General features: G+C 70.3%; 61 protein-coding genes. 30 read left to right on the plus strand and 31 right to left on the minus strand.

What is annotated here, in order from left to right:
- Window positions 1-66 precede the first annotated feature (66 nt).
- Window positions 67-822, plus strand: a complete 756-nt coding sequence (locus tag ACWGDB_RS36030) for a metallophosphoesterase family protein (protein WP_453826315.1) — start codon at window positions 67-69, stop codon at window positions 820-822.
- Between the two features lie 53 nt (window positions 823-875).
- Entirely contained in the window at window positions 876-1,916 is a 1,041-nt protein-coding gene (locus tag ACWGDB_RS36035; RefSeq protein WP_453826316.1) for an amidohydrolase family protein, read from the plus strand.
- Window positions 1,917-1,935: 19 nt separating this feature from the next.
- On the opposite strand, the gene ACWGDB_RS36040 is transcribed toward ACWGDB_RS36035, so the two are convergent.
- Window positions 1,936-2,331, minus strand: coding sequence for a VOC family protein (locus ACWGDB_RS36040; RefSeq protein ID WP_453826317.1), 396 nt, complete (start codon window positions 2,329-2,331; stop codon window positions 1,936-1,938).
- 50 nt (window positions 2,332-2,381) lie between these two features.
- Between ACWGDB_RS36040 and ACWGDB_RS36045 the strand changes: the two genes are divergently transcribed.
- A complete protein-coding gene (locus tag ACWGDB_RS36045; RefSeq protein ID WP_453826318.1) occupies window positions 2,382-3,122 on the plus strand; it encodes a methyltransferase domain-containing protein in 741 nt (246 codons plus the stop codon).
- Between the two features lie 19 nt (window positions 3,123-3,141).
- Here ACWGDB_RS36045 and ACWGDB_RS36050 read toward each other — a convergent pair whose 3' ends face one another.
- The 8 genes from ACWGDB_RS36050 to ACWGDB_RS36085 form a co-directional block, all read right to left on the minus strand.
- Window positions 3,142-3,315: a hypothetical protein gene (locus tag ACWGDB_RS36050; protein WP_453826319.1), complete on the minus strand. Its 174-nt coding sequence runs from the start codon at window positions 3,313-3,315 to the stop codon at window positions 3,142-3,144.
- A gap of 155 nt (window positions 3,316-3,470) precedes the next feature.
- The gene (locus ACWGDB_RS36055) at window positions 3,471-4,586 is read right to left on the minus strand and encodes an ABC transporter ATP-binding protein (protein ID WP_453826320.1); all 1,116 of its coding nucleotides are present in this window, start codon (window positions 4,584-4,586) and stop codon (window positions 3,471-3,473) included.
- Between the two features lie 36 nt (window positions 4,587-4,622).
- Window positions 4,623-5,684, minus strand: a complete 1,062-nt coding sequence (locus ACWGDB_RS36060; protein ID WP_453826321.1) for an ABC transporter ATP-binding protein — start codon at window positions 5,682-5,684, stop codon at window positions 4,623-4,625.
- Between the two features lie 14 nt (window positions 5,685-5,698).
- Window positions 5,699-6,679: an ABC transporter permease gene (locus ACWGDB_RS36065; RefSeq protein WP_453826322.1), complete on the minus strand. Its 981-nt coding sequence runs from the start codon at window positions 6,677-6,679 to the stop codon at window positions 5,699-5,701.
- A 97-nt stretch (window positions 6,680-6,776) separates the two neighbouring features.
- Complete coding sequence (locus ACWGDB_RS36070; RefSeq protein ID WP_453826323.1) at window positions 6,777-8,585, minus strand: ABC transporter substrate-binding protein; 1,809 nt, start codon at window positions 8,583-8,585, stop codon at window positions 6,777-6,779.
- A 57-nt stretch (window positions 8,586-8,642) separates the two neighbouring features.
- A complete protein-coding gene (locus ACWGDB_RS36075) occupies window positions 8,643-9,677 on the minus strand; it encodes an ABC transporter permease (RefSeq protein ID WP_453826324.1) in 1,035 nt (344 codons plus the stop codon).
- A gap of 436 nt (window positions 9,678-10,113) precedes the next feature.
- A complete protein-coding gene (gene typA / locus ACWGDB_RS36080; RefSeq protein ID WP_453826325.1) occupies window positions 10,114-12,021 on the minus strand; it encodes a translational GTPase TypA in 1,908 nt (635 codons plus the stop codon).
- 211 nt (window positions 12,022-12,232) lie between these two features.
- Window positions 12,233-14,554 (minus strand): ABC transporter substrate-binding protein, encoded by a 2,322-nt coding sequence (locus ACWGDB_RS36085; RefSeq protein WP_453826326.1) that lies wholly within the window; start codon window positions 14,552-14,554, stop codon window positions 12,233-12,235.
- Between the two features lie 373 nt (window positions 14,555-14,927).
- On the opposite strand from ACWGDB_RS36085, the gene ACWGDB_RS36090 reads away from it, so the two are divergent.
- The 5 genes from ACWGDB_RS36090 (at window position 14,928) to ACWGDB_RS36110 (ending at window position 20,590) form a co-directional block, all read left to right on the plus strand.
- Window positions 14,928-15,218, plus strand: coding sequence for a hypothetical protein (locus ACWGDB_RS36090; protein WP_453826327.1), 291 nt, complete (start codon window positions 14,928-14,930; stop codon window positions 15,216-15,218).
- A gap of 31 nt (window positions 15,219-15,249) precedes the next feature.
- The gene (locus tag ACWGDB_RS36095) at window positions 15,250-16,071 is read left to right on the plus strand and encodes a hypothetical protein (RefSeq protein WP_453826328.1); all 822 of its coding nucleotides are present in this window, start codon (window positions 15,250-15,252) and stop codon (window positions 16,069-16,071) included.
- 20 nt (window positions 16,072-16,091) lie between these two features.
- Window positions 16,092-18,035, plus strand: coding sequence for a fumarate reductase/succinate dehydrogenase flavoprotein subunit (locus ACWGDB_RS36100; RefSeq protein ID WP_453826329.1), 1,944 nt, complete (start codon window positions 16,092-16,094; stop codon window positions 18,033-18,035).
- The gene (locus tag ACWGDB_RS36105; RefSeq protein WP_383603306.1) at window positions 18,032-18,802 is read left to right on the plus strand and encodes a succinate dehydrogenase/fumarate reductase iron-sulfur subunit; all 771 of its coding nucleotides are present in this window, start codon (window positions 18,032-18,034) and stop codon (window positions 18,800-18,802) included. The genes ACWGDB_RS36100 and ACWGDB_RS36105 overlap by 4 nt, the downstream gene beginning before the upstream one ends.
- 102 nt (window positions 18,803-18,904) lie before the next feature.
- The gene (locus ACWGDB_RS36110; RefSeq protein WP_453826330.1) at window positions 18,905-20,590 is read left to right on the plus strand and encodes a hypothetical protein; all 1,686 of its coding nucleotides are present in this window, start codon (window positions 18,905-18,907) and stop codon (window positions 20,588-20,590) included.
- Between the two features lie 257 nt (window positions 20,591-20,847).
- On the opposite strand, the gene ACWGDB_RS36115 is transcribed toward ACWGDB_RS36110, so the two are convergent.
- The 6 genes from ACWGDB_RS36115 to ACWGDB_RS36140 form a co-directional block, all read right to left on the minus strand.
- Window positions 20,848-23,610: a SpoIIE family protein phosphatase gene (locus tag ACWGDB_RS36115; protein ID WP_453826331.1), complete on the minus strand. Its 2,763-nt coding sequence runs from the start codon at window positions 23,608-23,610 to the stop codon at window positions 20,848-20,850.
- A 260-nt stretch (window positions 23,611-23,870) separates the two neighbouring features.
- Window positions 23,871-24,302, minus strand: a complete 432-nt coding sequence (locus ACWGDB_RS36120; protein WP_453826332.1) for an ATP-binding protein — start codon at window positions 24,300-24,302, stop codon at window positions 23,871-23,873.
- Between the two features lie 173 nt (window positions 24,303-24,475).
- Entirely contained in the window at window positions 24,476-24,895 is a 420-nt protein-coding gene (locus ACWGDB_RS36125; protein WP_453826333.1) for a (deoxy)nucleoside triphosphate pyrophosphohydrolase, read from the minus strand.
- 31 nt (window positions 24,896-24,926) lie between these two features.
- A complete protein-coding gene (locus ACWGDB_RS36130; RefSeq protein WP_383603319.1) occupies window positions 24,927-25,118 on the minus strand; it encodes an SPOR domain-containing protein in 192 nt (63 codons plus the stop codon).
- Between the two features lie 390 nt (window positions 25,119-25,508).
- The gene (locus ACWGDB_RS36135; protein WP_453826334.1) at window positions 25,509-26,261 is read right to left on the minus strand and encodes a GntR family transcriptional regulator; all 753 of its coding nucleotides are present in this window, start codon (window positions 26,259-26,261) and stop codon (window positions 25,509-25,511) included.
- A gap of 147 nt (window positions 26,262-26,408) precedes the next feature.
- The gene (locus ACWGDB_RS36140) at window positions 26,409-27,611 is read right to left on the minus strand and encodes a DUF4190 domain-containing protein (RefSeq protein WP_453826335.1); all 1,203 of its coding nucleotides are present in this window, start codon (window positions 27,609-27,611) and stop codon (window positions 26,409-26,411) included.
- A gap of 98 nt (window positions 27,612-27,709) precedes the next feature.
- On the opposite strand from ACWGDB_RS36140, the gene ACWGDB_RS36145 reads away from it, so the two are divergent.
- A complete protein-coding gene (locus ACWGDB_RS36145; protein ID WP_453826336.1) occupies window positions 27,710-28,912 on the plus strand; it encodes a serpin family protein in 1,203 nt (400 codons plus the stop codon).
- Between the two features lie 18 nt (window positions 28,913-28,930).
- Here the strand turns inward: ACWGDB_RS36145 and ACWGDB_RS36150 are convergent, their stop codons facing one another.
- Together ACWGDB_RS36150 and ACWGDB_RS36155 are read right to left on the minus strand one after the other, a co-directional pair.
- Window positions 28,931-30,508, minus strand: a complete 1,578-nt coding sequence (locus ACWGDB_RS36150; RefSeq protein WP_453826337.1) for a S8 family peptidase — start codon at window positions 30,506-30,508, stop codon at window positions 28,931-28,933.
- Between the two features lie 246 nt (window positions 30,509-30,754).
- Complete coding sequence (locus ACWGDB_RS36155; protein WP_453826338.1) at window positions 30,755-31,585, minus strand: oxidoreductase; 831 nt, start codon at window positions 31,583-31,585, stop codon at window positions 30,755-30,757.
- A gap of 86 nt (window positions 31,586-31,671) precedes the next feature.
- Between ACWGDB_RS36155 and ACWGDB_RS36160 the strand changes: the two genes are divergently transcribed.
- A complete protein-coding gene (locus ACWGDB_RS36160; RefSeq protein ID WP_453826339.1) occupies window positions 31,672-32,577 on the plus strand; it encodes a LysR family transcriptional regulator in 906 nt (301 codons plus the stop codon).
- A gap of 21 nt (window positions 32,578-32,598) precedes the next feature.
- On the opposite strand, the gene ACWGDB_RS36165 is transcribed toward ACWGDB_RS36160, so the two are convergent.
- Window positions 32,599-34,875, minus strand: a complete 2,277-nt coding sequence (locus ACWGDB_RS36165; protein WP_453826340.1) for a DEAD/DEAH box helicase — start codon at window positions 34,873-34,875, stop codon at window positions 32,599-32,601.
- 62 nt (window positions 34,876-34,937) lie between these two features.
- Window positions 34,938-37,226: a DUF4132 domain-containing protein gene (locus ACWGDB_RS36170; protein ID WP_453826341.1), complete on the minus strand. Its 2,289-nt coding sequence runs from the start codon at window positions 37,224-37,226 to the stop codon at window positions 34,938-34,940.
- A 150-nt stretch (window positions 37,227-37,376) separates the two neighbouring features.
- On the opposite strand from ACWGDB_RS36170, the gene ACWGDB_RS36175 reads away from it, so the two are divergent.
- The 11 genes from ACWGDB_RS36175 to ACWGDB_RS36225 all read left to right on the plus strand — a co-directional run bounded on the left by ACWGDB_RS36175 (window position 37,377) and on the right by ACWGDB_RS36225 (window position 55,867).
- Window positions 37,377-40,982, plus strand: coding sequence for a DUF4132 domain-containing protein (locus ACWGDB_RS36175; RefSeq protein ID WP_453826342.1), 3,606 nt, complete (start codon window positions 37,377-37,379; stop codon window positions 40,980-40,982).
- Entirely contained in the window at window positions 40,979-42,079 is a 1,101-nt protein-coding gene (locus ACWGDB_RS36180) for an ATP-binding protein (RefSeq protein ID WP_453826343.1), read from the plus strand. The genes ACWGDB_RS36175 and ACWGDB_RS36180 overlap by 4 nt, the downstream gene beginning before the upstream one ends.
- Window positions 42,079-44,595, plus strand: coding sequence for a DUF5682 family protein (locus ACWGDB_RS36185; RefSeq protein WP_453826344.1), 2,517 nt, complete (start codon window positions 42,079-42,081; stop codon window positions 44,593-44,595). The genes ACWGDB_RS36180 and ACWGDB_RS36185 overlap by 1 nt, the downstream gene beginning before the upstream one ends.
- Window positions 44,592-45,857: a VWA domain-containing protein gene (locus ACWGDB_RS36190; RefSeq protein ID WP_453826345.1), complete on the plus strand. Its 1,266-nt coding sequence runs from the start codon at window positions 44,592-44,594 to the stop codon at window positions 45,855-45,857. Before ACWGDB_RS36185 ends, ACWGDB_RS36190 begins: the two co-directional genes overlap by 4 nt.
- Before the next feature lie 14 nt (window positions 45,858-45,871).
- Complete coding sequence (locus ACWGDB_RS36195; RefSeq protein WP_453826346.1) at window positions 45,872-47,986, plus strand: hypothetical protein; 2,115 nt, start codon at window positions 45,872-45,874, stop codon at window positions 47,984-47,986.
- A 65-nt stretch (window positions 47,987-48,051) separates the two neighbouring features.
- Complete coding sequence (locus tag ACWGDB_RS36200; protein ID WP_453826347.1) at window positions 48,052-49,758, plus strand: S1 family peptidase; 1,707 nt, start codon at window positions 48,052-48,054, stop codon at window positions 49,756-49,758.
- A 10-nt stretch (window positions 49,759-49,768) separates the two neighbouring features.
- Complete coding sequence (locus ACWGDB_RS36205) at window positions 49,769-51,886, plus strand: tetratricopeptide repeat protein (RefSeq protein ID WP_453826348.1); 2,118 nt, start codon at window positions 49,769-49,771, stop codon at window positions 51,884-51,886.
- 84 nt (window positions 51,887-51,970) lie between these two features.
- Complete coding sequence (locus tag ACWGDB_RS36210) at window positions 51,971-53,422, plus strand: VWA domain-containing protein (RefSeq protein WP_453826349.1); 1,452 nt, start codon at window positions 51,971-51,973, stop codon at window positions 53,420-53,422.
- A 35-nt stretch (window positions 53,423-53,457) separates the two neighbouring features.
- Window positions 53,458-54,273, plus strand: coding sequence for a hypothetical protein (locus ACWGDB_RS36215; protein ID WP_453826350.1), 816 nt, complete (start codon window positions 53,458-53,460; stop codon window positions 54,271-54,273).
- The gene (locus ACWGDB_RS36220; RefSeq protein WP_453826351.1) at window positions 54,270-55,493 is read left to right on the plus strand and encodes an ABC transporter substrate-binding protein; all 1,224 of its coding nucleotides are present in this window, start codon (window positions 54,270-54,272) and stop codon (window positions 55,491-55,493) included. The genes ACWGDB_RS36215 and ACWGDB_RS36220 overlap by 4 nt, the downstream gene beginning before the upstream one ends.
- 35 nt (window positions 55,494-55,528) lie before the next feature.
- The gene (locus ACWGDB_RS36225; RefSeq protein WP_453826352.1) at window positions 55,529-55,867 is read left to right on the plus strand and encodes a CU044_2847 family protein; all 339 of its coding nucleotides are present in this window, start codon (window positions 55,529-55,531) and stop codon (window positions 55,865-55,867) included.
- Between the two features lie 66 nt (window positions 55,868-55,933).
- Here ACWGDB_RS36225 and ACWGDB_RS36230 read toward each other — a convergent pair whose 3' ends face one another.
- Entirely contained in the window at window positions 55,934-57,352 is a 1,419-nt protein-coding gene (locus tag ACWGDB_RS36230) for an ATP-binding protein (protein WP_453826366.1), read from the minus strand.
- A 483-nt stretch (window positions 57,353-57,835) separates the two neighbouring features.
- Between ACWGDB_RS36230 and ACWGDB_RS36235 the strand changes: the two genes are divergently transcribed.
- Window positions 57,836-58,111, plus strand: a complete 276-nt coding sequence (locus ACWGDB_RS36235; protein WP_453826353.1) for a hypothetical protein — start codon at window positions 57,836-57,838, stop codon at window positions 58,109-58,111.
- Entirely contained in the window at window positions 58,108-58,515 is a 408-nt protein-coding gene (locus ACWGDB_RS36240) for a PIN domain-containing protein (protein ID WP_165341385.1), read from the plus strand. The genes ACWGDB_RS36235 and ACWGDB_RS36240 overlap by 4 nt, the downstream gene beginning before the upstream one ends.
- A gap of 216 nt (window positions 58,516-58,731) precedes the next feature.
- Here ACWGDB_RS36240 and ACWGDB_RS36245 read toward each other — a convergent pair whose 3' ends face one another.
- The 6 genes from ACWGDB_RS36245 to ychF all read right to left on the minus strand — a co-directional run bounded on the left by ACWGDB_RS36245 (window position 58,732) and on the right by ychF (window position 68,995).
- Window positions 58,732-59,760 carry a hypothetical protein gene (locus ACWGDB_RS36245; protein ID WP_453826354.1) on the minus strand — a complete coding sequence of 343 codons (1,029 nt, stop codon included), beginning with the start codon at window positions 59,758-59,760 and terminating at the stop codon, window positions 58,732-58,734.
- Window positions 59,757-61,037 (minus strand): CHAT domain-containing protein, encoded by a 1,281-nt coding sequence (locus ACWGDB_RS36250; protein WP_453826355.1) that lies wholly within the window; start codon window positions 61,035-61,037, stop codon window positions 59,757-59,759. Before ACWGDB_RS36250 ends, ACWGDB_RS36245 begins: the two co-directional genes overlap by 4 nt.
- Before the next feature lie 3 nt (window positions 61,038-61,040).
- On the minus strand, window positions 61,041-64,613 hold the full coding sequence (locus ACWGDB_RS36255; protein ID WP_453826356.1) for a type I restriction endonuclease subunit R: 3,573 nt from the start codon (window positions 64,611-64,613) through the stop codon (window positions 61,041-61,043).
- Window positions 64,613-65,875, minus strand: coding sequence for a restriction endonuclease subunit S (locus ACWGDB_RS36260; protein WP_453826357.1), 1,263 nt, complete (start codon window positions 65,873-65,875; stop codon window positions 64,613-64,615). Before ACWGDB_RS36260 ends, ACWGDB_RS36255 begins: the two co-directional genes overlap by 1 nt.
- Window positions 65,872-67,617, minus strand: a complete 1,746-nt coding sequence (locus ACWGDB_RS36265; RefSeq protein WP_453826358.1) for a type I restriction-modification system subunit M — start codon at window positions 67,615-67,617, stop codon at window positions 65,872-65,874. Before ACWGDB_RS36265 ends, ACWGDB_RS36260 begins: the two co-directional genes overlap by 4 nt.
- Window positions 67,618-67,906: 289 nt before the next feature.
- Window positions 67,907-68,995: a redox-regulated ATPase YchF gene (gene ychF, locus ACWGDB_RS36270; protein ID WP_383603375.1), complete on the minus strand. Its 1,089-nt coding sequence runs from the start codon at window positions 68,993-68,995 to the stop codon at window positions 67,907-67,909.
- A 979-nt stretch (window positions 68,996-69,974) separates the two neighbouring features.
- Here ychF and ACWGDB_RS36275 point away from each other — a divergent pair.
- On the plus strand, window positions 69,975-70,400 hold the full coding sequence (locus ACWGDB_RS36275; RefSeq protein ID WP_453826359.1) for a DUF6542 domain-containing protein: 426 nt from the start codon (window positions 69,975-69,977) through the stop codon (window positions 70,398-70,400).
- 27 nt (window positions 70,401-70,427) lie between these two features.
- Here the strand turns inward: ACWGDB_RS36275 and ppgK are convergent, their stop codons facing one another.
- Window positions 70,428-71,177, minus strand: coding sequence for a polyphosphate--glucose phosphotransferase (gene ppgK / locus ACWGDB_RS36280; protein ID WP_383603381.1), 750 nt, complete (start codon window positions 71,175-71,177; stop codon window positions 70,428-70,430).
- Between the two features lie 29 nt (window positions 71,178-71,206).
- Window positions 71,207-72,223 carry a 4-hydroxy-3-methylbut-2-enyl diphosphate reductase gene (locus tag ACWGDB_RS36285; protein ID WP_383628094.1) on the minus strand — a complete coding sequence of 339 codons (1,017 nt, stop codon included), beginning with the start codon at window positions 72,221-72,223 and terminating at the stop codon, window positions 71,207-71,209.
- A 126-nt stretch (window positions 72,224-72,349) separates the two neighbouring features.
- Between ACWGDB_RS36285 and ACWGDB_RS36290 the strand changes: the two genes are divergently transcribed.
- The 4 genes from ACWGDB_RS36290 to ACWGDB_RS36305 all read left to right on the plus strand — a co-directional run bounded on the left by ACWGDB_RS36290 (window position 72,350) and on the right by ACWGDB_RS36305 (window position 76,064).
- Complete coding sequence (locus tag ACWGDB_RS36290) at window positions 72,350-73,741, plus strand: APC family permease (protein WP_453826360.1); 1,392 nt, start codon at window positions 72,350-72,352, stop codon at window positions 73,739-73,741.
- Between the two features lie 94 nt (window positions 73,742-73,835).
- Window positions 73,836-75,068, plus strand: a complete 1,233-nt coding sequence (xseA, locus tag ACWGDB_RS36295; RefSeq protein ID WP_453826361.1) for an exodeoxyribonuclease VII large subunit — start codon at window positions 73,836-73,838, stop codon at window positions 75,066-75,068.
- Window positions 75,069-75,077: 9 nt separating this feature from the next.
- On the plus strand, window positions 75,078-75,323 hold the full coding sequence (locus ACWGDB_RS36300) for an exodeoxyribonuclease VII small subunit (protein ID WP_453826362.1): 246 nt from the start codon (window positions 75,078-75,080) through the stop codon (window positions 75,321-75,323).
- 150 nt (window positions 75,324-75,473) lie between these two features.
- Window positions 75,474-76,064: a malonic semialdehyde reductase gene (locus tag ACWGDB_RS36305; RefSeq protein WP_369273164.1), complete on the plus strand. Its 591-nt coding sequence runs from the start codon at window positions 75,474-75,476 to the stop codon at window positions 76,062-76,064.
- A gap of 99 nt (window positions 76,065-76,163) precedes the next feature.
- Here ACWGDB_RS36305 and ACWGDB_RS36310 read toward each other — a convergent pair whose 3' ends face one another.
- Window positions 76,164-76,685 (minus strand): DUF4245 domain-containing protein, encoded by a 522-nt coding sequence (locus ACWGDB_RS36310; protein WP_453826363.1) that lies wholly within the window; start codon window positions 76,683-76,685, stop codon window positions 76,164-76,166.
- Window positions 76,686-76,812: 127 nt separating this feature from the next.
- On the opposite strand from ACWGDB_RS36310, the gene glpX reads away from it, so the two are divergent.
- On the plus strand, window positions 76,813-77,850 hold the full coding sequence (gene glpX / locus ACWGDB_RS36315) for a class II fructose-bisphosphatase (RefSeq protein ID WP_328423943.1): 1,038 nt from the start codon (window positions 76,813-76,815) through the stop codon (window positions 77,848-77,850).
- Between the two features lie 120 nt (window positions 77,851-77,970).
- Here the strand turns inward: glpX and ACWGDB_RS36320 are convergent, their stop codons facing one another.
- Together ACWGDB_RS36320 and ACWGDB_RS36325 are read right to left on the minus strand one after the other, a co-directional pair.
- Complete coding sequence (locus ACWGDB_RS36320) at window positions 77,971-78,348, minus strand: WhiB family transcriptional regulator (RefSeq protein ID WP_383603400.1); 378 nt, start codon at window positions 78,346-78,348, stop codon at window positions 77,971-77,973.
- A gap of 175 nt (window positions 78,349-78,523) precedes the next feature.
- Window positions 78,524-79,207, minus strand: coding sequence for a DUF1707 SHOCT-like domain-containing protein (locus tag ACWGDB_RS36325; protein ID WP_453826364.1), 684 nt, complete (start codon window positions 79,205-79,207; stop codon window positions 78,524-78,526).
- Window positions 79,208-79,375: 168 nt separating this feature from the next.
- On the opposite strand from ACWGDB_RS36325, the gene ACWGDB_RS36330 reads away from it, so the two are divergent.
- Complete coding sequence (locus tag ACWGDB_RS36330) at window positions 79,376-81,067, plus strand: fumarate hydratase (RefSeq protein WP_453826365.1); 1,692 nt, start codon at window positions 79,376-79,378, stop codon at window positions 81,065-81,067.
- Window positions 81,068-81,247 lie beyond the last annotated feature (180 nt).

An 81,247-nucleotide genomic window follows, 5' to 3' on the forward strand; every position in this document is an offset into this window, starting at 1 on the left:
GTGCGCACCCCATGGGGTGCGCACGGGCCCTCATCTCTCGGTCAGGGGCCCGGGATACTGGGGCCCATGGTGAACCGAGTGGCCGTGCTCTCCGACATCCACGCCGTGCTGCCCCCCCTCGAAGCGGTGCTGGCGGAACCGGAGGTCGCGGCGGCGGACCTGATCGTGCTCACCGGAGACATCGCGTGCGGGCCGCAGCCCGCCCAGGTCATGGACCTGCTGACGGGCCTGGGCGACCGGGCGGCCTGGATCCGGGGCAACGCCGACCGTGAACTCGTCGAGTACCGGCGTGGACTGCGTACGTCGATCCCCGACCCCATCGGACCGTGGGCCGCCGAGAGCCTCCGCGAGGATCAGGTCGCCTTCCTGGAGCAGCTGCCGACGTCCCTCACGCTTGTGGTGGACGGCCTCGGCGAGGTGCTCTTCTGCCATGCGACGCCGCGTGACGACGAGGAGGTCGTGCTCGTCGACTCCCGTGCCGAGCGGTGGGCGGAGGTCTTCGCGGACGTCGACCCCGCCGTCACCACCGTCGTGTGCGGCCACACCCACATGCCGTTCACCCGCCTCGCCGCCGGGCGCCTCGTGGTGAACCCGGGCAGCGTCGGGATGCCGTACGGCAGGCTCGGGGCGCACTGGGCGCTCCTCGGACCGGGGGTGGAGCTGCGGCGCACCTTGCTGGACGTGGCGGCCGCGGCCGCCCGCGTCGTCGCGGACTCCGCCTTCGAGCAGGCCGCCGAGTGGGCCGACTACTTCCTCAACGCCCGGGCCACCGAGTCGGAGGCCTTCGTGGCCTTCGCGCGCCGGGACAGTCGCGAGGGCTGAGCACGGTACGGCGGACACGACAACTCCCCCACCGATCCCCTAGGTTGAGACAGATGGCCCTCCACCTGCGCGGCACCGTCCTCCCCGACGGCATCCACCGCGACCTCTGGCTTCTCGGCGACCGCATCACCTTCGACCGCCCGTCCGGCGACGCGCAGACGGTGGCCGACGGCGGCTATCTGCTGCCGGGACTGGTCGACGTCCACACGCACCCCGGGTCCCCGTCCGAGGACGAACCCGTCTTCGACCCCGAGGCGTTCGCCGAGCAGATCGCGGCGCACCGGGACGCGGGGACGACGGCGTTGCGGTTCCCGGGGCTGCTGGGCGAGATCCCTGCGGGTCTGCGCGAGGCCCCCGACTCCCCGCGCATGATCACGGCGGGGCGATGGCTGGCGTGGGCGGGGCTGTCGAAGAGCGCCGGCTTCCACACCGTCACCGACGACCTCGTCGCCGCCGCCGTCGCGGAGACCAAGGCCCACGACGGCTGGTGCAAGCTGATGGGCGACTGGGACTACGAATCGGATCCGGTGCCGTACGACATCCTGCGTGCCGTCACCGACGCGGTGCACGCGGTCGGGGGGCGGGTCGCCGCGCACTGCCAGTCGGCGCGCGGCGTGCTGAACGCCTCGCGGGCCGGCGTCGACTCGATCGAGCACGGGATGGGCATGCCGGAGGAGTGCGTCGAGCTGATGGCCACGCACGGGACCGTCTACGTCCCCACCCTCACGACCTTCGCGCGCCGCGTGCCGGACATCAAGGACAACCCCCGCGGGCGCCTCTGGCACGAAGGCCACCGCATCATGATCCGCCGGGTCCGCGAGGCCCACGACGCCGGCGTCCGTGTCCTCGCCGGCACCGACTCCGCCCCGTTCGGCAACGTGGCCACCGAGGTCGAACACCTCGTCGCCGCGGGTCTGCCGACCGACGTGGCGGTGGGTGCGGCGAGTTGGACGGCGCGGGACTTCCTCGGTCTGCCCGGGCTGGTGGAGGGCGGGCTTGCCGACGTGACGGTGTACGACGCGGATCCGCGGGTGGAGCCGGGGGTGCTGCGGCATCCGCGGAGGATCGTGCTGCGGGGACGGGTCGTCCGCTGAGCGTCGACGACGGCAGGGCTCAGGGCCTGGGCTCGCGCGCCACCAACTCCACCTCGAAGCCGTCGTCGTTCTCCAGATAGGCGGCGTGGTGCTCGGGCCCTCCCGCATAGGGATGCCGATCCGGGAAGAGCAGGCTCCAGCCGTGCCGCGGCGCCTCCTCGACCAGTGTGTCGAGGCCCGCCCGGCCGCCCGGCGCGTGGAAGGCCAGGTGATTCAGGCCGGGGCGCAGCCGGTCGTGCCGGTCGCCCCGCAACGCCGGCGACTGTTCGACCACGAGGTACGTCTCCACCGCGCGCCAGCTGCGTCCTGCCGGCCAGTCCTGGTGGGGCTCGTAGCCCAGCCGTTCCAGCAACCACCCCCACGACGTGACCGCACGCCCCAGGTCCGGCACCCACAGCTCGACATGATGCAGCAACTCCCGCACCCTTCCTTCGTGTTCGAGTTCGTTGTGGCAGACTTCCGCGCGTGGTCGATCGGTCGTTCGCGGATCCTGCGCTCGCCGCCTGGTACGACACCCTGAACCCCTGGGGCCCGGGTGACGACTTCTACCTCGGGCTCGTGCGTACCGCCGGCGCGGTGCTCGATGTCGGCTGCGGTACGGGCCAGTTGCTCCGGCGCGCCGGTGCCGACGGTCACCGTGGGCGGCTCGTGGGGCTCGATCCGGCCGCCGCCATGCTGGTGGAGGCGCGGCGGCACGACACCGACGTGGAATGGGTGCTCGGGGATCTGCGGACGCGGGACTGGTGCGCGGAGTTCGACCTGGTCGTGATGACCGGGCACGCGTTCCAGGTGCTGGTGTGTGACGAGGAGTTGCGGGCCGCACTTCGCGCCGTGCACCGGGCCCTGCGTCCAGGCGGGCGGTTCGTGTTCGAGACACGGAATCCCGCCGCGCGGGCCTGGGAGGCGTGGACGCCCGACAGGGTCCGCACGGTCACCGGCGCGGACGGGAACGCCGTACGCGTATGGCACGACGTCGAAGGACCTGCCGTCGGAGACCGGGTGACCTTTGTGGAGACGTACGCCTGCGACAGCTGGCCGGCCCCAGCCGTCAGCCGCACCACCCTCCGTTTCCTTGCCCCCGACGCCCTGTCCGCCTTCCTCCACGAAGCCGGCCTCACCATCGCCGACCAGTACGGCGACTGGGCGCGGACGCCGGTCACGCCCGCCGCTCCGGAGATCATCACCGTGGCCCGGCGGGCCTCCTAGGGCCCCCGCCCTAGTCGTCCTAGTCCTCGAAGCTCCACCGGAGGTCGACCCGCGCGGCTGGAGCAACCGCGCGCACGGTGTCGTGAGCCGCCTGCTCGATCTTGTCGGCCCAGCCGCCGAAGCAGATCACGATGACGGGGTACGCGCTCCACGCGGAGACCTGCCCCGCGAACGCGCCCTCTCCGACCGTCACGCCCCTCTCAAGATCGTGCTCGGTGAGGAAAAGCGGTCAGTGCCTCGGCGACCCGCGCCGTCTCCTCCCGCTGCCGCAGACCGGAGACGTCGAGGCTGAGGCCACCAGTTATCGACATGCGCCCAACGTACGGTCGGCTCCCGACAGTCCAGCGCCTAGTCGTCCGACTCCAGCGCCGCCAGCGCCGGATCCAGCACGATGTCCTCGTCGCGCGCCTCGATGGTCGGCTCCTCCGGGAAGTGGCAGGCCGTCAGGTGGCCGTCGTGGTTGCCGTCGATCTGGATCAGCGGGGGTTCCTCGGCCGCGCACTTGTCCTGGGCCTTCCAGCAGCGGGTGCGGAAACGGCAGCCGGAGGGCGGGGAGATCGGGGACGGCACGTCGCCGGCCAGGCGGATCCGTTCGCGCGCCGGAGCGTCCTCGTCGGCCACGCTCACCTCGGGCACCGCGGACAGCAGGGCGTGGGTGTAGGGGTGCCGGGGGCGGGTGTAGATGGAGTCGCGGTCGCCGACCTCGATGACCTTGCCGAGGTACATGACCGCGACGCGCTGCGAGAAGTGCCGTACGACGGCCAGGTCGTGGGCGATGAACAGGAAGGCGATGCCCAGTTCCTGCTGGACCTTCTGCAGCAGGTTGACGACCTGTGCCTGGATGGAGACGTCCAGCGCGGAGACCGGCTCGTCGGCCACGATCAGCTTCGGTTCGAGGGCCAGTGCCCGTGCCACGCCGATGCGCTGGCGCTGACCGCCGGAGAACTCGTGCGGGAAGCGGTTGTAGTGCTCGGGGTTCAGGCCGACGATCTCCAGCAGCTCCCTGACCCGTTTCTCCCTTCCGCCGTCCGGCTCGATCCCGTTGATCTCCATCGGGCCGGAGATGATCTTCCCGACCGTCTGGCGCGGGTTCAGCGAGGAGTACGGATCCTGGAAGATCATCTGGATCTCGGAACGGATCGGCGCCAGCTGCCTGCGGGTGGCACGCGTGATGTCCTTGCCCCGATACGCGATCCGGCCGCTCGTCGGCTCCATCAGCTTGGTGATCAGCCGTCCGGTCGTCGACTTGCCGCAGCCCGACTCCCCCACCAGCCCGAAGCTCTCGCCGACATGCACCGTCAGGTCGATGCCGTCGACCGCCTGCACCTGGCCGACGGTCCGCCGGATCGGGAAGCCGCCCTTGACCGGGAAGTGCTTCACGAGCCCTGCCACTTCCAGCAGCGGTTCGCCGGACGCGTCGATGGCGGCCCCGCGGGGGGCGGGGAGGACGAGGTCCTCTGTCATAGCCGTAGTCCTCCTCAGACGGGGCTGATCGGGGCGCTAGTGCAGTCGGGGCTTGATCTCTTCGGTGAAAATGGTCCGCTTCTGGTCCGCCGTCAAGTGGCAGGCCGAGGAGCGGTCCGGGCCCAGCAACGGGACCTCGGTGGCACAGCGCGTGCCGCCGACCCGGTCCTGGAACGTGCAGCGGGGGTGGAAGCGGCAGCCGGAGGGCGGGCGCAGCAGGGACGGCGGAGTGCCGGGGATCGGGGCCAGCGGGGTGTGCGGGTCCGAGTCCAGGCGCGGCATCGAGTTCAGCAGGCCCCAGGTGTACGGGTGTTGCGGCGCCCTCAGTACCTCGTTGACCGTGCCGCGCTCCGCCGCCCGGCCCGCGTACATCACCATGATGTCGTCGGCCATGTCGGCGATCACCCCGAGGTCATGGGTGATGAAGATGATCGCCGAGCCGAACTCCCGCTGCAGGTCCTTCAGCAGATCCAGGATCTGCGCCTGGACCGTGACGTCCAGCGCGGTGGTCGGCTCGTCGGCGATCAGCAGGTCCGGGTCGCAGACCAGCGACATCGCGATCATCGCGCGCTGGCGCATACCGCCGGAGAACTGGTGCGGATAGTCCTTCGCCCGCTGTTTCGGGTTGGGGATGCCGACCTTACCCAGCATGTCCACCGCCCGCTCCCAGGCGGCCTTCTTCGAGACGCGCATGTGCTTCATGTACGGCTCGGCGATCTGCCGGCCCACCGTGTAGTACGGCGACAGCGCGGTGAGCGGGTCCTGGAAGATCATGGCGACCTTGTTGCCGCGCAGTTTCTCCAGCTCGGACTCCCGGGCCGTGGTGAGCTCCCGGCCCTCCAGGAGGATCTCGCCCTCGACGGTGGTGAACATGGGGTTGTGCAGCCCGAGGATCGTCAGGTTCGTCACCGACTTGCCCGAGCCGGACTCGCCGACGATCCCCAGCGTGCTGCCGCGCTCCAGGTCGAAGGAGAGCCCGTCCACGGCCCGTACGATGCCGTCCTCGGTCTTGAAGCTGACGTGCAGGTCCCGCACCGACAGGAACGCGTCCGCGTCGGCCGGGACCGGGGCGCCGGCCTCCTTGGTCAGAGTGGTCACGTCAGTGCTCCTACCTAGGACAACCGCACGCGCGGGTCGATGAAGGCGTACGTCGCGTCGACGACGATGTTGCAGAGCAGGATCATGGTGGCGGAGAACAGCATCACGCCCAGCAGCAGCGGCAGGTCGCTGAAGAACACCGACTCCACCGCCAGTCGGCCGAGCCCCGGAAGACCGAAGGTGTACTCCGTGATGATGGCACCGCCGAGCAGGGAGCCGAGGTCGATGCCGAAAATGGTGACGATGGGGATCAGCGAGCCGCGCCAGGCGTAGCGGAAGAAGACGTACCGCCGTGACATGCCCTTGGCCCGGGCGGTGCGGACGTGTTCCTCCTGGAGTTGCTCGATCATCGACGAGCGGGACATACGGGTGTACTGCGAGGCGAAGATCGTGGAGAGGACGACCCAGGGGATGATCAGGCCCGTGAACCAGGCGGCCGGGTTCTCGGTGAACTCGTTGTAGGCGGGTTTGTCGAAGACTTGGGTCTGGTAGACGAGGATCGCCAGGGCCAGCGGGCCCAGGAAGTAGATCTGCATCGAGCTGATCACCATCGCGCCGGCCGTGAAGGTCTTGTCGATGAGCGTGCCGCGCTTCCACGCGGCGATCAGGCCGGTGCCCAGCCCGACGATCAGGAAGCAGACCGCCCCGCCCATGGTGAGCGAGAGGGTGGTGGGCAGGCGGTCCATGAGGGTGCCCCACACCTGCTCGTTGGAGTGGTACGAGTAGCCGAAGCAGGGGGCGGGGCACGGGCCTTGGGCGAAGTTGTCGCTGCCCATGACGAGGTTGGTCAGGAAGATCCAGTACTGCTCGGGGATCGGCTTGTCGAGGCCCAGCACCCGGTGCAGGTTCTCCAGGTTGGCCGGGGTGCACGTCTTGCCGCACATCAGGAGCGCCGGGTCGCGCGGCATCCCGAAGAACAGCAGGAACGCGACGATGCTCAGCAGGAAGAGGATGACGACGGCGCCGAGGGACCGGCGGACCAGGAAGCGCAGCATGGCAAGCAGCTCTCAGACGTCGGCGGGCCGGGTGGCACCCGGTGCGCCGTCCCCTGGGGGAAGGAGGGCGGACGCACCGGGTGCCGGGCGGGCGGGGTTACTTGACGTACAGGCGGCGCGGATCGACGCCGGCGATGATGTCGTCGTAGACGAGGCCGCCGACCTTGGATCCGGCGATCTGCGTCTGCTTGTAGTACGCGGTCGGGACGACGTTGACGACGTCCTTGACCAGGTACTCGTTGAGCTTGCCCCACTCCGCCGACGCCTTGGCCGGGTCGGTGATCTTGTTGATCCGGTCGATCTCGCTGTTGACCTTGGAGTCGTTGACCTGCGAGTAGTTCTGCGCGCCCTCGGCGATCGCGCGTCCGTCGTACAGCGGCGGGATCACGGTCGAGGCGGACGGCCAGTCGGCACCCCACGCGGTGTGGAAGATGTCGTAGTTGTTGTCCAGCTTGCTGACCTGGTCGTAGTAGGTCTCGGCCGGGATCTCCTGGCGCTGGACGTCGAAGCCGGCCTTCTCCAGGCCCGCCGCCATCGCGGTGGAGTACTGCTGGCCCTCGGGCGTGTTGATGTAGCCGAAGGTCAGCTTCAGACCGGTCTTGCCGGCCTCCTCCAGGAGCGCCTTGGCCTTGGCCGGGTCACCGGCGGGCTTCTTCTTCTTGCCCCACGGGTCGAAGCCGGGGTCGTAGCCGGTGACGGTCGGGCTGATGATGCCGCCCGCGACCTCCATCGCGTCGGTGCCACCGTAGGCACGCACGAACGGCGTGACCGGGAGGGCGTAGGCGATGGCCTGGCGGACCCTGATGTCCTTCATCTCCGAGTGGGCCAGGTTGATGTTGACCTGGCCGACGTAGGGCTGGAAGCCGGAGACCGTGCGGGACTTCATCTTCGGGTCGTTCAGGATCTTGGTCAGGTTGCCCGCGTCGACCTGGTTGCTGAAGCTGACGCCCGTCCGGTCACTGCCGCTGTCGGCGAGGAGCGCCTTGGTGGAGTCCTCGTACTGCTGGTTGAACGTGATGTTGAACCGGTCGACGTACTGGTGCCGCAGCGGGTCCGTGTCCGGGTCCCAGTTCTCGTTCTTGACGAGCACCATCGACTTGCCGGACTTGAACTCCTGGATCTTGTACGGCCCGGACACCACCGGGTCCTTGTCGTACTTCTCCTTGGTGTCACCCTTCTCGGACACGATGGCGTAACCCGTCATGGCCAGGGCGTACGGCAGGTCGGGGTGCGGGTTCTTGAACTTGAAGACGACCGTCTTGTCGTCCGGCGTCTCCAGCACGCTGTCCGGCAGGTGCTTGCCCTTGAACGGGCCGTCCGGCAGCAGCTTGCGGTAGTCGGCACCCGGGGTGTCGGCCAGCCACTGCTGGATGTACGGCGGGCCCTGGTTGATGAAGGCCGCGAACTGCCGCTCGAAGGTGTGCCGGACGTCCGCGGAGGTGATCCCGGAGCCGTCCTCGAACTTGATGCCGTCCTTGAGCGTGAACTTCCAGGTCTTGCCGCCGTCCGTGGTGGTACCGGAGTCGGTGGCGAGGTCGCCGACGACCTCGTGCTTGCTGCCGTCGTTGCTGGTCGCCTTGTAGCCGGTCAGCCCTCTGTGCAGCAGCTGGGAGACCGCCATCTCGTCCTGGACGTAGACCTGTCCGGGGTCGAGGTGTGCGTAACTGTCACGGGCCAGCACCGAGATGGTGCCGCCGGGCTTGGCGCCGGGGACCTCGGCTGCGGGGCCCTTGGACGCCTCGGCGTCCCCGAACTCGATCGCCGCCTGCTGCCGCTCGGCGTTCTCCTTCTGTTCCTTGTCGTTGCCGCTGCCTTTGCTGCCGCCCTCGCTGCACCCGGTCAGCACGAGTGCGCCGGCCGCGAGCACCGAGATTGCCGCGTATACGTGGCGTCCGCCCCTACTCATCACTCAGTTTCCACCCATCTGTGTGTCACCAGTGCGAAGGAAGTGCCAACCAGTGGTTCAGCGCGCCGTCTTGGGGTCGAAGGCGTCCCTGACCGAGTCCCCGAGCAGGTTGAACGCCACGATGAAGATGATCATCGAGATGCCGGGGAAGAACATGTAGGTGATGTCGTTCTGCATCACGAGTTCGGTGGACGCCTTGGAGAACATCTGTCCCCAGTCCGGCGTCGGTTCGACGATGCCCACGCCGAGGAAGGACAGACCGGCCTCGGCGGTCACGAAGTTGGGGAGCATGTACGTGCCCTGCACGAGGATCGGCGTGACCACGTTCGGCAGGATCTCCTTGCGGATGATCCGCCACGGTGGGGCCCCGCTGACCTTGGCCGCCTCGATGAACTCCCGTTCTCGCAGGGCGAGTGTGGTGCCTCTGAGGATCCGCCCGAGACTCATCCAGCCGAGGAACCACATCACGAGGATGAGGGAGACCACCCGGACGTAGACCGGAGTCTCGTCACGCGGGCTGACGAACAGTGAGACGACGACCGGCATGCTGGCGATGAAGAACAGCTGCGACGGGAAGGCCAGCAGGAAGTCGATGACCCGGCTGATCCAGTAGTCCGTCCGGCCGCCGAGATAGCCGGCCGTGACACCGAGCAGGATGCCGGTGAGCACGGTCGCGATGGTGACCGCGACCGAGATCCCGAGCGAAGTCCGGATGCCGTAGAGCAGTTTGGTGAAGACGTCGTACCCGTTGCCGGGTTCGAGACCGAACCAGAACTCGCCGCTGATCCCGCCGTTGGGCTGCACCGGCACACCCGCGCTGTCGAACAGCTCGGGGCGCTCGTCGGCGTACACGGTGTACGGGTCCTTGCCGTACAGCCACGAGATCACCGGGGCGAGCAGGCCGATCAGGAAGAAGAAGATGACGACGTACGCCGAGATCACCCCGGTGCGGTCCCGCTTGAAGCGGATCCACATCAGCTGGCCGGGCGAACGCCCGATCAGCTGCTCGTCCTCGGCCTTAACGTCCGGAGTTGGTGCACCGTCCGCGATGACCGAGGTCCCGCCACCCTCAATGCCGATACCACTTGTCACGTTTCGCCCGTTTCGCTGGTAAGGGTATGCCAAAGCGAGGCGTGCGGAACTCCGCAGCCGGACGCGCGTAGGAGGTGTGCGCCCCTTCCTCCGACACCCCTGACGGAGGATCAGGCAACCCCCTGTTGCTCGTGAGTCGGCACTGTCCCCACAGTGCGAGACCCATTGACCCGAGCGCTGCGGCTAACTATCTGCCATGAGCCAACTACCGACCACCGTCTTTAAATCTCAATTCAGTCACAGCTGGCGTGAAGACCTTCCAAAATCCGGACAAAGTGTTGGGTCGAAGAACGTCGCGAAACGGACGTGTTACATGGGTATCGGGCGAGGATCTCCGCATTTCGGACAGCACGGCGATTCTCGGCCACCGGAAAACGAGTTGCAAAAAGCCCCGGCTCCCCCATGACGGGGGAGCCGGGGCTCAGGCGTCCGGTACTCAGCCGTGCTTGGCGCGGCTCGCGGCGCGGGCGCGCTCGCGGGCGTCCAGGTTCACCTTGCGGATACGAACGGCCTCCGGCGTCACCTCGACGCACTCGTCGTCGCGGCAGAACTCCAGGGACTGCTCCAGGGAGAGCTTGCGGGGCGGCACGATCGCCTCGAACGAGTCGGCCGAGGAGGACCGCATGTTCGTGAGCTTCTTCTCCTTGGTGATGTTCACGTCCATGTCGTCGGAGCGCGAGTTCTCACCGACGATCATGCCCTCGTACACCTCGGTACCCGGGTCCGTGAACAGCACGCCCCGCTCCTGCAGGTTGGTCATCGCGAACGCGGTGACGGCACCGGAGCGGTCGGCGACCAGCGATCCGTTGTTACGGGTCTGCAGGGCGCCGAACCAGGGCTCGAAGCCCTCGTGGATGGAGTGGCCGATGCCGGTGCCACGGGTCTGGGTCAGGAACTCGGTCCGGAACCCGATGAGACCGCGCGAAGGCACCACGAACTCCATGCGCACCCAGCCCGAGCCGTGGTTGGACATGTTGTCCATACGGCCCTTGCGGACGCCCATGAGCTGCGTGACCGCGCCCATGTGCTCCTCGGGGACGTCGATCGTCATGCGCTCGACGGGCTCGTAGGTCTTGCCGTCGACGTCCTTGGTGACGACCTGCGGCTTGCCGATGGTCAGCTCGAAGCCCTCGCGGCGCATCTGCTCGACCAGGATGGCCAGCGCCAGCTCACCGCGGCCCTGCACCTCCCAGGCGTCGGGGCGCTCGGTGTCGATGACGCGAAGCGAGACGTTACCGATCAGCTCGCGGTCCAGGCGGTCCTTGACCTGGCGGGCGGTGACCTTGCGGTCCTTGACGGCGGCCTTCGCGTCGGCGCCCTTGCCCGTGCCGCCACGGCCGACCAGCGGTGAGGTGTTCGTGCCGATGGTCATGGAGATCGCGGGCTCGTCGACCGTGATCAGCGGCAGCGGAATCGGGTTCTCGGTGTCGGCGAGGGTCTCACCGATCATGATGTCCGGGATACCGGCGACGGCACAGATGTCACCGGGGCCGGCCTTCTCGGCGGGCTTGCGGGTCAGCGCCTCGGTCATCATCAGCTCGCTGATGCGGACGTTGCTGACGGAGCCGTCGCGCTTGATCCAGGCGACCGTCTGGCCCTTGCGCAGCTCGCCCTGCTCGACGCGGACCAGCGCGATACGGCCGAGGAAGTTGTCCGCGTCCAGGTTGGTGACGTGCGCCTGGAGCGGGGCCTCCTCGTCGTAGGTCGGGGCCGGGATGTGCTGGAGGATCGTGGAGAAGAACGGCTCCAGGCTGGTGGAGTCCGCCGGGACCGTGCCGTTCTCCGGCTTGGTCAGCGAGGCGATGCCGTCACGGCCACAGGCGTAGACGATCGGGAACTCGATCTGCTCCTCGTCGGCGTCCAGGTCGAGGAAGAGGTCGTACGTCTCGTTGACGACCTCGTCGATCCGGGAGTCCGGGCGGTCCGTCTTGTTGATGCACAGGATGACGGGCAGACGCTGCTGCAGCGCCTTGCGCAGCACGAAGCGGGTCTGCGGCAGCGGGCCCTCGGAGGCGTCGACGAGCAGGACGACACCGTCGACCATCGACAGACCGCGCTCCACCTCGCCACCGAAGTCGGCGTGGCCGGGGGTGTCGATGATGTTGATGGTGATGACGTCCCCCCCGTCCTTCGGGTGGTACTTCACCGCCGTGTTCTTGGCCAGGATCGTGATGCCCTTCTCACGCTCCAGGTCGTTCGAGTCCATCATGCGGTCGTCGACGCCTTCGAGCTGGTGCGCGGCGAAGGCGCCGGCCTGCTTCAGCATGCCGTCGACGATGGTGGTCTTGCCGTGGTCGACGTGGGCGACGATGGCGACGTTGCGGATGTCGTGGCGCGTGGCCATATTGCGGCGTACTCCCGGAGTGGTGAGGACGGCTCTCGCGTACGTCTGTGATACGCGGGCCCTGCCGGGCTGGACACGCCACGGCCTCACCCCATGGTACGTGGCCGCTGCCGCTGGGGCTCGCCGGGATACGTCGGTGCAGGTCAGGTGCTGTTTGGGACCGTTCAGGACGGAGTGGACGGCACGGGTGGGGCGGTGGGGGCGAGACCCCTCAGTTGGACGACCCGCTCGGCCCCGGGTGCGCGCCCTTCTTCAGGAAACCCATGTCCTGGTACACCGGCGTGCCGAAGCCGAACGCGCCCGCGTTGGCGACACTCGTCCGCGCCGCCGTCAGCTGAGGCCGCTGGAAGAGCGGCAGCGACCCCGCCGCCGCCCAGATCCGCGAGTCGGCCTTGCGGATCAGCGCCCGCGCCTCGGACTCGTCGAGCGTGGCGATGGCCTGGTCGAAGAGCTGGTCGACCTGGTCGGTCCCGACCCGCGTGTAGTTCTGCTCGACGTTCAGCGACCCGTCGGCGGCCGGCACCGGCTTGGCGTAGATCGGCCGGGCGTCGGTCGCCGGGTAGGCGGAGGCGGGCCAGGAGTACAGGGCGAGATCGAACTGGCCGGAAGCGATGTGGTCCTTGAAGTAGCTCTCGTCCGAGACCTTGACGATGTCGGTGCGGATACCTACCCGCTCCAGCATCACCCCGATCCGGTCCGCCACCGTGCGCAGCGTCTGCGACCCCTCCCCCGAGGGCACCACGAACCGCAGCGCCAGCGCCTCGCCGTCCTTGGCCAGCGGCCGGGCCGCCGCGCCCGCCGGTGCGGCGGTGCCGCGTGGGGCGTACGCGCCGGGCGCACCGCCCTGCTGCAGTTGCTTGTTGCCGTACTGCTTGCCGTCCTGGGCGAGATGCCGCGAGCCTTCCTCGCCGTCGCTCTTCTGGGTGTGCCCCTCGTCCCCGCCCGCCTTGTTGTCGTCCCCGACGATGTACGTCCCGTCGTCCTCGGACTCCGAGTCCGCCGTGGCCTTGGACTTGGACTTGGACTCGTCGCCGGAGTCGGACTTGGCCTTGGGCTTTTCCCCGGAGTCGGACTTGGACTTGTCCCCGGCGTCCGCCTCCTTCTCGCCCTTCTCGCCCTTGCCGCTCTTCTCGCTCTTGTCGCTCTTGTCGCCCTTCTCGCCCTTCTCGCTCTTGTCGCCCTTCTTCGCTTCGCTCCCCGCAGCGCCCTCCCCGTCCCCCTTCTTCTTCTTGACCGGCCCTCCCGGCACCCACCCCGCGTCCGCGAGCAGCGCCTGTGCCTCCGCCGTGTCCTGGCCGCCGACCGCACCGCTGTTGTCGGCGTACGCGGCCTGGCCGGACAGGGCGAGGTGGCTGCCGACCGGCTCGGTGGGCAGGCCGAGCGGGGCCAGGACCAGCTTCGCCAGTTCCTTGCGGTCGATGGCGCGGGCCAAGGCACGCCGCACCCGCTCGTCGGCGAGCAGACTGTCGCCGCCGTTGAGGGCGAGCTGCGTGTACGCCGGCTCCAGGGACTTGCGTACCTCGAAGCCCCGGAACTTCGCCTGGTCCCGTCGCTGTTCGAGGGTCAGCCTGGTGCCCGGCTCCGGGCCCATCAGCGGCGTACCGGAAGCACTGGCGGAGGCGCCGGCGGTCGCGGACCGAGGCGGCGCGGCGAGCGCGATGCGCCGGGCCGCGGCGGTGTCGATCTCGGCCAGGTCCAGCTGTCCCGCGGCCAGCGCGGCGGCCCGCTCTTCGCGCGGCACGGCGCGCAGGACGATCTCGTTCAGCTTGGCGCGCTGCCCCCACCAACGGGGATTGCGGGTGAGCTCGACCTCGTCGCCCTTGCGGTCGATCTTCTTCACGGTGAACGGCCCCGCGGTGACCTTGAGCTTGCGCCGGGCCCCGTCGTTGAACGCGTCCGGCGTGCCCATGACCTCCTTCGGGTACAGCGGCGAGAACAGCGACTGCCAGTCCGCGTACGGCCGCTCGAAGGTGACCCGCACCTCCAGGTCGTTGGCGCCGCGCTCGATCCTCTCGATGCGGTCGTAGCCGGCGTTGCGGGCGGTCCAGTAGGCGCTGTCCTTGCCGGACAGGGCCCGCCACTGGGCGGCGAAGTCGGCGGCGCCGATCTCCCGGCCGTCGCTCCAGACGGCCTGCTGGTTGAGCTTGTACAGGACGACCTGCTTGGGCTCGGTCTCGACGACCTTGGCGGACTCCAGATAGTCCGGATTGCGCTCCGGCCGCCCGTTCCGGTCGAGCCGGAACATCGACGGCAGGGTGGCCTGCGCGATCCGGGTCGTGGTGGCGTCGGCGTCCGACTGGAAGGTGTTCAGCGTCTCGGGCACGGCGTCCACGGCCCACCGCAGCGTGCCGCCGTCGGCGATCCGGTCCCGGCCGGCCGGGGCGATGTCCTGCCCGGCCAGCGGCTTGCCGGCGGGATCCGGGTCGCTGCAACCGGCGAGCGCGGGCACGCCGAGCACACCGGCGGTCAGGAAGGCCACCGAGCGCATGACCGCTTTGCGGCCGGGCCTGGGTCCGAAGCCGTCGTAGGACATCTGAGGTACCTCCGGGGAGCCGCTCCCGCCGGTTACATTAAGTGCGTTCTGATCACGTTTGGCGGTATTTTGGAGCTGATCAGATCTAAGGCACCCACTGAAGAGGAAAGGGTTCGCCAGTCGGAGACGACACGGCGGCCAGAGCGTGCAAGGCCACCCGTGCGGAGCAATGCACTCCCGTACGGCGCAATCACGCTCCCCGCGCTTTTTCGGCTCTCCGGCGTACACAGAGCGCGTGCGGGCGTGCAATGGAGGCGCGCAATCCGCCAATCGCTGCACATCCCTTCACAGCGATAGGTGTGACGCGCAACACTCGCAGGCGCATGAACGTCACCACCCAGGGCCGAAGAGCCCACGGAAGTGAGGTCACGTCATGTCCGTGCACGACGAACTGACAGCGGTCCAGCGCTGCCTCGAGGACCTGTCCCGGTCCGTGGGCCGGCTGGAGAAGCAGCTGGGCACCGGTGGGCTGGAGATGCGTCGCGTCCGCGCCGACGCCAACCATCTGCGCGAGAGCGTCGCGCTGCTGCGGGACGCGGCCGCGACGCCCGCCACGCAGCGCAAACCGGAGCTCGTCACCATCCCCGACACGCCGTACGACGACTCTCTGTGGATCGACACGGATGACGAGGGTCTCGGCGCCCGGGACCGCCGCGCCCCCTGATCCCACCCCCTGACCCGACCGGAGTCATGCATTGGCCACTGGTACGGAACCCCATCTGAACAGCGGCGGCGTACGAACCAGTACGCGCGCCGCGATCTCCGCCCCGCACCTGCGGACCGACCGCTGGTGGCTGGCCCCGGCCGCCACCGCGGCCGGTCTGCTGGCGTTCATCGTGTACTCCACCTGGCGGGCCTTCGCCAACGCGCACTACTACGCGGCGCCGTACGTCTCCCCGTTCTACTCGCCCTGTCTGGCGGAGAACTGCGAGCCCATGCGCGCGGGGCCGAACTGGGACCTCTTCGGGAGCTGGTGGGGCATCTCCCCCGCGATCATCATCCTGATCTTCCCGCTCGGCTTCCGTCTGACCTGCTACTACTACCGCAAGGCCTACTACCGCGGCTTCTGGATGTCGCCCCCGGCCTGCGCGGTGGCGGAGCCGCACAAGAAGTACTCCGGTGAGACCCGCTTCCCGCTGATCCTGCAGAACATCCACCGGTACTTCTTCTACGCCGCGCTCCTGGTCGCCGGGATCCTGTCGTACGACACGGTGCTCGCCTTCCGCGACGAGAACTACGAGTGGGGCCACATGGGCCTCGGCACCCTCGTCTTCCTCGCCAACATCGTGCTGATCTGGGCGTACACCCTCTCCTGTCACTCGTGCCGGCACATCGTGGGCGGCAAGCTCAAGCACTTCTCCAAGCATCCCGTGCGCTACCGCATGTGGCAGTGGATCGGGAAGCTCAACGCCCGCCACATGCAGCTGGCGTGGGCGTCCCTGGTGAGCGTGGCGCTCGCCGACTTCTACGTCTATCTCGTCGCGTCCGGGGTCTTCGACGATCCGCGCTTCTTCTAGATTGAGTGGGGACTGAACAGATGTCCGTGGTCGAACGGCAGGAGTGGGACGTCGTCGTGGTCGGCGCCGGGGGCGCGGGCCTGCGTGCGGCGATCGAGGCACGTGAGCGAGGCGCCCGTACCGCCGTGATCTGCAAGTCGCTGTTCGGCAAGGCGCACACCGTGATGGCCGAGGGCGGCATCGCGGCGGCCATGGCCAACGCCAACGAGCACGACAACTGGCAGGTGCACTTCCGCGACACCATGCGCGGCGGCAAGTTCCTCAACCAGTGGCGGATGGCCGAGCTGCACGCGCAGGAGGCACCGGAGCGGGTGTGGGAGCTGGAGACCTGGGGCGCGCTCTTCGACCGTACGAAGGACGGCCGTATCTCCCAGCGCAACTTCGGCGGCCACGAGTACCCGCGCCTGGCGCACGTCGGCGACCGCACCGGACTGGAACTGATCCGCACGCTGCAGCAGAAGATCGTGTCGTTGCAGCAGGAGGACGAGAAGGAGACCGGGGACTACGAGTCCCGGCTCAAGGTCTACCAGGAATGCACGGTCACCCGGATCCTGAAAGACGGCAGCCGGGTCTCCGGCGTCTTCGCCTACGACCGCGAGACGGGCCGCTTCTTCGTCCTGGACGCCCCCGCCGTCGTCGTCGCGACGGGCGGGATCGGCAAGTCCTTCAAGGTGACGTCGAACTCCTGGGAGTACACCGGCGACGGCCACGCGCTGGCGCTGCTGGCGGGCGCGCCGCTGCTCAACATGGAGTTCGTGCAGTTCCACCCGACGGGCATGGTCTGGCCGCCGTCGGTGAAGGGCATCCTGGTCACGGAGTCGGTGCGCGGCGACGGAGGGGTGCTGCGCAACTCCGAGGGCAAGCGGTTCATGTTCGACTACATCCCCGACGTCTTCAAGGAGAAGTACGCCCAGTCGGAGGAGGAGGGCGACCGCTGGTACGAGGACCCGGACAACAACCGGCGGCCTCCCGAGCTGCTGCCTCGCGACGAGGTGGCACGGGCGATCAACTCCGAGGTGAAGGCGGGGCGGGGCTCCCCGCACGGCGGGGTCTTCCTGGACGTGTCCACCCGTATGCCGGCGGAGGTCATCCGCCGTCGCCTTCCGTCCATGTACCACCAGTTCAAGGAGCTGGCGGACGTGGACATCACCGCGGAGGCGATGGAGGTCGGGCCGACCTGCCACTACGTCATGGGCGGCATCGCGGTCGAGTCGGACACGGCGGCGGCGCGCGGGGTTCCGGGGCTGTTCGCGGCGGGTGAGGTGGCCGGCGGCATGCACGGCTCGAACCGGCTCGGCGGCAACTCGCTGTCCGACCTGCTGGTGTTCGGCCGCCGGGCGGGCTGGCACGCCGCCGAGTACGCGGCGGCGCAGGCCTTCGAACGCCCCGAGGTCAGCGACCTGCAGGTCGACACGGCGGCCGCGGAGGCGCTGCGGCCGTTCTCGGCGGAGGGGCCGGCCGGGGGTGCGGACGACGGGCGCCCGCCGGAGAACCCGTACACCCTCCACCAGGAACTCCAGCAGACCATGAACGACCTCGTCGGGATCATCCGCCGCGAGGCCGAGATGGAGCAGGCCCTCGAGAAGCTGGCGGACCTGCGCGTACGGGCCCGCCGGGCCGGTGTCGAGGGCCACCGCCAGTTCAACCCCGGCTGGCACCTCGCGCTGGACCTGCGCAACATGCTGCTGGTCAGCGAGTGCGTGGCGCGGGCTGCGCTGGAACGCACGGAGTCGCGCGGCGGGCACACCCGCGAGGACCACCCGACGATGGACCGCACGTGGCGCAACATCAACCTGCTGTGCCAACTGGCCGACCCGACGGGCGGCTTGGCCGCCACGGACCCGGAACGCGGCCAGATCAACCTGCTGCGGGAGACCACCGACCCCGTCCGCCCGGACCTGCTGGCTCTCTTCGACAAGGAAGAGCTGGTCAAGTACCTCGCCGAGGAGGAGCTCTACCAGTGAGCAGCTACGAGGCCCGCTTCAAGGTGTGGCGCGGCGATGTGCAGGGCGGCGGCCTGGAGGACTTCGGGGTCGAGGTGAACGACGGCGAGGTGGTCCTGGACATCATCCACCGCCTCCAGGCCACCCAGGCCCCCGATCTCGCCGTCCGCTGGAACTGCAAGGCAGGCAAGTGCGGTTCGTGCTCCGCGGAGATCAACGGGCGGCCGCGGCTGATGTGCATGACGCGGATGTCGGTGTTCACCCGGGAGGAGACGATCACGGTGACACCGCTGCGGGCGTTCCCGGTGGTGCGGGACCTCGTCACGGACGTCGGCTTCAACTACACCAAGGCGCGCGAGGTTCCGGCCTTCGTTCCGCCCGAAGGTGTGGGCCCCGGTGAGTACCGGATGATGCAGGAGGACGTGGACCGCTCGCAGGAGTTCCGCAAGTGCATCGAGTGCTTCCTGTGCCAGGACACCTGCCATGTCGTCCGCGACCACGAGGAGAACAAGCCGGCGTTCGCGGGCCCGCGGTTCCTGATGCGGGTCGCGGAACTCGACATGCACCCGCTCGACGCGGCCGCGGAGTCGGGCCTGGACCGCAAGGCCACGGCCCAGGACGAGCACGGCCTCGGCTACTGCAACATCACCAAGTGCTGCACGGAGGTCTGCCCCGAGGGCATCAAGATCACGGACAATGCGCTGATCCCGCTGAAGGAACGGGCCGTCGACCGCAAGTACGACCCGTTGGTGTGGCTGGGGTCGAAGATCGGGAGGCGGTCCTCGTAGGCCGCCCGCCCTCGGCTCCGCCGGGAAACTCGCACGTCACTCCACCCCACCCCTGACGCACCCCGGTCGCGCCCCTGCATTCCTGCTCATACGCTCCGAAATGTGACGTCATCTTCGATCCGGGGCCGGGCGCGGCGCGGTGGTTCGCACATATCGGTGCGGGTCGCGCATGCGCTGGTGGGCGGGCTGGTCGGGGTGGTGTGGCTGGTGCTGCCCGGGATGACGGTCGGTGCCGGGGGGCCGGTCTCGGGCGGGACGGACCGGCCGGTCGCCGGTGCGGTGGCTCAGGGGGAGGACGAGGGGACGTCGGGCACGGATCTGGTGGTGCCGATGCTGGCCGTCGTCGCCGCGACGGCGCTCGCGGGCTACGGGTTCCTGCGGCGCAGACGGCGGGCGCGGGAGCGTACGACACCCGGTGGGACGGCGGGTCGGGGTGAGGCCGAGCAGCCGGTCGGGGAGCTCGATGAGCGGGCTCGGGCACTGCTCGTGGCGGCCGACGACTGGGTGCGGGTGGGCTGGGAGGAGCTGGGGTTCGTCGAGGGGCGGTTCGAGCTGGAGGATCTCGCGCACGCCGGGCGCGTCGAGGGCGTCGACGAGGCCGGACGGGGCGAGCCCTTCGCTCGGGCCCTTCGGGACGCCGAGGCCGAGCTGGCGGTGGCCTTTCGCATGCGGTGGCAGTACGAGGGCGGGGTTCCGGAGGAGGCCGCGGCTCGGCGGCATGCGCTCGCGGGGATGGTCGGGCGGTGTGAGGAGGCGGGGCGGTTGCTGGACACGCAGGCCGCCGCGCTCGATCAGGTACGGGGGTTGGAGCAGGGCCTGGGCGGAGGGCTGGGGTATGCCCTGGTCGTCGCCGAGGGCCGGTTCCGGGAGCTGACCGGGCGTACCGGGGGCGCCGACGCGACCCTGCGCGAGCTGGGCAAGCGGTACGCCCCGTCCGCCACGGACGCCGTCGCGGGGCATGTCGAGCAGGCCAAGGACCGGTTGGTGTTCGCGACCACGCGTCTCAACCACGCCCGCCAGGCCGCCGACTCGGGCGACAACGAGCGGGCCGCGGGCCGGCTGCGGGCCGCCGAGGGCGCCATCGCCCAGGCCGCCGTCTTCATCGACGGCGTGGATCGGCTCGCCGCGAACCTCGCCATGGCCGCGGCCACGGTGCCGGCCGCGCTGACCGGCGGTGAGGTGGAGATCGCCGGGGCGCGGGAGTCGCTGACGGGGGCGCGAGACCCGTACCCGGACGTTCCTCCCGGTGAGCTGCGCGCCCGCGTCACCCACGCCGACGTCGTCCTGGCCCTCGTACGGGAACAGCTGACCTCCGGGCCGTACGACCCCCTCGACGTGCTGCGCCGGATCGTGCAGGCCGTCGTGCCCGTCGCCGCGGGGCGGGCCGGAGTGATCGCGGCCGCCGCCCTGCTCTGCGCGCGCAGTGCCGTCGCGGACGCGGACGACGTCGTCGCGACGCATCGGGCAGCGGTCGGCAGCGAGGCCCGGACCCGCCTGACGGAGGCCCGGCGACTGCTCACTCCCCCACTGTCCACCCCTACGGGCCGGACATCGCCGCCCTCCCCGGCCGACCTCCTGACGTCCGACACCCTGGCCCAACAGGCCCACGCCCTCGCCGAACAGGACATCCGCCTCCATGGCAACCCCATCGAAGGCCCCACCGACGACATCACCGGCCTCGCCGGCGCACTCCTGGGCGGCGTCCTCCTGGGCGGGGACCCGAACACCGCCCCACCCGCCACCTTCGGCGGCCCACGCACGCGGGGGCGCCGGGGCGACACGGGCTGAGCCCGAGCGGGCGCAGGGCAGGCTCACCGCAGGCCGCGCGCGGCCCCGGCGAGCACGTCGAGGGCTTCGACCGGGCCTCCCACGCGGCGCAACGCCGGACAGCGAGCCGGAATCGGCCCCCTGCCCCGCCACCGCGGACTGCACGCCCCAGGCCGCCACTGCGGCACCACCCACTCGCCCCCGAGCAGGCTCAGCCAGGTCGCCGAGCGCACTCAGAGGCCCGCTGACCGCCCGTGGACGCGGGAGACCCCGCGCCCTCAGAACAGACTCAGCAACGCCTCCGCCGGATCCGTGAGGCCGTTCTCGCCGTCCGGTAGGGGCAGTTCGAACCAGACCGTCTTGCCGCGCGGTGTGCGGCGGGAGCCCCAGGCGGCGCTGAGGAGGCCGACCAGCTGGAGGCCCCGGCCGCCCTCGTCGGTGTCGCGGGCGCGACGGCGGCGGGGTTGGACCAGACCGGAGTCCCAGACCTCGCAGACCAGGGTGCGGTCGAGGAGGAGGCGGAGTCGGATCTCGCCCTCGCCGTAGCGCAGGGCGTTGGTGACCAGTTCGCTGACCAGGAGTTCCGTCGTGTCGACCAGGGGTTCCAGGTCCCACGACAGGAGCCGGCCGCGGGCGTACTCGCGGGCGCGGCCCACGCTGCGCGGCTCGCGTGGCAGGGTCCAGTCGCCGACCGAGTCGGCCGGCAGCCCCTGGACACGTGCCATCAGCAACGCGATGTCGTCCTCGCCGTGGTGGGTGTCGAGGGTGTTGAGGACGTGGTCGCAGACGTCCTCCAAGTTGGGAGAGGTGTCGGCGCGCAGCGCCGTCGTTGAGGGGTGGTGGTCGGGCGACGGGCGGGCGGGGTCGGTGAGCGCGCCCACGAAGGCCTGCAGGCCCTCGTCCAGCGGATGGTCACGGGACTCCACGAGTCCATCCGTGTAGAGCGCCAGCAGCGCGCCCTCCGGCAGCTCGACCTCCACCTCCTCGAACGGCTCCCCGCCCACACCGAGCGGCATCCCCGGCGGCACGTCCAGCATCAGCGCGTCCTCGCCCGGCTCGACGAGGACCGGCGGCAGATGGCCCGCGTTGGCGAAGGTGCAGCGGCGCGTGACGGAGTCGTAGACCGCGTAGACGCAGGTCGCGAGGTACACCTCGGACAGGTCCGCCTCCCGGGGGCGGCGGGCCGCGCGGGTCGCCTGCTGGACGCCGCCGGGTGCTCCGAGGCCGCGCGCGATCTCGTCCAGCGCCGAGAGCACCTCGGCCGGTTCGAGATCCAGCAACGCCAGCGTCCGTACGGCGGAGCGCAGTTCACCCATCGCGACGGCGGCGCGCAGTCCGCGTCCCATCACGTCCCCCACGACCAATGCCGTGCGATGCCCGGGGAGTTCGATCACGTCGAACCAGTCGCCGCCCACCTCGCTGGGCCGGTCGGCGGACGAGTTGCCCGGCAGGTATCGGCACGCGATGTCCAGGCCGGAGGCGACCGGGTCGCCCGGCGGGAGCAGGGACCGCTGCAGTATCAGCGCCCGCTCGTGCTCGCGCCGGTAGAGCCGCGCGTTGTCGATGCACACGGCAGCACGCGCGGCCAGCTCGACCGCCAGATCACGGTCCCGGTCGCCGAACGGCTCACTGCCCTTCGTACGGGCGAACTGCGCCAGTCCTACGACCGTGTCGTGGGCGACCATCGGCACCGCGAGCGTGGACTGCACGAGGCCGCCCTCCTCGCCGGGCACGTACTGCGGCCGGGCGGTGCGCAGGGCGTCCGCGCAGGGCGAGTTGAACGGGTAGTGGTGGACGGCGCCGACCGCGACGGGGGTGCCGCCACCGACGAAGGGCGCGTCGGAGACCGCGCTGGCGAAGGCGACCCGGCGCAGCTCCGCGCTGCCGTCGGCGAGGCCGGGCGGGGTCTCGTCGCCGGCCAGCAGCCCCTGGTAGAGGTCGACGGTGGCCAGGTCGCAGAAGCCGGGGACCACGACGTCGAGGAGTTCGCGGGCTGTCGTCTCCAGGTCGAGGGAGTTGCCTATGCGGGCACCGGCCTCGTTCAGAAGGGCCAGATTCCGCCGGGCGGCGGCGGCCTCGCGGGCGGCGGCGCGGCGGGCGGTGATGTCGGTTCCGAGCCAGGCGATACCGATGGGGCGCCCGCTGCCGCTGCGCACCCGGTAGAGATTGACTGACCAGTGGCGGCGCTCGTCCGATCCGGGCAGAAAGCCGGTGACGTGCATGTCCGTGATGGAGTCGCCGCTCTCCAGGACGCGGCGCAGGGTCGCCGAGACGCGTTCGGCCTCGGGGCGCGGCAGATAGTCGTGGACGCCCTTGCCGCGATGGTCGTCGGGCGTGCCGCCGAACAGGGAGGCGAACCGCTGGTTGGCTCGGCGCACCCGCAGGTCGGGGTCGATCAGCAGGAAGCCGAACGGAGATTGACCGAATATCGCCTGCGAGGCGGCGAGGTCGGTCTCCATCCGACGCAGGGTGCGGACGTCGACGACGATGCAGACGGCGGCCTTCTCACCGTCCTCGGTCCGCGTCGGCATGACGTACACCTCGGCGAGGCCGTCCTGACCGGGCCGGTCCTCGGCGTCCTGCGGCATCCGGAAGGGGACCACACCGGTCCACTCCCGTCCGTCCAGGATCTCGGCCATCTTGCGCTGGCCCTGCTCGCGCAGGTCGGGGTCGATGAACGCCTCGATGGGGTCCATGCCGACGGCCCGCTCGGCCGGTATGCCGAAGAGCTGCTCGGCGCGCAGGCTCCACTGGTCGACCAGGCCGTCGGGGCCGATGGAGAAGGACGCGACCTTGATGTAGTCGTAGATCGAGCCGGGCGGGCTGCTCTGCCAGACGGGGTCACCGGGGCGGGCCTCGTCGGAGGCGAACGTGTCGCGGGATGCCTGTGTGTCCTGCGAGGCTTGCGAGCCCTGTGTGTCGCGGGAGACGCCTGTCCTGTGGGAGGCCCTTGTCTCGTGGGCCCCCTCTCCCGCGGCCTTCGCCCTCGCGCCGTCCGACCGGTCGTCGGACCCCGAGGCCCTCGCTGGTATCTCGCTCACGCGAACCGTCCCCTCCAGCTCACCGCGCCCGGCACCGGTCACCGGGTGGCGGCTGCCCGCAGTATCCAGCACTACGGCCCCGCACAACACGGTGTTCACGATCACAGCACGTTCCCGATGGTTTTCGGTCCGGGCAGCGGAAACACTTCCAGTCTTCTAACCAGCGGACACGCAGTCGAATCACGCATCGCGACAACTGCCACTGGCCTGAACCATTCGTTCGAAAGGGCGGGGGTGCACATGGCCGTGGGAGCGGGGGGTCAGTCCGGCACCGCGAGCTCGAACCACACCGTCTTGCCCGTGTTCCGTCCGGGTCGGGTTCCCCATCGGCGCGAGGAGTGCGCCACGAGCTGAAGTCCGCGGCCGCTCTCGTCCTCAAGGTCGGCGACCCGTTCGCGGGGCGGGTCCGGAAGGGGGTCGGAGACCTCGACGCGGAGGACGCCGTCGAGGCCGACCGGGCGCACCAGGCGTACTCCGATGGGGCCGGTGGCGTGCCGCAGGGAATTGGTGACCAGCTCACTGACCAGCAGCGACGTAACGTCGGCGAGGCTGTCCAGGCCCCACTCGCGCAGTCGGCCGCGTACGGCGGCACGGGCCGCGCGGACGGCACCCGCCTCCGCGGGGAAGGTCCACTCGGCACAGTCGCCATCGGAGTCGATCACGCCGATCACTTCCCAGGCCAGCGAGCTCACCCATGTCCGGTTTCATAGGTTTGATTGGCACATACCCGATATTCACAGGGCAGTACCGTGCGAGCGGGTAGACCATCGGGGAGTTCTCAACGCCGCTCAACGGCGGTCGCGATCCGGCCTGTCAGCCTGTCAGGTCCGTTCCGGGACCTCGGGTCGGCCACTCGGCCGGTGACTCAGAACTGCGACTCGGACGTTCCGTCGTCCAGCCGCTTGGCGACCTCCCGGACCGCCGGCACGTCCTGGTCCAGCCAGTCCACGTCCCAGAGTTCCCCGGCACCCAGCCAGCGCAGCGCGTCATGATCCTCGAGGGGCTCGGGGCCCCCGGAGCCGGGGAGCAGGCGGGCGGTCCACACATGCAGGACGTAAGGGGGTTTGAGGGGCCACACCCCCGGCACCCGCTCGAGCACCTCGGCGGCCACACCGAGTTCCTCCCGCAGCTCGCGCGCGAGCGCCGCCTCGGGCGCCTCGCCGGGCTCGACCTTGCCGCCCGGCAACTCCCAGCGCCCGGCCAGTTCCTCGGGCGCACTGCGGCGCGCGGCGAGCAGACGGCCCGCCTCCAACAACGCGGCGCCGACCACGATCCGTTCCGTCATGCGCCGGAGCCTACGGGAGCGCGGAAGCAGTTCAGCGGTCCCCGCCGTCGCCGTTCCGATCGATGCGCTCGACCCAATACAGCTGTTTGTGCCCCCGACTGTCGAGGCTGTCCGCGATCTTCTGGGCTTCCGCCCGCGTCGCATACCGGCCCACGCGGTAGCGATTGCCGTTGTCGTCCTGCCGAACCACGAGCCAAGGAAGAGTGATCGTGCTGTCGTTCATCGCGCTCCACTGCTCCTTCCCGCCCACGACCGCCCGAGTCCCTCCCCCGGCCTTCGGCCGGGGGGACCCCCATCTCGCTTCGCTCGCGGCCTGTGCCGTGCCCCGCCCGCTAAGGAAACCGCAATCCGCATATGCCCGAGCCTACGCCTAACCTTTACGCAGCGAATACGCCTTTTCACAAAGAGGTACGCAACCAGCCAAGTCGCAGGGGGCGCACGGCGTCGAGTGCGCCGTGCGGAGACGTCGATGCATCCGGTCGCGGGCATGATGCACACGCCTGCAACGACCTGCGAAAACGGCCAGATTGCAACGGCGGATGAGGGGGCGGGAGTTGAGGCTTTGCCGGGGGCAACTGCCGTGAAGGTGTGCGCTACTTCACGAACATGTGCGCTACTTCACCGGTAGGTGATAGGCGACGCGGTAGCGGTCCGCCGGAATGACCACGTCCGCCGTCTCCACCGGACGGCCGGACGCGTAGTAGGTGCGCTGGATGACCACGACGACATGACCGGGGACGCCGCCCAGCGTCAGCAGCTCCTCCGCGAGGCCGGGGCGGGCCCCCACCTCCTCCGTCACGTTGTCCACGACGACGTCGATGGCCGCCATGCGCTCGACGACACCCATGCCGCCGAGCGGGCCCTCCTCGGGCAGCATCACGGGCGTACGGCCGGTGACGGCGAGCGGCTCCCAGGAGGTGGAGAGCATCATCGCCTCGCCGGCGTCCCGGAAGAGGTACCTCGTGGACATCACGCGGTCGCCGGGGCGGATGCCGAGCCGGTCGGCGACGGCGACGCTGGCCTCGGCCTGTGCGCTGCTGGACTCCCAGGTGCCGCGCGTCTCACCGTCGGCCTGCTCCTGACGGAAGGGCGTGGCGCCGGTCGGCGGACGGAAGCCGGAGCGGGAGATCCGCCTGGGCACGGGACGCTCACGGACGTACGTCCCGGAACCGGAGCGCCCCTCGACCAGCCCCTCGGCCATCAGCACCTTGCGCGCCTCGAGGGCGACGGTGTCCGAGACGCCGTACTCCTCGCGGATCCGGGCCTGGGACGGGAGCCGGGTGTGCGGTGGCAGCGAACCGTCGACGATCTTCTTGCGGAGATCACCCGCGACGCGCAGGTACGCCGGCTGCTCACCGAAAGTCACTGGCCGCTCCCATCAGGTTGTACAGACAGCAACAGCCTGGCAACCGTGGGTTGTCCGGTGCAAGCAAAGGCCAGAGAATCACTCGATGTGATGACTTGTGCCGGGGGTGGGCTTTACCCAGGCACTTTCTTTCCGTATAGGGCGCTCTCACACATCGAGGCCGCCCCCACTTCCACCCTCGTCGCCACTCTCGGAGTCGTCCTCGTACGTCGGCACGGTCGTGTCCAGGCCCAGAGCTTTGCGCGCGGTGACGGTCCCGGCGCCGTCGACATAGCCGTACGCCTTTTCGTAGTGCGTGTAGAACGTGTCCGCGTCGTCGGCCGCCGCCGCCTTGGCCCACTCCTTGCGGGAGTCCTCCATCTCCGCGAGGAACTCGGTGACGGGCGCCTTCGCGTCCTCCGGCCAGGGTTGCGTGCGCAGCTTCTCGATCTGCTCGCCGAGGACGCGGTGGACGTCCTTCGCCCAGGCCCGGTTCGCCGCCAGATCCTCCTCGGGGTAGGCCTCGGGCTCCTCGTACAGGACGTTGTCGATGTGGTTGGACGCCGACAGGAACCTCACCTGGTACCCGTCGAGGGTCATGTAGTCACGGCGCAGCGACTCGGCCAGGGGCTTGCCGTCCGTGCTGCCGAACATGCAGGTGATCGCGCGGTCGCCGAAGCGCCAGCTCTGCCGGGTCGGCACGAGGTAGTACACGTCCACACCGTCCGGGAGGGCCCAGGCGTCCAAGGCGTAGAGGCCCGCCTGCTCGTAGCACTTGTCGTCCGCGACGTCCGCCAGCTCGTCGTCACCGGGAAAGGAACCGTCAGGCACCTTCACGACGGCCACGACCTCGGCGTCGTGCCGGCCGGTGCAGGGCACCTCGTCGACGTCGTAGGTCCGGCCCTGCAGGCTGCCGGTCGAGGAGTTGAAACAGTCGCCCTTGGCGAGCGCGAAAGCCGTTCCCTCGCCGCTCGCGGCGCCCTTGAAGCCGTCCCAGAAGTCGGAGGCGGCGCCCGTGGACAGCAGCAGCGACCACAGCACGAGCCCGACGCAGGACAGCACGGAACCGGCGACCGCCATGCCCTTGCCGCGGTCGCCGTTCTTCCTGATCTGCACCAGCGCGATCAGCCCCAGCACCAGTCCCAGGGCCGGCACGAAGCAGAGGATGCCGAGGACGAGGGCCCCGATGGCCACGCCGTTGACGGGCACGGAGCGGCCGTAGGCACCGTAGGGGTGGTACGGGTACGGCCCCTGGGCGGCGGGTGCGCCGTAGGGGTACGGCGACGGGTACTGGCCCTGCGCATACGGCCCTTGGGGCTGCCCCGGGGACCCTGGTGGCTGGTGGGGTCCGGGAGGCGGAGGTATGGACACGAGTACCGTGCTCCTGCGTTCGGGCGGCGGTGCCGGGTGGTGGGAACTGGCGTACGACTGGGCGAATCGTAAGCGCGGGGTGGGCGATGGGGGACGTCATGCGGGTCACGAATGCGACGATCCGGGCGGTCAACGGGCTGACGGCGCGGTGGGCGTCGGCTTCCGAGGGCGGCACGGTGTTCTCGGCCGCCGGTGTGTGGCCGCTGCTCGCCTTCCTGGCGGACGGGGCGGGCGGTCCGGCGCGCGCGGAGCTGGCCGAGGCGGTGGGATTGCCGGCGGACGAAGCGGCGGGGGCCGCACGGGAGTTGCTGGGCGCGATGGGGGCGACGCGGGGGCTGGACTCGGCGCTCGGGCTGTGGACCAAGCGGACGCTGGAGCTGCGGGAGCGATGGGAGGCGGGGCTTCCCGCGCAGGCGCACGGGGTGCTGACGGGGAATGCGGAGGCCGACAAGGCGACGCTGGACGCGTGGGCGGTGAAGCGGACGGGTGGGTTGATCGACGGGATGCCCGTGCAACTGGACCAGGGCACCGAGATGGTGTTGGCGAGTGCGCTGGCGTTGCGTACGGAGTGGCTGCGGCGCTTCAGGGATGGGCCGACGTTGCCGGAGGTCGGTCCCTGGAGTGACCGTACGCTGCTGGGCCTGTACCGCAGGAGCACGCTGCTGGACCGGGTCGGGGTCGCGGACACACCGGCTGGACACGTCACCGAACTGAAGGTCCTGGGCGACAACGCGATCGACGTCCATCTGCTGCTCGGCGAGGAGGGGATGACGGCAGGGGCGGTGCTCGGGGCAGGGGTCGGCATCCTGGAGCGCAGGTACGCGGTGGTGCCGGGGTCCCGACTGCCCTACGGGGAAGTGGGGCCGGGGCTGTCGGTCGTGAAGCAGCGGAACACCCGCCCCGTACCGCGGACGCTGCAGGTGGAGACGGTGGCGTTCGACATGGACGCGCACCACGATCTGCTGGAGCTGCACCGGGTGTTCGGCCTGACGTCGGCCTTGGACACGAGCCGTGGCCACTTTTCCGGCATCGCCGACTTTCCCCTGGCCATCGGGTCGGCCCGGCAGTCCACGATGGCGAGGTTCGGCGAGCTGGGCTTCCGTGCGGCCGCGGTGACGGCCTTCGACGCGGTGGCAGGCGGCGCCCCGCTGGCGGTCCGCTGGGTGACCACCACCGTCCGGGCCACGTACGACCGCCCCTTCGGCTTTCTCGCCCTGCACCGCCACTCACGGCTCGTCCTCGCGGCCGGCTGGGTCACGGACCCGGAGCCGTACCGCGAGGACGAGGAGGATGACTACTGATCCGGAATCAGACCGGAATCAGAACTGAAGCGCCCAGGCGTCGATGCGCCCGGTGTCGTAGCGCGCGTTGTCGCTGACGCGCAGCTTCCACGTGCCGGCCGCGGCCTCCGAGGAGGCGTTCACCGAGTACGTGGTGTTGATGTTGTCCGAACTGCCGCCCGTGCCGTACGACTTCAGCGTGTACGCCGTGCCGTCGGGGGCGATCAGCTGGACCTGGAGGTCGCCGATGTACGTGTGGACGATGTGGACCTCGACGGGAAGGGCCGAGGGCGCGTTGCCGGAGACGCCGGAGACCGTCAGCGGGGACTCGACCGTGGCGTTGTCGCTGATCGCGTAGTCGCCGGTGTTCTCGAAGCGCGGGCCGGGCGGGGTGGTCCCACCGCCGCCGACGTGGAGCAGCCGGTTGGGCGACCCCGTGCCGGGGCTGGTGACGACGCCGGTCGTGGCGGCGGCCGTCAGCGCCGAGGCGACCTGGGCCGGGGTGGCCGAGGGGTTGTCGGCGAGGTGGAGCGCGACCGCGCCCGCCACGTGCGGGCTCGCCATCGACGTACCGGAGATGGTGTTGGTCGCCGAGTCGCTGGAGTTCCAGGCCGAGGTGATGGACGAGCCTGGCGCGAACAGGTCCAGGACCGAACCGTAGTTGGAGTAGCTCGCCTTGGCGTCCGTCGAGGTCGTCGCGCCGACCGTGATGGCCTCGGTGACGCGGGCGGGCGACCTGGTGGAGGCGTCGGTCGACTCGTTGCCGGCCGCGACGGCGAAGGTGATGCCGGAGGCGATGGCGTTGCGTACGGCCGTGTCGAGGGCGGAGTCGGCGCCGCCGCCGAGGGACATGTTGGCGACGGCCGGCTTGACGGCGTTCTGGGCGACCCAGTCGATGCCGGCGACGACCTGGGCGGTCGTACCGGAACCGGAGTTGTTCAGCACGCGCACGCCGACGACCTTGGCCTTCTTGGCGACACCGTAGGCGTTGCCCGCGACGGTGCCGGCGACGTGCGTGCCGTGGCCGTGGCCGTCCTGGGCGGTGTTGTCGTTGTCGATGGCGTCGTAGCCGTAGGAGGCACGGCCGCCGAAGTCGCTGTGGGTGATGCGGACGCCGGTGTCGATGACGTACGCGGTCACGCCCTGACCGGCCGAGTCCGGGTAGGTGTACGAGCTGTTGAGCGGCAGGTTCTTCTGGTCGATGCGGTCCAGGCCCCAGGAGGGCGGGTTGGTCTGGGTGGCGTCGATGCTGAACGTGCGGTTCTGGACGACCGAGGCGACCGCCGGGTCGGCGGCGAGCGCCTTGGCCTCCGCCTCCGAGGCCTCGACGGCGTAGCCGTTGAGGGCCTTCTTGTACGTCCGCTCGATGCCGGCGCCGTACCCCTCGACGAGGGTCCGCCCCGCCTTGGAGCCCGAGCGGGCGTGGTCCGCCTTGAGGGTCACGATGTAGCTGTCGGCGACGGCGTTGGCCGCGCCCGCGTACTGGATACGGCCCTCGGGAGCGGCCGCGGCGGGGAGTGCGGAGACGAGGCCCGCGGCGAGGGCCGCGGTGGCCGCCATGCTGAGCGCGGACAGTCTTCGCCGGGTGTCTCTGCGGGAATTACGCATCACTGCCATCTGAGGGGTCCTCCTCGATCGGTGGTGCGCTGGTGGGGGGTGCGCAGGTGCATGGAAGTGACGAGAGAGACAGGGACATGTCAATTCCGGGCGTTGCCGCACCTGTGCGTCAGCCGAAAGATTGAGGGCTCCACAGGAATTACACAAGGGCCGTGCACGGCCAACTCGGCCGGACGCACCGGGGCAGCCGAGGACGGCCGGTCAACGGACCGGCCGTCCTCGAACCCTGCTCCCCGGCGCGCCCGGTCAGTTGTCGAACGCCGTGGCGCGCGTGCGCTTCTCCCAGGTCAGGACGTCGTCGCGGACCTGGTCGAGGTGGCCGAGCACGGCACTGACCCCGTCGTCGCCCAACGGCAGCCGCAGCGGGGTGTCCTCGGCCTCCAGCGCCGCCAGAATCAGCGCCGCCGCCTTCGCCGGGTCGCCCTGCTGGGTGCCGTCGCCGCCGGAGACCATGCCGCGGGTCCCGCTCACCTTGGCGTACAGACCGCTGTCCGCGCTGGCCCCGGCCCGGCCCGCCCGGAACAGCGCGGTGCGGAAGGAGCCCGGCTCGACGATCAGGACCTTGATGCCGAACTCGGCGACCTCGTCCGCGAGCCCCTCGGACAGCCCCTCCAGCGCGAACTTCGTTCCGCTGTACGCCGAGAAGCCCGCGAACGACATCTGCCCGCCCATGCTGCTCATCTGCACGATCGCCCCGGAACGCCGCTCGCGCATGTGCGGGAGCGCGGCCCGGGTGAGGGCGACCGGACCGAAGACGTGCACGTCGAAAAGCTCGCGCAGCTCCTGCTCGGTCGTCTCCTCGAAGGCGCCGACGTGCGTGCGGCCCGCGTTGTTGACCAGGACGTCGATCCGTCCGTGCCGGTCGATCACATCCCGTACGGCCGCCTCCGCGGCCCCCGTCTCGGCCACGTCCAGCCGCAGCGCCTCCACCTGGTCGGGGTGCGCGGCCACGAGGTCGTCCAGGCCCTCGGGGCGCCGTACCGCACCCACCACCACATCGCCCTCGGCGAGCGCCACGTCCGCGATGGCCCGCCCGAAGCCACTGCTCGCGCCGGTGATCAGCCACACCTTGTTCATGACAGCTCCTCGTATCGCCGTGATGGGGACCAGCCTGCTGCGCCCTGGGGTTGCCCGTCCAAGACCCACGCTGATAACCGATGGTTATGGCTATGGACGTTCATGTACGGGACCTGCGCTACTTCGTGACGGTGGCCGAGGAACTGCACTTCACGCGCGCGGCCGAGCGGCTGTACGTCTCCCAGCCCGCGCTCAGCAAGCAGGTCCGGGCGCTGGAACGGCAGCTGGGCGTGGAGCTGCTGCGCCGCGAGCCGCGGGGCGTGACGCTCACCGAGGCCGGCACCGCGCTGCTGCCGCACGCCCGGCGGGTGCTGGACGCCTGGTCGGACGGGGCGGCGGCGCTGGAGGCCGCGCGGGCGGCGGCACGCGACACGCTGGTGGTCGGCATGAGCACCAGTCCGGGGCGCGGTGGGCTGCTGCCGGCGATCCGTTCCCGTTTCACCGCCGCGCACCCGGAGACCGTCCTGCGGCTGCGGCAGGTGAGCTGGGAGGACCCGACGGCGGGCCTCGCGGACGGTGGGGCCGACGTGGCCTTCGTGTGGCTGCCGCTGCCGGACGCCGGACGCTACGACTGGACCGTCGTCGCTCAGGAGCCCCGGCTGGTCGCCCTGCCCGAGGCCCATCCGCTGGCCGCCCGCGCGGAGGTCGACTTCACCGACCTGCTCGAGGAGCCGTTCCTCGCCCTGCCGGCGAGCGCGGGGCCGTTGCGTGACCACTGGTTGGCGCTGGAGGAGCGGGGCGGACGCCTGCCGCGCATCGGGGCGGAGATCGCGAGCACCGAGGAGACGTACGAGGCGCTGGTCGCCGGGCTCGGGGTCTGCCTGGTGGCCGCGGGCAACGCCCCACTGGTCTCGCTGGGCTCAGTGGTGACGCGTCCGGTGCGGGGGCTGTCGGCGAGCCGGTATGCGCTGGCCTGGCGGCGCGAGGATGCCGGGCGGCCACTCGTACGGGCGTACGCGGAGGCTTGTCGCCGGGCGGCGGGGCGGGCATGACGGACGGTCATGACGGGGCTGTCATGACGGGGCTGTCATAACCCCCTCGTCGCCCGGCGCGCACGCCCCTTCCGTGGCGGGCTTTCCCGGGGTCGTGCCCAGCCGGGCCTGCTCCTCCTCGACGATGCGGCGGGCGAGGGCGATGTCCGAGATGTCGACGGCGTCCGGTGTCGACTCGGCGACCGCGCTGCGGCGGGCGTACGCGTCGAACAGGCGGGTCTTGTTCTCCAGCATCCGCACCAGCCGTTCGTCCACCCCGCCCGTGCACAGCAGGCGGTGCACGCGCACCGAGCGGACCTGGCCCATGCGGTGGGCGCGGGCGACCGCCTGATGCTCGACCGTCGGCTTGAGCTGCGGCTCGCAGAGGATGACGACGGACGCGGCCTGCATGTTGAGGCCCACTCCACCCGCCTCGATCTGCGACAGCAGTACGGCATGGCCCGGCGCCGCGGCGAAGTCGTCGACGAGCTGCTGCCTGCGCGCGGGCGGCACACTGCCCGAAATCGGTCCGAAGACCCGCCCGTTGAGCCGCCCCCTGCCCGGTCCGTCCTCCACCGGATCCGCCGGCTCCGTCGCTTCCGTGGCGTCCGCGAGCGCCCACCCCTCCCGCACGACCGCCAGCACGTCCCGGAACGCGGAGAACACGACGACCTTCAGCCCGTTCTCGGCGGCCTCGGCGGCGATCTCGCGCAGCCGGTCCAGCTTCGCCGAGTGCTTCGGCCGGGCGTACGCCGCCCTGCGCATCGCCATGAAGTTGCCGGCCCGCACGGCCTCGCGGTAGGCCTCCTCGTCCGCCGCGCTGGGCTCCTCCCACTCGTCCGTGTGCTGGAGCGCGGGGAGTTCGGTGAGGACGTCCTGCTGGTTACGGCGCAGATAGACCGGTGCGACCGCCTTCCGGAACGCCTTGGAACCGGCAACCGAGTCGTGCTCGTCGACCGTGTCGGCCAGGCCCGGCTGCAGGATCCGGACCAGGCTGCGGAACTCCTCGACGCGGTTCTCCATGGGCGTACCCGTCATGAACAGCACGCGGTCGCAGTGCTCGGCCCACTCTGAGACGGTCCTGGAGCGGCGGGTCGCGGGGTTCTTGACGTAGTGCGCCTCGTCGACGACGAGCATGCCCAGCTCGCCGCCGCCCGGCACCGGGAAGCCGCGCAGGGCGTCGAAGGTGGTGACCGCGACGCCGCCCCGGCCCTTCCAGTCCGCGAACGCCTCCTGCCGATCGGGCCCGTGCAGCGGTGTCACGGTCAGTGCGCTGCGCTTCTCGATCTCCCGGGTCCAGTTGATGAGCACGCTGGCCGGGCAGACCACCATGAAGTGGCTCTGCCCCTCGGCGGCGAGGTGGGCCAGCGCGGCGATGGCCTGGATCGTCTTGCCGAGCCCCATCTCGTCGCCGAGGATCGTCCGGCGCTGGGCGAGGGCGAAGCGGGTACCGAAGGCCTGGTAGCCGCGCAGCGAGACCCGTCGGTGCGTGTCGTCGAGCGTCTGGTTCCTGACCCGCTCGGCCACCTCGTCCGGCAGGAACCCCTCGGCCGCCGCGGGGTCGGGGGCGCGGCCGGAGAGCTCGGCGAGCAGGCCGTAGTAGTCGGCGGAGCGCAGCTCGAAGTCGACCAGGGCGGCCACCTCGGACTCCGGGCGGCGCAGCAGGTCGACCGAGGCCTGGGCGAGCAGCTCGGGCACGCCGTCCTGTTGGGCCCGCTCGGTCAGGGCGCGGATCTCGGCGACGGCCGTCAGCGCCCGGTCCCGCTTCGCCTGCCCGGCGAACAGCATGCGCAGCCGCCCGGCCGCCGGCCCGGCCTCTGCCAGCAGCGGGCCCAGCCGCTCGGTCAGCGCCTTGGCCGCGTCGACGGCCCGGCGCGCCTCGTCGCCCGCCTCCACCAGCACGCCGAGCGCCATCACCAGTGCGGTCGTGCGGGGCTCGGGCCGGTCCACGTCGATGTGTACGGCGATGGTGTCCCCTACGGCGTCGGCGATCCGCCGGGCGGCGGCCACGGTCTGGTCGGCGGTCTGCTGTCCGACCCCGGGGAGCTGGCGCAACCGGGACGGCCCGGCGTCGAGGACCTGCCCGACCGTCCGGAACCCGCCCTTCTCCACCTCGCCGAGCCGCAGCCTGCCCTCGGTGACGTCCTTGAGCCGGGCGACCGGGATGACGTCCAGCTCGCGCCGCGCCAGGTCGTCGTGGATCGGCTCCAGGGCCTGCCGTACGGCCGCGACGGCCCGCGCGTGGTCATCGGCCACCGCCTGTGCCGCCTCGTTCAGCCGCCCGCCCCGGGCCACCGCCTCCCGCTCACTCCGCCCCATCGCGCCCCTGCCCCTTCCCGCCCCTCTCGTCGCGCCCTTGGCATCCTGCCATCCACGGCGCGCTAGCCTCTCGTGATCTGCGCGAGGATCGATCCGTCCGTGATCTGTGTGTCGGCGGCCAGCAGGAACGCCTTGCTGAGGATCAGCGAGAGCCGGTCGTCCTCGAACGGCAGGAACACTCTGCCGCCGTCCTTGTCCCGCTTGTCCCGTGCCGGGACGACGCACAGGTAGCTGCCGTCCGGTTCCATCAGGATGTTGGCCGAGCCGAGATGGATCCGATATGTGCGCAGGTCGCCGCGGACGACCAGGAACCGGCCGTCGAGCGAGCACCGGTCGGCGATCCTCAGCCGGGGCAGGATCCGCTCCAGGGCGTCGCGCCGGGATGCGGCGCTCTCGGTCAGTTCGGCGAAGCCGGCCCTTTCCCAGTAGGCGCGCCCGGGGCCGGCGTCGGTCCAGTCGGGATCGGCGGCGATCGAGGTCACGCCGACGAACAGGTCGATGTCCCGCATCGCCTCGCTGAACACCAGCGGGGGCACGTCCGCGAGCGGCGCCTCACGCCAGGCACCCTCGGCCCGGCGGGCGAAGCGGACCTGGTCGGTCGAGGCCAGTTCGTCGCCGTCGGCCCAGTCGTACCAGGTGTGGAAGAAGCGCACCTGCCACTCCCCCGCCGCCAGGGTGCGCTCGGCCGCGTCGCCGTCCCCGTCGTCCCAGGGGCCGAGCCGGCCGCTCGTCCAGCCCCGGGCGCGGAACAGGGCGAACATCCTGCGGTAGTGGACGAGGTGTGCGGCGAAGCGGTTGGAGTGGACGCGGGTCTCCTCCTCGGCCGGGGTGAGGAGGTAGATCTCCCGGAAGGCCTGCTTGAACGGCTGCCGGATCCGCCGCTCGGTGAGCAGGTCCCGCCAGGCCCGCACGGTGTCCGGGGCGCAGCGCAGCGGGTGCCAGAGGCGTACGGAGGCGTCGTCGGGTGCGTCGGGCAGGTCGCCCGCCTCGGGCAGCACCGCCTGCCACTCCCCCGGCGCGACCTCGATCTCCCAGATCAGGCGGCGAACGAGGGGCCGGGCCTGCGGATGTCCGGCCAGCTCGGTGCGCCACCAGCCGTACGGGTGCACGGCGTCGACCGTGAAGCCGCCCTCCAGCGCACGGGCGAGAGTGACTAGTTGGGCGTTCACCCGCTTCACCAGCTCGCGCAGCTCCTTGACGAGGGCGGCGTGGTCGCGGCGGACCGGCGCGGGGAGGCCGCGCAGCGGGCGGCCGTCCTTCTCCCAGCCCAGCGTGGCGTTCTCGGCGACGGTGACGACGGCCTCGTAGTCGCCGGCCTTCCTGCGCAGCACACCGTCGTCACCGAACCCCAGCCTCGGCAGCCGCAGCGCCACCTCGGTGCGCTCGGCGAGGGCCGCCTCGACCTTCTTGAGCATCTTGTCTAGCTGCTTGGGGACTCCGGCGTGCCGGACGTTCCCGCGCACGGTCCGTATCGCGGTCGCCAGCTCGGGTGTGGGGAAGTCCTGTGCGGCACGGACGAGTTCGTACAGGAGCGCCTGTGACGGCACCGTCCTGGCCGGCGCCGGGGCGATGGCGACGCCGGGCAGCAGCCGGTCGAACAGCTCGGGCAGCCATGGCTCGTCGCGCAGCAGCGCCACCCGGGCGGCCTGCCCGAGCGAGACGACCTCACGGTCCGTGAACGCCTTGTCCGCCCGGTACGGGATCTCCCCCGCCCGGATCGCGTCGGTGCGGTCGGCCGCCGCTTCCAGGGCACGACGGGCGAACGCGACGTACGCCGGGGTGTCGGCCGCACTGCGCCAAACTCCGGTGAGTGACGGCGGCGGGGAGCTGAATCCGTCGCTCCGGTCGATCCCGGACAGCCGCGCCCGCTCGGCCGGACCGAGGGCGGCGATGACGGCGATCTCGTCGGCGACGACGGGGCCGACGTCCTGCGAGAGCTGCTCCTTTGCCACCCGCAGGGTCGCCTCGTCCGCGAGCCCCGCGACCGCGAGCAGCGCGTACGGCTGGCGCACGGTCTCCTTCGCCAGCAGCAACTCGACCAGTCGGCGGGCCGGTTCGGACACGTCGGGCAGCGGACCGGTGCGGCGCTCCAGCGTGGCCAGGCCGAAGGTGAGGTCCGCCCAGCCGCGTTGCTCGGCCGTCTCGACGAGCATCTCGAACAGCCGGCGGCACACGTCCGGCGTGTAGCGCGGCTGCCGCTCCCCGGCCGCCTCCTCGATCGCGCCGCGAAATCTCGTCGTCGCATGCTGTTCCGAGACGTCCACCTGGTACGTCTCCACGAGCAGGCCGCCGAGCTCCTCGGCGGAGACCTGCGAAAAGTCGGGGTGTGGAGCGTCCCTCTCGTAGTCCATGCGGGGATCATGGCAGCCGGCACTGACATCGCCGCCGGGCCGATGCCGCCCCGTGCTCACACCGCCATCCCGTTGTCAGTGGCCCCCGTTACTGTGGCGGCCACTTGATCGAACGATCACCGACCGGGGGGTCGGCGAAGGGGAGGGCCCGTGCGGCGCTGGGAGTTTGTCGGGGACGGTTCGGCGAAGTTCTGGGAGGCGGAGACCGAGGGTGCCGCTGTCACCGTGCGCTACGGGCGAGTTGGCGCGGAGGGCCGTACGCAGGTGAAGGAGCTGGACTCGGTTGAGGCGGCTCGGCTCCATCTGACGAAGGTGATCGCGGAGAAGGAGCGCAAGGGGTATCGGGAGGTCTCGGCCGAGGCCGCCGTCGGGGCTGCGGCGCAGGCTGTGGAGTCGGCGCCGGTCCCGCCGGACGAGGTCGCCCTGCCCGATGAGATCGTCCTGCCCGACGAGGAGAGCTTCGAAGTGCCGGCCGCCTGGAGGCGGTTGGTCCACCCCAGGCGGGGCGGGATCAGGCGTGGTGCCGTCGCGCCGCACCAGGACGCCGGGGAAAAGGTGGCCGGCCGGCTGAGGGAGGAGGCGAACTGGATCGAGCAGATGCTCTCCTCCTCGCTGAGCGACGCCCGGATCGTCGAAGCGGCCCGCGGGCATCTGAGCGGGAGTCCCAGTCCACTCGGCGCGGCCGCGCTGGCCTCGATGACCATGCACTACCAGCTCCCCAGCGGGGTCTTCGTGGACACCTGGGTCCACGACCACGGCCTGGCCTTCGCCGCGCGGGCGGTCGTGGAGTACTTCGACATCGAGGCCTATTGGCTGCAGTACGGCATGAACCGGCAGGATCCCCGGCTGCGCTTCCGGCCCGTCGGCGGCCATGTCGAGGGCCAGTGGGCGCGCCCCCACTTCGCTGACCGGATGCGGGCCCTGCTCGCCGCGGCGGACGAGGACTCCTACAGGGAGGCCGTCGCCGCGCTCTCGCAGTGCCGGGACGCGGAGCGCGGTCGCATCGTCGTGTCCTATCTGGTGCCCGGCGAGCGGGAGTGGGTCGCCGAGTGCTGCACGGGCGAGGTCGTGGACGACCCGCTGCTCCGGGAGATGCTGCTGTGCTCGATCGGCTCCCCCGAGCAGCTCGGCCACTTCGGCAGCAGGCTGCATCTGCACTGGGGCGGCTGGTCGATGGCGTTCGTCGCCACGCTCGCCGAGGGCACCGGCATCGCGTTCGCGCCGATGCTGGAGGAGGGGCTGGACGTCGCGTACGGCTCCGACCGGACCAAGGTCCTCGCCGGCGCCCTGGTCGAGCTGCCTTCGGACGACGCCTTCGGCATCCTTCTCGCCCGCGTCGAGGACAAGCACGTCCGCCCGCACCTTCTGGAGGCGATGCGGCGTTACCCGGTCCGCGCCCTGCGCCTGCTGGGCACGGCGGCGCTCGGCTCCGCCAAGTACGCGTCGATGGCCCGGCAGTTGCTGGCCGCGCACGTCCATACGCACCGGAAGCTGACGGCCGCCGTGCTGCCCGACCTGCCCGTCGCCGTCACCGACCTCGTCGAACCGATGCTCACCAACAGCGACCGAGTGGCCGACGCCCCGCCGCACGCGCTGCCCGCGCTGCTGGTCAGCCCGCCGTGGGCGAAGAAGCGTACGGCCCGCAAGGCGCGCGTCGCGGACGAGACGCCGGTCGTCCCGGGGCCGCGGGTGGCCTGGCTGCCGGGTGAGCGGGAGGAGTGGGCCGGCACCAAGTCCTGGTACGGCCGGTGGCGCGGTAAGTACGCCTGGACCAGGGAGATCGAAATCCTCCAGCGGGGCGAGCAGTTGCAGGACGTCCGCGACGTCCGGCTGTTCGTCGACGGGCCCGAGGACGTCGTGCGACCGCTGCTGGCCGTCTGTGCCCCCAAGGACTACTGGGACGGCGAGTCCTCTCTCAAGCCGGTCGCGGCCAAGCACGAGGTGCACGCCCTGCCGTTGCTGCTGCACGCCGCCGCCCGGCATCCCTCCACCCTGGGCACGCCGGTCCTGCCGTATCTGAGTGTCGAGGTCGCAGCGCTCGTGTGCGACTGGCTGGCCCGCCTGAAGTCGGCCGACGCGACAGCCCGCGCGTGGCTGGCGCGGCACGGTCTGGCCGCCGTTCCGTTTCTCGTCCCCCACGCGGTGGGCAAGCCCGGCGTCGTGCGTCGGGGCGCGGAGCAGGCGCTGCGGCTGGTGGCGGACGCCCAGGGCGGGGAGGCGGTGCTGAAGGCCGTCGCCGAGTGCGGGCAGGAGGCCGCGGACAGCGTCGAGGAGCTGCTGGCCGCCGATCCGCTGGAGAGCGCGCTTCCGGCACGTGTGCCGACCGTGGGCGCCTGGGCCGACCCGGCGCTGTTGCCGCAGATCCTGCTGAAGGAGGGCGGCGCGCTGCCCGCCGACGCGGTACGGCACGCCCTGACCGTGCTGGCGGTGTCCAAGCCCGGCGAGGTCTACCCCGGCCTCGACGTGCTGACCGAGCACTGCGCCGCCGACTCCCTCGCCGTGTTCGCCTGGGGTCTGTTCGAGCAGTGGCGGCTCGCCGGGATGCCGCCGAAGGAGAGCTGGGCGCTGCACGCCCTGGGCTGGCTCGGGGACGACGAGACAGTCCGGAGCCTGACTCCCGTGCTGCGCGCGTGGCCCGGCGAGGGGGCGCACCACCGTGCCGTGGAGGGGCTGAACGTCCTCGCGACCATCGGCTCCGACGTGGCCCTGCTGCATCTGCACGGCATCGCTCAACGGGTGCCGTTCAAGGCCCTGAAGGTCCGCGCCCAGGAGAAGATCGCCGAGGTCGCCGAGGGGCTGGGCCTGACCGCCGAGCAGCTGGGCGACCGGCTCGTCCCCGACTTCGGGCTCGACGCCGACGGCAGCACGGTCATCGACTACGGCACCCGGCAGTTCACCGTCGGCTTCGACGAGCAGCTGCGGCCGTACGTCCGCGACGCCGACGGCAAGCCCCGCAAGGCCCTGCCCGCGCCCGCCGCCAAGGACGACCCGGAGCTCGCGCCGGCCGAGCGCAAGCGGTTCGCCGCACTGAAGAAGGACGTCCGCACGGTCGCCGGTGACCAGGTGCGGCGGCTGGAGGCGGCCATGGTCGCCCAGCGTTCCTGGCAGGCCGCGGAGTTCCGGGAGCTGTTCGTGGCGCATCCCCTGCTGTGGCATCTGGTGCGGCGCCTGGTCTGGTTCAGTGAGGCGGACGGCGAGGTGACGGCGTTCCGGGTGGCCGAGGACCGCACGTTCGCCGATGTCGAGGACGACGAGCTGACGCTGCCCGAGGAGGCGAGCGTCCGGCTGGCGCATCCGCTGCACCTGGGTGAGGATCTCGGCGCCTGGTCGGAGCTGTTCGCCGACTACGAGATCCTGCAGCCCTTCGCGCAGCTCGGCCGGGCCGTGCACGCGCTCACCGAGGAGGAGTCCGCGGGCCACCGGCTGACCCGGTTCGAGGGCGCGACGGTACCGGTGGGCAAGCTGCTCGGCCTCACCAAGCGGGGCTGGGAGCGGGGCAATCCGGAGGACAACGGCGTGGAGCGCTGGTTCCACCGCCGTATCGACGACGACCACTACGTGGTCATCGGCCTGGACGAGGGGATCGCCGTCGGCATGGTCGACACGTTCCCCGACCAGACCTTCGAGAACGTCTGGCTCGACAGCAGCCCCGGCGACTACTGGAGCAGCCGCCCGTACCAGCTGCGCTTCGGCGACCTCAGCCCCGTCATCGCCTCCGAAATCCTGGCCGACCTCACCGAGGTGACCGCGAAGTGACCGCGACCGTGACTGTCGAAGACGCCGACGAGCAGCTCCAGCGCCCGCCCGCCGAGGTCCGCCACGCCGGCGAACTCGCCGCCCTGCGCGCCGCCGACGGCGATCCGCGCCCGCCGGGCTGGCAGCTCAGCCTGCGGGCCGCCCGCCGCTTCATCGTGGGCGACGAACGGGCCGGCATCAGCCGCAAGTTCGTCGGCAACGTCTCCCTGGTGGAACGGGCCCTGGTCACCCTGGCGACCAACCGCGGCCTGATGCTGGTGGGAGAGCCGGGCACGGCGAAGTCGCTGCTGTCCGAGCTGATCGCGGCGGCCGTCAGCGGCAGCTCCGCGCTCACCGTGCAGGGCGGCGCGGCCACCACCGAGGACCAGATCAAGTACTCCTGGAACTACGCCCTGTTGGTCTCCGAGGGCCCTTCGCCCCGCTCCCTCGTCCCCGCGCCCATGCTGAACGGCATGGCCGAGGGCCGGATCGTGCGCTTCGAGGAGATCACCCGCTGCCCGCTGGAGGTGCAGGACTGCCTGCTGTCGCTGCTCTCCGACCGGGTCATCGCGATCCCCGAGCTGGACGGGCCGCAGGGCATGGTCTTCGCCCGGCAGGGCTTCAATGTCATCGCCACCGCCAACACCCGCGACCGGGGCGTCAACGAGATGAGTGCCGCGCTCAAGCGCCGCTTCAACTTCGAGACGGTCTTCCCCATTCCCGACTTCGACACCGAGCTGGCGCTGGTCGAGGCCGAGGCCACCGCGTTGCTGCGGCAGTCGGGCGTGGAGGCGGCGCCGCGCCGGGACGTGCTGGAGGTCCTGGTGGGCACCTTCCGGGAACTGCGCGGCCCGGCGGAGCGGGGCGAGCGGATGTCGACGGTGATGAGCACCGCCGAGGCCGTGTCCGTCGCGCACGCGGTGGGCGTGCGGGCCTGGTTCCTGCGCGGCGAGCCCGGCAGCGCGGCCGACGTGGTGACGAGTCTGGCGGGCACGGCGGCGAAGGACAGCCCCGAGGATCTCGCCCGGCTCCGGCGGTTCCTGGAGCAGGACGTGCCGCGGCGCAAGGGGGCGCAGTGGCAGGCGCTGCACGACGCGCGGCATCTCCTGGCGGACTGATGACGAACACCGTCGACTCCGGCTCCGCCGTCTTCCTCGGCGTACGGCACCACTCGCCGGCCTGCGCCCGCCTGGTCCGCCGCGCGATCGAGACACTGCGGCCGGCGTACGTCCTGGTGGAGGGCCCGGCGGACATGAACGACCGGCTGGAGGAGTTGCTGCTCGGCCACCGGCTGCCCGTCGCCGTCTTCAGCCACTACCGCGACGAGACACGCGTCGCGACCTCGTGGGCCCCGCTGTGCGACTACTCCCCGGAGTGGATCGCACTGCGGGACGGTCGCGCCGCCGGTGCGGACGTGCGGTTCATCGACCTGCCGGCCTGGCATCCGGCGTTCGCGGAACGCGCCGACCGGCAGACCAACCGCTACGCCGACGCCGAGGCGAGGTACACGGAGGCGACGCGACGGCTGTGCGAGCACTTCGCCGTGGACTCGGTGGACGCGCTGTGGGACGGGCTGTTCGAGGTCGCCGAACCTGGCGACGGAACCGAACCGCACGACCCGGACGGCCTGGGGGCCCGCCTCGACGCCTACTTCGAGCTGGTGCGCGGGGATGCCGAGCCCGACCCCGGCGACCGGGCGCGCGAGGAGTACATGGCGTCCTGGGTACGGGCCGCGGTGGCCCGCGCCGGCGGGCGGCCGGTGCTCGTGGTGACCGGCGGCTTCCACCAGCCGGCGCTGCGGGCGCTGTCGTACCCGGGCGGCGGCCACGGCGCCGGCGGGGCCGATGGGGCCGACGACTGGCCGGAGGTTTCCGCCCCGCCCGACGGTGCGCTCTGCGGCAGCTTCCTGGTGCCGTACTCCTTCCGGCAGTTGGACGCCTTCTCCGGCTACCAGTCCGGCATGCCCTCACCCGGCTACTACCAGCAGCTGTGGGAAGGCGGTCCGGGCGCGGCGGCGCAGGGCCTGTTGCGCTCGGTCGCCGAGCGGCTGCGTGCCCGCAGGATCCCGGTGTCCACGGCCGACCTGATCGCCGCGCGCGGTCTGGCCCAGGGGCTGGCCCTGATGCGGGGGCATCCGTACGAGACCCGGGTGGATGTCCTCGACGGTCTCGCCGGTGCGCTGATCAGCGACGATCTGGAGCAGCCGCTGCCGTGGACCGGCAGGGGCACGCTCGGCGCCGGCAGTCATCCGGTCGTGGTGGAGATGGTCGCCGCCTGCGCCGGTGAGACCGAGGGCCGGCTGCACCCCGAGACACCCCGGCCCCCGCTCGTGCATGACGTCGCAGAGCAGCTCGCCCGCCTGGGCCTGGCCGACGCGGACGCACCGGTCACCTTCGACCTCACCGACCCGAACGGCCTGACGCGCAGCCGGATCCTGCATCGCCTGCGCGTACTGGACGTCCCCGGCTTCACCCGGGTCTCAGGCCCGTCCGACGGCGCCGATCCGGTCTTCACCGAGCGCTGGGAGCCCGGCCCGGCGAGCGGACGGGAGGCCGCGCTCATCGAGGCGGGTGCGTACGGAGCGCGGCTGGACGAGGCGGCCTCGGTGCTGCTCGGTGAGCGGGCGCGTGCCGCGGGCACGGCGGCGGGACCGCTGGCCGGGCTGCTGTTCGACGCGGTGCTGTGCGGCGTCGGCCCGCTCTGCGACGAACTGCTGGACGCGCTCGCGAAGCAGGTCGGCCAGATCCCGGAACTCGGTCCGCTCGGCGAGGTGTTGACCGCCGCGCTGGGGCTGTGGCGGCACGACCGGGTGTTCGGCGTGGCCCGCGGTCGGCTGCTGGGCAGCGTGGTCGCGGGCGCCGCCGACCGCGTGTTCTGGCTGGCGGAGGGGCTGCACGGCGGCCCCGGCGTGGACTTCGCGCGGCTTCGCGCCATGGCCGCCGCCCGGGACGCGCTGCTGCACGCCCCGGAGTTGCTGTCGGTCACCCGCGAGGCCGCCGCCGAGGCCGCATCCCGCATCGGCCGCGACCGGCGTGCCCCGGCCGACCTGCGGGGCGCCGCGTTCGGAATGCGCTGGGCGTTGGGCGTCCCCGACGACCCGGCGACCGCCGTGCAGGCGCTCTCGGCCGGCGCCGCGGACACGCTCGGCGACTGGCTGGCCGGCCTGTTCGCGTTGGCACGCGAGGAGGTCGCCGCGGGTGCGACGGCCGACGTCCCCCGAGGCGGGGATACCGGCGGCACGGACACCCGCGGCGGGGATACCGGCGGCACGGATTTGAACGAGGTACGTACCGGCGACGCCCATACCAGCGCCACGGACTCCAGCAACGCGCATACCAACGGCACGGACACCGGCGGCGCACCCCTGATCGACGTCCTGGACGGCATCGTCGCCGCGATGGCCGAGGACGACTTCCTCACCGGCCTGCCCTCCCTCCGCCAGGCCTTCGCCTTCTTCCCGCCCCGCGAACGCGAGCGCATCGCGGAACGCCTGCTTCAGCGACGCGGCAAGCACGGCTCGGCCCGCTCCCTGCTGCGGACGACCGCCGAGCCGCTGCAACTCGCCCGCGCCCGAGCCCTGGAGGAGAACGTGGCCCGACTGCTGGACCGGCACCGGTTGGGGGCGGCGCGATGAACTCCCCGGCTCCCGATGAGACGCCGAGCACTCCGGACCGCACAGCCCCGGACCGCACGGCCCCAAACCTCACCTCCCCGGACCCCACCCTCGAACGCTGGCGCCTGATCCTCGGTTCTCCCGCCGAGCGCTGCACCGGCCCGCTGCGCGGTTCCGCCGTCGCCCGAGACGCCGCGCTCGACTGGCTCTACGGCCGTGACGAGGACCTGCGTCGCCGTGGGGTGCGTCGGGGCGGGTCGAGGTCCGACTCCCGTGAGGGCGGCCACGGGCCGTCCCGGCTCACCGCCGTCGACTGGCTCGACGACATCCACCGGCTCTTCCCGAAGGAGACGGTGGAGCGGCTGGAGCGGGACGCCGTGGAGCAGTACGGGATCCACGAGATCGTCACCGACCCGGACGTCCTCGCCCGCGTCGAGCCCAGCCAGACACTGCTGCGCGCCGTCCTGCGCACCAAGCACCTGATGAACCCCCAAGTGCTGGCCGCGGCACGCCGGATCGTCGAGGCGGTCGTACGGCAGCTGATGGAGCGCCTGCGCCCGGAGGTCCGCCGCGCGTTCACCGGCTCCCGCTCGCGCCGCCCCAGCCGGCTGCCCCTGGCCCGCGACTTCGACTTCCGGACCACCATCCGCGCCAACCTCGCCCACTACCGGCCCGAGGAACGCCGCATCCTCATCCAGCGCCCGCACTTCCACTCGCGCACCCGCCGCCACCTGGAACAGTGGCAACTCGTGCTGCTGGTGGACCAGTCGGGCTCCATGGCCGGCTCGGTGATCCACTCCGCCGTCACCGCCGCCTGCCTGTGGAGCCTGCCGGGCCTGAAGACCCACCTGGTCGCCTTCGACACCGAGGTGGTCGACCTGACCTCGGAGGTGACCGACCCCGTGGAACTGCTGATGGGCGTGCAGCTCGGCGGCGGCACGGACATCGCCCGGGCCGTCGACTACGGCGCCTCACTGGTCGAGAACCCCCGGCGCACCATCGTCGCCCTGGTCTCCGACTTCTACGAGGGTGGCGACCCGTATCGCCTGGTCCGCACCGTGCGCCGACTGGTCGAGCAGGGCACGACCGTGCTGTGCCTGGCCGCCCTCGACGAGGCCGCCGACCCCGTCTACGACCGCGCCCTGGCCGGGCGGCTGGCGCAGGTCGGCGCCCCGGTGGGCGCGATGACGCCGGGCCGGCTGGCCGAGTTCGTGGCGGAGAAGGTCGGCCGGGGAGGACAGGGCGGGCCCGGTGGACAGGGCGGACCGGGAGGTCTCGGATGAGTGGGACGACTCGTATGACACAGCCGGCGACCCTCCGCACCGATCTGCTGGCCCTGACGCCCCGGACGCTCGCCTCCCTCGCCAACCGCGGCCTCGTCAAGCGTGCCGAGAAAGACCTGGTGGCGGGCTCCGGTCCGGAGGTGACCGTCGCCGACGACGGCACCGTACGCGGACGCTACCCGGACGGGACGGACACGGCTCTCCCGCCGGGCCTCGGCCTGGACGCGGCGGACTGCGGCTGCGCGGCGACGGGGGTGTGCCGCCACCGCATCGGACTGGTGCTCGCGTATCAGCGCACGGTCGGGTCCGCCCCGGAGGACGACTCGCCCGCGGCCAAGGCCGAGTTCGTCGACTGGACGCCGGCCGAGTTCGACGACGACGCCCTGGCCGCCGCCCTGGGCCGGGCGGCCCTCTCCGCCGCTCAGCGCGTCAAGGACCGCGGCTACCTCGCCAGACTGCACCACCCCACCGCCGCCGACCCGGAACCCCGCGTCGAACTGCCCACCTGCACCGTCCGTTTCCCGGTCCCCCACGAACTGGGCTACGCCCTCACCGACGCGTCCGCCGCACTGCGCGGCGAGGTGGTGGCCCTGGCGGTCTGGGCGTTCCGGGCCGCAGCCGGCACGGACGGCACGAAGACGGCAGAGGCCACGGCCACCGCACAGTTCGCAACTGGTCCCGCCGCGCCGGCTGCCAAAGCTCCCGAAACCACAGCCACCCCCAACACCCCCCACCCCACCGAGGTAAGCGTCGGCGGCCGCACCCCCACCACCACCGCACACCTCACCGACGGCCCCCTCCGCACCGCCCTGGCCCTCGCCGACGACCTCCTCCTGGACGGCGTCCAGCAGGCGGGCCCGGTCTTCGCCGGCTCGCTCGCCCGTGCCCAGGAGTCGCTGACCGCCGCCTCCCTGCACTGGCCCGCCGGTGCGGTGGCCGAACTGCGGGAGCAGATCGACGCGTACGCCACACGCGGCACCCTCTACGAGGCGGAGCGCTTCGCCCTGCTGCTGGCCGAGCTGCACGCCAGGCACCGCGCCGCCGGACATGACCCGGTGGGGGTGCTGGGCACCAAGGAGGCACCGGAGACACCGCTGCGCCGGGTTCGGCTGGTGGCGCTCGGCTGCCGGATCGGCGGCACGGCGCGCGACCGTACCGCCGAGACGTACTTCGCCCACGCGGAAGCCGGAATCGCGCTGGTGCTGCGCAAACGCTGGGACCTGGCGGAGGACCAGTCCCCCGCCGGGCACGAGTTGGCCGCCCGCCGCCTGCTCGGCTCGCCCCTGCGCACCCTCGCCGCCGCGAACGTGGTCAGCGAGCACACCTCACGCGCCGCCGACCGGACCGTCTCCATCTCCCGGGGCCGCATCGCCGCCACCAGCGTCACCCCGCTCGGCTCGGCCTGGCGGGAACTGCCCGGCAGCCTGTTGCTCCGGGACACCGCCGCGCATCTGCGGGCGGCCGGCGAACGGCCGCCCCGTCTGATCCGCCCGCGGGTCGAGGCGGAGTCGGTGCGGGTGGTGGAGGCCAGTGCCGTGGAGTCCGTCGGCTACGACCCCGCCGCGCAGCGGCTGGAAGCGGTCGTACGCGACCCGGCGGGCAACGAGATCCTGGTCCGCGCCGCCTACAACCCCCTCTGCCCGGGCGGCCTGGACGCGCTCGCCGCCGCGCTCGGCGACGAGGAGGTCCACGGCGTCAGCGGCATGCTGAACCGCGCCCACGGCAGGATCGTGCTGGACCCGTTGGCCGTACTGACCTCCCAGGGCGTGATCATTCCCGACCTCGCCCCGGGGGAAGGCGACGCCACCCTCGCCGTGGCCCGGGCCCGGCCCACCGACCCGATCACCACGGCACTCGAATCGGCCCTCACCGCCCTGGCCCAGGCGGCCCACCACGGCCTGCGCCGACTGACGACGCCCGCCCGCGCCCGCCTGACCGACAGCGCGGCGGCACTCCGACGCGCCGGTCTGCACACGGCCGCCCGCCTGGTACGCGACCTGGGCACGACCCTCCACCGGGACGGCGCGACGGCGGCCGTCCCGGCCTGGGTCGACGCCCAGATCCAGCTGACGGTGAGCCTGGAACTGCACGCGGAAGGAGCCGGCACCGCTGCGAGCCCGGATGGCTGAGGGACGGGACGTGCCTGGCCGGACAACTCGGGTCGATGTGGCGTCCGTTGCCATACCGTGGGCCTATGGCGCTGCATCACCACAGTGACGGTCCATGGCGCGTGAGGGTGGACGACGAGGACGGCACGCCGTGCGGCGCCGGAGTACTGCTCGACGACCGGCATGTGCTGACCTGCGCGCATGTGGTCCGGGACGCCGGAGCGGGCCCTGGGGGCACCACGGCTCACGTGCGGATCAGCAGCGTCGCGTGCCGCCCGGAGTGGAGCCGTGTCGCGCATGTCGCCCCGGGCACCTGGGTGCACAGGGACGACACGCAGCGCGGCGACGTGGCCCTTCTCGAACTCGACGAACCGGCCGGGTGCGGCACCCGAACCACCCTGTGGAAGGCACCCATTTCCGGCGGCTCGGTGCGCGTGTACGGCTTTCCCCATGCCGACCCGATCGGCATGGGGACGGACGCGCGGCTCGCGGGGTCCGGTGGCCGGCAGGGCGAGTGGGGCCTGCTGAAACGGGTGCGCGAGGGCGATCCGTGGATCGAGCCCGGGTATTCGGGCGCGGGAGTGATGGCGCTGGGCGGCGAGTTCGACGGGCGCGTCATCGGCATCGTGGTGGCCGACTACGTCGACGGCGACGCGAAGGCCGCCTGGATGCTGCCCACCGAGACGGTGCTGTCGTATCTGCCCCGCATAGGTGAGCTGGGGTTCTTCGACGGTGACCCCACCGACGAACTCGGCCGCACCCGCGGCGAGTTGACGGACGACGTGCTGGGCGACCCGCTGCGGCTCGCCCTGACGCAGGAGCTCACCCGGCTGCTCGACAGCGGGTGGTCCGGCACGGTCGTCGTCGGCACCGGCGGCACGACCGCGGTCGGCGACTCCTGGCTGGTACGCCTCGTGCGCACGGCCGACCCGGCGACCCGGGCCACCGTCTCCGACGACGAACTCACCGGCGCGCCCGGCGACACGGTTCTCGGGCTGGGCGTCATCGACGCGGCCTTCGACGCCCGCGGCAGGTCGGTCGCCGACGTGTGCGGTTATCTCGCGCGCCGGTTCGGGTTACCCGGCGGCGACGCCCGCGCGGTGGCTCGGCAGCTGCTGCGGCGCCGGCCGCCGGCCTGTCTGGTGGTGGGCGGCGTGGACCGGGCGCAGGACCCGGAGGCGCTCGTACGGGATCTGCTGGGGCCGTTGGCCGGACGGGCCCGGTCGCGGGGCCTCCGTCTGGTGCTCGGCTTCGAGGGCATGCCGCCGGACGGTCTCGCCCATGACGTGTCCCTGGACCCGGAACCGATCCGCGGACCCGCCGTCGGGGCCGTGACCGCCGCGAACGCCCAGGGGGTCGTCGGCCTGCTCGCCGCCGAGGAGGACGCCGCTGCCGCGCTGGAACAGGACTGGGGTGTGCGGTTCTTCGCCCCGCCCCGGCTGCCGCCCCGCACCGCGCCCCGGCTGCGGGTCCGGCTGGCCGTCGCCCGGGTGACGGAGCCCAGCCCCGAACTCACCGCGGTCCACGACCGGGCCGTCGCCGCGCGCGCCGCCGTGGCCCGCTACGACCGCGAGGTGCGCCGGCTGGCCGGGGCCCACCAGGACCTCTCCTCGACCCTGGAGCTGCACCGGCTGCGCGCGGCCCGGTACTTCGGCGACGAGGACCGCCGTCTCGCCGAGCTGCACGCCCCCGCAGCCCGCGCGCTGCAGACCGTGCCGATCGACCTCGCGGCCGCCCGCCGGTCGGTCGGCCGGTACATGGACGAGGTCAACCGCCGTATCGAGGAAGGGTGACGCCGTGCCGATGTGCAATCGCCCCGACTGCGGGCGTGGCGAGATCGACGAGCAGGGCTTCTGCGACGCGTGCGACCGGCGCCCGCTGCCGCGGGACCACGCCACGCCGCCGGTGCGTGTTCCCGAGCCGGTGCGGGGAGCGGGCGTCGGCGTGGCGCAGGTGCGCCCGGACCCCTGGTACGGGCTCGGTCTGGTCGACTCCGACCGGGGTCCCGAGGTCCCGGACCTACCGCTCCGCTCGGCGGACCCCGTCGCCGAGGAGCATCGTTTCTGCGCGAACCCGTCCTGCCGGGAGCCGGTCGGCCGGGGCTCGGCCGGCGAACCGGGCCGGACGAAGGGCTTCTGCCCCCGCTGCGGCACCCGCTTCGACTTCGCCCAGCCCAGCGGCCTCACCATCGCCGACCGCTACGACGTCGAACGCGTCCTCGGCTCGGGGGCGTACGGCGCGGCCTACCTCGTCCACGACCGCAACCTCGCCACCCACGTCGTCCTCAAGGCCCTGAACAAGTCGGTCGCGAGGACCGCCCTGCACGAACGGGACGTCCTGGTCGGGCTCCGGCACGACAGCATCGTCCGCATCCTGGGTTACGAGCACGAGGGGCCGCATCTCGTCCTGGAGTACGTCCCGGGCGTACCGCTCTCGGCGGGTGACGGCGACAGGCTGGAGACCCTCCTGGCGCACGGGATCCGCATCCTCCAGGCGCTCGACTATCTGCACGCCCGGGGCCTGCTGCACTGCGACGTCAAACCCCTGAACATCATCCGGTTCCGGGAGCAGAGCCCGGCGGGCACGCTGGACCGGGTGCGGCTCATCGACTTCGGCGCGGTGCGCAGTCAGAGGGACGCGGGGCCGGTCGTGGCGTACACCCCGCCGTACGCACCCCCGGAGGGCGATCCGGAGCATCGGCGTCCGACCCCGGGCTTCGACCTGTACTCCCTCGGCATGACCCTGCGCGAGATGTGCCACTCCCGCTGGACCGACCGCTCGGTGCCGGGCGTCGACTCGCTCCGGCTGCTGCTGGACCGCGCCACGGACACCGAGCAGCCCTGGCGACGGTTCGTGTCGGCGCGGCAGTTCGCGGAACAGCTCAGCGGTGTCATCCGGCAGGTCGTCGCGGCGGCGCCGGCCCATCGTCAAGTGGCGCGCCCGTCGGCCCTGTTCGGCTCGATGCCCGAGCCCCTGCACGGTGGCCTCGGGGCGGCCCGGCCGCTCGCCCACTGGGTCGAGGCGCGGCCCGGCGAGGACGCGACGCTGACGATGCGCGCGCCGTTCGCCTCCCCCGAGCCCGGCGACATCGCCGCCGCGCTCCCGGCCCCGCTGTCCGATCCCGACGCCCCGGACATGGCGGGCTCGGCCGGACGCGCCCTGGCGGAGAGCCGGCTCGCCCTGCGCAGACGGGACCCGGAGCTGGCGGAGCGGGCGCTCGCGGCGGCGGGCCTGCCCGACTGGCACTGGCTGCACGCCTGGTACTCCGGCCTGATCGCGCTGGCCCGCGAGGACGCGCAGTCGGCCGCCCGGGCGTTCACCACCGTGCGGGAGGCGGTCCCCGGCGAGTTGATACCGCAGCTCGCCCTCGGCCTGTGCGCCGAACTCCAGGACGACCTCGCGGCCGCCCGGTCGCACTACGGCGCGGTCTTCGACTACACCCCCGCACTCGGCGCGGCGGGTTTCGGTCTGGCCCGCGTCCATCTGCTGTGCGGCGAGCGGACCGAGGCGGTGGGCACGGCCGTACGGCTGGCGCAGGAGTTCCGCTACGAACGCGAGGCCCGCGTGGCGGCCGTACGCCTCAGCGTCATGATCCTCGACGGGTCCGCCCACCGGGAGCCCACCGGGGACGACCTGGAACGGGCGGGGGCGGGCCTGGACGGCCTCGACGTGGACGCGGCGGCGGCCGCGGGACTGCGCGCGGAGATCCGGTACGCGCGCTTCCTGCACCATCGCGACCGCGAGCAACTGTCCGACGCTATCCGCGAACTCGGCCCGCACGCGCCCACCGAGCGCGAGTACGTCGCACTGGTGGACCTGGCGAACCGGCTGCGTCCCCCGCTGCGGTGGCGAAGGGCCGGACGACGTGGAAGATCCGGTCGTTCCCGTTTCGGAGGATCACCCAGAACGCTAAGCTCCTGATACGCCGGGTAAGGGACGGTTACACGCTCCGTAAAGGACACGCAGCGACGCGATCGGGTGGTGCCGGTGGGGGACAGCTCGCCCTTGGGGCTCAGCTTTGCCCTGGAAGTGGACGCGCCCTCGGATCTGGCCCACGACGAGCAGCGCGCGGACGCCCTCGTCACCGTCACGGCACGCTCCGCCGCGGATGCGGAAGCGAACGCGGCCCCGGACCGGCCCGGCGCCGAGATCCTCATCATGGACCGGTCGTTGTCCATGTCCGGCCGGAAGCTGGACGAGGCGAAACGCGCGATGTGCGCCGCCATCGACACCCTGCGGGACGGCACCTACCTGGGGATCGTCGCGGGCCACCACAAGGCCGAGGTGATCTTCCCGACGACCGGCGGCCTGGCCCGCGTCGACGCCTTGGCACGGGAGGACGCCAAGCTGCGGGTCGTCGGCCAGTTCGCCGAGGGCGGTACGGCGATCGGGCAGTGGCTGGCCTGCGCCCAGCACCTGTTCACGTCGGTGGCCGCCCCCGGCACCGTGCGCCACGCCGTGCTCTACACGGACGGCAAGGACGAGCACGAGACGGCCGATGAGCTCGGCAACGTACTCACCGCGTGCGCCGACCGGTTCGTGTGCGACGCCCGAGGGGTGGGCGGCGACTGGCACTACGCCGAGCTGCTGCGCATCACCGAGGCCCTGCACGGCACCGCCGCGGCCGTCGTCAGCGTCTCCGACCTCACCGAGGACTTCACCCGGCTCATGCGCCAGGCACAACGCATCGTCGTGCCCCGCGTCTACCTGGGCCTGCGCCTCAACGACCGGTTCCGGCTCGCCTTCGTACGCCAGACCCGCCCCGTCGAGGCCGAACTGACGGCTCGCCAGTCGCAGGACGGCGAGACGCATGTCCCGCTGGGCTCCTGGCCCCCGGAATCCCGTCAGTACCACGTCTCCCTGCGCTTCGACCCGCGCGCCCTCACCGTCGACGAGGACCTGCGCGCCGCCCGCATCACCCTGCACGCCGAGCGCCCCGACGGCACGCGGCGGCCCTGCTCCGACACGGCGGCCATGGTGGTACGCCGCCGCTCGACACCCGGTTTCGGGATCCCCAGGTCGGCCCATCTCACCCGGGTCGAGAACGAACGCGAACTCGGCATGGCGATGCGCGCCTGCGCCGACGCCCACCTGCGCGGAGACCTGGAACGAGCCGACCACGAACTGCGCCTGGCGACCGGCCTCGCCCAGGACCTCCGGGACACTCTGCGGCTAGGGCTGCTGCGGGCGCTGGCGACCACCGGCCCCGACGGGCGGCTGCGGGTGCGGCGCGATGTCTCCCGTGCGGAGATCCAGCGGATCGGGGTCGACTCGACGAAGACGGTGGCGCCCCGGGTGGACGCGGTCGAACTCCCCCTGCCCGAACAGCCGTTACCGCCCCGTGAGTGCCCGCGGTGCCGTACGGAGGCGACGTCGGCCTCGGCCAAGTTCTGCGAGGAGTGCGGGCATCGGTTCGGGGACGGCACGGCGAGCGGCCCGCCGGTGGACGCGTCGTGAGGGTGGTGCGGGGGCGGCGGCCCCATCCCGTCGTCGTGTTGCGCCGGCTCCGGGTGGGCGTGCTGAGCATGGTGGCGCTGACCGCCTTGCTGTATCTGCTGGTGGCCAACCGGGCCGGCGAGCAGATGGCCGCCGCCGACCGCACACGTCAGGCCATCGACAACCTCACGGAGGCACGCGCGGCGGCCGTACGGGCGAAGGACGAGCTCAGGAAAGCGGCGGCGGCCACCGGCGAGGTCGACCTGATCGGCACCGGCACCGGCTTCGCCAACGCCACCAGCAGTGTGACCGCCCTCCTCACCTCGGCGGCGGAGGGCAACGCGGCCGGGGAGCAGGGGCTGCACCACATCCAGTTCGTCCAGGGCCAGTTGACGACCTGCCTCCAGCTGGCCAACGGCCCGCAGGGTGCGACGGCCGCCATCCCGGCCGTGGAGGACGGGCCGGAACAGGACGACCAGGGCCGTGACGTCCGGTTCACGGGCGGGCTCATCGAATCGCTCGAGGATCTCCGGGAGATCGAGACCCTGGCCCTGGACGAGCAGCTCCGCTCGCGCTGGCTGAACCCCTTCCTGCTGTGGCCCCTGTTCATCACGCCGGTGGCCGTCATGCTGCTGCTGGCCTGTGCGACCGGCTATGTCGTCGCCCGTCACTTCCGGCAGTACCCCAGCCCGGCGCTCGGCCTGGCCCTGCTGGCGACCGCGTCCGTCGCCGTCATCGCGTGCAGCGATCCGCTGCTCCCCGGCAAGGGGTGGGTCATGGCGATCGCGCTGCCCCTGCTCATCGCCGCCGGTGGACTCGGATACGTCGCGTACCGCCCCCGTATCGACGAGTACCGGTTCCCGCACCCATGAGACGGCCGACGGCACCACTCGTGCGCTGCGCCCTGGCCCTCGGCCTGCTCCTGGCGGCGGCCGGCTGCGGCGGGCCGGAGAAGGAGCGGGTGACGATCATGGTTCCCTGGTCCGGCACCGAGTTCAAGGCGTTCTACTCGGTCATCGAGGCCTTCGAGGACCGCAACCCCGGCATCGACGTCGAACCGCAGGTCACCCGCGCCCTCACCCAGCAACTCGACGCCGCCGTGGCCGCCGGGGCGGCGCCCGACCTGGCGGTGCTGCCGAGCGTGGGCGCGATCACCAAGTACCGCAAGGACAGGGCGCTCAGGCCACTCGCCGTCGACACGACCGCGTACGTCGAGCCGTTCCGCGAGCTGGCCATGGAGGACGGCGACGTCTACGCGGTCCCCGTCAAGGCCGACGTCAAGAGCCTCGTCTGGTACGACGCGACGAAGGTCGCCCCGCCCCCTCCCCGCACCTGGGCCGCACTGCGCGCCCGGCCCGAAAGCTGGTGCCTGGGGCTGGAGTCGGGCCCGACGTCCGGCTGGCCCGGCGCCGACTGGATCGCGGACCTCCTGCTCGCCGAGGCGGGCGTGGACACCTACGAGGCCTGGGTGTCGGGCGACCTGAAGTGGGACTCGGCGCCGATCGACGAGGCGTGGCGGGCCTGGGGCGATCTGATCGAGAGCGCCCCCGACGGCGCCGCCACCCGCAGGTTCAGCGAGGCCGCCGACGGCATGACCGACAACTCCTGCTCCCTCGGCCACGGCGCGCTGTCCGCGATGGGCTTCGGGCCGGACCGGGTGAATCCCGGCGCGTACACGTATGTGACGCCGTCCCCGGATCGCGTGCTGGAGGTCTCGGCGGACTTCGTCGGCAAGTTCACCGGGAACAACGCCGGTGCCGACCGGCTCATCTCCTACCTGGCGAGTGAACAGGCCCAGCAGGCCTGGGTGGACGCACCCGGATACGCGCTCTCGGCCAACAGGAAGGTGACGGCGTACGGCCACGACACCCAGGAGCGGATCGCCGGGATGCTCCGCTCCGGATACACGCTCTGCTTCAGCGCCGCCGACGCGATGGATCCCGATGTGTCCGCCGCCTTCTACCGAGCGGTCCTGGAGTACGCGAACGGCAGGGAACTGCCCGCACTGCTGGAGGCGCTCAACAGGGTCCAGCGGGAGATGCGGGACTCCCCGCCGCCCACTCCCCTCTGCGGCACCCCGAACCACGCCTGACACGCCCCGACTCTCCCCCTCCCCCAGGAGCCCCCATGCCGGACGCAGTCCAGTTCACCCTCTCCGACGGCACCGTCGTCCTCGTCGCCCCGCCCGCCCGCGCGGGCACCGGCGCGGTGGGACTAGGAACACGACTGGAGAGCGCGGCGACCTCCCTGCGGGACGCCCTGGCACCGGTCACCGCCGCCGCGTCCGACGTGATCAGCGGCTTCCGGTCCCTCGCCGAGCGGCCCGACGAGGTGGAGGTCACCTTCGGCGTCGTCCTGGACGCCAAGCTGGGCGCCGTCCTGTCGAGCGCCACGGCCGGCGCCCACCTGGACGTCACGCTCCGCTGGAACGGCAGCGTCGCGACGCCCGACTCGGGTACGAACTAGGGCGCCACGGCACACCCCTGACCTCGGGCCCGAACAAGTACTCCCGTGCCTCGTCGGCATTCGCACTCACAGCGGCCATGCGTTCAGCAAGTCGCCGGGGCCGTAAGCGGCATCGAGCCCCGGGCAGTCGACTCCACTGCGCGAAACCGCCACGACTGGAACAGGCTCGTCCGTGAGGGCGGCCCGGTGTCGATGGAGAGCGGCCAAGTCGTGCCGGTCGAAGGGCGACTGCGCCAGCCACTTGATGGAGCCAACGAAGAACAGCTCGTTGGCAATGGGAGCGCGATCCGCCCCGACGATATCGATCTCGACGTCGTTGGTACGGGTCCAGTAGCCGCCCACCGCGGGGGCCGCGGGAAGCCGATCGTCGGGCAGTATCCGGGCCAGAGCCTCGCGGACGAGGGGCTCGACGGCGCGGCCGCGCCAGCTGGTCCAGTTCTCCCGGATCCGCGCCAGGGTCAGATCGCCCCGCCCCCGCTCGATCTCCTCCATGGAGGGGCCGAGCAGGTGCAGCCAGAACCGCAGGTAGGGATCTGTCACCCGGTAACGGCGATCCTTCGACGGACGCAGCGATACGGGCAGCTCCGCAGCGACGATCCGCTTGTCCGTGAGCAGCTCCAGCGCTCGCTGCAGCGGCGTGGCCCCGATCCCGCCGGCTGCACGAGCGATGTTGGTGAAGGTCCGCTCACCACTGCCGATGGCCGCCAGCACCGTTCGCGCCTGAGCCTGCGGGGGAAATTCGGCAGCCAGCGAACGCTCGGCCGACACCAGCAGGGCCGAGACCGGGTCGCTCAGCGCCTCACCGAGGAAGTCCCACAACCCCGCGCCTCGCGGCCACTCCGCGCAGATCAGCGGCAGCCCGCCGGTGACCAGCGCGGCGTCGAAGGCTTCCGCCGGATCCAGCCCGAGCATCCGCCCCACCTCGGCGGGATTCAGCGGTCCCAGCACCATCTCCCGGCCGCGCTGATGGAAGGGGCGTCCGTAGCTGTTCAGTGCCTCCATCATCGACAGATCGGAACCGATGAGGACCAGCAGCACCGGCTTGGTCTCCAGTACCCGGTCCCAGGCCCGTTGCAGCATCCCCTCGAAGGCGCCATCGGCGTCCATCAGGTACGGCACCTCGTCGATGACCAGCACGCTCGCCCGGTCGGCGGGCAGCGCCGCAGCCAGCACATCGAACGCGGCGTCCCAGTTCTCCGGCCGTGCGGCGGCCACCAGCCCCGCCAACGGCAGCGTCGACGCCTGGGCGTCCCGGGCCAGCCGTGCCAGATCATCCCTGGGGGACGCACCGGTCGCCGCGTAGAACAAGAACGGAGCCCCGGAGCGCTCAGCAAACCGCTCGACCAGTCGCGACTTGCCCACCCGGCGCCGCCCACGCAACATCACGCACCGACCGGGCCGCTCCCCGCCAACCCCCGCCGCCACCTTCTGCAGCTCTCGCTCCAGCGTCGCCAGCTCCTGCCGACGGCCTACGAAATCCACCACGCCCATCGACCTCCACGCATGACACTAACAATAATGTTAGTAACATGGAGGTTAGCGCACAGCCTTCGCCAGTTGTCGCTCCTGGTCACGATCTCTGCCCATATTCGGGGGCCGCCTCAGCCCACAGAAATGGCGGGGATCCAGGATCCCCGCCAGCGAGCCGATATCGCCGATGCGATGAAAGAGTTCTCGGGTGTCACCGCAGAGGACCCGCCCCCGAAAAGCCGGGCCCTCTCTGACCGGCATGTTTTGCCAGATCAGCGACGTGGTGGCATGTCACCCGCTACACGTTGAACCGGAACTCCACCACAACTACTCTGACCTGCGGTTATGCAGGCACATCCCAGCACCATCCCAGCACGGGATTCACTGCAAAGCACAAGAAGGTCCAGAAGCGCCAAGACTACGCATCAACACCCGCCCCGGATACAGGCCGCACAGTGCTCCAGACGCTGTAATAGTTTCTGTACTAGACTTGTGGCCATGAAGTCATCCCGCCCCGGTGGCACGGAGAACATCTCCGTGTCGATACCCTCCGAACTCCTCGGTACGCTGCGCACCCGTACCGGTAAGCGCGGCGTGTCCGCATACGTGACGGCAGCGGTCCGGCATCAGCTCGCCATGGACGGCCTCGCCGAGATCGTGGCCGCCTACGAAGCCGAGCACGAGCCGCTGAGCGATGCCGAGGTCCAGGCCGCGCAGAGCGAACTGTTCGGTGACGCACCGGTGCCCTACACGTCGAACGACAGCGCCGCATGAAGGAGCCCGCGGCCAGGTCCCTGGTGCTCGACTCCCAGGCGCTGTCGCTGCTGTTGCGCAACGACCGCCAGATGATCACCCGGATCGAGGCCGCTCGGCGCGTGGGCGTGCCCGTCCTCGTATCGGCCCTAACCGTGGTGGAGGCCGTCTACGGGAAGACAGATACCGCCCGACTGCGCTGGGTGCTCTCCCGCCTTCAAGTCCAAGACGTCACCCAGGCGGACAGTTTCACTGCGGTGCAGCTCCTGAGCGACGCCGGCGGCCTGCACGGCCACAAGTACGCCATCGACGCCCTCGTAGCCGCGATGGCGCTCCGCTCCCCGGCACCTGTCCTCGTAATGACCTCGGACCGCGACGACTGGTCGAAACTGTGCGGCGACGGCGTACAGATCAAGGATGTCTGACCTTGGCGTTCACTCAGCTTGAATTGCGCTGTCTCGCCGACCCCGCGGCTGGGCCCAACGAACCCCGTGGGGTCATTTTGAAAGGCCCGGGAGGGCCAAGGTTCAGTGAGCGGTGCCACGGTCGGCTGCGCGAGATATAGCGGATGAGCGGTGGCGGCGTACACGAGTTGCGCGACGGTGCAGCTCCTCTGGCGATGGGGACCTTGGACCGTCTCCTCAGCGCGAGTAGTCCGCGAGGCTGAGTAGCAGGTGTGCCGACTCAGCGCGCACGTGATCGGAATGGGCACCTGCCGGATTGAGGTGGCGCCCGCGAACATACACGTCGGAGGCGTCGATGTTGACGAAACGGTGGTCGAGCGCGGAGTGCGGATACCGCTCGTCGAGTGGCAACAGGGGCGTGGTGAACATGGGCGCTGGGGCCGGACCAATTCCGGAGTGTCCGATGCCGGGTTGCTGCTCGGCCCGCAGGTGCCAGAACCCCGTCGCCCGGTCGTGACGGGAGTAAGTGGCAACGACGGGGCCCCTCAGCGGAGCGCCGTCATGCGCCTCGCTCGGCAGGATGTTCGGAAAGAGCGAGAGGAACGCATCCCGGCTTGCGGCCATCTGAAATAGCAGCATGCTGTCGGCGGTGAACGGGCGGGATGGCGAGTGGTCTGTCACGCTCCAGCCGAGTGTGTCATCAAGGCGGGCATCTGCCGACCATTGGACTGCCTCGCACAGGAAGCGGCAGCCGAAGGAGTGCCCGACGAGGTGGAGGTACTGACCGTCTCGGTTGGCGAGCACGGGCGCTGCTCCAGGGTCGGCGCGCTCGGCGTCCAGATAGCCGAGGAGTCGGCCCAGGATGTGGGCGGCGTGGCCTCCTCCGTCGCGTGCGCCCATCGCGTGCGCCCGGTCCCGGATCCTGCGGTAGCCGGTGGGGGTGACCAGGCTGGAAGATGGCCAGCGCACGACGACACACCATGGGTCGAAGCCCTTGGCCGCTAGGGCCGGGTACCGGGCCGGAGCTGTCGCACGGACGCCCTGCATCAGAGCCAACAGTCGCTCGGCGGTGCGGTGGGCGGAGTCGGGCGAGGTCTGCCAACCGTGAACATAGACGAATATGTCCGTCGCCCAGACAGGCGGGGCGAGGCGCTCCGCGAAGTAATGGCGCAGCCAGGCCTCGGGCACAGGCTCACCCGTGTCGGCGTCGAGCAGCCAGCCCGTTGCATCCAGGTCAACAACCTCCACGGTGACGACACGGCTCATGCCTCGCCTCCACTTGTCCGATCCAGACGGGCATCCATGCCGCAGTGCAGGCCGTAGGCGAAGCCCAGGGGATTTCGGTATCGGGCGGCGAAGTGCCGGGCCAACTCATGAGTGATCTGGCCAGCGGTCGCTGCCCCGCGAAGGTAGCGGGTGACGAACTCGAGCGCGTATTCGGCGGCAAACGCCTGCGGCATCGCGATTTGCGGCCCAAGCACGCCCTGCGCGCCGTGCTCGATGAGCATGCTCCCAAGGAACGCTCGGTCCGCACTCGCCGCGGAGACTCCGGTGTGGCAGGCGTTGAGTAGGACAAGCGGTCGGAAACAACCGTGCCGGTAGTTGGCCCGTAGCTCACGTACGGTGTGGCCGTCGATGGGGGCGCCGTCGGTGAGCTTGATGACCAGGGTCGGGGGTTCGGGAGGGTTGCCGACGAACTCTCCGTGGCACCAGAAGTACATCAACTGCTCGTCCAGTTCGGGCTTCTCCAGATCGCGGACGAGTTCCTCATAGGTCGTTCGTACGGTGTACTCCGTGCCCGCCGCCAGTGCCTTCGCGACTTCATCCGCACGGGTGGCGCCGCCCACGTGGACATCGTGGTTCAGGCTGACCGAGGGCCGTTCGTGGGCTGCTCCGGGCGGCCCGATCCACGCGTAGGCATCACTGGTGTGCTCGATCTGATGCCGATGGCCGAGGAAGCGAGTGAAAAGAACCTCCAAGGTTGCAGGCACGGTGGAATCCTCGGTTGTGCACAGCAATGGCCAGGGCAGATGTAGTTCGGAGTCGAACCGTACCCGCAGCCCCTCCTGGGACAGGGCCGAACGCAGGGAGTTGCGGAATACCTTGGTCGGTTCGTCGTCACCGCGCAGCAGAGTGCTGAACAGCAGTGATTCCCCGCTTCGAGCCAGATCGGCCACTATCCGGCGCAGCTCCTCCTCAGGTTCGGCACTGAGGTCCGCGGACGTTGCGTACGGGCGCCGTCGACCCTGTACAGAGCGACCCAGGTCGTCGACCGGCTGGAAGTCAACGAACTGTGTTTTCCATCGGGCACGGAGCCGGGCCGCTGCCCCATGGACCTCATCGGGCGTGGCATGCAAGTCAACCTTATGTTCGGTGCCGTGGAGTGCCGGAACGGCCGATCCTGACATCCGCGCCCTGATCCGGCCTCCGCCGAGGACGTCGAAGCTGACGAGGAGATCGGGAGCCTGCGTCGTCAGGTGCGGCAGGAAGCGGAAGCCGTCGCTGGGGTCCTGAACAATGCGGGTGGTCAATTCACGGGGCATCGGTCAGGCCCTCCCCGTGCGTGGCCGCAGCTGTCTATTCCCCGACCTACTGGGCTTCGTCTCCGTGAAGGACAGGTCGGACTCCACCTGCTGCAAGACGGTGCCTGTGTCGTGATGTACCAGGGTGAACCGGATCCGGTGCGTGCCGGGCTCCAGGGCCGTGAAGCGGAACTGCTCGGATTCGGCGTCTCCGGGGTGGTACATCATCGTGGCGGGTGCAACCTCCGCGCTGCTCAACGGCACTGCCACGATGTCCAGCGGGGGCCGCTCCCCCTGGCGGGCCCATGGATGCTGGGGCTCAGCAATCAGCTTCAGTGTCACGTGTACTGGAGTCCCCACAGTGGGGTTGTCGTCCAAGAGCGTCAGATGCGCGCGGCAGCGTGGCGGTGCCGAAAGCGCCGGAGGTGCCACGTCAATATCAACCACGCTGCCGGCGACTGCATGGGAGGCGACCGCTGCTTCGTAGAAGGCATCCGCGAGGGCAACGATGATCGAGTTGATCGCTGGCCCGTCGGTGAAGAAGTAGTCGGCCATCGCGTTGTGGGCGTCTTGGTTTTCTGCGACTGCCTCCGTGACGGCGGCTTGGAAGTCCTGCGACTCCAGGAACTGCTTCTTAGAGTTCACCTTGGTTTGCTGGACCAGGTTCGGGTCGGCGAGCAGCAGTTGCAAGAGGCCCTGTACGAACTCCCTGATCTGGGAAGCAGCGAACGTTTCGGCGCCGAAGAGGTCGTTCATCTTGTCTATGACGACCTGAAGTGCGACGTACTTCGGATCCTTCTTCGCTCCCGTACCGGCGGCGCTGATGCCCTTCAGCTGCCCGTCGCCCACGAGTGAGATGTCGACCGGGATCGCCTTGTTGTGCTTGACCCCGACCAACACCACGTCGGAGAGGTCTACGTCGGCCGCCCAAGCGGACTCGGCAATCACCTTCTCCAGCAGGCGCAGGAAGATCGAGAGCATCTCCATGTAGGGATCGCCGTAGTCGACGATCTGTGACATGAAGTCGTAGAGCCGTACGTAGGTGGAGACATCCTTTCGGAACAGGTCGAGCTCCTGAAGCTTTACCTGGTCTTCCTCCTCGATCGCCCGCGCGTAGCGGCGCCGGAAGTCGTGCTGCGCCGGGCTGATCGCCGCCGAGAGAGCGTTGTTGCCCTTCCGTGTCACCCACAATTCGGCGACCTTGCGGACGTCGTCCTCGGTGTAGATGCCGGTCTGGGCAAGCTTGTTGGCCAGATGGACGACGACATACGGGTCGGTCTCGGTCTCCAGAGTCGCGTTCTTGAAGTACGGCTCGAAGGCCGTCTTGATGTCCTCGGGCTTGTTGGCGAAGTCGATGACGAACGTCTTACGCTTCTGCTCCCCACCAGCGGTCCGGTGGGTACGGTTGAGACGCGAGAGCGTCTGCACTGCGGTGACACCCGACAGCTTCTTGTCGACGTACATCGCCGAGAGCAAGGGCTGGTCGAAGCCGGTCTGGAACTTGTTTGCGACCAGCATGATCTTGTACGTGTCGCCCTTGAAGGCGGCCGCCAGATCAGCCCCGGCACCGGGGTTCATGTTGGCCTCGGTGAACTCGTCGTCCTTCGACGGTTGCGGACCCCAGTCGCTGTGCCAGGTCTCGTCCTCGGGCATCGTCACCCCGCCCGAAAAAGCGACCAGGGTGCGGTAGTCGTACGAGGCGTCCTCGGCGCGGCGCTTGGCGATGTACGCATCTATCGCCAGCTTGTACTTCACCGCGGATTTGCGCGAGTCGGTCACCACCATCGCCTTCGCCTTGCCTTCGAGGAGGTAGGCGACGTTGGCGTGGAAGTGCTCGACGACGATCTGCACCTTCTGGCTGACGTTCGTCGGGTGGAGCTGAACCCACCTCATCAGACCCTTGCGGGCGGCGGCCTCCTCGACCTCGCCTCCGTCACCGGCCTCGGCCTTGCCGGCGATCTGCAACGCGGTGTCGTAGGACTGGTAGCCCTTGAGGACGTCGAGGATGTATCCCTCCTCGATCGCCTGCTTCATCGAGTACAGGTGGAACTCGCCCGGCTTGCCGTCGGGGCCCTTGCGGCCAAACAGTTCGAGGGTCTTGTTCTTCGGCGTCGCGGTGAACGCAAAGTAGGAGATGTTCTCCGATTCGGCCCGCTCGGTCATCTCCGAGGCCAGCACCGACTCCACATCGACATCCCCGCCCTCCTCGATCTCCTTGAGCTCCTCGGCCGTCAGTACCTGCTTCAGCTTCGAGGAGATCTGCCCCGACTGAGAGGAATGCGCCTCATCAGCGATCACGGCGAATCGCTTGCCCTTCAGGCTGGCGTCGGTCCGGATCTCTTCCAGCGCGTGCGGGAAGGTCTGCACTGTCACCGCGATGATTAGCTCGCCGCTCTTCAACGCCTGCGCCAGCAGACCCGACTTCGACTTCGCGCCGGCCTTGCGGACGTCCTCGGGACTGATCGTCGCGACAATCTTCTTGTTTCCGTCGATCTGCCGAATCGCATCCTGCAGCTGGGAGTCGAGCACTGTACGGTCCACGACCACGATGACGGAGTCGAAGACCTTCTGGTCGTCGGCATCATGCAGTCGGGCCAGCCCGTGCGCGGTCCAGGCGATGGTGTTCGTCTTTCCTGACCCGGCCGAGTGCTCGATCAAGTACCGGTGCCCGACACCCTCCTCCTTCACTGAGGAGACGATGTTCGTGACGGCCTCCCACTGGTGGAAGCGTGGGAAGAGCATGCTCGTACGCCGCACCGAGGTGCCGGTGGTGACGTCCCACTCCTCCTTGGTCTGCACGATCATCAGCCGCCCGATGATGTTCAGCCAGGCGTGCTTCTCCCAGACGCGTTCCCATAGGTATGTCGTCGCCGACCCGTCGTTCGCGCCAGGCGGGTTGCCGGCACCGCTGTCGAAGCCGATGTTGAACGGAAGGAAATGGGTCTTGTCCCCTTCCAACTTCGTGGTCATGGCCGCCAGGTTGTTGGAGACCGCGAAGTGCACCAGCGCACGGTGACCGAACGACAGCAGCGGCTCCGGGCGCCCGTTCGTCAGCGGCTTTCGGTCGTGCTTGTACTGATTGATCGCCTCGTCCAGCGACTGGGTGAAGTCGGTCTTCAGCTCCACCGTGGCCACCGGGAGCCCGTTGATGAAGAACACCAGATCGATGGTGCGCTGGTCGGCCGTCGAGAAGTGCACCTGCCGCACCACCCGCACCCGCATCGCCTCGTAATGCGACACGGTGGTCGAGTTGAGCGAGGTCTCGGGGCGGAACTGCGCCATCTTCAACCGGCCGCCACCGATGTACTGAACCCCGTTACGGAGGATGTTCAGCGTCCCGCCGCCATGCTCAAGGGGCTTGTCCAACGCTGTGGTCAGCACGTCAAGGAACTTCGCCTGGGACCCCGCCGCCTTCAGCGCCTTCTCGTACGCCGTCTTCTGCGTCGCCTCTAGCCACGCGAACAGATCTGCCGGGAACAGAGCCCGCTCACGGTCGTACTCGCCGCCGTCGTGGTCATTCACCGAGTACAGCCAGCCGCGGGTCTCGAGGTAATCGCAGATCTCCTTCTCGAAGATCGCCTCGTTGTGGTCGGCCATCACGCCACCTTGTGTACGTCGATCTGTCCCGTCACTGCCGCCGTGATCAACGCTGACCTTCGCTCTCTAGAGAGCTCAATGAAACGATCTGACTCGGCGATGAGTCTGTCGATCTTCGTGGACTCTTGGTCCAGCATGGCGGCTACGCGCCGTTGCGCCTGAGGCTGCACCACGGGAATACGCATCGCTCGCAACTTTTCAGCAGTTAGATGAGGAATGGTCGACTTGTTGCATACGATGTCGATCACTCCCACGTCTCGATAGGTCCGCAGCACGTAACCCAGCCAGGAAGATGACCAGTTATTCAGCGGCCGGAGTCGGTTGACAGTCTTCTGGAAGGACCATCCGGGCATGTCGCGATCGATAACCACATTCGTCCCGACTGCGCCGCCCTCGACAACGAGCAAGTCGCCCTTGAGCAGGTTGAGACTTACTGCCTCGGTGGCTGAGTAGGGCATTTGCTTGACATCGCTAAGCCGCAGCCCGGAATCTTGGATGTTCCCGGCCCTGATGTACGGGAGCATCAGATCCCCGGCGCGGGTCTCTTTACTTCCGTCCAGCATCTTCCCCAGCGTTACCGAGAAGTGATATCCGATGGCGGTGAAAGTGACATCCGGCGGGGGCGAAAACGGATTGATCGCACCGAGGACCGCGTCCCGGATAAGGTCCTGTCGACGCTCACGGAGCATCTCGACCAAACGCTGCTGTTCCTCGATGAGGATGTCAAGGCGAGCCGTTTCACGGTCGAGGTAGTCGGCGATGGCGCGCTGTTCTTCCAGCGGCGGCACTGGGATCGCCATGCTGAGGAAGACGTCAGGGTAGATCCGAAGGCGCGACGACCAGATGCCGCGGGAGAGGCGAGTCATCTCCATCACGTACGGCGTCGATCGGTAGAGGTAGTCGTAAAACCCAGGACAGAAGGCTGCGTTCGGACGCGGCCTGTACACACCGTACGCAGGGCTCACGATGCCAGCCTGCTTCGAGACGCCGAGCGCCCCCATCCACGCCCACATCGTATTAATGACGAGATCGCCCGCCTCCACGAGGCGGTAGCCATCGAGGCTCTCCGCAGCAGTCATCGTCACGTTCTTCTCTGACCTCGGGGTGATCCCAGTCAGATGCGACACGCTGAGAAGTTCCTCTGTACCTTCGGGCGAAACAGACAGCGACTCTGCCAGGAGTTCTTTGTTTCTACTCCAGCGCCAGTGCGATGGGACGTTGCCGGCCCAAGCCTGCTCAAGATCAAACTGTGCTCGTGTCATCCCTCAACCTCCCGCAGCAGATCGAGGATCTTGGCAACCTGCTTCTCCAGGTCGGCGTCGATCTCCGCGAGCGGACGAGGCGGAACATACTTGTAGAAGTGCCGCGTGAAGGGGATCTCGTAACCCGTCTTGGTCTTGGCCCAGTCGATCCAGGCGTCGGGAACGTGCGGCTTCACCTCCGCATCGAAGTACGCCTGGATGACTTCGCGCTCCGCCGCCGCGCCGGCGGTCGAGCCGCCGTAGGTGAAGGGCACGTTCTCCGTGTCGCGCTTCTTCGAATCGGGCTTCGGTTCGCCCTTGCGGTTGACGACAGGGTTCCCGCCCTCGTCCAGCAGGGGGCGCTCGACGGTGACCGTCCAGTAGCCGAACTCGTCGTTGCGCAGCACCTTGGAGAGCTCGGGATCGGCGTCCTCGAAGTCGTCGTACAGCCGCAGGACCTCGGCGCGGTCGGCGTCGCTGATCTCGCGTCCCTTGGCGCCGAGGTTCTTGCGCATCTTGGTCCAGAACGACGTGCCGTCGATCAGCTGCACCTTGCCCTGGCGGTCGGCGTGCTTGGTGTTGTCCAGAATCCAGATGTAGGTGGCGATGCCGGTGTTGAAGAACATGTTGGTCGGCAGGGCGACGATCGCCTCGACGAGGTCGTTCTCCAGCAGCCACCGGCGGATGTTGGAAGGGCCGGATTCGGCGGCGCCGTTGAAGAGCGGAGAGCCGTTCATGACGATGCCGACGCGGCCGCCACCATCCTCGGGCGCGCGCATCTTGTGGGCCAGGTGGAGCAGGAAGAGCATCTGCCCGTCGGATGTCGCGGGGAGGCCCGGCGCGAAGCGGCCGTAGGGGCCAGCGGAGTCGCGCTCCTCCTTGACCGCCTTGGCGTACTGCTTCCAGTCCACACCGTAGGGCGGGTTGGACATGCAGTAGTCGAACTGGCGGCCCTTGAAGGCGTCGTCGGTGAGCGTGTTACCGAAGGCGATGTTGGTCGCGTCGTGGCCCTTGGCAAGCAGGTCGGACTTGCAGATGGCGTACGACTGCGGGTTGTACTCCTGGCCGTACAGGCCCAGCTTCGCGTTGGGGTTCCCTGCGAGCAGGTGCTCCTCTGCCAGGGAGAGCATGCCGCCGGTGCCAGCGGTGGGGTCGTACAGCGTTCGGATGATGCCGCCCTCGGTGAGGTCGACGTCCTTCTCCGCGAAGAGCAGGTCGACCAGCAGCCGGATCGCATCGCGCGGCGTGTAGTGGTCGCCGGAGGTCTCGTTCGCTGCCTCGTTGAACTTGCGGATGATGTATTCGAAGGCGTCGCCCATGTCGGAGTTCGACACCACATCAGGGTGGAGGTCGACCTTGCCGAAGGACTTGACGATCTCGCGTAGGAGCCCGGCCTTCTCCAGAGCCAGGATCTCGTTTTTGAAGTCGAAGTACTCGAACACGTCCACATCGCTGGAGAACCGGTCGATGTAGTCGGCAAGATTGTCCGCCAGCCCGTCCGCGTCGGCTAGCAGGTTCGCGAACGAGTAGTTGGAGGTGTTGTAGAAGGTCCGCCCCGTGGCCTTCTTGACCTCGACCTTGAGCCGGTTCGGGTTCTCGAACTTCGCTGCCAGCTCTCGCACCGTCGCATGATCGGGCTCAAGGATGCAGTCGAGCCGCCGCAGGATCGTGAACGGGAGGACCACGGTCCCGTACTGGTTGGGGCGATAGGGGCCCCGAAGTTGGTCAGCGATAGACCAGATGAAGCTACCGAGCGCGCTCACAAGTTCCTCACGAGAATCGTCTTGCAGTGCCGATCACTTTGCCAGAGCCAGCAGTCGCCGTCCCACGGTTCGGCTACTCACCAGAGCAGAACCCAGCACCGGCGCCGCATCCACGTCCCAGCACAATCCCAGCACGGTACGGATGACCAGGGATGACGACAGGTGACGAGGGGTCAGCTATCCCAGCACCATCCCAGCACGGGAAAAAACCAAGAGCCCGACTCTGAAGAGTCGGGCCCTCTCTGACCTGCACGTTTGCAAGATCAGCGACGTGGTGATATGTCGGCGACTACACGTTGAACCGGAACTCCACGACATCCCCGTCCTGCATCACATAGTCCTTGCCCTCCATGCGCGCCTTGCCCTTGGCGCGGGCCTCGGCGACCGAGCCGGTTTCCACCAGGTCGGCGAAGGAGATGACCTCGGCCTTGATGAAGCCCTTCTGGAAGTCGGTGTGGATGACCCCGGCGGCCTCGGGGGCGGTGGCGCCCTTCTTGATGGTCCAGGCGCGGGATTCCTTGGGGCCGGCCGTCAGGTAGGTCTGCAGGCCGAGGGTGTTGAAACCGACGTGGGCGAGGGTGGCGAGGCCGGGCTCCTCCTGGCCGACGGACTGGAGGAGTTCGAGGGCCTCGTCCTCGTCGAGCTCGGCGAGGTCCGCCTCCAGCTTGGCGTTGAGGAAGATCGCCTCGGCGGGGGCGACGAGGGCGCGCTGCTCGTTCTTGAAGTCCTCGTCGATCAGCTCGTCCTCGTCGACGTTGAAGACGTACAGGAAGGGCTTCGTGGTCAGCAGGTGCAGGTCGTGCAGGAGCTCGTTGCGCTCGGTGCCCTGGACGATGCCGTGCGCGAAGAGCGTGTCGCCCTTCTCCAGGATCTCCTGGGCCTCCTCGACGGCCTTCACCTTCGGCGCGATGTCCTTCTTGATCCGCGACTCCTTCTGGAGCCGGGGCAGGACCTTCTCGATGGTCTGGAGGTCGGCGAGGATCAGCTCGGTGTTGATCGTCTCGATGTCGTCCTTGGGCGAGACCTTGCCGTCGACGTGTACGACGTTCTCGTCCTTGAAGGCGCGGATGACCTGGCAGATGGCGTCGGACTCACGGATGTTCGCGAGGAACTTGTTGCCCAGGCCCTCACCCTCGGAGGCGCCGCGCACGATGCCCGCGATGTCGACGAAGTCGACGGTGGCCGGCAGGACGCGCTGGGAGGAGAAGATCTCGGCCAGCTTGGTGAGGCGCGGGTCCGGGACACCGACCACGCCGACGTTCGGTTCGATCGTGGCGAACGGGTAGTTGGCCGCCAGCACGTCGTTCTTGGTCAGGGCGTTGAACAGGGTCGACTTGCCGACATTCGGCAGACCGACGATTCCGATCGTGAGCGACACGTTGCGACTTCCCGTACGTGAGAGGACTTCAGGGGCTTGGCTGGGGCCCGGTCCTTCTTCGATCTTCGATGCAGATCGATCTTCGATGCAGATGCACGGGCCGATCCACCAGTCTACGGCGTACCGGCCCGGGCCCCTGCGCCCTGTCGAACACCTGGCCAAGGTCCGCCCCTGGGCGTGTCCGATCCCCGATTCACCACATAAGCCGACCTAGGGTTGGACCAGTGGAGCAATACAGGGCGCGACCTGCCGGGCACGGACCGCCACGCGGCACGCCACCACCCTTGCCGCAGCGGGCGGATCGGGGTGCAGGGGCGGCGGGGCGGGGCGGGGGACGCGTCACGCGGGGGAAGGTCGAGAAGGTGCGGAAAGGGGGCGGGGCCGTGGAAAGCGGGGGCGGGCCGGCGAGAGGCTGGGGCCGGCCGGCGCGGGGCACAGGCGGCGCGGTACGGGGAAGGGACGGGCCGACGCGGGCCTCGGGCGGACCAATGCGGGGCGCGGGCGCAGTGAAGCGCGGTGCGCAGGGACTGGCGCGAGGTGTGAGCGGAGCAGTGCGGGGAGAGGACAGCTTGGAGCACGGCGCGAACGGCGCGGTGCGGGGCGCGGGCGAAACAGTGCGGGGCGGCAGCGAAGTGAAGACGGCGCGTGTGGACCGGCGCGGGGTGAAGACCGAGTGGTGCGGGGTGAGGGTCGTATGAGGCGGGGCGAGGGCGGATTCTCACGAGGTGGGAGCGGTGCGGCTCGGTCGGCCTGGCCCACACGGTCCGCCTGGCCTGCCCGGTCCGCCGGGTCCGCGGGAGCCGTAGAGGCACCGGAGGCCGGGGCCGCAGGGACCCCGGGGGCCGGACGGGAAGCAGCGGCCGCCCGTGTCGGCCGGCCCTCCCGGCCCGCGCAACCCGCCTCGCCCCCGCGCGCCACCCGTCCCGTCTCCCAGCGCCGCCCGATTTCGGTCCAGGCGGCAGCGGCGGTACGGCAGCCCGTGTCGCCCCCGGCGCCGCGGGCTCTGCGCCGGTTTCCCAACCCGCGGCTCACCGGGCTGGGCAGCGGCCTGTTCTGCGGTGCCGTGATGGTCGTGCTCGGGTACCTCGACTCCCTGCTGTTCGGGGCGTCGCTCACGCTGTACGGCGTGCTGTTCGTGCCGGTGTGTGTGCTGACCGCGGTCTGGGTGCGCAGGGGCGACCTGATGACCCCGCCGGTGGTCCTGCCGATCGCGTTCGCCGTGGGGCTGCTTGCGGTGTCCGACCACGGTGGGGGGATCAACGGGCACCTGATGGGCCTCTTCACCGGCCTCGCGACACAGGCCGGGTGGCTGTACGCGGGGACGCTGATCGCCGGTCTCATCGTGGTCGTCCGCAGAGTGCGCCTGGTGGCGCGCAGCGAGGCGGCCCGACGCCGGCAGGCGTGACCGCCGATCCCACGGGCGGACCGTCGGCTAGCGGGCCTGCTCCGCCGCGTGCATCGCCGCACCCACGATGCCCGCGTTGTTCTGCAGCTGCGCCGGGACGATCTCCGCCTTGATGCCCTCGATGTGCGGCAGGAACTTGTGGGCCTTCCTGCTCACCCCGCCGCCGATGATGAACAGCTCCGGGGAGAACAGCATCTCGACATGGGCGAGGTACTTCTGGACGCGGTGGGCCCAGTGCTCCCAGGACAGGTCCTCGTCCTCCTTGGCCTTGCTGGAGGCACGCTTCTCGGCGTCGTGGCCGTGGAGTTCGAGGTGGCCCAGCTCGGTGTTGGGGACCAGGGCGCCGTCGGTGAACAGCGCGCTACCGATACCCGTGCCGAAAGTGAGGAGGATCACGGTGCCCCGGCGGTCGCGGCCCGCCCCGAAGCGCATCTCGGCGACGCCGGCCGCGTCCGCGTCGTTGACCACCGTGACCGAGTGGCCGCCGAGGCGCTCGCTGAACAACGCGCGCGCGTCCGTGTCGATCCAGCTCTTGTCGACGTTCGCCGCCGTACGGATCGTGGAGCCGCCGGTGACCACGCCGGGGAAGGTGAGCCCGACCGGCCCTGTCCAGCCGTAGTGCTCGACGACCTGTTTCACACCGTCCGCCACCCCGTCCGGCGTGGCCGGGTGCGGAGTGAGCACCTTGAAGCGCTCCTCCGCCAGGTCGCCCCTGTCCAGGTCCACCGGGGCACCCTTGATCCCGGATCCGCCGATGTCCAAGCCGAAGATCTGCATGGCCCTACGTTACGACGAAGGACTGACAGTCACTCCCCGGAGTCGCCGGAACCGCCGGCCCCCGTGCGCTCGGCGATCAGCGCCGCCGCCTCGTCACGCAGGTCGCGGCGCAACTCCTTCGGCAGCGAGAAGGTGATCGACTCCTCGGCCGCCCTGACCAGCTCGACGTCGCCGTAGCCACGCTGGGCCAGCCACTCCAGGACCTCCTCGACCAGCACCTCCGGGACGGACGCGCCGGAGGTGACGCCCACCGTGGTGACACCCTCCAGCCAGGCCTCCTCGATCTCGCTGGCGAAGTCCACGAGGTAGGCCTCGCGGGAGCCGGCCAGCTTGGCGACCTCGACCAGCCGCTTGGAGTTGGAGGAGTTGCGGGAGCCGACCACGATGACCAGCTCGGCCTCGGCGCCCATCTGCTTCACGGCGAGCTGGCGGTTCTGCGTGGCGTAGCAGATGTCGTCGCTGGGCGGGGAGATGAGCTGCGGGAACTTCTCCTTCAGCGCGTCGACGGTCTCCATGGTCTCGTCGACGGACAGGGTGGTCTGGGAGAGCCAGACGACCTTCGACTCGTCGCGGACCTCGACCTTGGCGACGTCGCCCGGGCCGTCGACGAGCTGGATGTGCTCGGGTGCCTCGCCGGACGTGCCGATGACCTCTTCGTGGCCCTCGTGTCCGATCAGGAGGATGTCGTAGTCCTCGCCCGCGAAGCGGACGGCTTCCTTGTGGACCTTGGTGACCAGCGGGCAGGTGGCGTCGATGGTGGCGAGTTGGCCGCGCTTGGCCTCTTCGTGGACGACGGGGGCGACGCCGTGCGCGGAGAACATCACGATGTTCCCCGGCGGCACCTCCTCCGTGCGCTCGACGAAGATGGCGCCCTTCTTCTCCAGGGTCTGCACGACGTACTTGTTGTGGACGATCTCGTGCCGGACGTACACCGGAGCGCCGTACTGCTCCAGGGCTTTCTCGACGGCGATCACGGCGCGGTCCACTCCCGCGCAGTAGCCACGGGGGGCGGCGAGCAGGACACGGCGGCCAGGCGAAGCAGTCATGCGTCCCATCGTAAGGGTGCCTTCGGCGGGTCGAAGATCGCGTGGGTGACAGGTTGGTGGGGAGACTGACCGTGGGCTGTGAGGGGTGGGAAACCGAGCGACGGACGAGGCACTGGCGGAGGCGTGATGTCCGGGACCGGCACGGCGGAACGTACGTCCGACGGGGGACACGAGCTTCGCCGGAGCCTCGGCTTCCGTGACCTGGTCGTCTACGGGCTGCTGTTCATCGCGCCCATGGCGCCCGTCGGCGTGTTCGGCACGCTGGACGCGCGATCGCACGGGGCGGTCGCGCTGGTGTACCTCGTCGCGACGGTCGCCATGGCGTTCACCGCGTTCAGCTACGCGCAGATGGTGCGGGTGGTCCCCCAGGCGGGGTCGGTGTTCGCCTACGCGCGCGCGGGGCTCGGTGAGCGGGCCGGATTCATCGCCGGCTGGATGGCGATGCTGGACTACCTCCTGATCCCCGCCGTCGCCTATCTCTTCTCCGGCATCGCGATGAACGCGCTGGTGCCGGACGTGTCGCGGTGGGTGTGGACCGCGCTGGCGGTGGTGATCACGACGCTGCTGAACCTGTGGGGCGTGCGGGTGGCGGCGCGGGTCGGTTTCCTGGTGCTCGCCATGGAGATCGTGGTCCTGCTGGTGTTCGTGGTGGCGGCGGTGGTCGCGCTCGCGCGGGACGGGGCTGAGCGGGGGTGGCTGTCGCCGCTGTCGGGGGACGGTACGCAGGGTTCGTTCGAGGTGGCGGCGGTGGTCGGCGCGGTGTCGATCGCTGTGCTGTCGTTTCTGGGCTTCGACGCGATCGTCTCCTTCGCGGAGGAGGTGACCGGAGGGTCGGAGAAGGTGGCTCGGGCGGTGCTCCTCTGCCTTGCGCTGGCCGGGGTGCTGTTCATCGCGCAGACCTATCTGGTGGCGCTGCTGGAGCCGGTGTCGTCCGCCCGGCTGGCGGCCGAGCCGGAGCGGCAGGGGGCTGCGTTCTACGACGCCGTGGACGCGTCGGTGGGGACGTGGCTGCACGATCTCGTGGCCGTGAGCAAGGCGATCGGCGCGGCGTTCGCCGCGCTGGCGGGGCAGGCCGCGGCGGGGCGGTTGCTGTTCGCGATGGGGCGGGCCGGGCGGTTGCCGCGGGTGCTGTCCAGGACGGACTCCGGGGTGCCGCGGGCCGCTCTGCTGTGCGCGGGCGTCGTCACGCTGGTCGCTGCCGTGTGGGCGGCTCGGCGGGACGACGGGCTGGATCACTTGGCGTCGGTGGTCAACGTCGGGGCGCTGACGGCGTTCACGTTGCTGCACGCGAGCGTGGTGGGGTGGTTTGTGGTGCGGCGCGGGGGTGGGGATGGGGTTGAGAGCGGGGGGTCGGTGAGTTGGTGGCGGCATGGGGTGGTGCCGGTGGTGGGGGCGGCGATCACGGTGGCGGTGATCGTGGAGGCGGCGGGGGTTGCGCAGGTGCTGGGGGCCGTTTGGCTGGGGGTGGGGGTTGTCGTCCTGGTTCTTCGCCGCCGCCCCTACCCGTCCCGTCCCTGAAGGGGCGCCGCCCGTCCTTGAAGGGGATCCGCCCCGTCGACCCCGCTCCGAGCGGCTGGACCGCGTTGTCAGCCCTCCCCGTTACGCTCGGCGCATGGCTGCGAACACGACTCCCGAGTCCCCCCTGCCCGTCGGCGAGGTGTCCCGGCTCATCGGGGGCTGGATCGACCGGCTCGGGGCGATCTGGGTCGAGGGCCAGATCACCCAGCTGTCGCGCCGCCCCGGCGCCGGCGTCGTGTTCCTGACGCTGCGGGACCCGTCGTACGACATCTCCGTGAGCGTGACGGCGTACCGGCAGGTGTTCGACGCCGTCTCCGACGTCGTGAGCGAGGGCGCCCGCGTCGTCGTGCTCGCCAAGCCGGAGTGGTACACGCCCCGCGGCCAGCTCTCCCTGCGCGCCACGGAGATAAGGCCCGTCGGTGTCGGCGAGCTCCTCGCCCGGCTGGAGATGCTGAAGAAGTCCCTCGCCGCCGAGGGACTGTTCGCACCGGAGCGCAAGAAGCCGCTGCCCTTCCTCCCCCAGCTGATCGGCCTGGTCTGCGGGCGGGCCTCCGCGGCCGAGCGGGACGTGCTGGAGAATGCCCGCCACCGCTGGCCCGCGGTCCGCTTCGAGGTGCGCAACGTCCCCGTGCAGGGCGTGCACGCCCTGCCGCAGGTCGTGCAGGCGGTCAAGGAGCTCGACGCGATCGACGACGTGGATGTGATCATCGTCGCCCGGGGCGGTGGCAGCGTCGAGGATCTGCTGCCCTTCTCCGACGAGCAGCTGGTGCGGGCGGTCGCCTCGTGCCGGACGCCGGTCGTGTCCGCCATCGGGCACGAGCCCGACAACCCCCTCCTCGACCATGTCGCCGACCTGCGCGCCTCCACCCCGACCGACGCGGCCAAGAAGGTCGTACCGGACGTGGGTGAGGAGTACGAGCGGGTGCGGATGCTGCGCGACCGGGCCCGGCGTTGTGCCGAGGTGCTCGTGGAGCGCGAGGAGCGGGGGCTCGCCCATGCGCTCGCGCGGCCCTCGATGGAGGATCCGCACCGGATGATCGACGAGCGCGCCGACCACGTGGCCTCGCTCCTCGACCGGAGCCGCCGCTGCGTCGGCCACCTCCTCGACCGCGCCGCCTCCGAGCTGACGCACACCCACGCGCGCGTGGTGGCCCTCTCCCCCGCGGCGACCCTGAAGCGCGGGTACGCGGTGCTGCAGAAGGCCGACGGGCATGTGGTCCGGGACCCGGACGAGGTGACGGCTGACGAGGCGCTGCGGGCGCGGGTCGCCGAGGGCGAGTTCTCCGTACGGGTCGACGCAGGAAGCGACGCACGAACCGATGCATAGGGTGGGCGAATGACCAGCAAGGTGGAAGAGGCACTCGGGTACGAGCAGGCCCGGGACGAGCTGATCGAGGTCGTACGGCGGCTGGAGGCGGGCGGTACGACGCTGGAGGAGTCCCTCGCGCTCTGGGAGCGGGGCGAGGAGCTGGCCAAGGTGTGCCGGCGCTGGCTGGACGGGGCGCGCGCACGGCTGGACGCGGCCCTCGCCGAGGAGGCCGAGGACGGCGGCGACGGGGCGGGCGGCCCGGACGACCGGTAACGGGTGAGCGGGGCTGTGAAGCGGATCACCACGCCCCGCTTTTTGTTGAAGCTTGAACTTAACTCGCGTACCGTCGGTCGCGGCAACCGGTCCCCGGTCCGTTTACGCGCATGACGCGCACGACCACGCACTACCCGAGAAGGTTCACGCATGTCTCTCGTTCTTGACCCCGCCGCCCAGGACCTGCTGTTCCGCGAGGCCCGCACCGCGAACACCTTCACCGACGAGCCGGTGACCGAGGAGCAGGTCCAGGCCATCTACGACCTGGTCAAGTACGGCCCCACCGCCTTCAACCAGACCCCGCTGCGCATCACCCTGGTCCGCTCCGCCGAGGCCCGTGAGCGCCTGGTGCAGCACATGGCCGAGGGCAACCAGGCCAAGACCGCCGCCGCCCCGCTGGTCGCGATCCTGTCCGCGGACAACGAGTTCCACGAGGAGCTGCCGGCTCTCTTCCCGGCGTTCCCGCAGGCCAAGGACGTCTTCTTCAGCGAGCGCCCGGCCCGCGAGAACGCCGCCGGGCTGAACGCCGCCCTGCAGGCCGCGTACTTCATCGTCGGCGTCCGCGCCGCCGGGCTGGCCGCCGGCCCGATGACCGGCTTCGACTTCGAGGGCGTCCGCAAGGAGTTCCTGGACGACGACCACACCCCGCTGATGGTCGTGAACATCGGCAAGCCGGGCGCCGACGCCTGGTACCCGCGCTCCCCGCGCCTGGAGTACGACCAGGTCATCACGACGGTCTGACGCCGGCCTGGCGCTGCTTGAACCAAGAGCATGACGAAGGCCCCCGGCTGCGACGCCGGGGGCCTTCGTCATGCCCAGGCGGTCACTCCGCCCACGCCATCACTCCGCCTTCAGGGCCTTCGCCATCTGCGTCAGCTGCTCGAACGAGCCCGTGCCCGCCACCACGGTCGTCGCGCCCTTGTCCTGGTGCACCAGCGCCTCGTACCGACCGCCCGAGTACCGCGTCCACGTCCGGTCGCCGATCTCCTCGGTGTCCTTGGTCGCCTGTCCGCCCTGGGTGGCCTCCTCCAGGAACGTCGCCGGCTTCTCGGTCGACTGCTCGACCTGTACGTACTGCCCGCCGGAGAGGTGGAAGCCGAGATGCCAGGCGTCGTGGTCGTCGCCCTTGAAGCGGACGGACGTCGCCTTCCAGGTGTCGGGCAGGCCCTGGGGCGCGACCACCGGGTACGACGCCGCGCGGCGGGCGGTGAGCAGCTCGACGCGGTAGTCGACCCGGGGGAGGTCGGGATCGCCGTCGTCATGCGGGACGAAGAGATAGATGACTCCCGCCGCGAGCACGGTCACTCCGAGCGAGAGGACCATGTTGCGGACCGACTTCTGCTTGCCGTTCGAACCTGCCACGCCCCCTATCGTCGCAGGTGCCCCGGCTGCTCATCCGTGGGGCCCCCTGCTCATCCTGCGCGCCCGAGGATAGAGTCAGGGCGGTCACCCTCATCCGGCCGTCGTCGTATCAGAAAGGTGCGCCTCGATGACCGAGAATCATCATCATCTGCCGTCCGAGCTCGAAGTACCCAGCGAAGCCCCCGACCGCAACCTCGCCCTGGAACTGGTCCGTGTGACCGAGGCAGCGGCGATGGCCGCGGGCCGCTGGGTCGGCCGGGGCGACAAGAACGGCGCCGACGGCGCCGCGGTGCGCGCCATGCGGACCCTCGTCCACACCGTGTCGATGAACGGCGTCGTCGTCATCGGTGAGGGCGAGAAGGACGAAGCGCCGATGCTCTTCAACGGGGAGCGGGTCGGCGACGGCACCGGAGCCGAGGTCGACATCGCCGTCGACCCGATCGACGGGACCACGCTGACCGCCAAGGGCATGCCCAATGCGATCTCCGTACTCGCCGCGGCGGACCGAGGGTCCATGTTCGACCCGTCCGCCGTCTTCTACATGGACAAGCTGGTCACCGGCCCCGAGGCCGCCGACTTCGTCGACATCGACGCGCCCGTGGCCGTCAACATCCGACGGGTCGCGAAGGCGAAGCGGTCCACGCCCGAGGACGTCACCGTCGTCATCCTGGACCGACCCCGGCACGAGGGCATCATCAAGGAGATCCGGGACGCCGGTGCGCGGATCAAGCTGATCTCCGACGGCGATGTCGCCGGGTCGATCTACGCGCTGCGCGAGGGCACCGGCGTCGACATGCTGCTCGGCGTCGGCGGTACGCCGGAGGGGATCATCTCGGCCTGTGCCGTGAAGTGTCTCGGCGGGACCATCCAGGGCAAGCTGTGGCCGAAGGACGACGAGGAGCGGCAGCGGGCGATCGACGCCGGTCACGACCTGGACCGGGTGCTGATGACCGATGACCTGGTCGCCGGGGACAACGTGTTCTTCGTCGCCACCGGGATCACCGACGGTGAGCTGCTGCGGGGTGTGCGGTACCGGTCGGAGAACGCGACGACCGACTCGATCGTGATGCGCTCGAAGTCGGGCACGGTGCGGCGGATTGACTCCGAGCACCGGCTCAGCAAGCTGCGGGCGTACAGCGCGATCGATTTCGACCGCGCGAAGTAGCGCCCAGGGACTCGGGACCGCAGCACGTCGGCGGCTGCGCCACGCCCCCTGACCACAGCTCACAGCTCACAGCCGAACAGGGCGCCCCCGGTGCGGAGGGGGCGCCCTGTTTCTCGCTTGTCAGCCTGCCTGCGCTATGCGGTTGGTCGTCCTCGCCGTCTTCTGCAGTTCCATCTCGCGGCGCCTGCGCCTTGCCAGGACCACTCGGCGTTCGGCTGCGGTGAGGCCGCCCCAGACGCCGTACGGTTCGGGCTGGAGCAGGGCGTGCTCGCGGCACTCGACCATGACCGGACAGCGGGCGCAGACCCGCTTGGCGGCCTCTTCGCGGGAGAGGCGGGCCGCGGTGGGCTCCTTGGAGGGGGCGAAGAAGAGGCCTGCCTCGTCACGCCGGCACACGGCCTCCGTATGCCATGGGGCGTCTTGATCCCTGTCTCGCGCTGGCACCCGCTGGGCCGGAACGGCGGCTACCTGCAGGGACGAATGCGGCGGTTGCAGCACGGTCTACTCCTGACGACGGCTTCGCGAGCGAGAGACGATGCAGCAAGGTCTACCCGCTGTACGCGCGCCTATGCAGTCAGTTCCGAACCGCTGGATTTCGGGGGGTCCTGCGCGCCGTCGCGCGGCCCCCGGAAGGGCCCGGGAGCCAGGAGGGAACCGGTCCGCTTCACAACCGTCAATGATCCAGATGCTTGCGCAAACCCTTGTCGAGCTTGCGCTGCACGCGGTCGAGGATGTCCGCGACGAGCTTCCCCCGCTTCGCCCTGCCCTCGATGTTGCCGAGCACGGCCCAGCCGTCGACATGGACGACCGGCGCATGCGGGTCCTCCGAGTCGAGGTGATCCACCTCGAAGTTGCCGAGGACGCCGCCGCCGGTGCCGCGCAGCGAGACGTTCTCCGGGACGCGGACCTCGACGTTGCCGAAGATCGAGAACGCCCGGATCACCACCTGCTGGTACTCGAAGAGGGCCTCGCTGAGGTCTATCTCCACGCTGCCGAAGATCGCGTACGCGTGGATGCGGCGGCCCGCGCGCCAGCGGCCCTTGCGGACGGCGCTGCTGAACACCGCGACCACGTTGTCGTCGGGCTCGGCCGGGATCGCGCCCGGGGCGGGGCGGCCGGGGGCGGGCACATGGGGTGCGCGGCGCTGGTGGGCGGCGGGCAGGTCCCGGATGAAGACGTCCAGTTCACCGACCGTCTTGGCGGCCAGCACGCCCTCGACGCGCTCGGCGTGCTCGTCGGCGGTGAGTCGGCCCTCGGCCAGGGCGTCGCGCAGGATGTCGGCGATCCGGTCGCGGTCCGCGTCGGAGGCACGGAGCTCGCCGGCGGCAGCGGGTGCGGTCTGCTTCTGAAGGTCCACGGCAGCAGCGTACCCAAACACGATAGATCGCGATAGACCCCGTTCGACTCGGTCACCGGACATCGAACTGAGCCTTACCTCACAACCTCGCTGTCGGAGGCAGGTTCTACGCTGGTGGACGCTGCCAATGGAGGCCAGCCGCTGTCTGTCGAGTGAGGAATGGGCGACATGCCTGAGTTCGCGTACACCGATCTGCTCCCCATGGGAGAGGACACCACCCCCTACCGGCTGGTGACCTCCGAGGGTGTCACCACCTTCGAGGCCGACGGGCGGACGTTCCTCAAGGTGGAGCCCGAGGCGCTGCGCAAGCTGGCCGCGGAGGCCATCCACGACATCCAGCACTACCTGCGGCCCGCGCACCTCGCGCAGCTGCGGCGGATCATCGACGACCCCGAGGCGTCGGGCAACGACAAGTTCGTGGCGCTGGACCTGCTGAAGAACGCCAACATCGCGGCCGCCGGCGTGCTGCCCATGTGCCAGGACACCGGCACCGCGATCGTGATGGGCAAACGCGGGCAGAACGTGCTCACCGAGGGCGGCGACGAGGAGGCCCTCAGCCGGGGCGTCTACGACGCGTACCTGAACCTCAACCTGCGGTACTCGCAGATGGCTCCCCTCACCATGTGGGAGGAGAAGAACACCGGGTCGAACCTGCCCGCGCAGATCGAGCTGTACGCCACCGACGGCGGCGCCTACAAGTTCCTGTTCATGGCGAAGGGCGGCGGCTCCGCCAACAAGTCCTTCCTCTACCAGGAGACGAAGGCCGTCCTGAACGAGTCCTCCATGATGAAGTTCCTGGAGGAGAAGATCCGCTCGCTCGGTACGGCCGCCTGCCCGCCGTACCACCTGGCGATCGTCGTCGGCGGCACGTCCGCCGAGTACGCGCTGAAGACCGCCAAGTACGCCTCCGCGCACTACCTGGACGGGATTCCGGCCGAGGGCTCACCGCTCGGGCACGGGTTCCGGGACAAGGACCTGGAGGAGAAGGTCTTCGAGCTGACGCAGAAGATCGGGATCGGCGCGCAGTTCGGCGGCAAGTACTTCTGCCATGACGTGCGGGTGGTCCGGCTGCCGCGGCACGGTGCCTCGTGCCCCGTCGCCATCGCCGTGTCCTGCTCGGCCGACCGCCAGGCCGTCGCGAAGATCACCGCCGAGGGGGTCTTCCTGGAGCAGTTGGAGACCGACCCGGCGCGGTTCCTGCCCGAGACCACGGACGCTGAGCTCAACAGCGGCTCCGCCGCGGGCCTCGACGAGTCCTCGGACGTGGTGAAGATCGACCTGAACCAGCCGATGGACGAGATCCTCGCCGAGCTGACCAAGTACCCGGTCAAGACCCGGCTCTCGCTCACCGGTCCGCTGGTCGTGGCCCGTGACATCGCGCACGCCAAGATCAAGGAGCGGCTGGACGCGGGCGAGGAGATGCCGCAGTACCTCAAGGACCACCCGGTGTACTACGCGGGCCCGGCCAAGACGCCGGAGGGCTACGCGTCGGGTTCCTTCGGCCCCACGACCGCGGGGCGCATGGACTCCTACGTCGAGCAGTTCCAGGCGGCCGGCGGCTCCAAGGTGATGCTCGCGAAGGGCAACCGGAGCAAGCAGGTCACGGACGCGTGCGGCACGCACGGCGGCTTCTACCTCGGTTCCATCGGCGGCCCCGCCGCCCGCCTCGCCCAGGACTGCATCAAGAAGGTCGAGGTCGTCGAGTACGAGGAGCTCGGCATGGAGGCCGTCTGGAAGATCGAGGTCGAGGACTTCCCGGCGTTCATCGTCGTCGACGACAAGGGCAACGACTTCTTCCAGGACCCGGCGCCCGCGCCGACGTTCACGTCGATTCCGGTACGGGGGCCGGGGCTGGCGTAGTCCCTGCGGGGGGCGGCACGCAATCGGTTCTCGCCCCCGCCGCCCCTACCCGTCCCGTACCTGGGGGCTGCCGCCCCCAGACCCCCGCTTCGACCCTGAACGGGCCTCGTCCTCAAACGCCGGACGGGCTGGATTTCCTGGACCGGCGCTGGAAATTCAGCCCCACCGGCGTTTGAGGAG

The organism is Streptomyces sp. NPDC055013 (assembly GCF_053608645.1).

Coding starts and splice junctions, on each gene's coding strand:
- ACWGDB_RS36030 (WP_453826315.1), top strand. CDS start 67: ATGGTGAACCGAGTGGCCGTGCTCTCCGACATCCACGCCGTGCTGCCC.
- ACWGDB_RS36035 (WP_453826316.1), top strand. CDS start 876: ATGGCCCTCCACCTGCGCGGCACCGTCCTCCCCGACGGCATCCACCGC.
- ACWGDB_RS36055 (WP_453826320.1), bottom strand. CDS start 4,586: ATGACAGAGGACCTCGTCCTCCCCGCCCCCCGCGGGGCCGCCATCGAC.
- ACWGDB_RS36065 (WP_453826322.1), bottom strand. CDS start 6,679: ATGCTGCGCTTCCTGGTCCGCCGGTCCCTCGGCGCCGTCGTCATCCTC.
- ACWGDB_RS36070 (WP_453826323.1), bottom strand. CDS start 8,585: ATGAGTAGGGGCGGACGCCACGTATACGCGGCAATCTCGGTGCTCGCG.
- typA (WP_453826325.1), bottom strand. CDS start 12,021: ATGGCCACGCGCCACGACATCCGCAACGTCGCCATCGTCGCCCACGTC.
- ACWGDB_RS36085 (WP_453826326.1), bottom strand. CDS start 14,554: ATGTCCTACGACGGCTTCGGACCCAGGCCCGGCCGCAAAGCGGTCATG.
- ACWGDB_RS36090 (WP_453826327.1), top strand. CDS start 14,928: ATGTCCGTGCACGACGAACTGACAGCGGTCCAGCGCTGCCTCGAGGAC.
- ACWGDB_RS36100 (WP_453826329.1), top strand. CDS start 16,092: ATGTCCGTGGTCGAACGGCAGGAGTGGGACGTCGTCGTGGTCGGCGCC.
- ACWGDB_RS36125 (WP_453826333.1), bottom strand. CDS start 24,895: ATGACGGAACGGATCGTGGTCGGCGCCGCGTTGTTGGAGGCGGGCCGT.
- ACWGDB_RS36130 (WP_383603319.1), bottom strand. CDS start 25,118: ATGAACGACAGCACGATCACTCTTCCTTGGCTCGTGGTTCGGCAGGAC.
- ACWGDB_RS36145 (WP_453826336.1), top strand. CDS start 27,710: ATGCGGGTCACGAATGCGACGATCCGGGCGGTCAACGGGCTGACGGCG.
- ACWGDB_RS36150 (WP_453826337.1), bottom strand. CDS start 30,508: ATGGCAGTGATGCGTAATTCCCGCAGAGACACCCGGCGAAGACTGTCC.
- ACWGDB_RS36155 (WP_453826338.1), bottom strand. CDS start 31,585: ATGAACAAGGTGTGGCTGATCACCGGCGCGAGCAGTGGCTTCGGGCGG.
- ACWGDB_RS36160 (WP_453826339.1), top strand. CDS start 31,672: ATGGCTATGGACGTTCATGTACGGGACCTGCGCTACTTCGTGACGGTG.
- ACWGDB_RS36165 (WP_453826340.1), bottom strand. CDS start 34,875: ATGGGGCGGAGTGAGCGGGAGGCGGTGGCCCGGGGCGGGCGGCTGAAC.
- ACWGDB_RS36170 (WP_453826341.1), bottom strand. CDS start 37,226: ATGGACTACGAGAGGGACGCTCCACACCCCGACTTTTCGCAGGTCTCC.
- ACWGDB_RS36185 (WP_453826344.1), top strand. CDS start 42,079: ATGACGAACACCGTCGACTCCGGCTCCGCCGTCTTCCTCGGCGTACGG.
- ACWGDB_RS36190 (WP_453826345.1), top strand. CDS start 44,592: ATGAACTCCCCGGCTCCCGATGAGACGCCGAGCACTCCGGACCGCACA.
- ACWGDB_RS36195 (WP_453826346.1), top strand. CDS start 45,872: ATGACACAGCCGGCGACCCTCCGCACCGATCTGCTGGCCCTGACGCCC.
- ACWGDB_RS36200 (WP_453826347.1), top strand. CDS start 48,052: ATGGCGCTGCATCACCACAGTGACGGTCCATGGCGCGTGAGGGTGGAC.
- ACWGDB_RS36205 (WP_453826348.1), top strand. CDS start 49,769: ATGTGCAATCGCCCCGACTGCGGGCGTGGCGAGATCGACGAGCAGGGC.
- ACWGDB_RS36220 (WP_453826351.1), top strand. CDS start 54,270: ATGAGACGGCCGACGGCACCACTCGTGCGCTGCGCCCTGGCCCTCGGC.
- ACWGDB_RS36225 (WP_453826352.1), top strand. CDS start 55,529: ATGCCGGACGCAGTCCAGTTCACCCTCTCCGACGGCACCGTCGTCCTC.
- ACWGDB_RS36235 (WP_453826353.1), top strand. CDS start 57,836: ATGAAGTCATCCCGCCCCGGTGGCACGGAGAACATCTCCGTGTCGATA.
- ACWGDB_RS36240 (WP_165341385.1), top strand. CDS start 58,108: ATGAAGGAGCCCGCGGCCAGGTCCCTGGTGCTCGACTCCCAGGCGCTG.
- ACWGDB_RS36245 (WP_453826354.1), bottom strand. CDS start 59,760: ATGAGCCGTGTCGTCACCGTGGAGGTTGTTGACCTGGATGCAACGGGC.
- ACWGDB_RS36250 (WP_453826355.1), bottom strand. CDS start 61,037: ATGCCCCGTGAATTGACCACCCGCATTGTTCAGGACCCCAGCGACGGC.
- ACWGDB_RS36255 (WP_453826356.1), bottom strand. CDS start 64,613: ATGGCCGACCACAACGAGGCGATCTTCGAGAAGGAGATCTGCGATTAC.
- ACWGDB_RS36260 (WP_453826357.1), bottom strand. CDS start 65,875: ATGACACGAGCACAGTTTGATCTTGAGCAGGCTTGGGCCGGCAACGTC.
- ppgK (WP_383603381.1), bottom strand. CDS start 71,177: ATGCAGATCTTCGGCTTGGACATCGGCGGATCCGGGATCAAGGGTGCC.
- ACWGDB_RS36285 (WP_383628094.1), bottom strand. CDS start 72,223: ATGACTGCTTCGCCTGGCCGCCGTGTCCTGCTCGCCGCCCCCCGTGGC.
- ACWGDB_RS36290 (WP_453826360.1), top strand. CDS start 72,350: ATGTCCGGGACCGGCACGGCGGAACGTACGTCCGACGGGGGACACGAG.
- xseA (WP_453826361.1), top strand. CDS start 73,836: ATGGCTGCGAACACGACTCCCGAGTCCCCCCTGCCCGTCGGCGAGGTG.
- ACWGDB_RS36300 (WP_453826362.1), top strand. CDS start 75,078: ATGACCAGCAAGGTGGAAGAGGCACTCGGGTACGAGCAGGCCCGGGAC.
- ACWGDB_RS36305 (WP_369273164.1), top strand. CDS start 75,474: ATGTCTCTCGTTCTTGACCCCGCCGCCCAGGACCTGCTGTTCCGCGAG.
- glpX (WP_328423943.1), top strand. CDS start 76,813: ATGACCGAGAATCATCATCATCTGCCGTCCGAGCTCGAAGTACCCAGC.
- ACWGDB_RS36330 (WP_453826365.1), top strand. CDS start 79,376: ATGCCTGAGTTCGCGTACACCGATCTGCTCCCCATGGGAGAGGACACC.